The 111325-nt window shown below is 69.2% G+C and carries 109 protein-coding genes, 2 tRNA genes and 1 pseudogene (2 of these 112 only partly in view); 51 read left to right on the top strand and 61 right to left on the bottom strand.

Annotated elements, in window-relative coordinates:
• Nucleotides 1–204, top strand: partial view of a TetR/AcrR family transcriptional regulator gene (locus JOE48_RS27360; RefSeq protein WP_210034547.1) — the final stretch only. Its footprint begins 363 nt before the window's first position; 204 of the gene's 567 nt are visible here — the last part of the coding sequence; its start codon lies beyond the left edge, outside the window; its stop codon occupies nt 202–204.
• Here the strand turns inward: JOE48_RS27360 and queC are convergent.
• The 3 genes from queC to cobT form a co-directional block, all read right to left on the bottom strand.
• Nucleotides 191–910 carry a 7-cyano-7-deazaguanine synthase QueC gene (queC, locus tag JOE48_RS27355; protein ID WP_210034546.1) on the bottom strand — a complete coding sequence of 240 codons (720 nt, stop codon included), beginning with the start codon at nt 908–910 and terminating at the stop codon, nt 191–193. The two genes, JOE48_RS27360 and queC, sit on opposite strands and share 14 nt — an antisense overlap.
• On the bottom strand, nt 900–1256 hold the full coding sequence (queD, locus tag JOE48_RS27350; RefSeq protein ID WP_010686923.1) for a 6-carboxytetrahydropterin synthase QueD: 357 nt from the start codon (nt 1254–1256) through the stop codon (nt 900–902). Before queD ends, queC begins: the two co-directional genes overlap by 11 nt.
• A 202-nt stretch (nt 1257–1458) precedes the next feature.
• Nucleotides 1459–2511 carry a nicotinate-nucleotide--dimethylbenzimidazole phosphoribosyltransferase gene (gene cobT, locus JOE48_RS27345; RefSeq protein WP_409518617.1) on the bottom strand — a complete coding sequence of 351 codons (1053 nt, stop codon included), beginning with the start codon at nt 2509–2511 and terminating at the stop codon, nt 1459–1461.
• A 118-nt stretch (nt 2512–2629) separates the two neighbouring features.
• On the opposite strand from cobT, the gene cobS reads away from it, so the two are divergent.
• The 3 genes from cobS to JOE48_RS27330 are packed head-to-tail and all read left to right on the top strand — an operon-like array spanning nt 2630 to nt 4408.
• Entirely contained in the window at nt 2630–3454 is an 825-nt protein-coding gene (gene cobS, locus JOE48_RS27340; protein WP_210034540.1) for an adenosylcobinamide-GDP ribazoletransferase, read from the top strand.
• Between the two features lie 52 nt (nt 3455–3506).
• A complete protein-coding gene (locus tag JOE48_RS27335) occupies nt 3507–3719 on the top strand; it encodes a DUF1289 domain-containing protein (protein ID WP_210034532.1) in 213 nt (70 codons plus the stop codon).
• Nucleotides 3716–4408, top strand: a complete 693-nt coding sequence (locus tag JOE48_RS27330) for a TIGR02281 family clan AA aspartic protease (RefSeq protein WP_210034529.1) — start codon at nt 3716–3718, stop codon at nt 4406–4408. Before JOE48_RS27335 ends, JOE48_RS27330 begins: the two co-directional genes overlap by 4 nt.
• A 7-nt stretch (nt 4409–4415) precedes the next feature.
• Here the strand turns inward: JOE48_RS27330 and dusA are convergent, their stop codons facing one another.
• On the bottom strand, nt 4416–5432 hold the full coding sequence (gene dusA, locus JOE48_RS27325) for a tRNA dihydrouridine(20/20a) synthase DusA (RefSeq protein ID WP_312893384.1): 1017 nt from the start codon (nt 5430–5432) through the stop codon (nt 4416–4418).
• Nucleotides 5433–5669: 237 nt separating this feature from the next.
• Between dusA and JOE48_RS27320 the strand changes: the two genes are divergently transcribed.
• Nucleotides 5670–6089, top strand: coding sequence for a hypothetical protein (locus tag JOE48_RS27320; protein ID WP_409518616.1), 420 nt, complete (start codon nt 5670–5672; stop codon nt 6087–6089).
• Nucleotides 6090–6095: 6 nt separating this feature from the next.
• Nucleotides 6096–6278: a hypothetical protein gene (locus tag JOE48_RS31280; protein WP_409518615.1), complete on the top strand. Its 183-nt coding sequence runs from the start codon at nt 6096–6098 to the stop codon at nt 6276–6278.
• Nucleotides 6279–6345: 67 nt separating this feature from the next.
• Here JOE48_RS31280 and JOE48_RS27315 read toward each other — a convergent pair whose 3' ends face one another.
• Nucleotides 6346–7221, bottom strand: a complete 876-nt coding sequence (locus JOE48_RS27315; protein WP_210034527.1) for an SDR family oxidoreductase — start codon at nt 7219–7221, stop codon at nt 6346–6348.
• A gap of 517 nt (nt 7222–7738) precedes the next feature.
• Between JOE48_RS27315 and JOE48_RS27310 the strand changes: the two genes are divergently transcribed.
• Complete coding sequence (locus JOE48_RS27310; RefSeq protein ID WP_210034525.1) at nt 7739–7951, top strand: hypothetical protein; 213 nt, start codon at nt 7739–7741, stop codon at nt 7949–7951.
• 130 nt (nt 7952–8081) lie between these two features.
• On the opposite strand, the gene JOE48_RS27305 is transcribed toward JOE48_RS27310, so the two are convergent.
• Nucleotides 8082–8888: an outer membrane protein gene (locus tag JOE48_RS27305; RefSeq protein WP_210034517.1), complete on the bottom strand. Its 807-nt coding sequence runs from the start codon at nt 8886–8888 to the stop codon at nt 8082–8084.
• 366 nt (nt 8889–9254) lie between these two features.
• Nucleotides 9255–9902, bottom strand: a complete 648-nt coding sequence (locus tag JOE48_RS27300) for an urease accessory protein UreE (protein WP_210034515.1) — start codon at nt 9900–9902, stop codon at nt 9255–9257.
• Nucleotides 9903–10120: 218 nt separating this feature from the next.
• Here JOE48_RS27300 and JOE48_RS27295 point away from each other — a divergent pair, with 218 nt between their 5' ends.
• The 3 genes from JOE48_RS27295 to JOE48_RS27285 all read left to right on the top strand — a co-directional run bounded on the left by JOE48_RS27295 (nt 10121) and on the right by JOE48_RS27285 (nt 12038).
• Nucleotides 10121–10390 (top strand): hypothetical protein, encoded by a 270-nt coding sequence (locus JOE48_RS27295; RefSeq protein ID WP_007560631.1) that lies wholly within the window; start codon nt 10121–10123, stop codon nt 10388–10390.
• A gap of 155 nt (nt 10391–10545) precedes the next feature.
• Nucleotides 10546–11286 (top strand): TerB family tellurite resistance protein, encoded by a 741-nt coding sequence (locus JOE48_RS27290; RefSeq protein ID WP_210034512.1) that lies wholly within the window; start codon nt 10546–10548, stop codon nt 11284–11286.
• Nucleotides 11283–12038, top strand: coding sequence for an N-acetylmuramoyl-L-alanine amidase (locus JOE48_RS27285; RefSeq protein ID WP_210034510.1), 756 nt, complete (start codon nt 11283–11285; stop codon nt 12036–12038). The genes JOE48_RS27290 and JOE48_RS27285 overlap by 4 nt, the downstream gene beginning before the upstream one ends.
• A 3-nt stretch (nt 12039–12041) precedes the next feature.
• Here JOE48_RS27285 and JOE48_RS27280 read toward each other — a convergent pair whose 3' ends face one another.
• Together JOE48_RS27280 and JOE48_RS27275 are read right to left on the bottom strand one after the other, a co-directional pair.
• Entirely contained in the window at nt 12042–13076 is a 1035-nt protein-coding gene (locus JOE48_RS27280; RefSeq protein WP_210034509.1) for a TerC family protein, read from the bottom strand.
• A gap of 207 nt (nt 13077–13283) precedes the next feature.
• Nucleotides 13284–14249 (bottom strand): GlxA family transcriptional regulator, encoded by a 966-nt coding sequence (locus JOE48_RS27275; RefSeq protein ID WP_210034507.1) that lies wholly within the window; start codon nt 14247–14249, stop codon nt 13284–13286.
• 117 nt (nt 14250–14366) lie between these two features.
• Between JOE48_RS27275 and JOE48_RS27270 the strand changes: the two genes are divergently transcribed.
• Nucleotides 14367–15062, top strand: a complete 696-nt coding sequence (locus JOE48_RS27270; RefSeq protein ID WP_210034505.1) for an HD domain-containing protein — start codon at nt 14367–14369, stop codon at nt 15060–15062.
• A gap of 3 nt (nt 15063–15065) precedes the next feature.
• Here JOE48_RS27270 and JOE48_RS27265 read toward each other — a convergent pair whose 3' ends face one another.
• Entirely contained in the window at nt 15066–16592 is a 1527-nt protein-coding gene (locus JOE48_RS27265) for an MDR family MFS transporter (RefSeq protein WP_210034503.1), read from the bottom strand.
• Nucleotides 16593–16943: 351 nt separating this feature from the next.
• On the opposite strand from JOE48_RS27265, the gene JOE48_RS27260 reads away from it, so the two are divergent.
• The gene (locus JOE48_RS27260; RefSeq protein WP_210036087.1) at nt 16944–18161 is read left to right on the top strand and encodes a TIGR03862 family flavoprotein; all 1218 of its coding nucleotides are present in this window, start codon (nt 16944–16946) and stop codon (nt 18159–18161) included.
• Nucleotides 18162–18170: 9 nt separating this feature from the next.
• Here JOE48_RS27260 and JOE48_RS27255 read toward each other — a convergent pair whose 3' ends face one another.
• Complete coding sequence (locus JOE48_RS27255; RefSeq protein ID WP_210034495.1) at nt 18171–19037, bottom strand: collagen-like protein; 867 nt, start codon at nt 19035–19037, stop codon at nt 18171–18173.
• Nucleotides 19038–19268: 231 nt separating this feature from the next.
• Between JOE48_RS27255 and JOE48_RS27250 the strand changes: the two genes are divergently transcribed.
• From JOE48_RS27250 to JOE48_RS27235, 4 genes are read left to right on the top strand one after another with little or no spacing between them, the layout of a single operon-like run.
• Nucleotides 19269–20048 carry an ImuA family protein gene (locus JOE48_RS27250; RefSeq protein ID WP_210034493.1) on the top strand — a complete coding sequence of 260 codons (780 nt, stop codon included), beginning with the start codon at nt 19269–19271 and terminating at the stop codon, nt 20046–20048.
• Nucleotides 19975–21786 (top strand): Y-family DNA polymerase, encoded by a 1812-nt coding sequence (locus JOE48_RS27245; RefSeq protein WP_210034491.1) that lies wholly within the window; start codon nt 19975–19977, stop codon nt 21784–21786. The genes JOE48_RS27250 and JOE48_RS27245 overlap by 74 nt, the downstream gene beginning before the upstream one ends.
• Entirely contained in the window at nt 21783–25067 is a 3285-nt protein-coding gene (locus JOE48_RS27240; RefSeq protein WP_210034489.1) for an error-prone DNA polymerase, read from the top strand. The genes JOE48_RS27245 and JOE48_RS27240 overlap by 4 nt, the downstream gene beginning before the upstream one ends.
• Before the next feature lie 44 nt (nt 25068–25111).
• The gene (locus tag JOE48_RS27235) at nt 25112–25588 is read left to right on the top strand and encodes a hypothetical protein (RefSeq protein WP_210034487.1); all 477 of its coding nucleotides are present in this window, start codon (nt 25112–25114) and stop codon (nt 25586–25588) included.
• A 39-nt stretch (nt 25589–25627) separates the two neighbouring features.
• Here the strand turns inward: JOE48_RS27235 and fae are convergent, their stop codons facing one another.
• A complete protein-coding gene (gene fae / locus JOE48_RS27230) occupies nt 25628–26167 on the bottom strand; it encodes a formaldehyde-activating enzyme (RefSeq protein ID WP_210034485.1) in 540 nt (179 codons plus the stop codon).
• Nucleotides 26168–26665: 498 nt separating this feature from the next.
• On the opposite strand from fae, the gene JOE48_RS27225 reads away from it, so the two are divergent.
• Nucleotides 26666–26881 carry a hypothetical protein gene (locus JOE48_RS27225; protein WP_210034484.1) on the top strand — a complete coding sequence of 72 codons (216 nt, stop codon included), beginning with the start codon at nt 26666–26668 and terminating at the stop codon, nt 26879–26881.
• Nucleotides 26882–26899: 18 nt separating this feature from the next.
• Here JOE48_RS27225 and JOE48_RS27220 read toward each other — a convergent pair whose 3' ends face one another.
• A complete protein-coding gene (locus tag JOE48_RS27220) occupies nt 26900–27370 on the bottom strand; it encodes a hypothetical protein (RefSeq protein WP_210034482.1) in 471 nt (156 codons plus the stop codon).
• A gap of 235 nt (nt 27371–27605) precedes the next feature.
• Here JOE48_RS27220 and lexA point away from each other — a divergent pair, with 235 nt between their 5' ends.
• Entirely contained in the window at nt 27606–28328 is a 723-nt protein-coding gene (lexA, locus tag JOE48_RS27215; RefSeq protein ID WP_210034480.1) for a transcriptional repressor LexA, read from the top strand.
• On the opposite strand, the gene JOE48_RS27210 is transcribed toward lexA, so the two are convergent.
• Nucleotides 28322–30604 (bottom strand): ComEC/Rec2 family competence protein, encoded by a 2283-nt coding sequence (locus JOE48_RS27210; protein ID WP_210034478.1) that lies wholly within the window; start codon nt 30602–30604, stop codon nt 28322–28324. The genes lexA and JOE48_RS27210 overlap by 7 nt on opposite strands.
• A gap of 172 nt (nt 30605–30776) precedes the next feature.
• On the opposite strand from JOE48_RS27210, the gene gltX reads away from it, so the two are divergent.
• The 3 genes from gltX to JOE48_RS27195 all read left to right on the top strand — a co-directional run bounded on the left by gltX (nt 30777) and on the right by JOE48_RS27195 (nt 34689).
• Nucleotides 30777–32204 carry a glutamate--tRNA ligase gene (gene gltX, locus JOE48_RS27205; RefSeq protein ID WP_210034474.1) on the top strand — a complete coding sequence of 476 codons (1428 nt, stop codon included), beginning with the start codon at nt 30777–30779 and terminating at the stop codon, nt 32202–32204.
• A gap of 230 nt (nt 32205–32434) precedes the next feature.
• Nucleotides 32435–33724 (top strand): citrate synthase, encoded by a 1290-nt coding sequence (gene gltA, locus JOE48_RS27200; protein WP_210034471.1) that lies wholly within the window; start codon nt 32435–32437, stop codon nt 33722–33724.
• Nucleotides 33725–33783: 59 nt separating this feature from the next.
• Entirely contained in the window at nt 33784–34689 is a 906-nt protein-coding gene (locus tag JOE48_RS27195) for a DNA-3-methyladenine glycosylase (RefSeq protein WP_210034469.1), read from the top strand.
• A gap of 282 nt (nt 34690–34971) precedes the next feature.
• Here the strand turns inward: JOE48_RS27195 and parC are convergent, their stop codons facing one another.
• A complete protein-coding gene (gene parC / locus JOE48_RS27190; protein WP_210034467.1) occupies nt 34972–37218 on the bottom strand; it encodes a DNA topoisomerase IV subunit A in 2247 nt (748 codons plus the stop codon).
• A gap of 117 nt (nt 37219–37335) precedes the next feature.
• Complete coding sequence (gene recO / locus JOE48_RS27185) at nt 37336–38055, bottom strand: DNA repair protein RecO (protein ID WP_210034465.1); 720 nt, start codon at nt 38053–38055, stop codon at nt 37336–37338.
• A gap of 141 nt (nt 38056–38196) precedes the next feature.
• Here recO and JOE48_RS27180 point away from each other — a divergent pair, with 141 nt between their 5' ends.
• Together JOE48_RS27180 and JOE48_RS27175 are read left to right on the top strand one after the other, a co-directional pair.
• Nucleotides 38197–38598 carry a hypothetical protein gene (locus JOE48_RS27180; protein ID WP_210034463.1) on the top strand — a complete coding sequence of 134 codons (402 nt, stop codon included), beginning with the start codon at nt 38197–38199 and terminating at the stop codon, nt 38596–38598.
• Nucleotides 38599–38617: 19 nt separating this feature from the next.
• Nucleotides 38618–39313: a gamma-glutamylcyclotransferase gene (locus JOE48_RS27175; RefSeq protein WP_210034461.1), complete on the top strand. Its 696-nt coding sequence runs from the start codon at nt 38618–38620 to the stop codon at nt 39311–39313.
• Nucleotides 39314–39457: 144 nt separating this feature from the next.
• Here JOE48_RS27175 and JOE48_RS27170 read toward each other — a convergent pair whose 3' ends face one another.
• Nucleotides 39458–39601: a hypothetical protein gene (locus JOE48_RS27170; RefSeq protein ID WP_210034459.1), complete on the bottom strand. Its 144-nt coding sequence runs from the start codon at nt 39599–39601 to the stop codon at nt 39458–39460.
• A gap of 175 nt (nt 39602–39776) precedes the next feature.
• Between JOE48_RS27170 and JOE48_RS27165 the strand changes: the two genes are divergently transcribed.
• On the top strand, nt 39777–40397 hold the full coding sequence (locus tag JOE48_RS27165; protein ID WP_210034458.1) for a hypothetical protein: 621 nt from the start codon (nt 39777–39779) through the stop codon (nt 40395–40397).
• Between the two features lie 330 nt (nt 40398–40727).
• Here the strand turns inward: JOE48_RS27165 and dnaE are convergent, their stop codons facing one another.
• On the bottom strand, nt 40728–44246 hold the full coding sequence (gene dnaE, locus JOE48_RS27160; RefSeq protein ID WP_210034457.1) for a DNA polymerase III subunit alpha: 3519 nt from the start codon (nt 44244–44246) through the stop codon (nt 40728–40730).
• 537 nt (nt 44247–44783) lie between these two features.
• On the opposite strand from dnaE, the gene JOE48_RS27155 reads away from it, so the two are divergent.
• Nucleotides 44784–46052, top strand: coding sequence for a glycosyltransferase (locus JOE48_RS27155; protein WP_210034456.1), 1269 nt, complete (start codon nt 44784–44786; stop codon nt 46050–46052).
• Between the two features lie 160 nt (nt 46053–46212).
• Here the strand turns inward: JOE48_RS27155 and JOE48_RS27150 are convergent, their stop codons facing one another.
• The 24 genes from JOE48_RS27150 to JOE48_RS27035 all read right to left on the bottom strand — a co-directional run bounded on the left by JOE48_RS27150 (nt 46213) and on the right by JOE48_RS27035 (nt 70198).
• Nucleotides 46213–46473, bottom strand: a complete 261-nt coding sequence (locus tag JOE48_RS27150) for a hypothetical protein (protein ID WP_210034455.1) — start codon at nt 46471–46473, stop codon at nt 46213–46215.
• A gap of 278 nt (nt 46474–46751) precedes the next feature.
• The gene (locus JOE48_RS27145; RefSeq protein ID WP_210034454.1) at nt 46752–47462 is read right to left on the bottom strand and encodes an ABC transporter ATP-binding protein; all 711 of its coding nucleotides are present in this window, start codon (nt 47460–47462) and stop codon (nt 46752–46754) included.
• 14 nt (nt 47463–47476) lie between these two features.
• Nucleotides 47477–48775, bottom strand: coding sequence for a lipoprotein-releasing ABC transporter permease subunit (locus tag JOE48_RS27140; protein WP_210034453.1), 1299 nt, complete (start codon nt 48773–48775; stop codon nt 47477–47479).
• A gap of 9 nt (nt 48776–48784) precedes the next feature.
• Nucleotides 48785–50110: a proline--tRNA ligase gene (proS, locus tag JOE48_RS27135; protein WP_210034452.1), complete on the bottom strand. Its 1326-nt coding sequence runs from the start codon at nt 50108–50110 to the stop codon at nt 48785–48787.
• A 630-nt stretch (nt 50111–50740) separates the two neighbouring features.
• Nucleotides 50741–51067, bottom strand: a complete 327-nt coding sequence (locus JOE48_RS27130; RefSeq protein WP_210034450.1) for a DUF1467 family protein — start codon at nt 51065–51067, stop codon at nt 50741–50743.
• Between the two features lie 5 nt (nt 51068–51072).
• Complete coding sequence (gene mce / locus JOE48_RS27125; protein WP_091777001.1) at nt 51073–51477, bottom strand: methylmalonyl-CoA epimerase; 405 nt, start codon at nt 51475–51477, stop codon at nt 51073–51075.
• Between the two features lie 216 nt (nt 51478–51693).
• Nucleotides 51694–53367 (bottom strand): ribonuclease J, encoded by a 1674-nt coding sequence (locus JOE48_RS27120; RefSeq protein ID WP_210034449.1) that lies wholly within the window; start codon nt 53365–53367, stop codon nt 51694–51696.
• Between the two features lie 16 nt (nt 53368–53383).
• Nucleotides 53384–54187 carry a biotin--[acetyl-CoA-carboxylase] ligase gene (locus tag JOE48_RS27115; protein ID WP_210034447.1) on the bottom strand — a complete coding sequence of 268 codons (804 nt, stop codon included), beginning with the start codon at nt 54185–54187 and terminating at the stop codon, nt 53384–53386.
• A 7-nt stretch (nt 54188–54194) separates the two neighbouring features.
• Entirely contained in the window at nt 54195–55640 is a 1446-nt protein-coding gene (nuoN, locus tag JOE48_RS27110; RefSeq protein ID WP_210034445.1) for an NADH-quinone oxidoreductase subunit NuoN, read from the bottom strand.
• Between the two features lie 10 nt (nt 55641–55650).
• Entirely contained in the window at nt 55651–57171 is a 1521-nt protein-coding gene (locus tag JOE48_RS27105) for an NADH-quinone oxidoreductase subunit M (protein WP_210034444.1), read from the bottom strand.
• Nucleotide 57172: 1 nt separating this feature from the next.
• The gene (nuoL, locus tag JOE48_RS27100; RefSeq protein ID WP_210034443.1) at nt 57173–59281 is read right to left on the bottom strand and encodes an NADH-quinone oxidoreductase subunit L; all 2109 of its coding nucleotides are present in this window, start codon (nt 59279–59281) and stop codon (nt 57173–57175) included.
• A gap of 81 nt (nt 59282–59362) precedes the next feature.
• Nucleotides 59363–59668 carry an NADH-quinone oxidoreductase subunit NuoK gene (nuoK, locus tag JOE48_RS27095; RefSeq protein WP_010686008.1) on the bottom strand — a complete coding sequence of 102 codons (306 nt, stop codon included), beginning with the start codon at nt 59666–59668 and terminating at the stop codon, nt 59363–59365.
• Nucleotides 59669–59702: 34 nt separating this feature from the next.
• A complete protein-coding gene (locus JOE48_RS27090) occupies nt 59703–60323 on the bottom strand; it encodes an NADH-quinone oxidoreductase subunit J (protein ID WP_210034436.1) in 621 nt (206 codons plus the stop codon).
• Nucleotides 60324–60545: 222 nt separating this feature from the next.
• Entirely contained in the window at nt 60546–61034 is a 489-nt protein-coding gene (nuoI, locus tag JOE48_RS27085) for an NADH-quinone oxidoreductase subunit NuoI (protein WP_091776990.1), read from the bottom strand.
• 23 nt (nt 61035–61057) lie between these two features.
• Nucleotides 61058–62080, bottom strand: coding sequence for an NADH-quinone oxidoreductase subunit NuoH (nuoH, locus tag JOE48_RS27080; protein ID WP_210034434.1), 1023 nt, complete (start codon nt 62078–62080; stop codon nt 61058–61060).
• 13 nt (nt 62081–62093) lie between these two features.
• Complete coding sequence (gene nuoG, locus JOE48_RS27075; protein WP_210034433.1) at nt 62094–64175, bottom strand: NADH-quinone oxidoreductase subunit NuoG; 2082 nt, start codon at nt 64173–64175, stop codon at nt 62094–62096.
• A 10-nt stretch (nt 64176–64185) separates the two neighbouring features.
• Nucleotides 64186–64395, bottom strand: a complete 210-nt coding sequence (locus JOE48_RS27070) for a hypothetical protein (RefSeq protein ID WP_210034432.1) — start codon at nt 64393–64395, stop codon at nt 64186–64188.
• Nucleotides 64396–64399: 4 nt separating this feature from the next.
• Nucleotides 64400–65701 carry an NADH-quinone oxidoreductase subunit NuoF gene (gene nuoF / locus JOE48_RS27065; RefSeq protein WP_210034430.1) on the bottom strand — a complete coding sequence of 434 codons (1302 nt, stop codon included), beginning with the start codon at nt 65699–65701 and terminating at the stop codon, nt 64400–64402.
• A gap of 12 nt (nt 65702–65713) precedes the next feature.
• A complete protein-coding gene (locus JOE48_RS27060) occupies nt 65714–65947 on the bottom strand; it encodes a hypothetical protein (protein ID WP_210034429.1) in 234 nt (77 codons plus the stop codon).
• Between the two features lie 5 nt (nt 65948–65952).
• Entirely contained in the window at nt 65953–67329 is a 1377-nt protein-coding gene (gene nuoE / locus JOE48_RS27055) for an NADH-quinone oxidoreductase subunit NuoE (RefSeq protein WP_210034428.1), read from the bottom strand.
• Nucleotides 67330–67339: 10 nt separating this feature from the next.
• On the bottom strand, nt 67340–68530 hold the full coding sequence (locus JOE48_RS27050) for an NADH-quinone oxidoreductase subunit D (RefSeq protein WP_210034427.1): 1191 nt from the start codon (nt 68528–68530) through the stop codon (nt 67340–67342).
• 15 nt (nt 68531–68545) lie between these two features.
• Nucleotides 68546–69193, bottom strand: coding sequence for an NADH-quinone oxidoreductase subunit C (locus tag JOE48_RS27045; RefSeq protein ID WP_210034426.1), 648 nt, complete (start codon nt 69191–69193; stop codon nt 68546–68548).
• Nucleotides 69194–69202: 9 nt separating this feature from the next.
• Nucleotides 69203–69790, bottom strand: coding sequence for a NuoB/complex I 20 kDa subunit family protein (locus JOE48_RS27040; RefSeq protein ID WP_010686017.1), 588 nt, complete (start codon nt 69788–69790; stop codon nt 69203–69205).
• A 42-nt stretch (nt 69791–69832) separates the two neighbouring features.
• Complete coding sequence (locus JOE48_RS27035) at nt 69833–70198, bottom strand: NADH-quinone oxidoreductase subunit A (protein ID WP_210034424.1); 366 nt, start codon at nt 70196–70198, stop codon at nt 69833–69835.
• A gap of 327 nt (nt 70199–70525) precedes the next feature.
• Here JOE48_RS27035 and JOE48_RS27030 point away from each other — a divergent pair.
• Nucleotides 70526–70602 (top strand) — tRNA-Asp (locus JOE48_RS27030).
• A gap of 75 nt (nt 70603–70677) precedes the next feature.
• On the opposite strand, the gene JOE48_RS27025 is transcribed toward JOE48_RS27030, so the two are convergent.
• Nucleotides 70678–71583: an EamA family transporter gene (locus JOE48_RS27025; protein ID WP_210034422.1), complete on the bottom strand. Its 906-nt coding sequence runs from the start codon at nt 71581–71583 to the stop codon at nt 70678–70680.
• 29 nt (nt 71584–71612) lie between these two features.
• Entirely contained in the window at nt 71613–71909 is a 297-nt protein-coding gene (locus JOE48_RS30575) for a DUF1127 domain-containing protein (RefSeq protein WP_210034421.1), read from the bottom strand.
• Nucleotides 71910–72022: 113 nt separating this feature from the next.
• On the opposite strand from JOE48_RS30575, the gene JOE48_RS27015 reads away from it, so the two are divergent.
• The gene (locus JOE48_RS27015; RefSeq protein ID WP_210034419.1) at nt 72023–73414 is read left to right on the top strand and encodes a PLP-dependent aminotransferase family protein; all 1392 of its coding nucleotides are present in this window, start codon (nt 72023–72025) and stop codon (nt 73412–73414) included.
• Nucleotides 73415–73823: 409 nt separating this feature from the next.
• Here JOE48_RS27015 and JOE48_RS27010 read toward each other — a convergent pair whose 3' ends face one another.
• Both JOE48_RS27010 and JOE48_RS27005 read right to left on the bottom strand, forming a co-directional pair.
• Nucleotides 73824–75149: a sensor histidine kinase gene (locus JOE48_RS27010; protein WP_210034417.1), complete on the bottom strand. Its 1326-nt coding sequence runs from the start codon at nt 75147–75149 to the stop codon at nt 73824–73826.
• Nucleotides 75149–75814, bottom strand: coding sequence for a response regulator transcription factor (locus JOE48_RS27005; protein WP_210034415.1), 666 nt, complete (start codon nt 75812–75814; stop codon nt 75149–75151). Before JOE48_RS27005 ends, JOE48_RS27010 begins: the two co-directional genes overlap by 1 nt.
• A gap of 482 nt (nt 75815–76296) precedes the next feature.
• Between JOE48_RS27005 and JOE48_RS27000 the strand changes: the two genes are divergently transcribed.
• From JOE48_RS27000 to JOE48_RS26950, 11 genes are all read left to right on the top strand, one after another.
• Nucleotides 76297–76962 (top strand): DNA-binding protein, encoded by a 666-nt coding sequence (locus JOE48_RS27000; RefSeq protein WP_210034413.1) that lies wholly within the window; start codon nt 76297–76299, stop codon nt 76960–76962.
• A gap of 21 nt (nt 76963–76983) precedes the next feature.
• Nucleotides 76984–77370, top strand: coding sequence for a hypothetical protein (locus JOE48_RS26995; RefSeq protein WP_245252978.1), 387 nt, complete (start codon nt 76984–76986; stop codon nt 77368–77370).
• A gap of 79 nt (nt 77371–77449) precedes the next feature.
• Nucleotides 77450–79201 (top strand): ABC transporter ATP-binding protein, encoded by a 1752-nt coding sequence (locus tag JOE48_RS26990; RefSeq protein WP_210034406.1) that lies wholly within the window; start codon nt 77450–77452, stop codon nt 79199–79201.
• A 111-nt stretch (nt 79202–79312) separates the two neighbouring features.
• Nucleotides 79313–80188 (top strand): aldose 1-epimerase family protein, encoded by an 876-nt coding sequence (locus JOE48_RS26985; protein WP_210034405.1) that lies wholly within the window; start codon nt 79313–79315, stop codon nt 80186–80188.
• A gap of 3 nt (nt 80189–80191) precedes the next feature.
• Nucleotides 80192–80899, top strand: a complete 708-nt coding sequence (locus JOE48_RS26980) for a uroporphyrinogen-III synthase (RefSeq protein WP_210034404.1) — start codon at nt 80192–80194, stop codon at nt 80897–80899.
• 105 nt (nt 80900–81004) lie between these two features.
• The gene (locus tag JOE48_RS26975) at nt 81005–83206 is read left to right on the top strand and encodes a translation initiation factor 2 (RefSeq protein WP_210034399.1); all 2202 of its coding nucleotides are present in this window, start codon (nt 81005–81007) and stop codon (nt 83204–83206) included.
• Between the two features lie 125 nt (nt 83207–83331).
• Nucleotides 83332–84891: a heme biosynthesis protein HemY gene (locus JOE48_RS26970; protein ID WP_210034397.1), complete on the top strand. Its 1560-nt coding sequence runs from the start codon at nt 83332–83334 to the stop codon at nt 84889–84891.
• A 217-nt stretch (nt 84892–85108) separates the two neighbouring features.
• A complete protein-coding gene (locus JOE48_RS26965) occupies nt 85109–85540 on the top strand; it encodes an NUDIX hydrolase (protein WP_210036085.1) in 432 nt (143 codons plus the stop codon).
• A 101-nt stretch (nt 85541–85641) separates the two neighbouring features.
• A tRNA-Thr gene (locus JOE48_RS26960) sits at nt 85642–85716 on the top strand.
• A gap of 474 nt (nt 85717–86190) precedes the next feature.
• On the top strand, nt 86191–86361 hold the full coding sequence (locus tag JOE48_RS26955; RefSeq protein ID WP_210034396.1) for a hypothetical protein: 171 nt from the start codon (nt 86191–86193) through the stop codon (nt 86359–86361).
• Between the two features lie 228 nt (nt 86362–86589).
• Nucleotides 86590–86754 (top strand): hypothetical protein, encoded by a 165-nt coding sequence (locus tag JOE48_RS26950; RefSeq protein ID WP_210034394.1) that lies wholly within the window; start codon nt 86590–86592, stop codon nt 86752–86754.
• Nucleotides 86755–87017: 263 nt separating this feature from the next.
• Here JOE48_RS26950 and JOE48_RS26945 read toward each other — a convergent pair whose 3' ends face one another.
• Together JOE48_RS26945 and JOE48_RS26940 are read right to left on the bottom strand one after the other, a co-directional pair.
• Nucleotides 87018–88325: a hypothetical protein gene (locus JOE48_RS26945; RefSeq protein WP_210034392.1), complete on the bottom strand. Its 1308-nt coding sequence runs from the start codon at nt 88323–88325 to the stop codon at nt 87018–87020.
• Nucleotides 88243–88746 carry a hypothetical protein gene (locus tag JOE48_RS26940; RefSeq protein ID WP_210034390.1) on the bottom strand — a complete coding sequence of 168 codons (504 nt, stop codon included), beginning with the start codon at nt 88744–88746 and terminating at the stop codon, nt 88243–88245. Before JOE48_RS26940 ends, JOE48_RS26945 begins: the two co-directional genes overlap by 83 nt.
• 267 nt (nt 88747–89013) lie before the next feature.
• Between JOE48_RS26940 and JOE48_RS26935 the strand changes: the two genes are divergently transcribed.
• Entirely contained in the window at nt 89014–89193 is a 180-nt protein-coding gene (locus JOE48_RS26935; RefSeq protein WP_210034387.1) for a hypothetical protein, read from the top strand.
• Between the two features lie 1842 nt (nt 89194–91035).
• Here JOE48_RS26935 and JOE48_RS26930 read toward each other — a convergent pair.
• The 6 genes from JOE48_RS26930 to JOE48_RS26905 all read right to left on the bottom strand — a co-directional run bounded on the left by JOE48_RS26930 (nt 91036) and on the right by JOE48_RS26905 (nt 94519).
• Nucleotides 91036–91377, bottom strand: a complete 342-nt coding sequence (locus JOE48_RS26930; protein WP_210034386.1) for an Arm DNA-binding domain-containing protein — start codon at nt 91375–91377, stop codon at nt 91036–91038.
• Nucleotides 91378–91711: 334 nt separating this feature from the next.
• Entirely contained in the window at nt 91712–92512 is an 801-nt protein-coding gene (locus JOE48_RS26925) for a hypothetical protein (RefSeq protein WP_210034385.1), read from the bottom strand.
• Nucleotides 92513–92559: 47 nt separating this feature from the next.
• On the bottom strand, nt 92560–93042 hold the full coding sequence (locus JOE48_RS26920) for a hypothetical protein (protein ID WP_210034384.1): 483 nt from the start codon (nt 93040–93042) through the stop codon (nt 92560–92562).
• A gap of 161 nt (nt 93043–93203) precedes the next feature.
• Nucleotides 93204–93401, bottom strand: coding sequence for a hypothetical protein (locus tag JOE48_RS26915; RefSeq protein ID WP_210034382.1), 198 nt, complete (start codon nt 93399–93401; stop codon nt 93204–93206).
• Nucleotides 93402–93681: 280 nt separating this feature from the next.
• Nucleotides 93682–93921, bottom strand: a complete 240-nt coding sequence (locus JOE48_RS26910) for a 3',5'-cyclic-nucleotide phosphodiesterase (RefSeq protein ID WP_210034381.1) — start codon at nt 93919–93921, stop codon at nt 93682–93684.
• Between the two features lie 223 nt (nt 93922–94144).
• Nucleotides 94145–94519, bottom strand: a complete 375-nt coding sequence (locus tag JOE48_RS26905; protein ID WP_210034378.1) for a hypothetical protein — start codon at nt 94517–94519, stop codon at nt 94145–94147.
• Nucleotides 94520–94741: 222 nt separating this feature from the next.
• Between JOE48_RS26905 and JOE48_RS26900 the strand changes: the two genes are divergently transcribed.
• Nucleotides 94742–95227, top strand: a complete 486-nt coding sequence (locus tag JOE48_RS26900; RefSeq protein ID WP_210034376.1) for a hypothetical protein — start codon at nt 94742–94744, stop codon at nt 95225–95227.
• Between the two features lie 101 nt (nt 95228–95328).
• Complete coding sequence (locus JOE48_RS26895) at nt 95329–95526, top strand: hypothetical protein (protein WP_245252976.1); 198 nt, start codon at nt 95329–95331, stop codon at nt 95524–95526.
• Between the two features lie 325 nt (nt 95527–95851).
• Here JOE48_RS26895 and JOE48_RS26890 read toward each other — a convergent pair whose 3' ends face one another.
• Entirely contained in the window at nt 95852–96106 is a 255-nt protein-coding gene (locus tag JOE48_RS26890) for a DUF6894 family protein (RefSeq protein WP_210034374.1), read from the bottom strand.
• Nucleotides 96107–96566: 460 nt separating this feature from the next.
• On the opposite strand from JOE48_RS26890, the gene JOE48_RS26885 reads away from it, so the two are divergent.
• Nucleotides 96567–96869: a hypothetical protein gene (locus JOE48_RS26885; protein ID WP_210034372.1), complete on the top strand. Its 303-nt coding sequence runs from the start codon at nt 96567–96569 to the stop codon at nt 96867–96869.
• A 278-nt stretch (nt 96870–97147) separates the two neighbouring features.
• A complete protein-coding gene (locus JOE48_RS26880) occupies nt 97148–98185 on the top strand; it encodes a DUF1796 family putative cysteine peptidase (protein WP_210034371.1) in 1038 nt (345 codons plus the stop codon).
• Between the two features lie 184 nt (nt 98186–98369).
• Here the strand turns inward: JOE48_RS26880 and JOE48_RS26875 are convergent, their stop codons facing one another.
• Both JOE48_RS26875 and JOE48_RS26870 read right to left on the bottom strand, forming a co-directional pair.
• Nucleotides 98370–98774, bottom strand: coding sequence for a hypothetical protein (locus JOE48_RS26875; RefSeq protein ID WP_210034370.1), 405 nt, complete (start codon nt 98772–98774; stop codon nt 98370–98372).
• Between the two features lie 677 nt (nt 98775–99451).
• Nucleotides 99452–100030, bottom strand: coding sequence for a TetR/AcrR family transcriptional regulator (locus tag JOE48_RS26870; protein WP_210036084.1), 579 nt, complete (start codon nt 100028–100030; stop codon nt 99452–99454).
• 109 nt (nt 100031–100139) lie between these two features.
• Between JOE48_RS26870 and JOE48_RS26865 the strand changes: the two genes are divergently transcribed.
• A complete protein-coding gene (locus JOE48_RS26865) occupies nt 100140–101339 on the top strand; it encodes an MFS transporter (RefSeq protein ID WP_210034369.1) in 1200 nt (399 codons plus the stop codon).
• Between the two features lie 512 nt (nt 101340–101851).
• Here the strand turns inward: JOE48_RS26865 and JOE48_RS26860 are convergent.
• Nucleotides 101852–102700, bottom strand: a complete 849-nt coding sequence (locus JOE48_RS26860; RefSeq protein ID WP_210036082.1) for a metal-dependent phosphohydrolase — start codon at nt 102698–102700, stop codon at nt 101852–101854.
• 339 nt (nt 102701–103039) lie between these two features.
• Here JOE48_RS26860 and JOE48_RS26855 point away from each other — a divergent pair, with 339 nt between their 5' ends.
• From JOE48_RS26855 to JOE48_RS26835, 5 genes are all read left to right on the top strand, one after another.
• Nucleotides 103040–103222 carry a DUF3606 domain-containing protein gene (locus tag JOE48_RS26855; protein WP_003600567.1) on the top strand — a complete coding sequence of 61 codons (183 nt, stop codon included), beginning with the start codon at nt 103040–103042 and terminating at the stop codon, nt 103220–103222.
• Nucleotides 103223–103266: 44 nt separating this feature from the next.
• Complete coding sequence (locus tag JOE48_RS26850; RefSeq protein ID WP_210034368.1) at nt 103267–103980, top strand: hypothetical protein; 714 nt, start codon at nt 103267–103269, stop codon at nt 103978–103980.
• A gap of 112 nt (nt 103981–104092) precedes the next feature.
• Nucleotides 104093–104683: a hemerythrin domain-containing protein gene (locus JOE48_RS26845; protein WP_210034367.1), complete on the top strand. Its 591-nt coding sequence runs from the start codon at nt 104093–104095 to the stop codon at nt 104681–104683.
• A 285-nt stretch (nt 104684–104968) separates the two neighbouring features.
• The gene (locus JOE48_RS26840) at nt 104969–105415 is read left to right on the top strand and encodes a hypothetical protein (protein WP_210034361.1); all 447 of its coding nucleotides are present in this window, start codon (nt 104969–104971) and stop codon (nt 105413–105415) included.
• 770 nt (nt 105416–106185) lie between these two features.
• Nucleotides 106186–107076 (top strand): ImmA/IrrE family metallo-endopeptidase, encoded by an 891-nt coding sequence (locus JOE48_RS26835; protein WP_210034360.1) that lies wholly within the window; start codon nt 106186–106188, stop codon nt 107074–107076.
• Between the two features lie 350 nt (nt 107077–107426).
• Here JOE48_RS26835 and istB read toward each other — a convergent pair whose 3' ends face one another.
• The gene (gene istB, locus JOE48_RS26830; protein WP_210034359.1) at nt 107427–108170 is read right to left on the bottom strand and encodes an IS21-like element helper ATPase IstB; all 744 of its coding nucleotides are present in this window, start codon (nt 108168–108170) and stop codon (nt 107427–107429) included.
• A gap of 11 nt (nt 108171–108181) precedes the next feature.
• Nucleotides 108182–109720, bottom strand: a pseudogene (gene istA, locus JOE48_RS26825) (IS21 family transposase).
• Between the two features lie 622 nt (nt 109721–110342).
• Here istA and JOE48_RS26820 point away from each other — a divergent pair.
• Nucleotides 110343–110600 (top strand): amino acid transporter, encoded by a 258-nt coding sequence (locus JOE48_RS26820; RefSeq protein WP_210034353.1) that lies wholly within the window; start codon nt 110343–110345, stop codon nt 110598–110600.
• Nucleotides 110597–110776: a hypothetical protein gene (locus JOE48_RS26815; RefSeq protein ID WP_210034351.1), complete on the top strand. Its 180-nt coding sequence runs from the start codon at nt 110597–110599 to the stop codon at nt 110774–110776. Before JOE48_RS26820 ends, JOE48_RS26815 begins: the two co-directional genes overlap by 4 nt.
• 349 nt (nt 110777–111125) lie before the next feature.
• Here JOE48_RS26815 and JOE48_RS30570 read toward each other — a convergent pair whose 3' ends face one another.
• On the bottom strand, nt 111126–111325 hold the final stretch of the coding sequence (locus tag JOE48_RS30570) for a hypothetical protein (RefSeq protein ID WP_245252975.1). It continues 301 nt past the right edge of the window; the window shows 200 of its 501 coding nt (coding positions 302–501); its start codon lies beyond the right edge, outside the window; it ends in the stop codon at nt 111126–111128.

Below are 111325 nucleotides of genomic sequence, written 5' to 3'. Positions count from 1 at the left end.
GAGGGGCATCTCGCCTGGCTGGAGGCGATCCTGCGGGAGGGGCAGGCCGACGGAACCGTCCGCGACGGCGCGGAGGCCGCGGTCCTCGCCCGCTACGTCGTCGCCACCCTGGAGGGGGCGCTGCTGATGGAGCGCCTGTTCGCGAGCCCGGCCTCCTTCGAGGGGACGCTGGCCGTGCTGGTCGAGGGCCTCAGGCCGCGGTGAAGCGCGCGTAGCCGTCCGCCCGCAGCCGGCAGGCCGGGCAGGTGCCGCAGCCGTAGCCCCAGGAATGCCGCTCCCCGCGCACGCCGAGGTAGCAGGTGTGGCTCTCTTCGACGATCAGGTCGACCAGCGCCCGCCCGCCAAGGGTCTCGGCGAGGCCCCAGGTCTGCGCCTTGTCGAGCCACATCAGCGGCGTGTGCAGCACGAATCGGCGCTCCATGCCGAGGTTGAGCGCGACCTGCAGCGCCTTGATCGTGTCGTCGCGGCAATCGGGATAGCCGGAATAGTCGGTCTCGCACATGCCGCCGACCACGTGGCGCAGGCCCCGCCGGTAGGCGAGCGCCGCCGCGAAGGTCAGGAACACGATGTTGCGGCCGGGCACGAAGGTGTTGGGCAGGCCCGAGGCCTCGTAGCCGATCGCGGCCTCCCGGGTCAGCGCCGTCTCGGAGACCTGCCCGAGGGCGTCGAGGGGCAGCGTATGGTCCTCGCCGAGCCGGGTCGCCCAGGCGGGGACGATGCGCGTCAGCCCGTCCCGCAGGGCGGCGCGCCGGTCGAGTTCGACCCGGTGGCGCTGGCCGTAATCGAACCCCAGGGTTTCGACGTGGTCGAACCTTTCGAGCGCCCAGGCCAGGCAGGTGGCCGAATCCTGGCCGCCGGAGAACAGCACCAGCGCGGCGCGGTCACCGGGACCGACAGGGTCATTCGCCATCGTACTCCGCCCACGACATCGGGGTCTCGGCCACCCGCACGCGGGCCAGCCCCGGCAGGTCCGGCCGCAACCGATGCCAGATCCAGGCCGCGATGTTCTCGGCGGTCGGGTTCTCCAGCCCCTCGATCTCGTTGAGGCAATGGTGGTCGAGCCGCGCCAGCAGCGGGCCGAAGATCGACTCGATGTCGTAGAAGTCGATCACCCAGCCGGTGTGGGGATCGACGGGCCCGGCGACGGTCAGCTCGACCCGGTAGGAATGCCCGTGCATCCGGTGGCAGCGGTGGGTCTCGGGCACGTTCGGCAGCCGGTGGGCCGCCTCGAAGGTGAAGGCTTGCGTAATCTTCATGTCGTTTCGATCGTTGGCCGGTCGCCGGAAGGGCGCTGGTCCCCTCTCCCACAGGGAAAGGGACAGGGTGAGGGGTGTGACCTCTCCGGAGAATCCCGATCCCTCACCCCGACCCTCTCCCGCACGGGAGAGGGGGCAAGTCGTGCCGGCCGGAAGTCTCCCTGATCACAACGCATAGCCGAAATCCGCACGCGGCGCCCGCTTAGCCGGATGCCTTCTCGGAAACCCCCGCCTGCGCGAAGGTCGCCATGCCGGTGTGGCAGGCGAGCGCGCCCTTGAGCAGGCCCATGGCCATGCCGGCGCCCGAGGCCTCGCCGAGCCGCATGCCGAGGGCCAGCAGTGGCACGAGGCCTAGCCGCTCCAGCACCTCCGCGTGGACCCCCTCCGCCGAGACATGGCCGGCCAGGCAATGGTCGAGGGCGCCCGGGTCGGCGGCATGCAGCACGGCTGCCGCCGCGGTGGCCACGTAGCCGTCGATCACCACCGGGATGCGCTGCAGCCGGGCCGCCAGGATCGCCCCCGCCATGGCGGCGATCTCCCGGCCGCCGAGGCGCGCCAGCACCTGGAGCGGGTCGTCGAGATGCCCGGCATGGTGGGCGAGTGCCGCCTCCACGGCGGCGACCTTCCGGCCGAGCCCGTCCCGGTCCACGCCGGTGCCGCGCCCGACCCAATGGGCGGGGTCGCCGCCGAACAAAGCGGCGTAGAGGGCGGCCGCCACCGTGGTGTTGCCGATGCCCATCTCGCCGATGCCGAGGCAGTCGGTGCCGGCGGCCACCGCCTCCATGCCGAACGCCATGGTGGCGACCGTGGCGCGCTCGTCGAGGGCGGGCGCTTCCGTGATGTCGCCGGTCGGCATGTCGAGGGCGAGGTCGAACACCTTGAAGCCGAGCCCGTAGGCCGCGCAGATCTGGTTGATCGCCCCGCCGCCGGCCGCGAAATTGTCGAGCATCTGCCGGTTGACCGCGTCCGGGAAGGCCGAGACGCCGCGGCGCGTGACCCCGTGGCTGCCGGCGAAGACGCAGACCAGCGGCCGGTCGAAGCTCGGCGGTGCCTTGCCCTGCCAGGCCGCCAGCCAGGACACGAGGCTCTCCAGGCGCCCGAGCGAGCCCGCGGGCTTGGTCAGGACGGCGTCCCGGGCCGCGACGTCGGCCTGCGCGTCCCGGTCCGGGCCGGGCATGGCCCTCAGCAGGTTGCGGATGTCGTCGAAGGGGCCGGGTTCGGGAGCAGTCATCGGGTCGGTCACCGGGTCGGACATGGCGGCGATGATTTCCTGTGGGCGCCCCCGGACGGGGAGACGAAGCCGGATCGGGGCGACTATACTGGACCAGCTCGCTCCACCGGGGCGCAATTGCGGGCGGAAGCGAGAGACCGCGATGGACAGGCAGACCGGCGGGGAAGCCGACTGGCCCGGGCGCGGCGCCCTCTACGACCTCGCCGGGTGCCTGCGCTTCTACTCCCGCCTGCCGGTGCCGCAACTGCCCGGCGAGCCGGACCCGCATCGGAGCCCCGACTTCACCACCCTGCCCCGGATGCTGCCGCTGGCCGGCCTGATCCTCGCGCTGCCGGCCGCCCTGGTCCTCGCGGCCGGCTGGCGGATCGGGCTCGGGCCGTTCCTGGCCGCGACGCTCGCCATCGCGGTCCTGGTGGTGGCGACCGGCGCGCTCCACGAGGACGGGCTCGCCGACGTCGCGGACGGCTTCGGCGGCGGCACGACCCGGGAGCGCCGCCTGGAGATCATGCGCGACAGCCGGATCGGCGCCTATGGCGGCGCGGCCCTGGTCCTGGCGCTGGCGCTGCGGATCGGCGCCCTGGCGACGCTCCTCGACCGGACCGGCTACGCCGCCGCCACCGGCCTGATCCTGGCCGCGGCCCTGTCGCGGGTCGCCGCCCTGGCCCCGATGGTGCTGCTGCCGCCGGCCCGGCCGGGTGGCCTCTCGGCCGCGGTGGGCCGTCCGGACCGGGCGAGCCTGGCCACCGCCCTCGGCCTCGGCGCGGTGCTGGCGGTCCTCGCGGTGCCGCTCGGCCTGCCATTCGGCGGCGTGGCGCTGATGATCCTGTGCGCGGGCCTCGCGGCGCTGGCCGTGGTCAGGCTCGCGCGCGCCCGGATCGGCGGCCAGACCGGGGACGTGATCGGCGCCTGCCAGCAGGTCTCGGAGATCGCCGCCCTGGTGGCTCTGGTCGCGGCGGTGGCGGCGTGACGGTCCGCCCGCGGTCATGACCCGGCCACGATCCCCCGGCCAAGGTTTCCCGATGTCGCCCGCCCAGAAGCCCTCCTCGCCCTGCACCAAGGTCTGCGTGCTCGACGCCCCGACCGGGCTGTGCTGCGGCTGCGGGCGGACCCGCGACGAGATCGGCGCCTGGGGCTCGCTGTCGGAGGCGCAGCGGCGGACCATCATGGCCGGGCTCGAAGCCCGGATGCGCGTTGCCGGCCTCATGCCCCTGGAGGAGCCGCTGCCGTCATGATCTATCTCGGGCTGGCCGCGCTCGCGCTCGTCCTCGTCGCCCTGGTCCTCAGCGACGGCAGCGACAGTGTCGGCGGCGTGATCGGGCCCGACCAGCTCGCCAGCCTCGCCTGGACGGGTATGATCCTGATCCTGGTGGTGGCCGGGTTCTGGCGGCAATTCACCGCCCGGCTCGGCGCGAACCTGCGGGCCCTCCTGGCCTGGACGCTGATCGGCCTCGCGCTGGTCATCGGCTACAGCTACCGCGACCGGATCCAGGGGATCACGTCGCGGGTGGTCGGCGAGCTTCGGCCCGGGACCGCGACCTCCGGGGCGGACGGCGCGGTTACCATCACCCGGCGGGCGGACGGCGATTTCCGGGTGGAGGCCGAGGTCAACGGCCGGGTCCAGCCGTTCCTGTTCGACACGGGGGCGAGCAGCGTGCTGCTGACCGCCGAGAACGCCGCCGCCCTCGGCCTCACGCCGGCGCCGTCCGAATTCACCGCCCGGGTCTCCACCGCCAACGGCATCACCTACGCGGCGCCGATCCAGCTCGATGCGCTCACGGTCGGCACGATCACCGAGCGGCGGGTGAACGCCATGGTGGCCAAGCCCGGCGCCCTCTCGGCGAACCTTCTGGGCCAGAGCTTCCTGTCGCGGCTGTCGGGGTACGAGGTCCGGGGCGACCGCCTGATCCTTCGGCGGCCCTGAGCCTCGTTCAGGCGGCCCGCGCCTCCGGGGCCGCGCGGGCGACCAGCGCCACCGCGTCGCGGAGGGTCGCGAGGTCGGCTTCGGGGCGCATCCCGTAGGTCGAGAGATGGCGCCGGAAGGCCCGGGCCCCGGGCCGGCCGTTGAACAGCCCGAGCATGTGGCGGGTGACCGCGTGCAGGCGCTCGCCCCGGGCCAGGACCGACGCGACATAGGGCTCGAAGGCCGCCACCGCCGCGAAGGCGTCGGCTGCCGGCGCGGGTACGCCGAACAGCGCGGGATCGACGTCGAGGAGCAGGGCGGGCTCCGTATAGGCGGCGCGGCCGACCATCACCCCGTCGACCGCGGCGAGTTGCGCCCGCGCCGCATCGAGGTCGCGCAGGCCACCGTTGACCGAGACCGGAAGGCCCGGGAGCCGCCGCTTCAGCCGCGCCGCCCGGCCGTAATCGAGGGGCGGTATGTCGCGGTTTTCCTTCGGCGAGAGACCCTGCAACCAGGCCTTGCGGGCATGGACGATCAGGCCATCGACGCCGGCCGCCACCACGGCGTCGGCGAACGCGTCCAAGGCCGCCTCCGGATCCTGGTCGTCGACGCCGATCCGGCACTTCACCGTCACGGGCACGGAGACGACAGCCTTCATGGCCGCCACGCAATCGCCGACCAGGGCCGGCTCGCGCATCAGGCAGGCGCCGAAGCGACCGTCCTGCACCCGGTCCGACGGGCAGCCGACATTGAGGTTGACCTCGTCGTAGCCGAACTCCGCGGCGATCCGGGCGGCCTGGGCCAGCTCCGCCGGGTCCGACCCGCCGAGCTGGACCGCCACCGGGTGTTCGGGGTCCGAGAAGCCGAGCAGGCGTTCGCGCGAGCCGTGCAGCACCGCGCCGGTGGTCACCATCTCGGTGTAGAGCCGTGCGCGCGCCGACAGGGTCCGGTGGAACGCCCGACAATGGCGATCCGTCCAGTCCATCATCGGGGCGACGGAGAAGCGCCAGCCCGCCAGTGCGCCGTGTTCGTCAGCCGCCGTCACGTTCCCAGATCCGTGCTGTCCCGTGGCCCCTGCGCTTCGACACGGCGGGGCTGCCAGGGGCGCCGCGCCCGGTATCCGGCGAATGGGTTGGAAGTCGGTCGGATACCACGGGACGGGGATCCTCGAAAAGGCGCGGCTGGCCGCGGCTCCGCCGTAGCGGGCCGCCGCGGCGCGGTTCGGCGGAGGAATACCCAGCGCCGGGACGGGCGACGCGGCGCCCTGCCGATGGCGAGCCGGATGGCGGAATCCGACGGACAGCCCCTCACGCTGCAGGTCGCCAACGCGCGGCCCCAGGACGGCGGCCGCGGCATTGCCCGCCTGCCCCAGGCGTCGTTGGCCGAACTCGGCCCGCCTGAGGGCGACATCATCGAGATCGTCGGCAAGCGCCACACGGCCGCGGTGGCGGTCGGGCCCTACGCGGAGGACCAGGGCCTCAGCCCGATCCGCCGCGACGGCCTGCAGCGCGTCAACGCCGGCGCGTCGAGCGGCGACCCTGTGGAGGTGCGCCGGGCCGAGATCCGTCCGGCCACCCGCATGGTGGTCGCCCCGGCGCAGAACAACGTCCGCCGGCCCCTGATCGCCGGCGACGTCTTCGCCACCGCGACCCAACGCAGCGGCGGGCCCGACCCGCGGCTGCCGCCGCAGCGGCGCTCCTAGCTCGACTTGCCCGCCTCGGGCCTCCAGGAGATCCGCCTCAGCGTCGTGGCGACGCAGCCGCGCGGCATCGTCTCCGTGGCGGAAAGGACCGAGATCGAGCTGCGCCCGCCGCGCGCAGCGTTGATCGGACCCGGCGGACGCGAGGATCTGCGTCCGCCCGCCCGATGGGGGTATGGCCCCGCGGCTTGATGCGAGGATGCTGCGACTTGGCGGCGATCGTGCGCCAAGTCGCAGGATGTTTCGCGGCCGGTGCCGCTCAGAAGACCGGCATTGCACCCGCGACGGTGACCAGGGCGCCGGACGTGTAGCTGCTCTCCTCGGAAGCCAGCATCACGTAGGCCGAGGCGAGCTCGGCCGGCTGGCCGGGGCGCCCGAACGGAACCTGGCTGCCGAACGATTTCACCGAATCCTGGCTCATCCCGGACGGGATGAACGGCGTCCAGATCGGGCCCGGCAGCACCCCGTTCACGCGTACGCCCTTCTCGGCGAGGAGCTGGGCGAGGCTCAGCACCATGTTGCTCAGCGCACCCTTGGTGGCGCTGTAGGCCATGAGCGACGGCATCGGGTGCTTGGAGTTCACCGAGGAGGTGAAGATCACCGAGGCGCCGGGCTTGAGATGCGCCAGCGCCGCCTTGGTGACGTAGAACGGCCCGAACACGTTGGTGCGGAAATGGTCCTCGAAGAGGGAATCCTCGATGGCGGCGAGGTCTTCGTTCGGCTGCTGGAACGCACCGTTGTTGACCAGAACGTCGAGGCGCCCGAACGTCTCTACCGTCCGGGCGACGATCTGGCGCCCGTAGGCTGCGTCCTTGAGGTCGCCCGGCAGGAGCAGCGCGCGCCGGCCCGCCTTCTCGATCCAGCCGGCCACCGCCTCGGCATCCGCCTGCTCCTCCGGCAGGTAGGAGATGGCGATGTCGGCCCCTTCCCGGGCGAACGCGATGGCGACGGCGCGGCCGATGCCGCTGTCGCCGCCGGTGATCAGCGCGGCCTTGCCGGTGAGCTTGCCCGAGCCGGTGTAGCTCGCCTCGCCGTGGTCGGGCTCGGGCGCCATGCGGCCGGTCTTGCCCGGGAAGCTCTGAGGCTGCGCCTCGAAGGGCGGTCGGGGATACTTGCGGAGCGGATCAGTGGTCACGCGTGGTCTCCGGGTGGAATGCCGGTCCAACCGCCCCGCGTCCGGGCTGTTCCGGAGCGGTGCCCGCGTTTCGGTTCAATCGAGTCTCGGGAATCACAGGCCCGGATCTGGTTTGGAATGCGGGAATACAGAGAGGGGCTGTGCACCGACACAGGTCAGCAACAGGGGCTCGTCAATCTTGGCGGAGAGGAGGCGCCCCAATGATCGACATTCGACCTGAGGACCGAACCGCCCGCGTCATCGATCGCGCTCTGCTCGGCGCGGCGATGCTTTCGCTCGCCTTCGGCCTGGCCACGGGCCTGTGGGGGCTGCTGCAATGAGCCGCGCGCGGCATGCCGCTTCGGTTCGCGATGCCTGATTCGGGTCGGGGACGCTGCCATGCGCCGGCCCGCGCTCGACCGATCCCCTGCGGCGCTGATCGGGATCGGTCTCGCGATCCTCGTGCTCGCGCTCCTGCTCGGAGGGATTCCGTGAGCGGCCGGCGCGGATCGGTCCGTTCCACCGGGGGCCGGACGCGATGCTGAACCGTGCCGTCGCCGCCGCCCTGGTCGTCGTAGCAGCGGCGTTCCTGTTCTATCTCGCAAACCTCGCCCGCGAGGCCTTGTCGCCCAACGAGCCCTACGCGGCCAGCATCGGGTTGAGCCTCGACCAATGTGTCGCCGCGCAGAACGGTCTCTCGTCCGCGGACGCCCGAGCCTATTGCCGGCGACCCGTGCCGAAGCGCCTCTGATCCTTCGGACGCGACAGGCCCGATCCATGAACGCGAAACGCCCCAGGAGCGGAGTCCTGGGGCGGCCTTCGACGGGGCGACCAGTCTGATCGGGCTGGGGAGGCTCAGCCGAAGGCCATGGCTGGGCCGCTCAGTAGCTGCCGAACTTGTAGTTCACACCCACACGGCCGAGCACGCCCTCGTTCTGGAAGCGCGTCGCGAAGGCGTTGATGTTCCGGTAGGTCGGCAGGACCGGGATCGTGCGGTTGCCGAGGTCGTAGTAGAGCGCCTCGCCCTTCACCGTCACCGCGCTGGAGCGGAAGAAGTTCAGGAAGGAATCGGTGGGCAGGGCATACTCGACGCCGCCGCCGACCGCGTAGCCGGTCTCGGTGCGCGCGCGGCTCCCGTAGTAGTTCGGCTGAATGTCCGTCTGGAAGAGGCTGGCGCGGTACGTCTGGCCCGCATAGGCGAAGCCGCCGGTTGCGTAGACCAGTGTGCGATCGAAGGCATAGCCGACGCGACCGCGCACGGTCCCGAGGTAGTCGCCCGACTGGCGGAAGCTGTTGGTTCCGGCGAGGTTGCTCTTGAAGCTGTTGCGACCGTGCAGATCCGTATAGGCGGCATCGGCCTCAACGCCGACGACGAAACCGGATCCCGGCGTGAACTGGTAATTGTAGCCTACCTGGCCGCCGCCGGTGAAACCGTCCCGCTGCAGCGGCGTTGCGGCCGAATAGGTTCCAAGCGGCGTGCCTCTGCTTGTCCGGATCACGCCCGCCGTGTCGGCGACATCCTTGGTTGAGGTGATGTAACCGGCGTTGATGCCGAAGTAAGCCCCGGTCCAGGTGAAGACCGGCAGCGGGACCGGGGCCGGCGGGAGCGCGCGGCGGGGCAGATCTGCAGCCGATGCGGCCGTCGTCAGAGCGACGAGGACAGTTGCGGATGTGAGGATGTTCTTCATGTCGGTCGGTTCCGAGAATTCGATGCCGATGCCGACGTATCTCAATCCGGATCAACCGTCTGTGTCCGCATTGCAACAGAACACATCAAGTATATTGATTGAATATGTTCGAAATATCAGAGATTTCTGAATCTTTCAATTCAAGAAATTTGGCACTTTTCTGAGGATGTGCACGATAAGAGACAGATTGCAGCGCATATAGCCTTGCAAGCAATCTGCGAATGCGGCGGGGCGCTGCCGCGCGCTCTGCACGGGACGGGCGGGAAAAAAGGAGCGGCGCCCGATCGGACTTCGATCGGGCGCCGCGCCGGAACCTGTCTTCGTGCCGCCTCAAGCCAGAGCGTCCAGGCTCCGGTCAAGCGTTCTCTAGTGGTCGTGGCTGCAGCCAGGGCCGTGCACGTGCCCATGATCGTGCCCATGATCGTGCCCATGCTCGTGCCCATGCTCGTGGACGTGGTCATGGTGGCTGTGTCGGTGATCCTGATCGTGGGCGTGATCGTGTCCATGATCGTGTCCATGATCGCCCGCATGGTGGTGATCATGCCCGTGATGGTCATGACTGTGATCGTGGCCGCAGGTGCTGTGATCGTGGGCCGCGCGTTCGGGACGGAAGGCGCGGGAGACCGGGCTCGCGTGGCAGCCCTGGCCGCGCACCAGCTCGGCCGTCGCAGGCGTTGCCGGGACGTAGAGCACGTCGGTGGTGATCTCGGATGGCACGTGGCTGCCGCCGAGCTGCCAGGCCAAGCGCATCAGCCGGGCGGGGTTCTCGGCGCGCACCTCGAGAAGATCCTCCGCGGCGGCGCGCACCGCGACCAGCCGGCCGTCGTCGAGGCGCAGGGCGTCGCCATCCTCGAGGGGCGCGGCCTTGGTGAGCGCCACCGCGAAGCCGAGGCCGCCCTCGGCAACGAGCGACCCCGCGACGGCCTCCCGGGCGGCGTGGTCGAGGCTCACCGTGTCGGCGATGCGGTCGGCGCGCACCGCGGCCCGGCGGACGATCGTGGTGGCTGTCGGCATGGGACCCTCGGATAGAGGCCGGATTTGGCTCTGCGGCCCCCGGCCGGGCGCCGCCTCTGGGCCGAGGCATAGGGCGAGAGGCGAGCCCGGCGCAACTCCGGACGCTGTCGATGGAACCTTAGCCATATAGTCGACATTCCGTTCCTGCTAAGCTCAGCGCGATCCGCCGCGATCACGGCCAACGGCCGGACCGGATGCACAAGGGAGTTCTGGGGACCATGAAGAAGCTGACAGCCGCGGCCCTCGCCACCATCGCCGCCCTCTCGCTGGGCGCCTGCAACACGCCGGAGGACCGGGCGCTCGGCGGTGCGGGCCTCGGCGCGCTCACCGGTGCGGCGATCGGCGCCGCCGCCACGGGGCGTGCCGGCGGCGCGCTCGCGGGCGCGGCGATCGGTGGCGCCGGCGGCGCCATCGTGGGCGCCTCGACCGCGCCGCGCTGCCCCTACGGCACCTATCGCGACGCCTACGGCAACATCTACTGCCGCTGAGCCGGCCGCGCCGGGGGCCGGGCGCGTCCCGGCCCTTCCGCGCCGCCTGAGGAGCGGCTATCCCGGCGCTCGGCCGGGCGCGTCCCCGGTGACGGACGCACGCCGCCGACGATGATTGCACCACCTCTCCCCGTCGCACCGGGGCCTCGCCGTCCATGAGCCAGGGAGACCGGGCTCCGGGCGTCTGGGGCAAGATCGGCGGGGCCGGACTCGGCCTGGCGATCGGCGGTCCGCTCGGAGCGCTGGTCGGCGGCGTCGCCGGCCACTTCCTGCTCGACCGCGTCGGCGCACCTTTCGGCCGGACGCCCCGGGACGTGGTGTTCACCACCGGCCTCGTGGCGCTGGCCGCCAAGATGGCCAAGTCCGACGGCGTCGTGCTCCCGTCCGAGGTCGAGGCTTTCGGCCGCGTCGTGCAGGTCGATCCGGCCGCGCGTCCGGGCGTCGAGCGCCTGTTCGACCTCGCCAAGAAGACGACCAACGGCTTCGAGGCCTACGCCCGCCAGCTCGCCACGACCTTCGGCGACGAGCCCGCCCTGCTCGAGGACGTGCTCGACGGCCTGTTCCAGATCGCGGGCGCCGACGGGGCGCTCCACGAGGCGGAGGAGCGCTACCTGCGTGCCGTGTCGGGCATCTTCGGCTTCGACGAGGCCGCGTTCCAGCGCATCGCCGCCCGGCATGTGCGCCTGCCGGACGATCCCTATATCGTGCTCGGGCTCGACCGCGAGGTCGACGACGCGACCCTGAAGGCGCGCCACCGGGCGCTCGTCGCCGAGCACCATCCCGACCGGGCTCTGGCCCGCGGCCTGCCCGCCGAGGCCGTGGCGATCGCCACGCGGCGTCTGGCCGCGATCAACGCGGCCTACGACCGGATCGCACAGGAGCGGGGGCTGCGGTGAGTCTCGTCCCGGACAGCCCCCTCGCCCGCCGCGTCGCGCCCTCGCCGAACCACGGCGCGCGCCGGACCGGCCGGCCCGACATGCTGATCCTGCACTACACCGGCATGGAGAGCGGTGCCGCCGCCCTGGCGCGCCTGCGCGACCCGCTGAGCGAGGTCTCGGCCCATTACCTCGTGTTCGAGGATGGCGGCATCGTCCAGATGGTGCCGGAGGTCCGGCGGGCCTGGCATGCGGGCGCGGGGTCCTGGAAGGGCGAGACCGACATCAACTCTCGGGCGATCGGGATCGAGATCGTCCATCCGGGTCATGCCGGCGGGCTGCCGCCCTACCCGGACGCGCAGATCGCCGCGGTGATCGCGCTGGCGCGGGACGTCCTGTCCCGCTGGCCGATCCCGCCGGAGCGGGTGCTCGCCCATTCCGATATCGCCCCGGAGCGGAAGGAGGATCCGGGCGAGACCTTTCCGTGGGACCGCCTCGCCGCGGCGGGGATCGGCCATCGCGTGCCGCCCGCCGCCATCCGGGACGGCCGCTTCTTCGCCAAGGGCGATGCCGGCCAGCCCGTGGAGGCGCTGCAGGCGATGTTCGCCCTCTACGGCTACGACCTGCCGGTCACCGGGCTGTTCGACGCGCGCACGCGGGCGGTCGTCACCGCATTCCAGCGCCACTTCCGGCAGGCGCGGGTGGACGGCGTGGCCGACGCCTCGACCATCACCACCCTGCGCGATCTGATCGCGGCCCTGCCGGCGGCCTGATCGTCAGGCCCGGTGGGCCCGGGCCTCGTGCGGATGCCCGGGCTCCGGGACGGCCTGGGCGGGTGCGTCGGACCGCGTCCGCCACAGGCTGTAGGCGACGCCCGCGGCCAGCAGCGTCAGGGTCACGACCAGCGAAACCCAGGGCGGCACGGTCACGAGCTCGAACGTGTCGGCGACCACGATCTTGGCGCCGATGAACATCAGGATGAAGGCCAGTGCGGTCTTGAGGTAGGCGAACCGGTCCACCATCGCGGCGAGGGCGAAATAGAGGGCGCGCAGGCCCAGGATCGCGAAGATGTTGGAGGTGTAGACCACGAACGTGTCGGTGGTGATCGCGAAGATCGCCGGCACGCTGTCGACCGCGAAGATCACGTCGGCGCCGTTCACCAGCACCAGGGCCAGGGCCAGCGGGGTGAAGTATCGGGCGACCCGGCCGGTCTTCGGATCGGTCTTGCGTACGGTGAAGCGCTGGCCGTGCAGGTCGGGCGTGACCCGGAATGTGGTCTTGAACCAGCGCACGACGGCGCTGTTCTGGAAGTCGCCTTCCTCCTCGTCGCCGGAGAGCAGGATCTTCAGGCCCGCGTAGATCAGGAAGGCGGCAAACAGCGACAGCACCCAGTGAACCTGATGCACCAGGGCGGCACCGAGCCCGATCATCAGGCCGCGCAGCACCACCGCCGCCAGGATGCCCCAGAGCAGGACCCGGTGCTGGGCGGCACGGGGGATGCCCAGGGCCGCCAGGATCATGGCGATGACGAAGACGTTGTCCATCGACAGCGACTTCTCGACCACGAGGCCGGTGACGTATTCCTCGCCGGCCTGGGGCCCGAGATACCACCAGATCCAGCCGCCGAAGGCGAGGCCGAGGGCGAGATAGAAACCGGTGAGCGCCAGGCTCTCCCGGACGCCGATCTCGTGCTCCTTGTCCCGGTGCAGCAGCCCGAGGTCGAAGGCGAGCAGGCACGCGATCAGGACGTGGAACCCGAGCCACATCCACAATGGCTTGCCGAGCCATGCGATGGTGAGAACATCCATCATATGCGGGACCTGATGCTAATTCCGGACGGAAAGCATCGGCTCCGACATCACGGACGCTGAACAGCGTCCGCCAGAGGGGCCCGCAGCCGATAGGGGCGAGTTAAGCGGGGGAACCGGGCGAATCAAGGGCAGACCCCCGGACGGGGGAGCCCGTCATCCGCGCCGCCGGTGGCGATCGCGTCCGGAGGGGCGGGAACGCGGGGCGCGTCAGCCGCGGGCGTGCCTTCGCCGGTACTCGGCCGGACTCGTGCCGACCCGCCGGGTGAAGGCGCGCCGGAGCGTGTCGGCATCCCGGAACCCGCAGGCGCCCGCGACCTGCTTCAGGGCGATGTCCCGGGTCTCGAGGAGGCGGCGCACCGCCTCGATCCGCACGGTCTCGACATAGGCGGCCGGGGTCAGGCCGGTCTCGGTGCGGAACACGCGGGCGAAATGGCGCGGGCTCATCCCGGTCCTGGCGGCGAGCCGCTCGACGCCATGGTCCTCCGCCGGGTGGGCGGCGACCCAGCGCTGGACCTCCTGCAGGGCCGAGCGGCCGCTGGGCGCGCTGACGCCGCGGCGGCTGAACTGCATCTGGCCGCCGCCGCGCTTGAAGAACATGACGAGTTGGGCCGCCACCCGGCGGGCGATCTCGGAACCCAGATCCTCCTCCACGAGCGCCAGGGCGAGGTCGAGCCCCGCCGTGACGCCGGCGGCGGTCCGGAGCGGCCCGTCGAACAGGCAGATCGCGTCGGGCTCGATCCGCGCTCCGGGATAGCGCGCGGCCAGCATCTCCGCGACGGCCCAATGCGTCGTCACCCGCCGGCCGTCGAGGAGACCGGCCTGCCCGAGCAGGAAGGCGCCGCTGCAGACCGAGCCGTAGCGCCGGCTCCGTGCCGCCGCGTCGGCGAGCCAGGCGAGGAGATCGGCCGCAAGGGCGGCCTCGTGGATCCGGGGCGCCCCGGCGACGAGGAGCGTGTCGAAGGCTGCGCCGCCTTCGAAGGGGGCCACGAGGTCGGCGATCAGGCGCCGGCCCGACGAGGTCGTGATCGGGCCCGGCTCCGTCCCGATGAGCGACAGGCTGTAGGCGTCACGGCCGCTCTGCGCATTCGCCTCGGCAAAGACGTCGAGCGGACCGGCCACGTCGAGGAGCTGGACGTCGGGCAGGGCGAGGAGGGCGATCGATCGGGGCGCCATGCGGAGTCCGTGGCCGGGGATGCCGGCAGGTTGGCAGAAATCGTCGTGACACGGCGATTGATGCCACGATGGTGGCCACGTAGCTCATGGGGACCGCCAGCGCAAAGGAATCCCTCCATGAGCATCCGTTCCGAGGCCGCCATCCCCGACAGCACCCTCGCCCGGGCGATCACCGAATTCGTCCGCGACAGCGAGACCGAGCTGCTCTTCAACCATTCGAGCCGGGTCTATCAGTTCGGTGCGCTCGCCGGAGTCCACCGCGGCCTGACCTTCGACCGCGAGCTGCTCTACGCGGGCGCCATGTTCCACGACCTCGGCCTGATGCCCGACCACAGCAGCGCCGAGGAACGCTTCGAGGTCGACGGAGCCAATGCCGCCCGCGACTTCCTGAAGGCGCACGGCGTGCCCGAGGCGGAGGTCACCACCGTCTGGACGGCCATCGCGCTCCACACCACGCCGGGCATCCCGGTCCACATGCATCCGGTGGTCGCCCTGGTCACGGCCGGCGTCGAGATGGACGTGCTGGGCCTGACCTACGCCCGGTATTCCGATGCCGAGCGGGAGGCGGTCGTCTCCGCCTTTCCCCGCACGCCGGACTTCAAGGAGGACATCATCCAGGCCTTCTACGACGGCATCAAGCACAAGCCGGACACGACCTTCGGCAACGTCAAGGCCGACGTGATCGCCGACAAGGAGCCGGGCTTCCGCAAGGGCAACTTCTGCAGCGTGATCCGGGCCTCCCGCTGGCCCGGCGGCGCGCATGCGGCGGGCTGCGGCTGCGGCCAGCACGGCGACGGAGCAGGCCCGGTGTGACCCTCAGGCCGGCTTGTCCGACCCCCCGCCGTCCATCCTCGGCGAGCCGCGCTCGCCGAGGGCACGCTCTTCCATGAGCGCCAGGAACGTGAAGGCCAGCAGGAGTCCCAGGCAGGCGGCCAGGAACACGAACCGGAAGGTCAGGGCGAGCTGCGCCGGGTCGGCGCCGCGGATCAGGCTCTCCACGTCGTGCCCGCCTGCGCCATCGGCGGCGCCGCCGAGCACGATCGTGCCGAAGGCCGCCACGATCAGCGCCCCGCCGAGGGACCGGAAGAAGTTCATCGACGCCGTGGCGATCCCGAGCTGGTGCCGCGCCACCGCGTTCTGGATCGCGATGGTGGACAGCGGCAGGATCGTCCCGATTCCCATGGAGAGCAGCGCGAACAGCAGCTCCATCAGCCAGAAGGGCAGCGCCCGCCCCTGCCACGCGATGACGGCGCAGCAGGCGAGGCTGACGCTCATCATCGCCAGCGGCACGCGCTTGTAGTGCCGGAAATAGATCATCGACCGGCCCGACAGGGTGGCGCCCGTGACGGTGCCGACCATCAGCGGCACGAGCGCCACGCCGGACTCGCTCGCCGACAATCCGATCACCCCTTCGAGGAAGATCGGCACGTAGATCGTGAGCCCGATGAAGGTGCCCATGGCGAAGCAGGCGGCGAGCGTCGCGCTGTAGACCACTTGGTTCTTCAGCACCTCGATGGGGATCAGCGGCTCGGCCGCCGTGGCGAGCCGCGCCGCGAAGCCGGCGCTCAGACAAGCCGCCAGGGCGAGGAGGCCGAGGACCGGCGCGGAACTCCACGGGTAGCGCACGCCGCCCCAGCTCAGGGCCAGCAGCAGGGCGATCGAGCCCGTGACCATCAGGGCGGCCCCGGGCCAGTCGAGCCGGTGCTGGCGATCGTGGCGCGGCAGGCGCTTCAGGTTGGCGTTGGTCAGCGCGAAGGCGAGGACGCCGATCGGCAGATTGATCCAGAAGATCAGCGACCAGTGCAGGTGCTGGGCGAAGAAGCCCCCGAGCAGCGGCCCCGCCACCGAGGCCGTCACGAACACGCCCGCGATCACCACTTGGTAGCGCGCCCGCTCCTTGGGCGACATGATGTCGGCCAGGATCGTCTGCGACAGCGCGATCAGCCCGCCGCCGCCGATCCCCTGGAGACCTCGGGCGAGCGCCAGCGTCACCATCGTGGGGGCAAGCGCACAGGCGAGCGACCCGAGCCCGAAGGTCGCGATGGCGATCAGCAGCATGATCCGCCTTCCGTGGATGTCGCTGAGCTTGCCGTAGAGCGGGGTCACCGCCGTGGAGGCCAGCAGGTAGGCGGTGACGATCCAGGGCAGGTTCGCGGCGTCGCCGAGATCGAGCCCGATGGTCGGCATCGCGGTCGCCACGATCGTCTGGTCGAGGGCCGCGAGCAGCATCGCGGTCATCAGCCCGAACACGATCGCGCGGATCTCGCTGTGGCTGAGGCGGTCCTGCGGGGCAGGGGCAGCCGGCTGCGCGGGGATCCCGGTGACGGCGATGGGGCTGCCCACGTGGGTCTACCTCTGTCCGGGCCGCAGACCCGGCCCGCCCTCCGGGATGGAGGGCGATGCTGGGCGGCAAGCGAGAAGGGATGCGTCGATGGTCCTCGATCGAGGGAATAACCGATCTACGCAAGCTGGAGAGCGGAGAAGAATGTATCTGCGGGGCGCCTGGGTTCCCATCGCGTCGTTGATGAACCTGCCGAGCGCGCAGCGCACGGCTTCGCCCGGCCGGGACGGACCGGGCGAAAGGGAGGCGGTTCGTCCAGGGCAGGTCGCGCCGCCCGACAGCGTGACGCCCGGGCCTGCCGTTCCGGACCTTCCGCCTTGACAGGGACCCACGGCCTGCCGCTCTCCGGTCGGATGCCGGATTTCACGACAGACATCGCCATCGTGGGCGGCGGTCCCGCCGGTCTGGCGGCGGCCGAGGTGCTGGCGCAGGCCGGCCGCGCGGTCACGGTCTACGAGCGCATGCCCTCCGTGGCCCGCAAGCTGCTGATCGCCGGCCGGGGCGGCCTCAACATCACCCACAGCGAGGCGCGGGCCGATTTCCTCGCGCGCTATCATCCGGCGGGCGCCCTGGACGCCGCCATCGCGGCCTTTCCGCCCGAGGCCTTGCGGGCTTGGTGCGCGGAACTCGGCGAGCCGACCTTCGTCGGTTCGAGCGGGCGCGTCTTCCCGCAGGGCTTCAAGGCCTCGCCGCTGCTGCGGGCGTGGCTGACGCGGCTCGACCGCCTCGGCGTCCGGATCCGCACCCGCCACCGGCTCGCGGGGATCGCCGAGGCGCTGCAATTCGAGACGCCGGATGGTCAGCTCGCCATCCGGCCGCGGGCGACCCTCCTGGCGCTCGGCGGGGCGAGCTGGCCGCGGCTCGGCTCGGACGGACGCTGGGTGCCGCTCCTCGAAGGGCTCGGCGTGGCGGTGGCGCCCCTGCGCCCGGCCAATGCCGGGTTCGCGGTGGCGTGGTCCGACCTGTTCCGGGAGCGCTTTTCCGGCGCGCCGCTGAAGCGGGTGGCGCTCGCCTGCGACGGCGCCGCGGTGCGGGGCGAGGCCGTGGTCACGGAAGCCGGCCTTGAGGGCGGTGCGATCTATGCCCTGTCGCGCCTCCTGCGCGAGGCGATCGCGGCCCGGGGCAGCGCCCGGCTCGTCGTGGATCTGCGCCCCGACCTGACCCGGGAGGTCCTCGCCCGCCGCCTGTCCGGCGCCCGACCGGGGGACTCGGCCGCGACCCGGCTGCGCAAGGCCGCGGGCCTCCCGCCCGTGGCGGCGGGCCTCCTGCGCGAGGCGGGCGGGGGCGCCCTCCCGGCGGATCCCGGGGCGCTTGCCGGGCTGATCAAGGCCGCGCCCCTCACCCTCACCGCCTCCGCGCCGATCGAGCGGGCGATCTCGACGGCGGGTGGGGTCCGGCTCGACGCCCTCGACGGGCGGTCCATGCTGCGCGACCATCCCGGCCTGTTCCTGGCCGGCGAGATGCTCGACTGGGAGGCCCCGACCGGCGGCTACCTGCTCCAGGGTGCCTTCGCGGGCGGCCGCGCGGCCGCCGCCGGGATGCGCGAGTGGCTGCGCGACATCGGCGGCTGAGGCGTCGCCTCAGGGCCGCGTGCAGAAGCCGACGATCCCCGAGGCCTCGGCCGGGCAGCTGGCGCCCTCCCCGTCGTAGACCGGCGTGCCGGCCTTGAGGCAACGGGCGGTGACCAGCACCTCGTCGGTCGCGCAGGTCACGGTGCAGCCGCCGGCGCAATCGGATTTGCGCACCGGCCGCAGGGCGGAGGCCGCATCTTCGCCCTTCGGACCCGAGGCACCCTGCGATCCGGCCTGGCCCACGGGGCCTGGTGCCCCCTGGATGCCTGGAGTCCCCGGCTCACCCTTCGGACCCGGCGCGCCCTGGGGACCGACCGGACCCTGAGGGCCGGCCTCTCCCTTCGCGCCGGTCTCGCCCTTGGCCCCCTGATCGCCCTTGGGTCCCTGATCGCCCTTGGGTCCCTGATCGCCCTTGGGTCCCTGATCGCCCTTGGGTCCCGTCTCGCCGGGCGGCCCCGCGGCGCCCTGAGGGCCGGGCGGTCCCGGAGGCCCCTCGGGGGCGCAGTTCGCGATCGCGGCCTCGCGCTCGTCCGGTTCGGATTTCAGCGTCACCACGCAGGTCGACGGCCGGTAGGGCAGCCGGAAGGTGAAGCGCCCGCGCCGGTCGGCCTGGATCGAGATCTCGTCGTCCATCACCACGATCGCGCCCGGCTTGCGCACCGAGCCGGAGATGCGGAGGTCGCCGGCCTCGATCCGCGCGTCGTAGACCATGATCGGCTGGCTCGGGACCTGCGGGCGCCGCACCTTCGGCTGTGCCGCACGCGGCCGCGCGGCGGTGGCTGGGTCCGGACCTGCGGCCCCCGGCGGATCCGGCTGCTGGCCGAGCGCCGCCCCCGAGAGGGTGAGCAGGATCGTCAGGGCGAGGGCTGGGCGCATGCGCGATCCCTATCGACCGCGTCACGCACGCGGCGGCCGCCTATTGGTCTCGCGCCACGGTTGGGGTCAACCGTGGCCGTTGAAACCGCTCGTCGCGGTGATTCTACACGCGTCCACAGCCATCCACAGGCCAAGCCTCTGCGGCGACGCGCGATTCCGCGGCCGCACGGAAGCGGTTTGTTCTTGTTCCTGTTATGTTCCTATCCTGCGGCATGATTGGAGCCGACGGAGATGGGGCGGGACCCTGCGGACGAAGCCGAGCGGGAACCCGCGTCCAGCGAGTCCCGAGAGCGGCTGGCCGCCCTGCGGGCGCGCCTCGCACCGCCGGTCGACGGCCGGGACCGGCGCCCGGTCCTGCCCCTGGGCCTGGCCGCCCTCGACGCGCACCTTCCCGACGGCGGCCTCGTCCTCGGGCCGCCCCACGAGATCGCGCCGGCCGAGCCTGCGGACGCGATCGCGGCCCTGGGCTTCGCCCTGGCGCTCTGCGCCCGCCACCTCGCCCTGAAGCCCGGAGAGGCGCTGATCGCCGCCGCGCCCGGCCAGCCCCTGCCCTACGGGCACGGCTTGGCCGGCCTCGGCCTCGACCCGGGCCGTCTGCTGCTCCTCGAAGCCGGCAGCGATGCCGAGGTGTTCCGCGCCCTGGAGTCGGCCCTGCACGCGCGGGCGCTCACGGCCCTGATCGGCCTCCTGCGGGACGGGATGCCGCTGAAGCCGGGCCGGCGCCTGCAGCTCGCCGCGGAAGGGCCCGCGCCGCCGCTCCTGCTGATCCTGCGGCCGGCGCCCGCTGGCCTGCCCAACGGGGCCGCGACCCGCTGGCGGATCGCCGCGGCACCCGCGGCGCGGGACCGGTTCGGCACTCTCGAGCGGCCGCGCTGGCGGGCGCGGCTCGAACGCTGCCGCAACGGGCGCGGCGGCGACTGGCTTCTGGAGTGGGATCATGCCGCGCATCGTCTGCATCTGCCTGAGCCACTGGCCGGTGACGCGGCTGCGGCGGGCCGGTCTCGCGCCTGAGCGCGGCCCGCTGGCTGTGGCGGCCGAGGGGTCCGGCGGCCTGCGGCTCGTGGCCCTCGACCCGGAGGCCCGTGCCCTGGGCCTGAACCCCGGCGAGCCCCTCGGCCGGGTCCGGGCGCGGATCGGCGTGCCGCTCCAGGTCCACCCTGCCGACCCGGCCGCCGACCGGGAGTCCCTGCTCCGGCTCTGCCGCTGGGCGTCGGCCTACGCGCCCCTGGTGGCCCCGTTCGGGCCGGCCGAGGCGACGGACGGGCTCTACATCGACGTCGCCGGGGCGAGCCATCTGCGCGGCGGCGAGGCGAACCTCGTTGCGGATCTGGCCGCCCGGCTCGCCCGCGCCACCATTCCGGCGCGAATCGCGCTGGCCGACACGCCCGGCGCCGCCTTCGCGCTGGCCCGCCATGGCGAGGCCGACCGGATCGTCGTTCCGCCGGGCGGGGCCGCCGAGGCCCTGCGGGACCTGCCCGTGGAATCCCTGCGCCTCGATCCCGACATGGCCGCGGGCCTGCGGCGGCTCGGCCTGCGCCGGGTCGGCGAGCTCGACGCCCTGCCCCGCGGTCCCCTCGCCCGCCGCTTCGGCGAGACCCTGCTGCTGCGCCTCGACCAAGCGCTGGCGCGCCGTCCCGAGCCGCTGGCGCCCCTGTCGGAGGCCGCCGCGTACGCCGCTGCCCGCGGCTTCCTCGACCCGATCGGCCGGCAATCGGACATCGTGCGGACCGCCCGGGACCTGATGGCCGTGATTGCCCCCCGGCTGGAGCGGGACGGGCTCGGTGCCTGCGCCCTGCGCCTCGTGCTCCACCGGGTCGACGGGGCGGTGCGCGCCCTCGACCTCGGCCTGTCCCGACCCGAGCGCTGCCCTGAGCGGGTCGCCGCCCTCGTTTCCTTGCGCCTCGACCGGCTGGGGCCTGCCCTCGATGCCGGGTTCGGATTCGAGACGGTGGCGCTCGCCGTGACGGTGACCGGCATCCTGCTGGCCCGCCAGACGGATCTCGGCGCGGCCCCTGCAGGCGACGGGGTCGGGGTGGTGGCCGACGCCCTGGCGCAACGGCTCGGGCGGGCGCTGCTCCGGCTCGAACCGCGGGCGAGCCACCTGCCGGAGCAGGCTGACCGGATCCGGGTTTGGGTTGCCGGAGAGAGGCAGGGATCGTCAGTGGATAAGGGCCTCGACTCGATGCGGGCGCATCTCCCTCCCCCCTTTGCGGGGGAAGGTGGCCCGCGAAGCGGGTCGGGAGAGGGGGGCGACGCTGCAGAACAGGGCCGTGTCGATCAGGAAGAGCGCGCCCTCTCCGGAAGCCGCGCTCCCCTCTTGCGGGACTGCATCCCGGCCCGACCCCCGCTGACGCGAGGGCCCCCCTCCCCCGCAGAGGAGGGAGGGAGGACGCCTGCCCGCGCCTCCCCGATCCCTTCCCCGATCCCCTCCCCGATCCCCTCCCCCTGGCCCGACCACCTCCCGCCGCGCCCCCTGGTGCTGTTCCCCCGGGGCGAGGCCGCCCTCGACGTTCTCTCGACCATCCCGGAGGGTCCGCCCCGGCGCTTCCGCTGGCGCGCCCAGGTCCATCGAGTCACCCATGCCGAGGGGCCGGAGCGGATCGCCGCCGAATGGTGGCGCGCGCCCGGCGAGCCCCGCGACTACTACCGCGTCGAGTGCGAGGCCGGGCACCGGCTCTGGCTCTACCGCGACGGGCCGCACGCCTCCGACCGCCCGGCCGCGTGGTACGTCCACGGGCTGTTCGCGTGAGCGGCCCCGCTTACGCCGAACTCGCCGTCACCACGAACTTCTCCTTCCTGCACGGCGCCGCGCACCCGCAGGACTACGTCGTGCAGGGCGCGGCCTACGGCCTCGCCGCGATCGGCATCGCTGACCGCAACACCGTGGCCGGCGTGGTCCGGGCGCACGCGGCGGCGCGGGCGCTCGAAGCGGAAGGCACCGTGATCCGGATCCTGCCCGGCGTACGCCTCGTCACCGAGGAGGGGTTCGAGGCCGTCACCTACCCGATGGACCGGGAGGCCTGGGGGCGCCTGTGCCGGCTGCTCACCCTCGGCAACCGGCGCGTCCGCAAGGGCGCGTGCCGGTTCTCCTTCGCCGAGATGCTGGAGGCCGCCGACGGCCAGATATTCATCGCCATGCCCCCGGCCCGGCGCCTGCCGGAGGGGTTCCGGGCGCGGCTGGAGGCGCTCGCCGCCGCCGCCCCGGGCCGGACCTTTCTCGGCGCGTGCCACACGCGGCGCGGCGACGAGCGGCGGCGCCTCGGGCTGCTGGCGGAACTGGGCGCGGCCTCGGGCGCCCCGATGGTCGCGGTCTCGGATGCGCTCTACCACCATCCCGAGCGGCGCCCGCTCCAGGACGTGGTCACCTGCATCCGCGAGGGTTGCCGGATCGGGGAGGCCGGCTACCGCCTGGAGGCCAATGCCGAGCGCCACCTGAAGCCACCCGCCGAGATGGCGCGGCTGTTCGCCGACCACCCGGAGGCCCTGGCCCGCACCGTCGAGATCGCCGAGGCCTGCGATTTCGACCTCGCGCAGCTGCACTACGAGTATCCCGACGAGCCGGTGCCCCCCGGCCGCACGCCGCAGGAATACCTGGAGGAGCTCACCTGGGAACGGGCCCGCTGGCGCTACGCCGGCGACATCCCCGCCCCCGTCGAGGCCACGCTTCACGACGAGCTGCGGCTCATCGCCAAGATGGACTATGCCCGCTACTTCCTGACCCTGTTCGACGTGGTCGCGTTCGCCCGCAGCAAGGGCATCCTCTGCCAGGGCCGGGGCTCGGCCGCCAATTCCGCCGTTTGCTTCTGCCTCGGCATCACCGCGGTGGATCCGTCGAAGCACCGGCTGCTCTTCGCCCGCTTCATCTCGGAGAACCGCGGCGAGCCGCCCGACATCGATGTCGATTTCGAGCACGAGCGCCGGGAGGAGGTGATCCAGCACCTCTACGCCCGCTACGGCCGCGAGCGCGCCGCCCTCTGCGCCACGGTGATCCACTACCGCCCCCGCATGGCGATCCGCGAGGTCGGCAAGGTTCTAGGCCTCACTGAGGACGTGACTGCGGCGATCGCCGACACGGTCTGGGGTTCCTGGGGCACCGGCATGCCGGACCAGCACGTGCGGGAAGCCGGCCTCGATCCGGAGAACCCCGCGATCCGGCAGGCGCTCGACCTCGCCCACCAGCTGATCGGCTTTCCCCGCCACCTGTCGCAGCATGTCGGCGGCTTCGTGCTGACCCGCGGCCGCCTCGACGAGACTGTGCCGGTGGGCAACGGCGCCATGGCGGACCGCACCTTCATCGAGTGGGACAAGGACGACATCGATGCGATCGGCCTGATGAAGGTCGACGTTCTGGCGCTCGGCATGCTGACCTGCCTCAAGCGCGGTCTCGATTTCCTGGAGCGGGATCACGGCACCTTCTACGAGACGCTGGCCGACCTGCCGCAGGAGGATTCCGCGACCTACGCGATGCTGGCCAAGGCCGATTCCGTCGGCGTGTTCCAGGTCGAGAGCCGGGCGCAGATGTCGATGCTGCCCCGCCTGAAGCCCAAGGAGTTCTACGACCTCGTGGTGCAGGTCGCGATCGTGCGTCCCGGCCCGATCCAGGGTGACATGGTCCATCCCTATCTGCGGCGGCGCTCGGGGATCGATCCGGTGGCGTACCCCGCCCCGCATCCGGATCACGGTCCGGCGGACGAGCTGAAGGAAGTGCTGCAGAAGACCTACGGGGTGCCGCTGTTCCAGGAGCACGCCATGCAGATCGCCATCACGGCGGCGGGCTTCACCCCGGCGGAAGCCGACGGGTTGCGCCGGGCGATGGCGACCTTCCGCCATGTCGGCTCGATCGGCGGGTTCGCGGACAAGTTCGTCGGCGGCATGACCCGCCGGGGCTACCCGAAGGATTTCGCCGAGCGCTGCTTCGCGCAGATCCGCGGCTTCTCCACTTACGGCTTCCCGGAGAGCCACGCGGCGAGCTTCGCGCTCCTCGTCTACGCCTCGGCCTGGATGAAGTGCCGGCACCCCGACGTCTTCCTGGCCGCGATCCTCAACGCCCAGCCCATGGGCTTCTACCAGCCGGCCCAGCTGGTGCGCGACGCCCGCGCCCACGGGGTCGAGGTGCGGGGCGTCTGCGTCAACGCCAGCGACTGGGATTGTACCCTGGAGCCGGCGGCGAACCCGCAGATGCACGCCGTGCGGATCGGCCTGCGGCAGGTCCGCGGCCTGCCCGAGGCCGCGATGCGCCGTCTCGTGCGGCTGCGGGCCAACGGCTACGCCAGCATCGAGGGCCTGCAGGCGTCCCTCGCCCTGCCCCGCAACACCCTGGAGCGCCTGGCCGAGGCGGACGCGTTCCGCTCGCTGGGCCTCGACCGACGCGCCGCCCTCTGGATGGTCCGCACCCTGGAGGGGACCTCGGCGCGCAAGGCTGCGAAGGCCGATGCCAGCGAGCGCCGGGCTCATCTCCTCGAGGCGCCGCTGCCGCTCTTCGCCTGGCACGCCGATGACGGCCTGTTCCGGCACGAGCCGGCGGTGGACCTGCCGTCCCTGGCCCCGTCCGAGGCGGTGGCCGAGGATTACTCCGCCACCGGCCTGTCCCTGCAGGGGCACCCGGTGGCGTTCTTCCGGGGGCGCCTCGCCCGGATCGGCGCGATCCCGGCCCGGGCCCATCTCGACCCGGCCCTGCCCCAGGGCGCCCGGGTCACGGTGGCGGGGCTCGTGCTGATCCGCCAGCGGCCGGGCACCGCCAAGGGCGTGGTCTTCCTGACTCTGGAGGACGAGACCGGTATCGCGAACGTGATCGTCTGGAAGGCGGTGTTCGAGGCCAACCGCCGGGCCGCCATGCAGGCTCGGTTCCTCGCCGTGCGCGGCCGGATCCAGCGGGCGGGCGGGGTGGTCCATCTCGTGGCCGAAGGGTTTCGCGATCTCACCGCCTCGCTCCGCGACCTGCGCGAGGCCGGCATGCGGCTGCCCCCCGAGAACACGGATTTCGGCGTGCCCCCGGACCGGCGCGTGTATCGCAGCCGGGATTTCCACTGAGCCCCGCCCCTCGACAGGCCCCGCGCCGCGCGTAGAGTGCCCCCATGTCGAGCTTCGCCGTTCCGCGCCTTCTCCTCGCCGCCTGCGCGTCCCTGCCGCTGATCCTGCCGCTCCTGGCGGGAACTGCCCGGGCCGACAGCTGCGACGACCTCACCCGCCAGATCGCCGGTGCCATCGGCGGCAAGGTCGGCAAGCGGGCCGGCCCGAGCATCGACATCCGCATGGCCGGCCCGATCAAGTTCGACGTGACCTGCCGGGCCGAGCCGATCGTTCAGGCGACCTCCGCCGAGCCCGCCCCCTCGGCGACCTTCTTCCGCGACCTGTCGGTGGCGTCCGAGATCCTGATCGGCGAGTCGGCCGCCACCGTCGAGCCGATCATCACCAACGCCTACCGGACCTCGCTCGCGGAGCGGCGCAAGTCGTTCATCCAGCAGAACGGCTGGTCGGCCTCCTGCTACACCGACCCGGGCAGCAGCACGATGCGGACCCTTTGCTCGGTGGGGCGCATCCCGCCGGGATGAGGCGGACCTGAGCCCGCAGGATGCCCGCCGAGCGCCCGCTCAGTACTCGACCACGCCGTCGAGCGCGTAGTGCTTCACGGTCTTGCGGTTGGCGATCAGCTCGTCGACCGTCGGCTCGCCCTTGAGGGCGCGGGCGATGGCGAGCTTCGTCGCCTCGTAGTTCGTCCGGTAAAGATCCTTCTGGTCGAGGTTGTCGTCCTCGGCGCAGCGCGGGTCGAGCCAGATCATGATGATCATGCAGAGCTCGTCGAGCCCGTCCTTGGGCAGGATGCCCTCGATGATGCAGTCGACGATTGCGTCGCCGGTGGCGGCCTGGACCACGCCGCCGAGGAGTTCGACATACTCGGCCGTGTGGATCGTGGCCTTGGTGGTCATCATCGTGGCCGGACGCACCAGCTGGTTGAGGTCGCGCACCACGAACATCCGGGTGTGGCCCTGGACCTGCCCCATCATCGACGCGAAGGCCTGGCCCACCGGCCCGCGCACCGAGCCGATCAGCACCTCCGGCATGGCGTCGGTGTACTGGCCCTCGGCCGCCAGCACCGTGGCCTCGCCCGCGCGGAACCAGATCTCTTGCATGTTCGAACTCCACCTGATCGGAGCCCGCGGGAGACATCATCGCGCAGCCCGCGTCAATCGATTCAGAGCGGGCCGCCCCGTCGAACACGCCGACCGGCACGAAGGCGATGGTCAGCCCCGAGACGGCGTAAACCACCCCCTTGTCGGGCCCTCGATCCGCCGTCCCGCCGGTAGCTCCCGGTGAAGACCCGGCCGAGCAGCACGATGTCCGGCAGCCCGCAGCTTACGAGACACGGCGCGCCGAACAGGCCGCCGATACCGGCGATGCCGCACAATCAGCAGCGCGTAGCCCCAGCGGGCGCCCCTCCGGGCCGCCGTGATCAGCCTGCCGACATCCGTGTCGGCGCGCATCACGACGAGTCCGGGGCCTGCGGCCTTGAGGAACGCGTTCAGGCGAGGCAGGGAAGTGCTTGGCACGGCTCGGGAACAGGCCCGGGCACGGGGCCGGTTCCGGCGGGCGTCTTCGGGCTTCCACGGGGCAGGCGGGAGGAATGTGAGATGGCCGAGAGTACGGATCGAGGCTCCGGCTGGAGCCTTCAGGCGAGCGCCGTGCCCGACGGGGTGCGTCTGGAACTCGCCCTGTCGGACCTGGGCGGAGGTCCGGTCACCGCCGCGATCGTGCTCGACCGGGCGGAGGCCCGGGCCTTCGCCCGCGCGCTGCTGGCCGCCGCCGGAGATGCGGCGGAACGGACCTTCCCGAAGCCGGGCCGTTGAGGGGCCGCCGCCGACGGATCAGCGCGGGCCGAGGCCCGGATTGCGGCCCGGAAGGCGCGGCACCACCGTGCCCCGCTTCTCGATCGGCGCGTCGCACGCGTAGGCGAACTCGGTCTTCAGCGGATCGAACACGGTTTCGCCGACGATGCGGCAATCCTCTCGCACGGTCTCGTCGAGATAGGCGCGGGCGGCGGTGCGGAAGCGCTTCACCCGGGTCGATTCCGGCTCGGGATCGATCCGGACCTCGCTCAGGTTGCAGCCGGCATATTCACGCAGGGCATTGGAGACGATGAGCATCCGGCGCATCTGCCGGTTGTCGTAGACCTCGTAGGGCTCCTTGCAGCCGATCGTAACCACCTGCGGGGTGAGCGCGACGTAGTTGCGCGAGATGTACGAGAACCCTGTGGTGCAGCCCGCGAGCGCCAGGCCGAGGGAGACCAGGCCCACGGAAGCCAGGCTTCGGGGCAGCAGAGCCGCGGGTCGTCGCATCCTCGTCATCCCAGCCCGATCTCAGCCCGCCCCGGCTCCGCCGCCCTGCCCGGCGGGACGTGGTGCATTGAAACGGCTCCGCTTGCGCCGTCAATTCGTTTCTGCCTCGGACCATGGCGTCCTCGGAAGCGTGGCCGTATGACGCTTGCGGAACACTTGCGGAACGTTTAACCTGTTCGTGATTTGTTTCAGAGACCGTCCCGAGGCGGTCCGCCAAGCCGCGAGGCCCCCGTCGATGCTCACGCGCAAGCAGCTGGACCTCCTGCGATTCATCCAGAATCGCATGCAGGAATGCGGCGTTCCCCCCTCCTTCGACGAGATGAAGGATGCACTCGACCTCAAGTCGAAATCGGGCATCCACCGTCTGATCACGGCCCTCGAGGAGCGCGGCTTCCTGCGGCGTCTCCCGAACCGGGCGCGGGCCATCGAGGTGATCCGCATTCCCGAGAGCCTGGCGTCCCCGGCTGCGGCGGCTCCCGCGGAGCCGCGCCGCTTCACGCCGAGTGTGGTCGAGGGCGGCAAGTCCAAGCAGCCGGCTCAGCCTGCCGCCGCCCGGATGATCGACGAGGCCGGCCGCGCCGTGTCGATCCCCGTCATGGGCCGGATCGCGGCCGGTACCCCGGTCTCGGCGATCCAGAACCAGAGCCATGCCATCACCCTCTCGCCTGACTTCCTAGCCGGCGGCGAGCACTACGCCCTGGAAGTGCGCGGCGACTCGATGGTGGAGGCCGGCATCCTCGATGGCGACCTCGTGGTGATCCGGAAGCAGGACACCGCCAATACGGGCGACATCATCGTGGCCCTGATCGACGACGAGGAGGCGACGCTCAAGCGCCTGCGCCGCCGCGGTTCCTCGATCGCCCTGGAAGCCGCCAACCCGGCCTACGAGACCCGCGTCCTGGGCCCGGATCGGGTCCAGATCCAGGGCCGGCTCGTCAGTCTCGTCCGCCGCTACTGAAGCGGGGCGGCCGGCGCGTCGCCCGGGGCGGGGTTGGCACCCGGCGGATCGTCCTCCGTCGCGGCCATCCCGCGGGAGGCTTCGGCAGGGGGATCCGTCCCGGTCCGCGCGGCGACGGGTAGGCCGGGCAATGCATGCGGGCGCCACGGCACCGTTCGGTCATCGGTCCGGGCGCCCTGTATCGCGAAGCCGCCTGGTCCGGCGCGCAGGGCGACGGCCCCGTGGCTGGCGAGGAAGCGGCGGTCGATGACCAGTGGGCCCGTACAGGTCGGGGGCGCCGCGAGGCCGGTGATCAGCACGGCGGCCCGGGCGCAATCCTCCGGGAAGGCGCGCCGGTCGCGGACCAGGGCGACGGCCCGGCCGTCCGGCAGGATCGCGGTGCAGCCGAGCCGGTCGCAGCGCCCGCCCGCGGACGGGCGGCTCCGCTGTACCGGCGTGCGGCCATCGCCATCGGCCTTCAGCCACTGTTCCAGGACGAAGCCGGAGGGATTCCCCAGCGCCGCGAGGCGCCCGTCGGGACCCCGCACCGCGGCGCCTGCGCCCTGCCGGTCGACGTAGAGATCGTAGCGCTCCGGCAGGGCCGCGAGGCCGAGGCCGACCAGGAGCGGCGGCAGGGCGAGCCAGCGCAGGCGCGAGACCGGGAGCGTCGCCAGCAGCAGCCCGGCCGTCAGCAGTCCCAGCGCCCCGGTTCCGAACGCCGGCAGCACCAGGGTCGCCCGCTCGAACCCGGCGATCCATTCGGAGATCGCCAGCATCCCGCCGACCGCCTGGCCCATGAGCCACCAGACCGGCCGGTCCAGGGCGAACGGGTAGGCGAGGATCCCGATCACCGCGGAGGGCATCACCACCAGGGAGACCAGGGGCAGCGTCAGGGCGTTGCCGATCAGCCCGAACGGCTGGATCGTCTGGAAATGGTAGGTGGCGAAGGGCGCGGTGGCGATCTGCGCCACCAGGGTCGTGGCCAGGGTGCCGGTGACCGCCGACAGGCCGGTGCCGACGATCCGCCCGATCCGTCCCGCCCCGGGGCGCACGAACAGGCGCCCGTCGATCAGCCGCGCGCAGGCGATCAGCCCGGCCACCGCCCCGAACGACATCTGGAAGCTCGGGCCAAGCAGCCCCTCGGGCTCGCGGGCCAGGGCGATCAGCGCGGCGAGCGCGAGGTTGCGCATCGACAGCGCCGGCCGGTCCACCAGGATCGCGCCCAGCATGATCAGGGTCATGATCAGCGAGCGCTCGGCCGCGATGTCCCAGCCCGAGAAGGCGCAATAGGCGGTGACCCCGAGCATCGCGAATCCGGCCGCGATCTTCTTGATCGGCCAGACCAGGGCGCAATGGGGGATCAGCGCCAGGGCCGCCCGCACCAGCCAGAACACGACGCCGGCGGCCAGCACCATGTGCAGCCCCGAGATCGAGACGACGTGGTAGATGCCGGCGGCGCGCAGTGCGTCGTTGGTCGCCGGGCCGATCAGACCGCGCTTGCCGGTCACCAGGGCCGCCGCCACTGCGCCCGCTTGGCCGCCCTCGGCCTGGGCGATCCGGCGGGTGAGCGCGTTGCGGGCCTCGTCCAGCATGGCGGCGAGCCGGAGGCGCAGCGGCGGTGGGACCGGCGGCGTCGCGATCCGGACCGCGCCGACCAGCGAACCCACCGCGCCGATCCCCTGGAAATAGGCGTCCCGGGCGAAGTCGTAGCCGCCCGGGCGGGCCGCTTCGGGCGGCGGCAGCAGGCGCGCGGTGGCGGCGATGACATCTCCGGGCCGCAGGGCCGGCGCCTTGCGGAACGAGACCCGCACGCCGGCGGGCCGCAGGTCCGGCGCGAGTCCCGCGAAGGTCTCGACCCGGACGATCAGCCGGGCTCCGACCTCGCGCTCGTCCAGAGCCTCGATCATCCCGGTGAGCGGGCCGATCGTGGTCCGGCTCAGGATCGGGGCGGCCACCTGCGAGACCCGCCAAGTTGCCGCCGCGAAACCGAGGAATCCGGCTGCCACCGCGAGGGTGAGCGCCAGCGCCGCCGGTCGCGCGCCGAGAAACGGGATCGGCGCCGCCGCGAGCGCGGCCCCGGCCAGCGGTGCGGCCAGAACCGGCGTCCCGTCGACCGCCGCGAAATAGACCAGGATCCCGGTGCCGAAGGCCACCGCCAGCCAGGGGAACAGACGGCGCTGCTCGGCTTCGCGGCGGAGGCCCCCGGCGAGCCAGGCGCCGATGGCCGGCGGGGCCAGGGCGCGCGGGCCCGGCAGCGCCACCGCGCTCCCTGCCACCCTCGCGCCGATCCGCCGCATTGCCGTCGTCCCGATCCGCGCGACCTGTGCGGGGTCGTGCGATTCCTCCGACGATTCTTAACGCAGTGCCGGCCTCGTGCTACAGCCGGTGCTTCATGCTACGGGCGCCGTGTCGAGCCCCTCGCCGCTCTCCGCCTCCGCTCCGCGACCCGCCCCCGAACACACCGGACCGATGTCCTCAGCCGTCGTCACGCGCTTCGCCCCCTCGCCCACCGGCTACCTCCATATCGGCGGGGCCCGCACGGCGTTGTTCAACTGGCTCTATGCCCGCCACACCGGTGGCACGATGCTGCTGCGCATCGAGGACACCGACCGGGAACGCTCCACCAAGGGCGCGATCGACGCGATCCTCGACGGGCTGACATGGCTCGGCCTCGACTGGGACGGGGACGTGATCTTCCAGTTCGCCCGCGCCGAGCGCCACCGTGCCGTCGCCGAGGAGCTGCTGGCCGCCGGCCGGGCCTATCATTGCTACGCCACCGCCGAGGAACTCACGCAGATGCGCGAGACCGCCCGTGCGGAGGGGCGCGCGCCCCGCTACGACGGCCGCTGGCGCGACCGCGACCCGTCCGAGGCACCCGCCGGGGTGAAGCCGGTGATCCGCCTGCGCGCGCCGATCGAGGGCGAGACCGTGGTCGAGGACGCCGTGCAGGGGCGGGTGACCTGGGCCAACAAGGACCTCGACGATCTCGTCCTCCTGCGCTCGGACGGGACACCGACCTACATGCTCGCCGTCGTGGTCGACGACCACGACATGGGCGTCACGCAGATCATCCGCGGCGACGACCACCTCACCAACGCGGCCCGCCAGAGCCAGATCTTCTCGGCGCTCGGCTGGGACATTCCGAAGATGGCCCATATCCCGCTGATCCACGGGGCCGACGGGGCCAAGCTCTCGAAGCGCCACGGCGCGCTCGGCGTCGAGGCCTATCGCGATCTCGGCTATCTGCCGGCGGCCCTGCGCAACTACCTCGTGCGGCTGGGCTGGAGCCACGGCGACCAGGAGGTCTTCTCCACGGACGAGATGATCGCGGCCTTCGACCTGGGATCGGTCGGGCGCTCCGCGGCGCGGTTCGATTTCGCCAAGCTCGCCAACCTCAACGGCCTCTACATCCGCACCAGTGCCGATGCCGACCTCGTGGCGGCGATCGAGACCATCCTGCCGAATGTCGGCGCCGAGCGAGGCCTGTCGGCGCCGTTGCAGCCCGATCTCAAGGACAAGCTCACCCAGGCCATGCCGGGGCTGAAGGAGCGGGCCAAGACGCTGATCGAGCTTCTCGACAGCGCCTATTATCTGTACGCGCAGCGCCCCCTGACGCTGGACGACAAGGCCCGCGCCCTCCTCCCCGACGAGGGCCGCGCGCGGCTCGCCGGGGTGCGCCCGGCCCTCGAGGCTCTGCCCGCGTGGAGCGCTTCGTCGACCGAGGACGCGGTGCGCCAATACGCTGAGCAGGCCGGCTGCAAGCTCGGGCAGGTGGCCCAGCCCCTGCGCGCGGCGCTTACCGGCCGCACCACCTCCCCGCCGCTGTTCGACGTGATGGCGGTGCTCGGTCGGGACGAAACCCTCGCGCGCCTCGGCGATCAGGTGCCGCAGGGCTGAGGCCGCCGGCCGCGGCCGGGAACTGTGCGCCCCGGCCCGGATTTCGCTTGGTGGAATTTGCTTGGCGTCGGGGTCCGGTTGTCACCGACCCCGTTGCTGCTGCAGTGCCGTTTGGGTAACCCATGCCTGTGAGCACCCGCAGCATAATGCGAGGTGCTCAGGCCCCCGGACCGACTCAGGGGAGCCCGAGGCCGGCATCCGCCACGTCGCCAGAGAAGGGTCCACGATCCATGAGCGCACCCAGCACCATCACCGTGGACGGCAAGTCGGTCGAGCTGCCGGTGAAAACCGGAACGATCGGGCCGGACGTGATCGATATCGGCAAGCTCTACGCCCAGACCGGTGCTTTCACCTTCGACCCGGGCTTCACCTCGACCGCTTCGTGCGAATCGAAGATCACCTATATCGACGGTGACGAGGGCGTGCTGCTGTACCGCGGCTACCCGATCGAGCAACTCGCCGAGAAGGGCGACTTCCTCGAGACCTGCTACCTGATGCTGTTCGGCGCCCTGCCGACCGCCGCCCAGCGGGCCGATTTCGAGTACCGGGTCACGCGCCACACCATGGTGCACGACCAGATGAACCGGTTCTTCACCGGCTTCCGCCGCGACGCGCATCCGATGGCCGTGATGGTGGCCTCGGTGGGTGCGCTCTCGGCCTTCTACCACGACTCGACCGACATCACGGACGAGAGCCAGCGGCTGATCGCGTCGATCCGCATGATCGCCAAGATGCCGACGCTCGCCGCGATGGCCTACAAGTACTCGATCGGCCAGCCCTTCGTGTATCCGAAGAACGACCTGGATTACACGTCGAACTTCCTGCGCATGTGCTACGCGGTGCCGTGCGAGGAATACGAGGTGAACCCGGTTTTCGCGCGCGCCCTCGACAAGATCTTCATCCTGCACGCCGACCACGAGCAGAATGCCTCGACCTCGACGGTGCGGCTCGCGGGCTCCTCGGGCGCCAACCCCTTCGCCTGCATCGCGGCCGGCATCGCCTGCCTGTGGGGCCCGGCCCATGGCGGCGCCAACGAGGCGGCGCTCAAGATGCTGATGGAGATCGGCACCCCGGAGAATGTCGGGAAGTACGTCGCCAAGGCCAAGGACAAGAACGACCCGTTCCGCCTGATGGGCTTCGGCCACCGGGTCTACAAGAACTACGACCCGCGCGCCCGGATCATGCAGCACACCACCCACCAGGTGCTGAAGGAACTCGGCAAGACCGACGACCCGCTGCTCCAGGTCGCCATGGAATTGGAGCAGATCGCCCTCAAGGACGAGTACTTCATCGAGAAGAAGCTCTACCCGAACATCGATTTCTACTCGGGCATCACCCTCAAGGCGATGGGCTTCCCGACCGACATGTTCACGGTGCTGTTCGCGGTGGCCCGCACGGTCGGCTGGATCGCCCAGTGGGCCGAGATGATCGAGGACCCGTCGCAGAAGATCGGCCGCCCGCGCCAACTCTACGTGGGCCCGGCCCAGCGCGACTACGTGGCGGTGGACCAGCGCGGCTGAGGCGGGACCTGTCCCGAACCACGATCGGCGGGGCGGCCGGGAGGCCGCCCTTCGCGTTTGTGGGGGCGATCGAATGCCGCCTGCCCTATCGGTCACCCTATGACTGGGCAGCGATCCGTGCCTTCCTGGCCAAGCGGGCGATCCCAGGCGTCGAGACGATGGATCCCGCGGCGGCCTATGCGCGCACGATCCGCGTCGCGGGGCGGCACGGCCGCGTGACGGTGGCCCCCGGCGAGGATTCCCTGCACGTGGCGCTGCACGGCGTCGCGTCCGCGCATGCCGAGGCGGTCGTCGGGCGCCTGCGCCGCCTCTTCGATTGCGACGCCGATCCCGGCGCCATCGCGGCCTGCCTCGCCGGGGATCCCGTCCTGGCCCCGCTCGTGGCCGCGCGGCCGGGATTGCGTCTGCCGGGGGCGTGGGACCCGTTCGAGACCGGTTGCCGGGCCATTCTCGGCCAGCAAGTCTCGGTGGCGGCCGCGATCGGGCTCGCTGGGAAGCTGGTCGCGGCGTTCGGGACGCCCCTCGCCGGGCCGGTGGACGGGCTGACCCATGTGTTTCCCGCGCCGGAGGATCTGGTCGAGGCGGATGTCGCCCTGGTGCTCAACATGCCGCGCGCCCGCGGCGCCGCGATCCGGGCGCTGGCCGCGGCGGCACTGGCCGATCCGGACCTGTTCGCCCCGGCCGAATCCCTGGAGTCGGCGGTTCAGCGCTTCACGGCGATCCGCGGGATCGGGCCCTGGACGGCGCAGTACATCGCCATGCGGGTGCTCAAGCTGCCCGACGCTCTGCCGGTGGGCGATGTCGGCCTGCTGCGAGCGCTCGCGACCGCCACCGGGCGGCCGAGCCCGGCGGCGCTCTTGGAGCGGGCCGAGGCCTGGCGGCCGTTCCGGTCTTACGCGGCGCAGCACCTCTGGGCGGCGGACGAGGCGGCCGTGAAGGGGCCGGGACAGGGATCCGGGCGTTGATGGCAGCGCCACCGTCTTCGCGAGCGGCGCGAAGCCGTCCAGTCGGCGCGACGCCTCCTGATGTCGCATTGCCCCGGGTCACTTCGCTGCGCTCGTGATGACGGAGGGAACCGCGAGACGGTGTTTGTCCCACCCGCGCCCTCACCCTGAGGTGCCGGAGCGGAGGCCTCGAAGGCGGCCTCCAGCCGGCCGCGCGATCCCTGGAGCCCTCCTTCGAGGCGGCTCACGGCGCATCTCAGGATGCGGGGGCGGGTTGGGGATCCGTCACCGTCCCGCTGCGTTTCAGCGCCCGAACCGCTCGAATTTCGGGAAGCTGCGCGCCATCATCAGCCCGACCTCGGCGCGATGGCCGAGCCACTTCTCCAGCACCGAGACGTTGGCGAGCCGGCCTTCGGTTGAGCCGTCCTGCCAGGGCAGGCCGTCGGCCAGCTTGAACACGTGCGCATCGACGAGCCCGCCGCTGCGGCAGCGCTGCAGCCGGACGCCCTTGCCGCGGGCGAGCTCGGCCACCTCGGAGATCGGGAAGATCAGCATCAGCTTTTCCGTGTTCACCACCGCGACGTGGTCGCCGTCGGCCGGCACCAGCACGGCCGCGGTGGCGTCGCCGTCGAGGCCGAGCACGTTCTTGCCCTTGCGGGTGTTGGCGACCAGCGCGTCGGCGGGCGCCACGAAGCCGCGCCCGTCCGAGCCCGCGATCAGCAACTTGGTCTCCGGCCGGTAGGGCAGCGCCGCCACGATCTCGGTGCCGTCGTCGAGGTCGGCCATCAGCCGCACCGGGTCGCCGAAGCCGCGGCCGCCCGGCAGCTTCGAGGCTTCCAGCGTGAACACCTTGCCGTTGGTGGCGAGCAGCAGGATCTTTTGGGTCGTCTCGGTCGGGAAGGCGATCTTCAGCGTGTCGTCGCCCTTGAAGGCCACGCCCGACAGATCGGCGACGTGGCCCTTCAGCGCCCGGATCCAGCCCTTGGTCGAGACGATCACGGTGATCGGCTCGCGCTCGACCAACGCCGCCGTGAAGTCGATGCCGCCGACATCGGGCGGGCTCGCCAGCGTCGTGCGGCGCTTGCCCAGCTTGGTCTCGGGCCCGAACGTCTTCTTCACGGCGCGGATCTGCGCCTGGATCGCCTTCCACTGGGCCGGCTCGGAGTCCAGCAGGGCGTCGATCTCGGCCTTCTCGGCGGTCAGCGCCTCGAACTCGCGCTTCAGCTCCATCTCCTCCAGCTTGCGCAGGGAGCGCAGGCGGGTGTCGAGGATCGCGTTGGCCTGGAGCTCGGTCAGCTCGAACCGGGCCATGAGGGCGGCCTTCGGCTCGTCCTCCTCGCGGATGATGCGGATCACCTCGTCGAGGTCGAGATAGACGATGAGCAGGCCGCCGAGGATCTCCAGGCGCCGGTCGATCTGGCCGAGGCGGTAGCGCGAGCGGCGCTGCAGCACGACGCGGCGATGGTCGACCCATTCCCGCAGGCACTCGACGAGCCCGATCACCTTCGGCACGAGGCCGCCGACCAGGACGTTGAGGTTGAGCGGGATCCGCGCCTCCAGTTCGGTCAGCCGGAACAGCGATTCCATCAGGATCACCGGATCGACCGTGCGCGAGCGCGGCTCCAGCACCACGCGCACGTCCTCGGCCGATTCGTCGCGCACGTCGGCGAGCAGCGGCAGCTTCTTCTCCTGCAGGAGCTCGGCCATCTTCTCGATCAGCCGGCCCTTCGGGATGCCGTACGGAATCTCGGTGACGACGATGTTCCACGTGCCGCGGCCGAGATCCTCCTTGTGCCAGCGGGCGCGGACCCGAAAGGCGCCGCGGCCGGTCCGGTAGGCCTCGGCGATCGACTCGGCCGAATCGACCAGGATGCCGCCGGTCGGGAAGTCCGGCCCCTGCACGAACTTGGCGAGATGCGCCGAGGTCGCCTCGGGATGGTTGATCAGGTAGAGCGCCGCGTCGCACAGCTCGGCGGCGTTGTGCGGCGGGATCGAGGTCGCCATGCCGACCGCGATGCCCTGGCTGCCGTTGGCCAGCAGGTTCGGGAAGGCCGCCGGCAGGACGATCGGCTCGTCCTTCTCGCCGTTGTAGGACGGACGGAAATCGACCGTGTCCTCGTCGATCCCGTCGAGGAGCAGGCGCGCGACCTCGGTGAGCCGCGCCTCGGTGTAGCGATAGGCGGCAGGCCCATCGCCGTCGATGTTGCCGAAATTGCCCTGGCCGTCGACGAGCGGGTAGCGCTGGGCGAAATCCTGGGAGAGCCGCACCAGCGCGTCGTAGATCGCCTGATCGCCGTGCGGGTGGAAGTCGCCCATCACGTCGCCGACGATCTTGGCGCATTTCTTGTGCGCCGTGTTCGGGTCGAGCCGGAGCAGCCGCATCCCGTACAGGATGCGCCGGTGCACCGGCTTCAGCCCGTCGCGGGCATCCGGCAGGGCGCGGTGCATGATCGTGGAGAGCGCGTAAGCGAGGTAGCGCTCTTCCAGCGCGGATTTCAGCTCGACGCTCTCGATCCCGTCACCGGACGGCGGCTCGAAGGGCTGGCCCATGACGGCTCCTGTCTCAGGGCGGGGCCGCCGACCGGCGGCGGCCCCGGAATGACGGGTTTGTTCGTCCCGGGTCGAGCAACGCTCACGCCCGGACGTTTATAGAACAGAACGCGAACATTATCCGGGCTCGCGGCCGAGCGCAACGAATCGCGCCCGCTCCTCGGGCGGCCCGAGGCCGCGCGGGCCCCAGACGTGCCGGTCGAGGAAGTATCCCGTCAAGGTAAACCCTTGTGCAACGCCATCCGGGCCGGGGGATCCGCCCGCGTGCAGGAAGGTCGGCAGCGCCAGCAGGCGGTCCCGGTACGGTTCGCCCGCCGAGGCGCTGACTGCCCGGCCGCTCTTCGGCGAGACGTAGGCCAGGGCATCGTTGCCGCCGGTGGCCGCGCAGGCGGTCAGGTCGAGGCCGAAGCCGAGCTCCGACAGGATCGCCAGCTCGAAGCGCACCATCAGGGGCGGGGCGATCGCCGGGTCGTCGAGATGCTCGACCAGGATTCCCGCCGCCGCGTAGAGCGCGGGATGCGGGTCGCGCTCGGGGAGAAGCCGCAGCAGGGCGGCTAGGTGGTTCATGCCGTACAGGGCAAGGCTCGATCCGATCAGCCGCGAGAGCTGCGAGTCGAGGGGCTCCACCGCGTAGGAGCCGAGGCCGTCGTCGAGGCGCGCCCGCCACGTCAGCCGCACCCGGTTCCCGGGCTGCAGCACCGGCTGCATCCGGCGCGAGCGCCCGCCATGCACGAGGCCGAGATGGCGCCCGTGGGCTTCGGTCATCGCCTCCAGGATGACGCCGGTTTCCCCGTGCCGGCGCAGGCCGAGCACCACGGCGTCGTCGGTCCATTGCATCGAGCGTCGCGTCGCGCAGTGAGAGGGCGCGGTGCGCCGGAGGCGTTCCGCTGGGTCGCCTCCATATAGGAAGCCGCGGCGTCCGGCGCTGCCCGCCCCGCTGGCCAGCCTCGGGCAGCCTTGGCCGGCTAGCGATGAGCGATGCCGCCCCGCGCCACCCTCGCCGGTCTCCTTGCCCTCGCCGCCGTCGGCGCGCAGGCCGCCCCGCGGACGCAGAAGCCCGAGCGCGAAGACGCCCCATCCCCGGCCCTCCTCCAGCGGATCGCCGCCCTGGCGCTGAAGCAGGTCGAGTTCGGTTCGGTCTCGCTGTTGCCGGTGCGGTTCGAGGGCAGTCGGATCGCGGGGCCGATCGCGGATGGCGGCCGGGTGATCTATTGCGTATCGGGCCGGATGTACGGCCGGACCTTCGGCAAGCCCGAGCGCCCGAAGGTGACGTTGCGCGACGCGGGCGACCGGCTCACGGTGCTCGATGACGACGAGGTCTGCACCGGTCACCGCACCCGCCCCTTTCCGGAACTCGACGCGCTCGGCAACAAGCCCTGAGGCCGCCGCGTTGAGGGCCATGCCCAGCGCGCCCGCCCGCACCCTCGACCTCAGCCTCGACCTGATCGCCCGCGCCCATTCCGTCCCGATCCCCGACGACCCGAGCGCGCTCGCGGTTCTCTCGGATGCGGAGTTGCGCCCGGGGCTCGATGCGATCGTCGCGGGGCGCGAGGGCAGCGACCTCTGGGTCTTCGCCTACGGCTCGCTGATGTGGAATCCGGAATTTCCGGTGGCCGAGCGCCGGATCGGGACGGTGCGCGGCTTCCACCGTCGGTTCTGCCTGCTCCAGCGGCGGTTCCGCGGCACGCCGGAGCGGCCGGGCTTCGTCCTGGCGCTGGATCGCGGCGGCCTGTGCCGGGGCGTGGCCTTCCGCCTGCCCGGGATGGAGATCCGCGAGGCCCTGATGCCGGTCTGGCGGCGGGAGATGCGCGGCCGGGGCTATGTCGCCCGCTGGCTGCCGGTCGCCACCGAGGCCGGGACCGTCTCGGCCCTGACCTTCCTGGCCAACCGCGCCAGCGACCGCTATGCGGGCCGCCTCTCGGATTCGGAGATCGCCGGGAAGATCGCCGCCGCCTGCGGGCATAAGGGGCCGAGCGCCGAGTACCTGTTCCGGACCGTTGAGGCCTGCGAGCGCCTCGGCATCCGCGACCGGCATCTCTGGAGCCTCCAGGCCCTGGTGGCCGCGCGGCTCAGGGCGTGCGCACCGGCGGCGTGAGGCCTTCGCTGTCGATCGCGTCGGTGCAGCCGTCGTTGCGCGCGGAGCAACGCCATCCGGTGGCGTCACGGTCGAGATGTCGCGCCGCCCCGGGCCTCTCCGCTGCGCGCGATGACGATTGCTTCCCCGGGAACCGGACGCGGCTCAGGCCCAGGCCCGCTTCATCGCGATCACGACCCGGCCACCGCCATGCTCCGCATCCGGGTTGCGCGGCTCCCGGATGCCGGGAGCGCGGCCGGTGGTGACATAGACCAGAAGGGTGAGAGCGAGCAGGATCTTCGTGCGCATGGCGAAGCTCAAGCTTGAGCGACGGTGCATAGGATCGATCGGTTTTTACGGAGTTTCTGCAACGCACGCGGGTGCTGTCGCGATGCGGTTATTGCGTTTGTGGTGAACGGAGGGTTGCGGCAGGGCCGCGATCGTCTATGCCGCCGGCCCGGGATGTCCACAGGCGGAGGATGGGATGCGGCTCCGGATCGGCGTGGCCCTGGCGGTCGTCGTGATCGCCGTCGCGGCCCTCCTGGCGGGACCGCTGAGCCGTGGCGACCGGCTGTCGGACATCGTCACCGGGCGGACGCCGCTGCTGGCCGGCGCTGCCCGGGCGCCCGGGGGCGGCGCGGACCTGTCCGGCACCGCGGCCCTCGGCACGGACCAGCGTCCGGTGACCCTGCACGTCGCCTGCGATCCGGGCGGCACCGGCCTGTCGGCGGCTCTGATCGTGCCCCGCTTCGCCGAGCTGGCGCCGCGCTTCGACTTCGCGGGGCTCGAAAGCGGCGGCACGGCGCCGCTCACCGGGATCCTGGTCTCCGGCGCCGGCACCGTGCGCTCGGTGCGGATGCCGGTTCGGGGCGTGGCGACCGGGGCGGATTCGGGCTTCACCTTGACGGTGGCCGGGGCCCACCGCGGCGAGGATCCCCTGCGCGGCGTCGCCCTGGCCCTTACCCAGCCCGGGACGAAGCTCACCTGGACGCAGGCGAGCCCGCGGAGCCAGGATCCGGCCCTGACGGCGACGGTCACGGTGGCGGAAACCGATGCCGCGGCGTTGAAGGGCGCGCTGGCCGGCTGCCTCGCGGCGCCGTTCTGAGGCGGCTCGGCCGGCGCCTCGAGGCGGCCGCGCGCGCGGCCTGTCCGGATCGTCGGCGGCGGGTTTCGGGCGGCGCTGGTCCATCGATCCTCGTCGCAGGGTGCGCCGAGGTCCAAACGGTCGGGTTTCGAGCCTGTTCTCAGTCAGGCATCGCTGTCGTCATTCCGGGGCTCGCCGTCGGGCGAGAGCCCGGAATCCAGAGCCTCCGCCGCAGATCGGTGCGGGTGCCGTCCTCCCGACGAGAACGGGCGCACACGAGCGGCTCCAGATTCCGGGCCCTGCTTCGCAATGCCGGAATGACGGGACGGTCGTCCCGCACGCCGAGGGAGGCTAGCTCACCTCCACCTGCACCACCCCCGGCACGGTCCGGAGCTGGCCGGCGAGCGTCGGCGTCGCCTGGAACTTGCCTGGCAGCCGGATTTCCACCTCGCGCCCGCCGCCGTCGAGCTTGAGGATCAGCGAGACCTCGCTCTCGCCGCGCATCGACAGCCGCTGCTGCACGGGGGCGACACCGCGCGGGTCGCTCAGATGGATGCGGATGCCCTTCTGGTGGCGGGCCACCGCCTGGTCGAGGGGCTCCGCGGTGAGGATGCGGGCGCGCACGTCCTCGCCCTCCAGGTTCGCCTGAAGCTGGAGCACCAGCGGCCGGCCCGGCTCCAGGATGTCGCGGTACTGGCCGAGCCCCTCGGAGAAGATGATCGCCTCGAAATGCGCGGTCCGGTCCGAGAGGGTGACGATGCCCATCTTGTTGCCGGTCTTGGTCCGCCGCTCCGCCCGGTCGAGCACCGAGGCCGCGACCCGGCCGACGCTCGAGGTTCCGGCCCGCACAGCGCGGCAGAAATCGGCCCAGCTCTGGACCCGCAGCTTGTCGAGAAGGTCGCCGTACTCGTCGAGGGGGTGGCCCGAGATGAAGAACCCGATCGCCGCGTATTCGCGCTTCAGGGTGTCGGCCATCGGCCAGATCTCGTGGGGCGGGATCCGCAGGGACACGTCATCCGCCACCACGCCGCCGAACATGTCGGTCACGCCGGCATTCTCGGCCTCCGCCGCGCTGGCGGCGAGCTTCATCATCGGCTCCACCGCCGCGAAGGCGCGCGCCCGGTCCGGCTCGATGCAGTCCAGCGCCCCGGCCTGGACGAGGCTCTCCAGGGTGCGCTTGTTGATCATCCGCGGGTTCAGCCGGCGGGCGAGGCAGGCGAGGTCCTTGAACGGCCGGTCGCCCCGCGCCTCGACCAGCGCCCGCACCGCCTCGCGGCCGACGCCCTTGATGGCGGCGAGCGCGTAGAAGATCTTGCCGTCGCGCACCTCGAACACCTCGCCCGAGGTGTTGATCGCGGGTGGCTCGACCGTGATCTTCAGGCGCTGCGCGTCCTGGCGGAATTCGGCGAGCTTGTCGGTGTTGTCGATGTCGAGCGTCATGGCGGCGGCCAGGAACTCGACCGGGTAGTTCGCCTTCAGGTAGGCGGTCTGGTAGGTCAGCAGCGCGTAGGCCGCCGCGTGGCTCTTGTTGAAGCCGTAATCGGCGAACTTGGCGAGCAGGTCGAAGATCTCGTTGGCCTTGGCCTTGGTCAGCCCGCGCTCGGTGCAGCCTTTCAGGAACCGGTCGCGCTGCGCGTCCATCTCGGCGCGGATCTTCTTGCCCATGGCGCGCCGGAGCATGTCGGCCTCGCCGAGCGAGTAGCCGGCCAGGACCTTGGCGATCTCCATCACCTGTTCCTGATAGACGATGATGCCGAAGGTTTCCTTCAGCATCGGCTCCAGCTTCGGATCCGGATACCACGTCGCCTCGTTGCCGGCGTCGCGGCCGAGCTTGCGCTCGCAATAGACCGGGATGTTGGCCATCGGGCCCGGCCGGTAGAGCGCCACCAGGGCGATGATGTCCTCCAGCCGGTCGGCCTGCATCTCGCAGAGCGCCTTGCGCATGCCGGCCGATTCCACCTGGAACACGCCGACCGTCTCGCCGCGTCCCATGGGCCCGTAGGTTTTTTCGTCGTCGAGCGGCAAGGCGGCCAGATCGATGTCGATGCCGCGCTTCTTCAGCAGATCGGTGCAGCAGCGCAGCATGGTGAGGGTCTTGAGGCCCAGGAAGTCGAACTTCACCAGCCCGGCCTGCTCGACCCACTTCATGTTGAACTGGGTCACCCGCATGCCGGTCTTCGGGTCTCGGTAGAGCGGAACCAGCTCCTCCAGCGGCCGGTCGCCGATCACCACGCCGGCCGCGTGGGTCGAGGCGTGGCGGTGCAGGCCTTCGAGCTTCTTGGAGATGTCGATCAGCCGGCCGACGATCGGCTCCTCCTCCATGGCCTGCTGGAGCTTGGGCTCGCCCTCGATCGCCTGGGCCAGCGTCACGGGGTTGGCCGGGTTCTGCGGCACGAGCTTGGTCAGCTTGTCGACCTGCCCGTAGGGCATCTCCAGGACGCGGCCGACGTCGCGCAGCACGCCGCGGGCGAGCAGCGTACCGAAGGTGATGATCTGCCCGACCTGCCCCTCGCCGTAGCGCTGCTGCACGTACTTGATCACCCGCTCGCGACCCTCGACGCAGAAGTCGATGTCGAAATCCGGCATCGAGACGCGCTCGGGGTTCAGGAACCGCTCGAACAGCAGGCCGAAGCGCAGCGGGTCGAGATCGGTGATCAGCAGCGACCACGCCACCAGGGAGCCGGCGCCGGAGCCGCGGCCCGGACCGACCGGGATGTCGTGGTCCTTGGCCCACTTGATGAAGTCCGAGACGATCAGGAAGTAGCCCGGGAACTTCATCTTGACGATGACGTCGAGCTCGAATTCGAGGCGCTTGCGGTAATCCTCCTCGGAGAAGCCCGGCGCCGTGCCGTGCTGCTTCAGGCGCAGCTCCAGCCCGGCCTCGGCCTGCCGCCGCAGCTCGGTCGGCTCGTCGGCCGAGACCGCCTGAACGCCGGATTCCGACGCCTCCGCCAGGGCGTCCGCCATCGGGGCCGCCTCGCCCGCCGCCACGGCGCCGAAATTCGGCAGGATCGGCTTGCGGGTCCGCGCCCGCACGGCGCAGCGCATGGCGATCTCGACCGTGGCCTGGAGCGCGTCCGGCAGGTCGCGGAACAGCTCGGCCATCTCGGCGCGGGTCTTGAAGGCGTGGCTCGGCGTCAGCCGGCGGCGGCGCTCGTCCGAGACGACGCGGCCTTCCGCGATGGCGAGCAGGGCATCGTGGGCGTCGTAATCGTCGGGCTTGGCGAAGTAGGGCTCGTTGGTCGCCACGATCCCGAGGCCGTGGCGGCCGGCGAGGTCGAGGAGCGCGGTCTCGACCCGCCCTTCCTCCGGCAGGCCGTGGCGCTGCAGCTCGACGTAGAGCCGGTCCTCGCCGAAGGCCTCCTTGAGCCGCTTCAGGCGGGCGAGCGCCAACTCGGGCCGGCCGGCCCGGAAGGCCGTGTCGAGGGGCCCCGACAGCCCGCCGGTGAGCGCGATCAGGCCGTCCGAGGCGCCGACGAACGCCCCGGCATCGAGGCGGGGGGCCTCGCCGAGCGCCGTATCGAAATAGGCGCGGCTCGCCAGCCGCAGCAGGTTGGCGTAGCCGGTCTCGTCCTGGGCGAGGAGCACGATCCCGTGACTTGTCGGCGCCTGCCGCTGGTGTGGATCCGCGGCCTCGAACGCCACGGAGAGCTGAACGCCCGCGATCGGCTGGATGCCCTCCCCGGCCGCCTTCTCGGAAAATTCCAGCGCCCCAAACAGGTTGTTGGTGTCGGTCAGCGCCAGGGCCGGCTGCCGGTCGGCAGCCGCAGCCTTGATCAGCGACCCGACCTTCAGCGCCCCTTCGAGGAGGGAATAGGACGAGTGGACATGGAGGTGGACGAATCCGACCTCCTTGAGCTGGCGTGGCATGGCCGACCTTGTTCCGGGGTCGCGCAGCATCCCCATTTGGCGGCTTCAAGTCGACGTGCGCCGGGCCCACCGCGGACGATATCCACCGGTCGTGCCCCCGGAGCACCACTTCGCGACGCCCCTGTGGACAATCGGTACCGGAGGGCTGATCGCCTGTGCATAAGTCGTTCCCGGCCGGAACCGGGCAGCCTTCGGCAGAAATCGGCTAACGGACCGGTGCCAAGGCTATGGCCCATGCACCCACCGCCGCGAACAGCATTCCGAACGCCATGAGCTCGACCATTCCGGTCAGGACCAACCGCCTCAGCATCGCCGTGCCTCCTGCTTTCGCGCTCCAGTATGTTCATGTTTTGTTCTAATGAAAGCCACTGTGGGTCCTGTGCGGCCGCTGCTTCCGATCATGGTAAAAAGTGTCTTGATGCCGAGCGGGCAGGCTGGCATGGCCGGCGCCCAGACGAACTCGATTTCTGACCGGGGGGTTCGAAGGAGCAAGCCATTCCCGCGCACCGGACGGTCGAACAGGTCGACGTCGCTCTTGTGGCCGTCGGCACACACGGCGACGTGCTGCCGTTCATCGCGCTCGGCCACGAACTCCTCGAGCGCGGCCACGGCGTGTCCTTGGCGGCGCCGGCGCCGTTCGAGGCGATGGCGCGCCGCGCCGGCCTCGCCTTTCAGCCTCTCGGTACGGTGGCCGACTACGAGGCGGTGATCCGCCAGCCGGACCTCTGGCACCCGCAGCAGGGCTTCCGGCCGATGTTCGACTATGCCCTGCAGGTGGCCGAACCCGCCTGCCTGTGGCTCGGGGCGACACGGGCGCGCGGCATCGACCTCGTCGTGGTCGCCTCGCCCCTGGCCTGGGGCGCGCGGCTCGCCCAGGATCTCTACGATCTCCCGACCGCCACGCTGCACGTGATGCCGTTCCTGATCGAGAGCCGGTTCGACCCGCCGCGGCTGCCGGGCCTGCCGCTGCCGCGCTTCCTGCCCGCCACACTGCGCGCTTACGTCAACATGGGCGTCGACAAAGCCGCGGTCGGCCCGTTCACGCTGCCACCGCTCAATGCCCTGCGCGCGCGCCTCGGCCTCGATCCGGTCTACCGGCTGCGGCACTGGTGGAACAGCCCGACGCGCATGCTGCTCATGTTCCCGGACTGGTACGCGGCGCCGCAGCCGGATTGGCCGGCGCAGGCGGTCCAGCTCGGCTTCCCGTTGGTCGACCGCTTCGGCGACGTCGCCGTCCTGCCGCCGGAGCTCGAGGCCTTCCTGGGATCGGGCGATGCGCCGCTCGTGTTCACCTACGGCTCGGCGATGCGCCAGGGCGCGGCCTTCTTCGACACGGCGGTGGACCTGTGCCGGCGGATGGGCCGTCGCGGCGTTCTGCTCGCCCCGCAGGACGGGCAGATTCCCCGGCCGCTGCCGCCCGGGATCATCCATCTGCCCTACGCGCCGTTGAGCAGGCTGCTGCCGCGCAGCGCCGCCCTGGTCCATCACGGCGGCGTCGGGACGGTGGCGCAGGCGCTGGCTGCCGGCATCCCGCAGCTCGTGGTGCCGGTGGCGTTCGACCATTTCGACGAGGGCCGGCGCCTGAAGGACCGCAACCTCGGCACCACCCTGAGCCGCCGCGGTTTCCGGCCCGCCCGCGCCGCCCGCATCCTGAGGCGGCTGCTCGCTGATCCGGCGGTGGCGCAGGCCTGCGCGACGGCCCGGGCGCGCATGATGGAGAGCCGCGACGCGATCGCGCAGGCCTGCGATTACGTGGAGACCTTGGCCGCGCCGGAGGCCCGGACCGGATCCGCGACGGCACGCTGAAGGGGGCATCCCGAAGCGCCGCCCGCGTGGGGCGGCGCCGGGGTGTCAGTGGCTCATTAGGACGCTGGCCGAGCCGACGAGCGTCACGAGAAGGCCGCTCACGAAGGCGCCGATCATCGCGTAGGACAGGACCTTGAGCTTCATCGGCCTCCCCGCCGGTTCAGCAGCGGTACCCGCCGGCGGTCTGGCCGTACTGCTTGATCGGGCGCGTCTGCTGATTGGCGTTGCCCTCGGCGGCCGAACTCATCGGGCAGCCCTCGTAGAAAGGTGCGTCGTGCACCCCGAGGCCGAGCGCGCCGGTGGTCTCGGGCGTGTAGGGGGCGAAGCCGGTCCACCGGGCCTCGTTGGCCGCCATGGCGGACGAGAACGGGACGGCGCCAAGCATCAGGGCTGTCATAGCAATAACAATACGGTTCTTCATAGCGTCGCTCCAGAGATAGCGCAGACCAGGCCGGTTGATCGGCTCTGTTTTATCTTGCGTGATTGCAATATAACGAGCTGACATCTTCTGTGGCGTGCCTCCCCGCACGCGGCGGGGTGGATTAAAATGCGCGTGCTCTTCGCCCCGCGGCGAAGGCGGGCTCGGCTCCCTGCGGCACTATCGGTGCGGAGCGGCGAGGCCGGACCCTCGCGCCATCCCGTCAGAGGTAATCCACGCCTGTCCGGATGACCCGGACCGTCGCGGGGCCGTGGCCGCCCTCACTCGAGCGGCGTGATCAGCCCGTCGCGGATGGTCACCCGCCGGTCCATGCGGGCGGCGAGGTCCAGGTTGTGGGTCGCCACCAGGGCGGCGAGGCCTGAGGCGCGCACCAGGGCCATCAGCACCGAGAAGACATGACCCGCCGTCCCGGGATCGAGGTTGCCGGTCGGCTCGTCGGCGAGCAGCAGCCGCGGGCCGTTGGCCACCGCCCGGGCGATGGCGACACGCTGCTGCTCGCCTCCAGACAATTCCGCCGGGCGGTGCAGGAGCCGCTCCTTGAGGCCGAGGAAGCTGAGCAGCTCGGTGGCGCGGGCCTTCGCTTCCGCGCTCTTCAGCCCGCGGATGAGCTGCGGCATCACCACATTCTCAAGCGCCGAGAATTCCGGCAGCAGATGGTGGAACTGGTAGACGAAGCCCATCTCCTCGCGCCGGAGGCGGGTGCGCTCGGCATCGGGCATCGCGGCGGTCGGCTGGCCGCCGATATAGACCTCGCCGCCGTCCGGCCGCTCCAGGAGGCCGGCCAGGTGCAGCAGGGTCGACTTGCCGGCGCCCGACGGCGCCACCAGCGCCACCAGCTCGCCCGGCCAGATCGCGAGGTCGGCCCCGCGCAGGATCTCCAGGGCGCCCTCGGCCTGGGGATAGCGTCGCTCGACGCGGGAGAAGAACAGGGCCGGGACCGGCTGGTCGCCGGCTGACTTCGAATCGCTCATCGGTGGGCGGTCCGTCAGCCGTAGCGGAGGGCCTGCACCGGATCGAGCCGGGCGGCGCGCCAGGAGGGATACAGCGTCGCCGCGAGCGACAGCAGCAGCGAGGTGATCACCACGGCGGTGATCTCCTTCGGGTTCATCTGGGCCGGGATCTCGGCGAGGAACCGCACCGTCGGGTCCCAGGCGCCCGGAAACAGCACGTGCTGGATCGGCTTGATGTTCAGGGTGATCAGGATGCCGAGCCCCAGCCCGCTGAGCGTCCCGACGACGCCGATCAGCGCGCCGTTGATCAGGAACACCCGCATGATCGTGCCGGGCGTCGCCCCCATGGTGCGCAGGATCGCGATGTCGCTCGACTTGTCGCGCACCAGCAGAATCAGGCCGGAGACGATGTTGAGCGTCGCCACCACGACGATCAGGCTGAGGATCAGGAACATCACGTTCCGCTCCACCTCCAGCGCCCCGAAGAAGGTCCGGTTGCGCTGGCGCCAGTCGGTGAGCAGGATCGGGCGCTCGGCCGCCATCTCCAGCGGCTCGCGCATGTCGCCGACATGGTCGGGATCGTCGACGTAGATCTCGATCATGCTGACGTCGCCATCCTTGTTGAAGAAGGTCTGGGCCTCGGTCAGCGGCATGAACACGAAGGTCTGGTCGAACTCGGTCATCCCGACCTCGAACACCGCCTTGACGGTGTAGCTCTTGGTGCGCGGCGCGGTGCCGAACGGCGTCGAGGAGCCCTTGGGCGTCACCAGCGTGATCGTGTCCCCGGCCTGCAGGCCGAGCGTGTCGGCGAGCCGCCGGCCGATCAGCACGCCGGTGCCGTCGTCGAAGCCCTCCAGGGTGCCGCCGCGGATCGAGGACGAGACCGCCGCCAGGGCGTCGAGATCGGCCGCCCGCACGCCGCGGATGACGACGCCCGAGCCGCCATATTGCGACGAGGCGAAGGCCTGCCCCTCCACGAGCGGCACCGCGGCGCGCACGCCGGCCACCTTCGACAGGCGCTCGGACAGGTCCGTCCAGTCGTTGAGCGGCCGGTCGATCGGCGTCGCGAACAGGTGGCCGTTGATGCCGACGATCTTCGACAGGAGCTCCGCCCGGAAGCCGTTCATGACCGAGAGCACGATGATCAGCGTGGCAACGCCGAGTGCGATCCCCAGCACCGAGAAGAACGCCACCACCGAGACGCCGCCGCCCCGGCGACGGGCGCGCAGGTAGCGGCCGGCGAGGATCCACTCGAACGGCGCGAAGGGTGCGGTCCCCTGGCGGAACGACGCCGCGATGCCCTTCACTCGGTCCAGCGCCGCTGATGCCGCCATCGGCACCCCTCAGACGCGCCGGATGCGTGCCAGCAGATCGACGGTGGCGAGGCTCTCGCGCTCACCCCCGGCGCGCCGCTTCAGCTCGACCTTGCCCTCCGCGAGGCCCTTCGGCCCGACGATCACCTGCCAGGGCAGCCCGATCAGATCGGCGGTGGCGAACTTGGCGCCGGGCCGCTCGTCACGGTCGTCGTAGAGCACCGACAGGCCGGCTGTCTCGAGATCCGACTGGATCTGCGCGCAGGCGGCATCGGTGCCGGCATCGCCGACCTTGAGGTTGATCAGCGCCACGTCGAACGGCGCGACCGAATCCGGCCAGATGATGCCGGCCTCGTCGTGGCTCGCCTCGATGATCGCCGCCACCAGCCGGCTCGGGCCGATGCCGTAGGAGCCCATATGGACCGGCCGCTCGATCCCGTCCGGCCCGGCGACCTTGGCGCCCATCGGCTCGGAATACTTCGTGCCGAAGTAGAAGATGTGCCCGACCTCGATGCCCCGGGCGGCCAGCCGGCTGTCCTCGGCCACCTCGGCGAAGGCTTCCTTCTCGTGCATCTCCTCGGTGGCGGCGTAGTGCGAGGTCCAGGCATCGACGATGCCCTGGAGGGCGGCGACGTCGTCGAAATCGACCGTCTCCGGCGGGGTGTCGAAATCGAGATAGGCCTTATCGCAGAAGACCTCGCTCTCGCCGGTCTTGGCCAGGATGATGAACTCGTGGGACAGGTCGCCGCCGATCGGGCCGGTATCGGCGCGCATCGGGATCGCCTTCAGGCCGAGGCCCGCGAAGGTGCGCAGGTACGCGACGAACATCCGGTTGTAGGCGTGACGGGCGCCGGCCTGGTCGAAGTCGAACGAGTAGGCATCCTTCATCAGGAACTCGCGCGAGCGCATCGTGCCGAAGCGCGGCCGCACCTCGTCGCGGAACTTCCACGAGATCTGATAGAGGTTCTTCGGGAGATCCTTGTACGATCTGACGCTCCCGCGAAAAATCTCGGTGACCATCTCCTCGGCGGTGGGGCCGTACAGCATCTCGCGGTCGTGCCGGTCCTTCAGGCGCAGCATCTCCTTGCCGTAGGCGTCGTAACGGCCGGATTCGCGCCACAGCTCGGCGGATTGCACCGTCGGCATCAGGATCTCGATAGCGCCGGAGCGGTCCTGCTCCCGGCGGATCACCGCGCAGACGCGCTCCAGGACCCGCAGGCCGAGCGGCAGCCACGCGTAGATGCCGGCGGCCTCCTGGCGGACCAGGCCGGCGCGCAGCATCAGCCGGTGCGAGACGATCTCGGCTTCCTTGGGCGTCTCGCGCAAGGTCGGCATGAAGTAGCGGGAGAGACGCATGTCGTCGGAATCTTGGAAGTGAGGCCGGCCGGGGGGAGCCGCGGCACGCCGGCACACAACACGCCGGAGCCGGAAATTACAAGCACTGCGCGACCACGGCGCGGCGTAATCGCGGCGAAGCCGAGGCGTTGGACCTGAGCGGACGGGATGTTGCCCACGCGGGAAGCGCTCTGCCTATTTGCCGGCAAGAAAGCGCAGATTTTTCTCGCAGACCCGGTGACAACACGAATTGTTGTTCCTATAAGCATCCCGCGATGTTTGCGACTCCCGGAAGAGGTGGCGCAAGGTCCGAGTCTCGGGAGGAAAAGCGACCGCCCCGCAGCCAATGCGTGGGATCTACAAAGGTCGAGCCGTTGAATCTTGAAAAGCAAGGCCTCTGGCCTTGCTTTTTTTATTCTTGGCAGTCTCTGGGTTCGTCGCCTTGGCCGGACCGTCCCGGTCCGCCGGCACAGCGCGCCCGTGCACCAATATCGTCGGCCGAGAAGCGGAGCACTTGCCCGTTCAGTCATGTATCGGACGAGGCGGGCCAGATCCGTGAGCCGGCCGGCATCCGGGCCGCGTGGACATCGCCACCTCTGCGCGGGCTTTGCGCTTCCGGCGATGCCTTCGGGATCGCCGCTCCGAGCGGTCCTACAGCCCGGTAAGCGGGAATACCGCCAGGGCGATCAGGAAGGCGGCGCCCGCGACCAGGGTCGTCCAGATGGCCTTCTCGCGCAGACGCGGCGCCGCCGGTGCACCTGGGTCCTGCCCCGGCACCACGTGGCTCGGCCGCGTCTCCGGCTGGTTGCGCAGCGGCAGGACCGCGAAGAGCAGTGTCCACCAGACGACGAAGTAGAGCGCGATCGCGCCGCCCACGGTCAGCTTGAACAGGCCCACCCCCGCCGCCACGAAGGCGGCGACGAGCACGGTGATGACGGCCAGCGTGATCGGCGTCGAGCGGGAGAGCGTCGCCATCATCCGGCTCAGACCTGCTCCAGCTCGACCAGCGTACCCAGGAAGTCCTTCGGATGCAGGAACAGAACCGGCTTGCCGTGGGCACCGATCCGCGGCTCGCCGGTGCCGAGCACCCGGGCACCCTGGGCCTTGAGCTTGTCGCGCGCCGCCAGGATGTCGTCGACCTCGTAGCAGACGTGGTGGATGCCGCCGCCGGGATTGCGGGCCACGAAGGCCTCGATCGGCGAACCCTCGCCGAGCGGCGCCATCAGCTCGATCTTGCTGTTCGGCAGTTCGACGAACACGACCGTGACGCCGTGCTCGGGCTGCGGCAGCGGCGGCGTGATCGTGGCGCCCAGCGTGTCGCGATAGACCGCGCAGGCGGCGTCGAGATCCTGGACGGCGATGGCCACGTGATTGAGACGGCCGATCATGGTGTTTCCTCCCCGTTCGCGCACCGATCGGCAGGCTGCCGCCTTCTCCATCCATCGGCCTCATCCTGAGGAGCCGGAGCGCAGCGGAGGCCTCGAAGGAGGGCTCCAGAAATCGCGCGGCCGGCTGGACGGCTCCTCCGAGGCCCGCTGACGCGGGCACCTCAGGATGAGGGATTGGGGCTGGATCTGCCGTGATGCGTCGTGTGGTTTCGTACCCTAAACCTCCACCACCTGCACGTGGCAGGCCGGCTTCTTGCCCCAGGCCTCGTTGACCGCGGTGCGCACGGCCCGATCGACCGTCTTCTCGACGCTCTCCGAGTCCTTGAGCTTGCCCCGCGACATGCCCGACAGGGTCCGGGACACCGCATCGACCACCGTCTCGATCAGCGGCTCGCCGGACCGGCCGCGGTTCGGCAGGCCGATGATGTCCACCGCCGGCTCGCCCAGCACGACGCCGTCCTCGTCGATGGCAATCGCCACCGAGACGAGGCCCGCCTGCATGAGCTTGCGCCGCTCCGGGATCGCCCGGTCCTTCTCGTCGATCAGGACATCGCCGTCCTTGAACAGGCGGCCGGCCTTGACGTTGTCGATCACCGCCGGCGTCCCGGGGCTCAGGCGGACGAGGCTGCCGTTGCGGGCCTTGACGACATTCTGCACGCCCTGCGCCCGGGCGAAGCGGGCATGTTCGTCGAGGTGCAGCGCCTCGCCGTGGACCGGGATCGCGGTGCCGGGACGGGTCCACCGGTACATCTCGACCATCTCGTCCCGGCGCGGGTGGCCGGAGACGTGGACCAGCTCGGTGCGGTCGGTGATCACCTCGACGCCCTGCTCGATCAGGTCGTTGATGATCGACCCGACGTCGCGCTCGTTGCCGGGGATGGCGCGCGAGGAGAAGATCACCTGGTCGCCCGGGGCGAGGCTGATATCCGGGTGGTCCCGGCGGGACACCCGGGCGAGCGCCGCCCGCGGCTCGCCCTGCGAGCCGGTCAGCAGGGCCACGACCCGCTCGCGCGGCAGGCTCTTCCACGAATCCGCGCGGCGGAACTCGGGCAGCCCGTCGAGATAGCCGCACTCGCGGGCGACGTCGATCACCCGGTCCATGGCCCGGCCGACCGCGATGACCTCGCGGCCGCAGGCGGCGGCCGCCTCGGCGACCGCGCGGATGCGGGCGACGTTCGACGCGAAGGTGGTCACCGCGACCCGGTGCGGGGCGTCCGCGATCAGCGTCTTGAGGGTCTCGGCGACGGTCCTCTCGCTCGGGGAGAAACCCTCGCGCACGACGTTGGTCGAGTCGCAGACGATGGCGAGGATGCCCTCGTCACCGAGCGCCGTGAACGCCTCCGGCGAGGTGACCGAGCCGGCGACCGGCGTCGGATCGATCTTCCAGTCGCCGGTGTGGAGCACGAGACCCGCTGCGGTGCGGATCGCGATCGCGTTCGATTCCGGGATGGAATGCGAGACCGGCACGTATTCGAGCTCGAACGGCCCGACGGTCACCCGCCGCCCGGGCTTCACCTCGCGCAGGTCGACCTTCGGGGCGCCGGGCTCGGACAGGCGCCGGGTCTCCAGCAGGTTCTTGGCGAAGCGGGTGGCGTAGACCGGCACCTTCAGCCGCGGCCACAGCTCCGAGATCGCCCCGATATGGTCCTCGTGCGCGTGGGTGATGAAGATCCCCAGCAGGTCCTTGCGCCGCTCCTCGATGAAGGCGAGGTCGGGATACATCAGGTCGACGCCCGGCATCTTCTCTTCGCTGGCGAAGCCCATGCCGCAATCGACCATGATCCACTTCCGGCCCTTCTCCGGGCCGAAGCCGTAGAGCGCCGCATTCATCCCGATCTCGCCCACGCCGCCGAGCGGCAGGAAGACCAGCTCCTCCTGTCCCATTGCCATCTGTCGTCGTCCAAACTCAGGCCGCCGTCGCGGCCGATCCGAAATGCACCTCGCCCGCCGTCACGGTATGCCGGTTCCCGTCGGGGGCGAGGATCACGAGCCGCCCCCCCTCGTCGATCGTCTCGAACACGCCCCGCAGGATGTGTCCGCCGCTGTGCACCGCGATCTCCGATCCGAGACCGGCGGCCCGCGTCAGCCAGTCGGCGCGCAGGGCAGCGAAATTCCGTCCCCGATCCCAGAGGCGCGCCCGTGCGGCCATCCGGTCCGAGAGGTGTTCCAGTAGCGCCTCGGCGCCACCGGCGTAACCCGTCGCGGCCAGGCTCGTCGCGCCTAGGCCATCCGGGGCCGCCGCGACATTGACGCCGAAGCCGATCACGACAGCCCGCCGGCCGCCCGGCAGCGTCTCGGCCTCGAGCAGCAGGCCGGCCAGCTTCGCGCCGGCGAGCAGCAAATCGTTCGGCCATTTGAGCTTCAGAGATCGGGTGTCGAGGTTCGAAGCGGTATCCGGCAGGGTGCCGCAGGCCGCCTCCAGCGCCTCGACCAGCGCGAGGCCCGCCACGAAGCCGAGTTCGGCGAGGTGCTCGGGCGCGACGCCGGCCACCGGCCAGAGCACGCTCGCCGCGAGGTTTCCGGGAAGGGACGCCCAGCTGTTGCCCCGGCGGCCGCGGCCCGCCTCCTGCCGGTGGGTCACCACCCAGAGCGGGCCGGTCTCCCCTGCCCGCGCTTGCGCCATCGCCTCCGTGTTTGTGGAGCCGAGGGTATCGTGGACATGCAGGCGGTGGCCCTGGCTGCGCGCCGCGGGCCCGAGTCGGTAGCGCAAGGCCGTCCTAGAACAGCGACTTCGCAGCCCGGCCGGCAACGCCGACCAGCGGGCCGGGCAGCAGGAAGAACAGCACCACGACCACGCTCGACAAAGCGAGCACGATGCGCAGGCCCGGGGCCATCGCTTCGTAGGGCTCCTTCGGCTCGTCGAAATACATGATCTTGACCAGCCGCAGGTAGTAGTAGGCGCCGACCACGCTGGTTACCACGCCGATCACGGCGAGCGTCACGAGGCCCGCCTTGATGGCGGCGGCGAAGACGTAGAACTTCGCGAAGAACCCGGCGAGGGGCGGGATACCGGCCAGGGAGAACATCATCGCGGCAAGGCAGAAGGCGATCCAGGGATGGGTCCGCGACAGGCCCGACAGGTCCTCGATCTTCTCGAACATGACGTCCCGGCGCCGGAGCGAAAGGATGATCGCGAAAGTGCCGAGCGTCATGGCGAGGTAGATGATCATGTAGGTGACGAGCCCGCTGATCCCCTCCTCCGAGCCGCAGGCCAGGCCGATCAGCGCGTAGCCGATATTGGCGATCGACGAATAGGCCATCAGGCGCTTGATCGAACTCTGGCCAATGGCCGCGAACGAGCCCAGCGCCATCGACACGACCGCGACGAAGATGAAGATCTGCTGCCAGATCGCCGTCACGTCCGGCATCGCGCCGATGAACACCCGCACGGTCATCGCGACGGCCGCCATCTTGGGCGCCGTGGCGAAGAAGGCGGTCACCGGGGTCGGTGAGCCCTCGTAGACGTCGGGCGTCCACATGTGGAACGGCACGGCCGACATCTTGAAGCACACGCCCGCGGCCAGGAACACGATCCCGAGCACGATGCCGAGGCCCGCATTCTCGTTCAGCGCCGAGACGATGCCGGGGAACGAGACCGTGCCGGTGAAGCCGTAGACCAGCGAGGCGCCGTAGAGCAGCATGCCCGACGAGAGCGCGCCGAGGACGAAGTACTTCAGGCCGGCCTCGGTGGACTTCACGTCGTCCCGGTGGAACGCCGCGATCACGTAGGCGGCGAGCGACTGCAGCTCGAGCCCGAGATAGAGCGCGATCAGGTCGTTGGCCGAGACCATCACCATCATGCCGATGGTGCAGAGCAGGATCAGCACCGGGAACTCGAACCGGTCGATCCGCTCGCGCTTGAAGAAGTCGTGCGCCAGCAGGATCGTCGCCGAGGAGCCGAGCAGCACCAGCGACTTCATCACCTTCGAGAAGGAATCCGAGACGAAGGCGCCCGATAGGGTCGTGACCCGTCCGTGGACCGGCTGGGAGATCACCACCGAAAGGGCGACGAGGAGCAGGATCAGGGCGCCGATGCTCACGGTCTCGGCGGAGCGGTCACCGCGCCACGCACCGTAGAGGATCAGGACCATGACGCCGATCCCGAGGATCAGCTCGGGCAGGAGCGGCGCCAGCGAGGGCAGGACGGAGTGGACGGTGGGCATCTGTTCCGTCTCAGCGCGGGACCGGCAGCGCGGCGGCCGCGGTCTGGGTGTTGGACAGGGCGGCCTTCATGCTGGTCATCAGCGCGTCGGTCGAGGGCGCGAACACGTCGAGCACGGGGGACGGGTGCACACCGTAATAGATCGTCAGGGCCACCAGCGGCGCCAGGATGATCTTCTCCCGGAGATCGAGGTCGAGGATGCCCTGGAGGTTCGGCTTCTCAAGCTTCCCGTAGATCACCCGTGCGTAGAGCCACAGGGCATAGGCCGCCGACAGGATGATGCCGAAGGTCGAGAAGAAAGCGACGTTCGGGTTCGCCTTGAAGGCGCCGAGCATCGCCAGGAACTCGCCCACGAAGCCGGAGGTGCCGGGCAGGCCGACATTGGCCATGGTGAAGATCAGCATGGCCACGGCGTAGAGCGGCATCCGCTTCACGAGGCCGCCATAGGCGGCGATCTCGCGGGTGTGCATCCGGTCGTAGACAACGCCGACGCAGAGGAAGAGCGCCCCCGACACGATGCCGTGGGAGATCATCAGGAACAGCGCGCCCTGGATGCCCTGCTCGTTCAGGGTGAACAGGCCCAGCGTCACGAAGCCCATATGGGCCACCGACGAGTAGGCGATCAGCTTCTTGATGTCGGTCTGCATCATCGCGGTGAGCGAGGTGAAGATGATCGCAATGACCGAGAGGGCGAACACGAAGGGTGCGAAGTCCTGGCTCGCCACCGGCAGCATCGGCAGCGAGATCCGGATGAAGCCGTAGCCGCCCATCTTCAGGAGGATGCCGGCCAGGATCACCGAGCCGGCGGTGGGCGCCTCCACATGGGCGTCGGGCAGCCAGGTATGGACCGGCCACATCGGCATCTTCACCGCGAAGGAGGCGAAGAACGCGAGCCACAGCCAAGTCTGCATCTGCGCCGGGAAGCGGGTCTGCAGCAGGGTCGGGATGTCGGTGGTTCCGGCCTGCCAGTACATCGCCATCACGGCGAGCAGCATCAGCACGGAGCCGAGCAGGGTGTAGAGGAAAAACTTGAAGCTCGCGTAGATCCGGCGCTGCCCGCCCCAGATGCCGATGATCAGGAACATCGGGATCAGGCCGGCCTCGAAGAACAAGTAGAACAGCAGCAGATCGAGGGAGGCGAACACGCCGATCATCGTCGTCTCGAGGACGAGGAAGGCGACGAAGTACTCCTTCACGCGGAACTGGATCGAGTGCCACGAGGCGCCGATGCAGAACGGCATCAGGAAGGTGGTCAGCAGGATCAGCGGCATCGAGAAGCCGTCGACGCCGAGCTTGAACCGGATCGTCTCGGTGAGCCACGCGTGGCTCTCGACCAGCTGGAAGCTCGACGAGGCGGTGTCGTAGCGGCTCCAGGCGACCAGGGAGAGCAGGAAGGTGATGATCGTGGTGGCGAGCGCGGCCCAGCGGCTGTTGCGCGCGACCGATTCCTCGTCGCCGTTCAGTGTCAGGATGAAGGCCGCGCCGCAGAGCGGCACGATCAGCAGGCCGGAGAGGATGCCGAGGCCGAGCATGTCAGTGAGCCCCCTTGGGCAGGCCGGACATCAGGTACCAGCTGATCAGGCCGGCGACGCCGATGAGCATCACGAAGGCGTAGTGATAGAGGTAGCCGGTCTGCAGGCGGACCACCCCGCGGGTCACGTCCACGACGCGGGCCGCGACGCCGTTGGGGCCGAGGCCGTCGATGATCCGGCCGTCGCCCTGCTTCCAGAGGAACAGGCCGAAATCCTTGGCCGGGCGGACGAAGATCCGGTCGTAGATCTCGTCGAAGTACCACTTGTTGAGCAGGAACCGGTACAGCGACGGCTGCTGCGCGGCGAGCGCGCTCGGCAGTTCCGGCCGGCGGATATACATCCAGAAGGCCAGCACGAAGCCGAGGATCAGCATGATCAGCGGCGCGTACGAGACCAGCGCCGGGACCTCGTGGATCTCGTGCATGATGTGGTTGTTCGGGCCGTGCGCCAGGGCGTGGCCCCAGAACGCGTCCATCCCGTCGCCGATGAAGCGGTTGTGGAAGATGATCCCGGCGAACAGGGCGCCGAAGGCGAGGATCGCCAGCGGGATCGTCATCACCAGCGGGCTCTCGTGAGGCGTGTGGTCGCCGTGGTGACCGTGGCCGTGATGGTCGTCGGCGACGAGGTCGCTCTTATGCGCCGGCTCGATATCGTGGCCGTGATCGTCGTGGGCAACGCCTTCGGTATGGCCGGGCGCACCGTCGGCCTCGTGCGCCATGGCGGAATGCGCCACCGCGGGGGCGTCGTGGTGGTCGTGCGCCGCGTGCGCACCCCAGCGCTCCGGACCCTCGAAGGTCAAGAAGAACAGCCGCCAGGAGTAGAACGAGGTGAAGAACGCCGCCACCACCACGCACAGGAAGGCGAGGGTGTGGCCCGGCCGGGTCGACGCATAGGCCGCCTCGATGATCGCGTCCTTCGAGTAGTAGCCGGCCGTGTAGGGGAAGCCGATCAACGCCAGGGAGCCGATCGCCATCATGGCGCTGGTATAGGGAATGTAGCGGCGCAGGCCGCCCATGTTCCGCATGTCCTGCTCGTGGTGCATCGCGTGAATGACCGAGCCGGCGCCGAGGAACAGCAGCGCCTTGAAGAAGGCGTGGGTGAACAGGTGGAACACGCCGGCCGAATAGGCGCCGACGCCGAGCGCCACGAACATGTAACCGAGCTGCGAGCAGGTCGAGTAGGCGATCACCCGCTTGATGTCGTTCTGCACGAGGCCGATCGTGGCCGCGAAGAACGCCGTGATGCCGCCGATCACCGTGACGACGGTCAGCGCGTTCGGCGCCTCCTCGAACAGCGGCGACAGGCGGGCGACCATGAACACGCCGGCGGTCACCATGGTGGCGGCGTGGATCAGCGCCGAGACCGGGGTCGGGCCCTCCATCGCATCCGGCAGCCACGTGTGCAGCAGGAACTGCGCCGACTTGCCCATGGCGCCCATGAACAGCAGCAGGCAGGCCAGCGTCAGGGCGTTCCAGTCGTAGCCGAGGAGGTGGAACGAGAGCGTCTTGATCGCGTCGACCTTGCCGAAGATCGCGTCGAACGCCACCGAGCCGGTCAGCACGAAGACCAGGAAAATGCCCAGCGAGAAGCCGAAATCGCCGACGCGGTTGACGATGAACGCCTTCATGGCGGCGGCATTGGCCGAGGGCTTCTCGTACCAGAACCCGATCAGCAGGTAGGAGGCGAGGCCCACGCCCTCCCAGCCGAAGAACATCTGCACGAGGTTGTCGGCCGTCACCAGCATCAGCATGGCGAAGGTGAACAGCGACAGATAGGCGAAGAAGCGCGGCCGGTGTGGATCCTCCTCCATGTAGCCCACGGAGTAGAGGTGCACGAGGGTCGAGACCGTGGTGACGACCACGAGCATTACCCGGGTCAGGGTGTCGACCTTGAAGGCCCAGTCGACCTGCAGGTCGCCGGCCGAGAACCAGGATGCGACCTGCACCCGCTCGGCGTGGCCGCCGTCGATGAACACGCCCCAGGCGATCAACGCCGTGAAGGCGAGGAACGCCGTGGTGATGTACTCGCAGGCCCGCGCCCCGATGTACCGGCCGAACAGGCCGGCGATCAGGAAGCCGATGAGCGGGAAGAAGACGATCGCGTGATACATCGCTCTCTTGCAGTCCGTCCTCCGGGCCGGCCGCGATGCGGCGGCGTCCGGATGTGAATCGGGGCGGCGGGGAAGGAGGCCCTAGCCCTTCATCATGCTCACGTCTTCCACCGCGATGGAGCCGCGGTTGCGGAAGAATACCACCAGGATGGCGAGGCCGATCGCCGACTCGGCGGCCGCGACCGTCAGCACGAACAGGGCGAAGACCTGTCCGGTGATGTCATTCAGCTGTGTCGAGAAGGCGACGAGATTGATGTTGACCGAGAGCAGGATCAGCTCGACCGACATCAGGATGACGATGATGTTCTTGCGGTTGATGAAGATGCCGAGCACGCCGAGCGTGAACAGGATCGCCGCGACGGTGAGGTAGTGGCTCAGGCCGATCATCGTTCGAATCTCCTGGCGATCATCGGACCTCGCATCAGACCTCGACACCCTGGCGCGAGGGGACCTTGCGGGTCTCCACCGCCATGGCCTGGGTGCGGGCGTTCTGGACCGAAATATTCTGGCGCTTGACACCCGGCCGGTCGCGCAAGGTCAGCACGATCGCGCCGATCATGGCGACCAGCAGGATCAGGCCGGCAAGCTGGAAGAAGTAGGCGTAGTCGGTGTAGATCACCCGGCCCAGGGCCTGCGCGTTGGTCAGGTTCTCAGCGGCCGCGACATTGCCGAGCGGGGCCTGGACGAGGCCCGGATCGATGCTCCAGGAACCCACCACGAGCAGCAGCTCGACCAGGAAGATCGCGCCGATCAGGGCGCCGACCGGCAGGTATTGCTGGAAGCCCTGGCGCAGCTCGGCGAAGTCGACATCGAGCATCATCACCACGAACAGGAACAGGACTGCGACCGCGCCCACGTAGACGACCACCAGGATCATCGCCAGGAACTCGGCGCCCATCAGGACGAAGAGTCCCGCGGCGTTCACGAAGGCGAGGATCAGGAACAGCACCGAGGCGACGGGATTGCGCGCGGCGATCACCATGAAGCCCGACGCGACCGTAATGCTCGCGAACAGATAGAAGAAGGCGGCTGCTGCGGTCATGCGCTGATCGGGATCGGCCGCCGGAGCGGCCCCTTCTGCCGTGCGTGGAGACGGTCCGCGGCGGGCGGCCCGTCTATAGAACCCGGTCGACGGGGGCACAACAGCGCCCCCGGCATGGCTCTAGAGCATCGCACCGGAACCGGGAACCGGGGCGATGCTCTAGAGCCTTGTTTTCGCGTCATCTTCTCCCGAGCGCCGGCGACCGGAGCACGGAATGATGCGTCAGCGATAGGGCGCGTCCATCGCGATGTTGCGGGCGATCTCGCGCTCCCAGCGGTCGCCGTTCAGCAGGAGCTTCTGCTTGTCGTAGAGCAACTCCTCCCGGGTCTCGACCGAGAACTCGAAGTTCGGCCCCTCGACGATGGCGTCCACCGGGCAGGCCTCCTGGCACATGCCGCAATAAATGCACTTCACCATGTCGATGTCGTAGCGCGTCGTGCGCCGGGTGCCGTCGTTGCGGCGCGGACCGGCCTCGATGGTGATGGCCTGCGCCGGGCAGATCGCCTCGCAGAGCTTGCAGGCGATGCAGCGCTCCTCGCCGTTGGGATAGCGGCGCAGGGCATGCTCGCCCCGGAAGCGCGGCCCGCGATGGCCCATCTCGAAGGGATAGTTGATCGTAGCCTTCGGCTTGAAGAAGTAGCGCATGCCGAGGATCATCCCGGACACGAACTCCTTCAGGAGAAGGCTCTTGGCGATCTGATCGAGCTTCATGCCACGATCTCCGGTTTCAAGCGTCAGGCGCCCGGGGCCAGGCCGGTGAGCTTCAACACGAAGGCCACGACCACCACCGAGACGAGCGAAATAGGCAGAAACACCTTCCAGCCGAGGCGCATGAGCTGATCGTAGCGGTAGCGCGGCACGATCGACTTCACCATGGCGAACAGGAAGAACAGGAAGCTGGCCTTCAGGGTGAACCAGATCACGCCCGGCACCCAGGTGAAGGGCGCGAACGGGATCGGGGACAGCCAGCCGCCCAGGAACAGGATGGTCCCCAGCGCGCACATGCTCATGATGGCGACGTACTCGCCGAGCATGAACAGCAGGTACGGGGTCGACGAATACTCGACCATGTAGCCGGCCACGAGTTCCGATTCGGCCTCAGGCAGGTCGAAGGGCGGGCGGTTGGTCTCGGCGAGCGCCGAGACGAAGAACACCACGAACATCGGGAACAGCCACAGCCAGTACCAGCCGAACAGGCCCAGGCTGGTGTCCTGCGCCATCACGATGCGCGAGAGGTTGAGCGAGCCGGCGCAGAGCAGCACGCAGATGATCACGAAGCCGAGGGACACCTCGTAGGAGATCATCTGGGCCGCCGAGCGCAGGGCGCCGAGGAAGGCGTATTTCGAGTTCGAGGCCCAGCCGCCCATGATGACGCCGTACACGCCGAGCGACGAGATCGCGAAGATGTAGGTGATGCCGACGTTGATGTCGGCGATCGCCCAGCCGTCGGCGAGCGGGATCACCGCCCAGCTCGACAGGGCGAGCATGGCGAAGACCAGCGGCGCCAGCAGGTAGATCGCCTTGTTGGCGCCCGCCGGGATCACCGGCTCCTTGATCGCGAACTTGATCAGATCGGCGAAGGACTGGAACAGGCCGAACGGCCCGACCACGTTCGGGCCGCGCCGGAGCTGCACCGCCGCCCAGATCTTACGGTCGGCGAGCAGCGCGTAGGCGATGAACACGAGCAGCGCCGAGAGCAGCACGAAGCTCTTCAGCACGATCAGGAGCACGGTCCCGAGGATTTCGAGCGACGTCATCGGTCTTGAGCTCCTACTCGGCCGCCGCGAGGGGTCGCGCCTCAGCGGCGCGCTCCCGGGCGAGGCGCGAGCACTCCGCGAGGATGCGCGAGGCGCGGGCGATCGGGTTGGTAAGATAGAAGTCGGTGACCGGCGACGCGAAGGCAGGCCCGGTCGCGGAGCCGCCGCGCCCGGCAAGACGATCGACCGCCTCGGTCACGGTACCGGGCTCTACGGCGCCGACCGCCGCGAGATGCGGGTGGGCGGCGTAGAGCGCCCGACGGAGCGCGGTCAGCGAGTCGAACGGCAGGCGCTTGCCCAGCACGTCCGACAGGGCCCGCAGGATCGCCCAGTCCTCGCGGGCGTCGCCCGGCGGGAAGGCGGCGCGGTTGCCCATCTGGACCCGGCCTTCCGTGTTCACCCAGGTCGCCGACTTCTCGCTGTAGGCGGCTCCCGGCAGGATCACGTCGGCGCGGGAGGCGCCGCGGTCGCCGTGGCTGCCCTGGTAGACCACGAAGGCGCCCGGGGCGACGTCGCGCTCGTCGGCGCCGAGGTTGAACAGGACGTCGAGTGCCCCCGGCTCCAGCATCTGCGCGAAGGTCAGGCCGCCCTCCCCCGGCACGAAGCCGAGATCGAGCGCGCCGACGCGGGCGGCGGCCGTGTGCAGCACGCCGAAGCCGTTCCCCTCGCCCGAGACCGCGCCGATCGACTTGGCCAGCGATGCCGCCGCGGCCAGGACGCTTGGCTCGGCGTTGGCGCCGACGATGACGAGCGGCGCCTTCGCCTCCTTGAGCACGTCGAGGAAGCTGTGCTCGCCCCTCGCCAACGCCGCGAGCGAGTCAGGACCGGCGCCGATGTAGTGGCTCGGATAGGTCAGGTCGACCGGCTCGCCGATGACGCCCACCGCCAGCGGCGCCATGCGCCAGCGCTTCCGGATGCGGACGTTCAGCAGCGAGGCCTCGGTGCGCGGGTTGGCGCCGACGATCAGGATCGCGTCCGCGGCCTCGATGCCCGGGATGGTCGGGTTGAAGATGTAGGAGGCGCGGCCCAGCGCCGGGTCGAGGCCGGCATCGGTCTGGCGGCAGTCGAGGTTCGGCGAGCCGAGGCTCTTGATCAGCTCGCGCAGCGCGAAGATCTCCTCGACGCCCGCGAGGTCGCCGACGACCGCGCCGATCCGCTTCGGATCCACGCCCTTCACTTTCGCGGCGATGGCCTGGAACGCCTCACCCCAGGAGGCAGGCCGCAGCCGGCCGTTCTCGCGCAGGTAGGGCCGGTCGAGGCGCTGCATCCGCAGCCCGTCGATGTGGTAGCGGGTCTTGTCGGAGATCCACTCCTCGTTGATCTCCTCGCTGATCCGCGGCTCGATCTGCATCACCTCGCGGCCGCGGGTGTCGATCCGGATCGACGAGCCGACCGCGTCCATCACGTCGACCGACTCGGTCTTGTTCAGCTCCCACGGCCGGACGTTGTAGCTCTGTGGCCGATGCACCAGGGCGCCTACCGGGCAGAGGTCGGCGACGTTGCCCTGGAGCTCCGAGGCCATCGACTGCTCGAGGTAGCTGGTGATCTCCATGTCCTCGCCGCGCCCGATGGCGCCGAGGTCGGGCACGCCCGCCACCTCGGCGAGGAAGCGGACGCAGCGGGTGCAGTGGATGCAGCGGTTCATCGCGGTCCGCACCAGCGGGCCGATATGCTTCTCTTCGACCGCGCGCTTGTTCTCCTGGTAGCGGGTCGAATCGACCCCGTAGGCCATGGCCTGGTCCTGCAGGTCGCAATGGCCGCCCTGGTCGCAGATCGGGCAGTCGAGGGGGTGGTTGATGAGGAGGAACTCCATCACCCCCTCGCGGGCCTTCTTGGTGCCCTGCGAGCGCGTCAGCACCTCCGGCGGCTCGCCGTTCGGGCCGGGGCGGCAATCCTTCACCGCGTAGGCGCAGGAGGCCACCGGCTTCGGCGCGCCCTTCAGCTCGACGAGGCACATGCGGCAATTGCCGGCGATCGACAGGCGCTCGTGGAAGCAGAAACGCGGGATCTCGGCCCCCGCAGCCTCGCAGGCCTGAAGCAGCGTGTAATCGGCGGGGACGTCGACCTCGGTGCCGTCGACGAGGATTTTTGTCATCGGTGCAATCTCAGTGCGGGGCGCCGGCGGGATCGAGGCGACGCTCGATTCGCTCGATGCGAAGCTCGACCCTGTCGATCCGCCGGTGGACGCCAGCCAGATTCTCTCCGACCGCGGTCACGCGGCCGTTCAATTCACGGACATCGTCGCCGAGGCGATCGACCTTCCCGTCGATCCGCCGCAGGTACACGAGCATCAGGTCGTCAGGCTGGCTCGTCATCGGACTACTCGGCGGCCATCGGCACAGGCTCGCTGTGCGGGTTGGCGGTGTAGCGGTCGATGCGCTTCTCGATCTCGGGGCGGAAATGCTTGATCAGGCCCTGGATCGGCCAGGCCGCAGCGTCGCCCAGCGCGCAGATCGTGTGACCCTCGATCTGCTTGGTGACCTCGAACAGCATGTCGATCTCGCGCTTCTGCGCACGGCCCTCGGTCATGCGCTGCATCACCCGCCACATCCAGCCCGTGCCCTCGCGGCAGGGCGTGCACTGGCCGCACGACTCGTGCTTGTAGAAGTACGAGATGCGGGTGATCGCCGCGACGATGTCGGTGGACTTGTCGAGCACGATCACCGCCGCGGTGCCCAGGCCCGAGCCGAGGTTGCGCAGGGTGTCGAAGTCCATCTTTGCGTCGACGATCTGCTCGGCCGGCACCAGCGGCACCGAGGAGCCGCCCGGGATCGAGCACAGGAGGTTGTCCCAGCCACCGCGCATGCCGCCGCAATGGCGGTCGATGAGTTCGCGGAAGGTGATGCCCATCTCCTCCTCGACGTTGCACGGCTTGTTGACGTGGCCGGAGACGCAGAAGAGCTTGGTGCCGGTGTTGTTCTTGCCGCCGAGGCCGGCGAACCACGCGCCGCCCCGGCGCAGGATCGTGCCGGCGACCGCGATCGACTCGACGTTGTTCACCGTCGTCGGGCAGCCGTAGAGGCCCATATTGGCCGGGAACGGCGGCTTCAGCCGCGGCATCCCCTTCTTGCCCTCGAGGCTCTCGATCAGCGCTGTCTCCTCGCCGCAGATATAGGCGCCGGCGCCGTGGTGGACGTAGATGTCGAAGGGGTAGTCGTGGACGTTCGACTGGCCGACGAGGCGGGCCGCGTAGGCCTCGTCCACCGCCTTCTGGAGCGCATGCTTCTCGGCGACGTACTCGCCGCGGATGTAGACGTAGCAGGCATGCGCGTTCATCGCGAAGCAGGCCAGCATGCAGCCCTCGATCAGGAGATGCGGATCGTGCCGCATGATCTCCCGGTCCTTGCAGGTGCCAGGCTCCGACTCGTCGGCGTTGACCACGAGGTAGTGCGGACGCCCGTCGGACTTCTTGGGCATGAACGACCACTTGAGGCCGGTCGGGAAGCCCGCACCGCCGCGTCCGCGCAGGCCCGAGGCCTTCATCTCCTCGATGATCCAGTCGCGGCCCTGCTCCAGCAGGAACTTGGTCCCGTCCCAGGCGCCGCGCTTCTTGGCGGCGTCAAGGCCGGGCGAGTGCAACCCGTAGAGGTTGGTGAAGATGCGATCCTGATCCGACAGCATGTGCTGCGTCCCTCAGCTGACCGGAGTGTCGACGATGTCGAGGCGGCGTTCGATGCGCCCGGCGCGATCATCGCGTGCGCTATACGCCTCGTCGAGATTGTGCAGATCGCCCTGCACGCCATGGACGGTCGTCCGAAGCGCCCGCACCTTGCCGCGCACTTCGCCCACACCCTCTTCGATATTGCCGAGACGTGCCGGCATCGCTTTAAGCACGTCGTAGATCAGGGCGTTCGACACCGCGGCCATGGCGGTCACGCTCCGGTGCCCGACAGGGTCTTGGCTTGCCCCACCCAATCCTCCCGGTCGATGCGACCCGGGAACGCGAGGTAGGTGCCGACCCAGGTGATCTCGTCGCGGGACCAGGCGGCGATCTGGTCGAAATGAAAGATGCCGAGCCCGTTCAGGCGCTGGCTGTTGCCCGGGCCGATGCCCCGGATGCGGGTCAGGTCGTCCGGTTGGCCGGCGCGCGCCGCGTCCAGCCCGGCGGGGCGCTTGCCGACCGCGTCGGCCTTCTGCTCGGGGCTCGCGTCCTTCGGCAGAGCCGCAAGCGCGCCGGCGACGCGGGCCTCCTCGGCCTCGGCGGCGACCTCGCCCTCGCTGGCCCCGGAGGCCTCGGGCTGCTGCGGGACGGCGTCCCGCGCCGGCACGTCCTGGTGGCCCTGCTCGCCGGCGGCGGGCTCGCCCTCGGCGACGCGCTTGGCCGGCGAGTCGAGCACGTCCGCGTCGCCCGGGCGGGCGGCGCCGTGCTTGGCGGTGGAGCGGCCGCGCTCGGCCGCGTCGGCGCGATCCTCGGACTTGACCGGCGTCTCACCGGCGGCGGCGCGCTGGGCCGGCGCGTCGGTGACCATGCGCCCCACCGGGCGGCCGGCATCGGGCCGGGCCGGCTTCGGGTTCTCGGCGGCCTGCTGCGTGCTGGCGGCCGCTTCGCCCGTCTTGGCGGCCGGTGTCTTGGCGGCCGGATCCTCGGCCCTGCCGGCCTCCTCGAAGCGCTTGCGCCACGCGCCGACGCGCGAGCCGTCGAACAGGGTCGGGTCGGTCAGCGTGTCGGCACCGCCGAGCGGCTCGGACGAGACCCGACCGGTCTGCGAGCCGATCTTCACGGGCCGGCCGGCGGCGAGGTCGTCCATCAGCTGGCCGAGGGACTCGGGCGTCAGGTCCTCGTAGTAATCCTGGTTGATCTGCACCATCGGGGCGTTGCAGCAGGCGCCCAGGCATTCGACCTCGAGCCAGGAGAAATTACCGTCCGGGGAGACGTGACCGGGAGCGCCGAGCCGCGTCTGGAGCATCTCCTTGAGCCCCCGCGCGCCGCAGGAATCGCACGGTACCGTGCCGCAGACCTGGATCCAGAAGCGCCCGACCGGCTCCAGAGCGAACATCGTGTAGAAGGTCGCCACTTCGAGCACGCGGATGTTCGGCATGCCGAGCTCGGCCGCCACCGCCTCGATGGCCGCCCGCGGCAGCCAGCCGCCGTTCTGCTCCTGCGCCTTCCACAGGAGCGGGATCACCGCGGAGGCCTGCCGGCCTTCCGGGTACTTGGCGATCTGGGTCTTCGCCCATTCGGCGTTCTCGGGCGAGAACGCGAAGCTCTGGGGCTGCTCCGAGGCGGGGGCGAGTCTGCGGTTTGCCATCGCTTTTGTCTTACCGATCCACTTCGCCGAACACGATGTCGAGCGTGCCGAGCACGCAGGACACGTCGGCTAAGAGGTGCCCGCGGCACATCCAGTCCATCGCCTGCAGATGCGCGAAGCCCGGCGCGCGGATCTTGCAGCGATACGGCTTGTTGGTCCCGTCGGACACCAGGTACACGCCGAACTCGCCCTTCGGCGCCTCGACCGCCGCGTACACCTCGCCCTCGGGCACGTGAAAGCCCTCGGTGTAGAGCTTGAAGTGGTGGATGAGCGCCTCCATCGAGCGCTTCATCTCCCGGCGCGGCGGCGGCGCGAACTTGCCGTCGACGGAAGCGATCGGCCCCTGGCCGGCGGGCTCGCGCAGCTTGGCGACGCACTGCTTCATGATGCGCACCGACTGGCGCATCTCCTCCATGCGGATCACCTGGCGATCGTAGGTGTCGCCGTTCTTCCCCACGGGGATGTCGAACTCCATCTCCTCGTAGCACTCGTAGGGCTGCGCCTTGCGCAGGTCCCACGGAATGCCGGAGCCGCGGACCATCACGCCCGAGAAGCCCCACTGCATCGCCTCGTCCACCGACACGATGCCGATGTCGACGTTGCGCTGCTTGAAGATCCGGTTGGCCATGACGAGGTCATCGAGATCCTGGACGACCTGCAGGAACGGGTCGCAGAACGCATCGATGTCGTCGATCAGCTTCGGCGGCAGGTCCTGGTGAACGCCGCCGGGCCGGAAGTAATTGGCGTGGAGCCGGGCGCCGGAGGCCCGCTCGTAGAAGATCATCAGCTTCTCGCGCTCCTCGAAGCCCCAGAGCGGGGGCGTGAGGGCGCCGACATCCATCGCCTGCGTGGTGACGTTGAGCAGGTGCGACAGCAGCCGGCCGATCTCACAGTAGAGCGTGCGGATCAGCTTGGCCCGGCGCGGCACCTCGATCCCGGCGAGCTTCTCGATCGCCAGGCAGAAGGCGTGCTCCTGGTTCATCGGCGACACGTAGTCGAGCCGGTCGAAATAGGGCGTCGCCTGCAAGTAGGTCTTGTACTCGATCAGCTTCTCGGTGCCGCGGTGGAGCAGCCCGATATGCGGGTCGACGCGCTCGACCACCTCGCCGTCGAGTTCCAGCACGAGGCGCAGCACGCCGTGCGCCGCCGGGTGCTGCGGGCCGAAGTTGATCGCGAAGTTTCGGATGTTGTGTTCGGTCATCGGCCGGCTCCGTTCTCAGGCCGACTTCTTCTCGTCGCCCGGCAGCACGTAATCCGTGCCTTCCCAGGGCGAGAGGAAATCGAAGTTCCGGAATTCCTGCGTCAGCTTCACCGGCTCGTACACGACCCGCGCCTCGTCCTGGTCGTAGCGGACCTCGACGAAGCCGGTGAGCGGGAAATCCTTGCGCAGGGGATGCCCCTCGAAGCCGTAATCGGTGAGCAGGCGGCGCAGGTCGGGATGGCCCGAGAACAGGATCCCGTAGAGGTCGTAGGTTTCGCGCTCGTACCAGTTGGCGGCGGGAAACACCTCGATCACCGACGGGACGGGCGTCACCTCGTCGGTCTGCACCTTCAGCCGGATGCGCAGGTTATGGCGCAGCGACAGCAGGTGGTAGACGACGTCGAAGCGCTTCTCGCGCTGCGGGTAGTCCACACCGCAGATGTCGATGAAGTTGCGGAAGGCGCAGGCCGGATCGTCGCGCAGGTAGGTGAGCGCGTAGACGATGTCGGACGCCTGGACGACCAGCGTCAGCTCGCCGAACGTGATGGTGTGCGACACCACCGCCGGTCCCAGGGCGCCGACGACCCGCTCGGCCATCGCCGCGACGGCGTCCTCGCCGTAGACCGGCTGGGTGTGGGGGAGGATCGAGATGCCGTTCGTCATGGCCGCTCCTCAGCGCTCGATCGTGCCGGTCCGGCGGATCTTCTTCTGCAGCAGCAGCACACCGTAGAGCAGCGCCTCGGCGGTGGGCGGGCAGCCGGGGACGTAGATGTCCACCGGCACCACCCGGTCGCAGCCGCGCACCACCGAGTAGGAATAGTGGTAGTACCCGCCGCCGTTGGCACAGGAGCCCATCGAGATGACGTAGCGCGGCTCCGGCATCTGGTCGTAGACCTTGCGCAGCGCCGGGGCCATCTTGTTGGTCAGCGTCCCGGCGACGATCATCACGTCGGACTGGCGGGGCGAGCCGCGGGGCGCGAAGCCGAATCGCTCGCAATCGTAGCGCGGCATCGACATCTGCATCATCTCGACCGCGCAGCAGGCGAGACCGAAGGTCATCCACATCAGGGAGCCCGTCCGGGCCCAATTGATCAGCTCGTCCGTTGTGGTGAGCAGGAAGCCTCGGTCGGCCAGCTCGTCGCTGATCGACAGGAAGGTCGGATCGTCCGCCCCGATCGGGCGGCCGGTGTTCGGATCGATGATCCCCTTCGGCTGGGGCGCGATCGCGGGGGCGCGGTTGGTATCGGTGATCAGGGCCATCGGCGACTCAAGAATTCAGTGCGGGCGGCGAGCGGCGGGACTTCAATCCCATTCGAGGGCGCCCTTGCGCCACTCGTAGACGAAGCCGACGGTCAGCACGCCCAGGAAGACCATCATCGACCAGAAGCCGAACCAGCCCAGATCCCCGAAGGTGATCGCCCAGGGGAACAGGAACGCGACCTCGAGGTCGAAGATGATGAACAGGATCGCCACGAGGTAGAACCGCACGTCGAACTTCATGCGGGCGTCGTCGAACGCGTTGAAGCCGCATTCGTAGGCCGACAGCTTCTCCGGATCGGGGCTTTTGAAGGCCACGAGAAACGGCACGACCAGCAGAGCCGTGGCGATGAACAGCGCCACGCCGATGAAGACGATGAGCGGCAGGTAATCCGCCAACAATCCGGTCATGCCAGGGCCTCGCGAGACGTAGGAAACCGCGGTGCGACGCCGACCCGGACTCGCCCGTGGAATTGTTCTTATGCCAGGATGCGCGCGGCCGGAGGCTTAGTCGAGCCGCCGGCCCGTGACAATGGCTTGTCGCGTCGCACAAAGCGCGCTGTCAGTGCTCCCCTGAAATGGGAATGGGCGGCATGCCTGCAACACGGCGGAAGCGCGCAGGTCCCGGGTGTCGCGGGTCCGCCGAATCCGCCCCGGATACGCTTGACAGGTCCCCTAGCGCCCCATAAACCCCGCCCCGTCGCCGGGCGAAACGCCCCTTCGAGGCGATCACGCCGTGCGGGCGTAGCTCAGTTGGTTAGAGTGCCGGCCTGTCACGCCGGAGGTCGCGGGTTCGAGCCCCGTCGCCCGCGCCACGTCTTCTCCAATCTCACAATCCGAACAGTTCGGCTTCGGGCGGACGGCCATCTGCCGAACCGCGACGCCGGGCGTCAGGCCACCTTCTCGGGCGTGGCCATCTCCGATCGTGCCGGACCGCCGAGAGCAGTCCGGGCGCCCCGAAGGCTCAGCGCGATACCGGCCAGAACCAGGACGCCGCCGGCGAGGGTGTCGGCGCTGAGCGGCTCGCCCAGCACGAAATGCGTGCTCAGGATGCCGGCCACCGGCACCAGGAGCGCGAAGGGCGTCACGGCCGCCGCCGGGTATCGCGTCAGCAGCCCGTTCCAGAGGCCGAAGGCGAGGAGCGTCGTCGGATAGGCCTGGAAGGCGACCGAGCCGATCGCCCCCCAACTCGGATGCGCCAGCGCCGCCAGGGCGGACGGCCCCTCGATGACCAGCGACAGCGCGAGCAGTGGCAGCGTGGTGGCGAGGCTGCCCCAGACCATCAGCGCCAGCCGGTCCACCCGGCCGATCCGCTTCACGATGATATTGGCGCAGGCCCAGGCCAGGGCTGCGCCGACGACCAGGAGCAGCGGCCCCACCGGGGCGCTTCCGCCCCGTTCGAGCGCCACCACGGCGACGCCGAGGAGCGCGATCCCGCCCCCCAGCACTTGAAGGCCGCGCGGGCGTTCCTTCTGCACCGCCCAGGCGAGGGCCACGGTCAGGGGCACCTGGACCTGGATCAGCAGCGACGACAGCCCGGCCGGCATACCAAGGCGAATCGCCGTCATGAGCAGCCCGAACTGGCCGACGCCGAGGGCGAGCCCGAACCCGACCACCAGGGTGGCGGAGGCCCGGGGCGGCCGGATCACCAGCGCCGCCGGCAGGGCCGCGAAGCCGAAGCGCAGGGCACACAGCATCAGCGGCGGCACGGTCTCCAGGCCGGCCTTGATGGCCACGAAGGCCAGCCCGAGAATCGTGACCACCAGGGTCGCGGCCAGCCCGTCACGCAGCGTCATGGATGCATCCTAGGCCGCGACCGGCCGCCTCACCAACGCCGTGCCGTCGCGCGGGCGTGGCGGCGCTCGTCGCGGCGGCCGACCAGCATGTCGATGGCGTCGCCCGTCCCCGGCCCGCAGGCATCCGCCACATCCTGCGGCGTCAGCCCGATATCCTTCAATTCCCGCTCCGACAGCGTCGAGAGCCGCTGCAGAACGCGCCGGTTCATGGCCGCACGCGACAGGCCGGCTCGGATCTCCGCGACGACTCCGGCGCATATCGCTGCCACCCGGGCGAGCCGCGGCGTCCGGGCAGGGCCGGTGGTCTCGGAAAAGCAATGGTCCACGATCCCCTCCTCCGTCTCTGTGGGGCGGGGCGATCCTGACCGCCCGGGGCTGGCGGCAACAGGAACACTTCGGTACGATTCGGAAGAATTGTCCGGACGAGTGAGCAGTACGGATGTCGATCGCAGGCAGAAGCCCCGGGACCCGCGTCGAGGCCGTGATCGGCGAGATCCGGGAGCGGATCGCGGCCCGACGGCTCGTTCCCGGCGTGCGGATCCCGTCGGTGCGCGCCTTCGCGGGCACGATGGGCGTGTCGAAATCCACGGTCGTCGAAGCCTACGAGCGTCTCGCCGCCGAGGGCGCCGTGGTGGCCCGGCCGGGCTCGGGCTTCTACGTCGCCGGCAAGACCCGGCCGCTCTCGCTCCAGGCGATGGGGCCGCGGCTCGACCGGATCGTGGATCCGCTCTGGATCACCCGGCAGGCGCAGCAGGCGGGGTCCGACCAGCTTAAGCCGGGCGCGGGCTGGCTGCCCGACGACTGGATGCCCCACGAGGCGATCCGCCGGGGCCTGCGCCGGGTGGCCCGGGCCGACCTCACCGAGATGACCAATTACGACCGGCCGCTGGGCTACGAGCCTCTGCGCAACCAGATCGCCCGCAAGGTCGGCGAGAAGGGCGTCGGCGCCGAGCCCGACCAGATCGTGCTCGTCGAATCGGCCACCCAGGCGCTCGATCTCGTCTGCCGCTTCCTGCTCCAGCCCGGCGACACCGTGCTGGTGGACGATCCCTGCTACTTCAACTTCCTGGCGCTGCTGCGTGCCCAGCGGGTCGCGGTGGTCGGGGTGCCGATCACGCCGGAGGGCCCGGACCTGCGGGCGCTCGCGACCCTGCTTGAGCAGCACCGGCCGCGCTTCTACCTGACCAACGCGGCGCTCCAGAACCCGACCGGGGCGAGCCTCGCGCCGAATGTGGCGCACCGAGTCCTGAAGCTGTGCGAGGCGCACGACACGCTCATCGTCGAGGACGAGATCTTCGGCGACCTCGAACCTGAGGCGGCGCCGCGGCTCGCCGGCTTCGACGGGCTGGAGCGGGTGATTCAGATCGGCAGCTTCTCCAAGACCCTCTCGGCCGCCGCCCGCTGCGGCTGGATCGCGCTCCGGGCCGACTGGGTGGAGCCGCTGGTCGATCTCAAGCTGGCGCTGAGCCTCGGCAACGGCCACCTGACGGCGGCGCTGGTACACACGCTCATCAGCGAGGGCGCCTATCGGCGCCACCTCGCCGAGACCCGCCGCCGCATCGCCGGGGCGATGGTGCAGGCCTTCGCGGAGTTGCGCGCCTGCGGCTTGGAGCCCTGGTCGCAGCCCAGGGGCGGGTTCTTCCTATGGATGCGCCTGCCGGACGGGCGCGACGGGGCCGACGTCGCCCGCCGGGCGCTGGCCCGCGGCATGGTGCTGGCGCCGGGCACCTCGTTCAGCCTGTCGGATTCCTGGAACGGCTACATGCGCTTCAACGTCGCCCACTGCGCCGACCCGCGCATCCGCCCGATCCTGCGGGAGGCGCTCGGCTGACAAACGGGCTTTCCGAAGGGCCTGCCCTTGTGCGGTGTCTTGCGGCGGAGCCCCGATGAACCAGGCCTCGCTTTGCCCCCAGGCAGGGTTTTGGATCCGGACCGACAAGGCCTTTGCGACGCCATCACCGGTGCCGTGTCCCCTGATCCGGCGCGGTGCGGCCGTTGTCTGGGTTGCCCTGAGGACAACCCCGTCATCCCGGGGCCGCGAAGCGGAACCCGTGATCCAGAACCCCTGTGAAACCCAGAATGTGCGCCGTCGGCGGCTCCGGGTCGCGGGCTCGCCTTCGGCGCACCGGGACGACGGGATGGCGGCTCAAGCGTCCGCGGATACGCGGGATCCGGGGAGGCGTCCCATCTCTCGCCTCTCCGCTGCGTCCTCGATCGCCGCACGGCAGGATCCTCCCGGGTCACGCCGGCAGCACCAGCTCCGCCCGCAATCCGCCAAGATCCGACCGCGCGAGGCTCAGACCGCCGCCGTAGAGCTCGGCAAGCTCGAGGGTGATCGGCAGCCCGAAGCCGTGGCCCGGGACGCCCTCATCGAGGCGCCGGCCGCGTGCCATGACGGAGGCCGCGGCCTCGGCGTCGAGGCCGGGACCGTCATCCTCCACGCGCACGTGAATGCCGCCGTCCTGGGCGGCCACGCCGATCCGGACGCGAGTCCGGCACCAGCGGCAAGCATTATCCACGAGGTTGCCGAGCATCTCGTCGAGATCCTGGCCCTCGCAGGGTACGGAGAGGTCCTCCGGCACGGCGAGATCGATCGCCGCGCCCTTCTCGGCGTAGAGCCGCGCCAGCGCGTCGCGCAGATCCGAGAGGCGCGGCGCCAGATGCGTGCGGCGCCGGGTCGAGCCCGCCAGAGCCGCGGCCCGGGCCCGGCGCAGATGATGGCGCACCCGCCGGTCCATGTCGTCCACCTGCCGGCGCAGCGCTCCGTCCGGGTCGCGTGCGGGGTCGGTCAGCGCCATCGACAGGGTGGCGAGCGGTGTCTTGAGGGCATGGGCGAGGTTGGCGACGTGGCCGCGGGCCCGCTCCAGATTCTGCGCGTTCTGGTCGAGGAGCGCGTTGAGTTCTGCCACCACGGGCGCGATCTCGGCGGGCTGGTCCTCCGGCACGCGTTCGCGTTGCCCGGCCCGCACGCCCGCGAGGTCGACCCGCAGGCGCGTCAGCGGCGCGAGACCGAGGCGGACCTGGAACGCGAGCCCGGCGAGCAGGCACAGGGCGAGGATCCCGAGCGCCAGGGCGAGGCTCGTCAGCGCCTCGCGCAGGGGTCCGCGCAACTCGCCCTCCGGCGCGGCCACCACGATGGTCGCGGCCGGCGGCCCCGCCAGGGTGAGCACACGGGCGACGAGAGGCTCACCCCGCGGCCCCGTCGCGGAGGCCGGGTGCGGCCGGTCGGGATCGTCCGCCGGCCCCGGATCGAACAGGCGGATGTCGCCGCCCCGCAGGGAGCCGGAGCGGATCGTCTCGGGCCCGCGGCGCACCTCCCAGGCCCAGCCGGGACCGGGGCGGTCGTAGGGTGGGGCGTCGAGGCTCCCGGGCAGGATCCCGGCTTCGAGCCCGGCCCGCAGGGCGGTGATCTGCGCGTCCAGTCGCCCGTCGAGCTGCCCGCGCACGAACCGGTGCAGGATCACCCCGATGGCGAGCCCCGCCACCACCAGGGCCGCCAGCACCAGGACCAGGGCGGCGGCGAGCAGGCGGGCGCGCAGCGACCGGCGCGGCGTCGCGTCCGCCATCAGGCGGGATCCGCGTGCAGGCGGTAGCCGTGGCCGCGCACGTTCTCGATCCGGGCCGGGGCGATCTTCCGGCGCAGCCGCGTGATGATCACCTCCACGGAGTTCGAATCGACGTCGGCATCGCCCTCGTAGACCCGCTCGATCAGGTGCAGGCGCGGCACCACGGCCTCACGGTTCAGCGCCAGGCAGGACAGCACCCGCCATTCGAGGCCGGTGAGCTTGAGCGGCAGGCCCTCGTGCTCGAAGGCGCCGAGCCCCGGATCGAAGCTCAGGGGGCCGCAGACGATGCGGCTCGCCCCGCCGCCCTGCGACCGGCGCACGAGGGCGCGCAGGCGGATCACCAGTTCCTCCACCCGGACTGGCTTGACGAGGTAGTCGTCGGCCCCCGCCTTGAAGGCCGCGACCTTGTCGCTCCAGCCGTCCCGTGCGGTGAGCACGAGCACCGGCAGGGTCCGTCCGGCCGTCCGCCAGGCCCGCAGCACGGAGACGCCGTCACCCTTCGGAAGACCGAGATCCAGCACGACGGCGTCGTAGCCCTCGGTCTCGCCAAGATGCTGGGCATCCTCGCCGGTGGCGGCGTGGTCGAGGACGAAGTTCTCCGCCCGCAGCACCTTCGCCACCTCGGCGGCGAGGGCCGCGTCGTCCTCCACCAGCAGGATCTTCACCCGTCCTATCTCCCCCGTCTGACCTTTGATTCCGGATCCCGGCCCGATCCAAGTCCTTTGGGTCCCGTGGCCGCAAACCTCGCTGGCGTGAGGAGTTAGGGCTGTGCTCTCATGTTGCACGCGCAGGCGGCCGTGTCGGCGCCGATCCGCTGGCCTGCCTCACGGTCCACGACGGCGCGTCTTGCCAAGGGTGACCGGGCGAACCCCAGCCGACCTCCTCATCCTGAGCTGACCGCTGCGCTCCGGCACCTCAGGATGAGTGTGCCAATGGGACAGCCGATCCGGCGCGTCCCGGTCCTATGTCGTGTGCGTGCATCAGCTCCTGCCGCCAAGCCTCTGAACCCGCACGGGTTCCGCAGGACGTGCTCTAGGACGCGCGATTAAACCGGGCCTGAACCGGGCGGTTCAGGCCGGATTGGAGGCGACCCCTTACGCAGTCGCCACGGATCGAACGGGTCCGGACCCTTCAGAGGCGACACATCATGAGCGACAACAAGACGATCGACGGCACGGCCCGGGAGATCCGAGAGCCGGCCGGCGGCAGCCGCACCGCGATTCCCCGGCGGACCTGGGTGGTGGGTGCGATCGCGGCTCCCCTGGTCCTCGGCGCCGTGGGCCTGTCCCTGGCGCAGGGCACGAGCTTCCGGCCGACCCCGGTGGTGCCGGTGGCGATCCAGGCCCTGGCCACCTCGAGCGCGACCGCCATCAAGGGTGAGGTCGCCGAGATTTTCGGCAACAAGTTCGTGGTCCAGGACGGCACCGGCCGGGCGCTGGTCGAGACCGGCCACGCGGGCGAGGGCGGCGGACTCGTCGCCAAGGGCGAGGCGGTGATTGTGCAAGGCCGGTTCGAGCAGGGCTTCCTGCACGCCAGCCTCCTCACCCACGGGGACGGAAGCACGGTGGTGCTCGGGCCGGCGGGTGGCCCGCCGACCGGCAGCCTCGATTGGGCCAAGGATCGTATCGGCCTCGGGCCGAAGCCCGACCTGCCGGCCCTGACGGCCGCAGTCCAGGCGGCCGGCTACAGCGACTTGCGCGTCACCGGCCGCGGCCCGCGCCACATCGAGATGGCCGCCAAGGACCGTGACGGGCGCGAGCGCCAGCTCCATGTCGGTTTCGACGGGCAGATCCGCGAGCAGCCGATGCTGTGAGCCCGTCCGGGCGGGACCGGCATGCAACTCTTCCCGCCCTGCCGCGTCCTCCTGTCTACCGGACGGCAGGAGGTGCGTGCGATGGAACCGATGAAACCGATGAAGCCCATGGAACCCATGAAGGGTATGGAACCCATGAAGGGTATGGAGCCGATGAAGGGCGCGGAGCCCTGGTGGCCGAAGGATCTCGGCGAGCCCGCGACCAGCGGCGCGCAAAACGGCATGAACTATGCCGTCTTTCCGGACAAGCAACGCCTGCTGATCCAGCGCGACGGCCAGGTCACAACCTACGACAGCGGCGATCACCGGATCCGTGGCGTGTCGCAGGCGGATGGATCCTCGAAGACGCTCACCTTCTCCAGCCAGGACGGCGACGTCGATCTCGGCACCCTCAAGAAGCTCGGCTGAGCCCGGCGTGGACAGGCCGGGGCGGCACGCTTAAGCCCGAGCTCGTCATGCGAGCCGCCCCGCCGACCTGTCCGACGCCATGCGCGCGCTGATCGACCTCGTCCGCGCCCTGCGGGCCCCCGACCGGCGGCGCCTCGCCCTGATCGCCGTCGGCCTGGCCGCGGCGGCCCTTCTGGAGGTGGTGGGGGTCGCCGCGGTGATCCCGTTCCTGACGCTGGTCGGCGACCCGTCGGCGGTGACCCGCATCCCCTACCTCGCCCAAACCCGGGCGTTCCTCGGGCTCGCCGACGAGCGCAGCTTCCTGCTGGTGACCGGCGGTGCGGCGTTGGCGGCGATTCTGGTCACGGCCCTGGTCAATGCGGGTCTGACCTACGCGCAGCTTCGCTTCACCCATCTGGCCGGCTACAGCCTCAGCCGGCGGCTGCTGTTCCGCTACCTCGACCGGGAGCGGCTGTTCTTCGCGCAGGCCAATAGCGCCGAGCTCGCCAAGAACGTGCTGTCGGAGACCGACCGGCTGGTGATCGGCGCCCTGACGCCCGCCACCGTGCTGGCCTCGCGGGCGAGTTCGGCACTGGCGGTGATTGCCTTCCTGCTGGCCTATGCGCCGCAGCTCGCGCTGATCCTCGGAGGCGGCTTCGGCGGCCTCTATGTCGGGATCTACATGGTGATGCGGGCCCGCCTCGCGCGGCTCGGCGCCCGCACGGTGGCCGACAATGAGGCGCGCTTCCGCATCGTCCAGGAGACCTTCGGGGCGCTCACCGAGCTGAAGCTCTACGGGCGCGCGGAGGCCTTCGCGGGCCGGTTCGACGTCCCGGCGCGGGCTTACGCCCTCGCCACGGCGGCAAGCCAGCTCACCGGCCAGATGCCGCGCTTCGTCATCGAGGCGCTGGCCTTCGGCGGGGTGATCGTGGTGGTGCTGTTCGCGCTGGCGCAGGGCCTGGACGTCGCGGGGATCCTGCCGCTGCTCGGCCTGTTCGCCTTCGCGGGCTACCGGATGCTCCCGGCCTTCCAGAACATCTTCACCTCGGTGGCGCTGATGCGCTTCACCCTGCCGGCGGTGCGGGTGATCGTCGACGAGCTCGCCGATGAGCGGGCGTCTCCGCCCCGCACCGCGGAGCGGCTGCCGTTCACGACGGCGATCCGGCTCGAAGGCATCGGCTTCGATTACGGCACCGGCCGGCCGGCGCTTGCCGGCATCGAGCTGACGATCCCGGTCAACACCACGGTCGGGCTCGCGGGCCGCACCGGCTCGGGCAAGACGACGCTTGCCGGCCTGCTCCTCGGGGTGCTGAGCCCCACCGCGGGGCGGATCACCGTGGACGGCGTCGCCCTCGATCCTGCCACCCTGCCGGCCTGGCAGAACCGGATCGGCTACGTGCCGCAGGAGGTGTTCCTGGTGGATGGCACGGTGGCGGAGAACATCGCCCTCGGGCTCGACGCGCCGGACCTCGACGCGGTCGAGCGAGCGGCGCGTCTCGCTGGCGCGCACGATTTCGTCGCGTCCCTGCCGCAGGGCTACGGGGAGCGGGTCGGGGAGCGAGGCGCGCGGCTGTCCGGTGGCCAGCGCCAGCGCATCGGCATCGCCCGGGCGCTCTACCACGACCCGGACGTGATCGTGTTCGACGAGGCGACGTCCGCCCTTGACGACGAGACGCAAGGCGCCGTGATGCGGGCGCTGCGGGCGCTGTCCGGCCGGCGCACCCTGATCCTGATCGCCCACCGCCTCTCGACCCTGGAGGGTGCCGACGCGGTCCACGTGCTGGAGGCCGGACGGCTCGTCGCCTCCGGGCCGCCCGAGGCGGTGCTGCCGGGGCTCGGCACGGCCGCGTGAGGCCCGGCCCAATGAGGCCCGGCCCAATGAGGCCCGCCCAACGAGGCCCGGCCCTTGCCCCCTGCCCCGCATCCGTTACCTCGGCTCTCCGAGGATCAGCGGGAGATTCCTGTGAGCACGCGCATCGACCTGACCGCCCCGGATGGCACCACGGCCGCGCTCTCGACCCACGGCGCCGAGCCGGTCTCCTGGCGGGTCGGCGGGACCGAGTATCTCTGGAGCGGCGACCCGGAGCACTGGAACCGCCACGCCCCCTGGCTGTTCCCGGTGGTCGGCGCCTCGGCCGGCGGGCACGTGACGGTCGGCACCGCGCGCTACCCGATGGGCCAGCACGGCTTCGCCCGCGACCTTCCTTTCCGTGTCATCGCGCAGAGTGCCGATGCGGTGACCCTGCGCCTGACCGACGGTCCGGAGACCCGGGCGCACTACCCGTTCGCCTTCCGCCTCGACGTCGCTGCCCGGGTGCGGCCGGGCGGCCTCGACCTCGACGTGACCGTCGGCAATCCCGGCGCCGGGCCCCTGCCCTACGCGCTCGGCTTCCATCCGGCCTTTCCGTGGCCCTTCGCCGGGGGCACCCGCGCCCGCGACGGCGGCTACGCGGTGGAATTCGAGCAGGCGGAGCGCCCCTTCGCCCCGCAGGTCGGCCCCGGCGGCCTGTTGCTGCGCGACGAGCAGCCGATCCCGCTCACGGGCGATACCTTGCCCCTCGACCCGGCGATCTTCACCGAGGCCTTCGTGATCCGGAACGCCCGCAGCCGCCGGATGCGCTTCATCGGGCCCGGCAAGGCGATCCGCATGGAGATGGCGGACTTCCCGCATCTCGCGGTCTGGACCAAGCCGACGGCGCCGTTCCTGTCGCTGGAATGCTGGACGGGCTACGCTGACTGGGCCGACTTTTCCGGGGACCTCTCGGAGCGCGACGCGCAGCGCCTGCTCGCCCCGGATTCCGAGGCGCGCCACGGCGTCCGCCTGACGCTGGAAGGCTGACCGTTGCACATCTGGGTGGCGCGGCCCGAGCCGGGTGCGACGCGGACCGGCGCGGCACTGGCGGCGCGCGGCCACGTGCCGCTTGTGGCCCCGGTGCTGGTGGTGCGACCGACCGGTGCCGCCCCGCCCGACGGCCCGTTCGACGGGCTGCTCCTGACCAGCGCCAACGCGGTGCCAGAGCCGCGGGAGGCCGGGTCCCTGCGGGGTCTGCCGGTCTTCGCGGTCGGGGCGCGGACGGCCGCGCTCGCCGCGGAGGCCGGGCTCGGACCGGTCCGCGCGGGGCCGGGCGACGCTGCCGGGCTCGCCGCACTCGCGGCCAGCCTGCTGCCGCCGGGCGCGCGCCTGCTCCACAGGGCCGGCGCCGAGCGCAAGCGCGAGCCGGCGGCGACGCTGATCGCGGCCGGATTCCGGATCGCGACCGTCGTGGCCTACGCCGCCGAGGCCCTGCCCGCCCTGCCCGACGCGGTCGACGGCGCTCTCGCCGGCGGCGGGCTCGACGCCGCCCTCCACTATTCGCGGCGCAGCGCCGCCGTCGCCCTCGCGTTGGCGGATGCTGCAGGTCACGGCGGAGCTTTCCGCGCCCTGAAGCATTACTGCCTGTCGGTTGACGTCGCCGCCCCTCTGGAAGCGATTGGCGTCCCGGTCCATTTCGTTGCGGCGCGCCCGCGTGAATCGGACTTGCTCGACGCCCTTACGCCAAGCCGCACATGACCGTGCGGTGACAGGGAGGCCAGGCCGCCGTATCTCGCCCTCGCGCCGGAGGCTGCCGCGGTGCTAGGGGGGCGCGGCGACGCCGTAGAGTTGGAGGACTTGCCCGTGACGCCACCGCCCAGCGACGCCGACAAGCCCGGCCCCGGCGGCCGGAAGCCGGACACCGCGGCCGCGAAGCCCGGTCAGGCCAATCCGTCCGTGACCGACAACCGCTCCGCGGCCGCGCCGGCCGCCGGCGGGAAGCCGGTGACACCCGCGCCGTCCGAGGGCGCCAAGCCGAATCCAGCTGCCGGCACGCCGCCCAAGCCGGCGACCGAGCCGGTGGTGGCCGCCAAGCCCGGCACGGCCGAGGCGAAGCCCGAGACCGGCAAGCCGGGTTCCGGGACCGTCATCGCGGACGCGCCGAAGCCGGCGTTCAGCACCGGCGCTCAGCCTACGGCCATGAAGCCCGACGCCATCAAGGTGGAGCCGGGCAAGATTGATCCCATCAAGGCCGATCCGGGCAAGATCGACCCTGCCATGGGCGGCAGCCCGGCCTCCGGGGCTTCGGAGGCCGCGAAGGCCGCGACCGGCGCGAAGCCCGATCCGATCAAGCCCGACGCCGCGAAGCCGGATGCCATCAAGGCCGAGCCGCCGAAGGCTGGCCAGCCCGGTTCCGGCCCGCAGCCCGGCAGCCGGCCGGGTGGACCTGCGGCCGGGGCCGCTGCGGCCGCGAGTGCCGTGACGGCCGGGCCGATCATCGACCTGAAGGCCAAGCGCGTCCCTGACGCGACGTCCACCGGCAAGGAGCCGCCGAAGGACGGCGTGAAGGATGCGGCCGGAGAGCCGCCGAAGGGACCGATTCCCGCCGTTGCGCCGAAGGCCACGACCCCGCCGGTAACCCCACCCGCGACCCGCGCCCGGGCCGGGTTCGGGTCGATCGCCGCCGCGGGACTGCTCGGCGGCGTGATCGGGGCGGGCCTTCTGTTCGGGGCCGAGAAGGCCGGAATCGGGCCTGATCCGCGCTTGAACGCCCTCGACCAGAGGTTGTCCAGCCAGCTCGCCTCCCTCGACAAGCGCCTCGACGGGCTTGCGCCGCGAGACGCCCTGGCGGCCCTCGACAATCGGGTCGCCTCCGCCGAGTCGACCGCCAAGCAGGCGCTCGACAAGGCGTCCGGTGCCCCGGCTCCGGCCGCGGCTACCACGGACGGGCAAGCGGCTGGTCAAGTGTCAGGCCCGGCGTCGTCCGTGCCGGCCGATCTCGTGGCGCGCCTCGACAGCCTGGACCAGCGCGTGGCCGCGCTTCAGGAGGAGCCCGGCCAGGAGCCGGGCCGCGACCAGCCGGCGGGGACCAAGCTCAACGCGCTCCAGGACACCACCAAACAGGTCGCCGACCTCGATGCGCGCCTGAAAGCCCTGGAGGAGAACGGCGCGAACAAGACGGCGGCGGAAGACGCGTCCAAGAAGGTCGCCGCACTGCAGAGCGAGGTGGAGCAGAAGACGAAGGCGAATGCCGAAGCCGACGCCGCCCTCGGTCAGCGGCTCGACGCGCTCCAGCAGAATCTCGACGCGCGGGTGAAGGCCGCCACCGAATCGGTTCAGGCCGCTACACAGGCGAGCCGCACGGCCGCCGAGGCCGGACAGGCCCAGGTCGCCGAGGCCGCGAAGGCGATCGACCGGCGTCTGCAGGAGCAGGCCGATCAGATCGCCGCGCTCGACAAGAGCGTCGCCCAGCGCGCCGAGGTCGGGACCGTCCAGGCCGCGCTGCGGGTGGTCGCGGCCGATCGCGTGGTATCCGCCCTGGAATCCGGGATGCCCTATGCCGAGCCGCTGGCCACCCTGCGCAAGCTCGATCCGGCGACCGAGGCGCAGGCGAAGGCGCTCGCGCCCTTCGCGGCCTCGGGCGCCCCCACGGCCGGCCAGCTCGCCGACGGCTTCCGCCCGATCGCCGAGCGGATCGCCGCCAAGAGCCGGGCGCAGCGGGCCAGGAGCGCGGCCGAGACCGGCGATTTCCGCTCCAAGCTCCTGAGCATGGCCGACGGCATCGTGCAGGTGCGCAAGGTCGACGCGCCGGCCCCCGAGGCTTCCGACGATCCGGAAGCCAAGGTTCAGGCCGCCCTCGACCGTGGGGATCTGCCGGCGGCCGACGCGGCGTTCGCGGCCCTGCCGGCTGCGGCGCAGGACGAGGCGGGCGATTTCGGCGCCAAGCTGAAGGCGCGGGCGGCCGCCGAGACGGCCGCGCGGACGCTGCTGGATACCGCCTTCAAGGCCCTGCCGACCGGCAACGCGGCGGCTCCGGCCACGCCCGCCGCGGCACCGGGGCGATAGGATCGTGACGGTCCCGAACCGCGCAAAGCGCGGCTGCACTCTCTCCGGGCGGGCGCGCAGGTGCCCCGCCTCTCCCGCACCCAGCGGCGGCCGCCAGGCGGCCGTCGAGAGGAGACTTTGACCCCATGTGGCGCGCCCTCGCCTTCCTGGCCCTGCTCGCACTCGCCGCCTTCGGCGCGGTCTGGATCGCCGACAGGCCCGGTACCGTCACCGTCGTCTGGAACGGCTACCAGATTGGTACCAGCCTGGCGGTCGCCCTCGTCGGCGTGATCGCGGCCGCGCTCGTCCTCGGCCTGCTCTGGGCGATCGTGCGCGGCGTGATCGGCCTGCCCGAGTCCCTGGTCCGGGGCTCCGCGGAGCGGCGCCGGGCCAAGGGCCTCTCGGCCCTCTCACGCGGCATGGTGGCGGTCGGCTCGGGCGATCCCCTGGCGGCGCGCCGCTACGCGGGCGATGCCGAGCGACTCCTCGGCACCGAGCCGCTGACCCTGCTGCTCAAGGCACAGGCCGCGCAGATCTCCGGTGATCGGGATGCCGCCGAGAGCGCCTTCCAGCGCATGGTCGACGATCCGGAGACGCGGGTGCTGGGCCTGCGCGGGCTGTTCGTCGAGGCAAGGCGCCGGGAGGACGAGATCGCCGCCCGCGCCTACGCCACGGAGGCCGCGCGCCTCGCCCCGAGCGTCACCTGGGCCAACGAGGCGCTGCTCGAGGCGCAGAGCGCGGACGGCGATTGGGCCGCGGCTCTGGAGACCATCGAGCGGCGCTCCTCCCTGGGCCTGATCGACAAGGCGAGTGCCCGCCGTCAGAGGGCCGTCCTCCTCACGGCCGTCGCGGGCGAGCGCGAGGCCGGCGAGCCGGAACTGGCCGCCGAGCGCGTGCTGCAGGCCGTCAAGCTCGCACCCGACCTCGTTCCGGCCGCCTGCATCGCCGGCCGGCTCCTCGCCCGCCGGGGCGACCTTAAGAAGGCCGCCCGCATCGTCGAGGCGGCCTGGAAGGCCAACCCGCATCCCGATCTCGCAAAGGTCTATCTCGGCCTCCGGTCCGGCGATTCGGTCCGCGACCGCCTCGCCCGGGCCGAGACCCTGGCCAAGCTGTCCTCCTGGGATCCGGAGGCGCGGCTCGCCGTCGCGCAGGCCGCCCTCGACGCGCGGGATTACGGTCGCGCCCGGGAGGCCGCGAAGCCGCTTCTTGCCGATCGACCGACCGTGCGCGCCTGCCTGATGATGGCGGCCATCGAGGAGGCCGAGCACGGCGCCGCCTCCGGCCAGGCCCGCGAGTGGCTCGCCCGCGCTGCCCGGGCGCCGCGCGATCCCGTCTGGATTGCCGATGGCGTCGCCTCCGACACCTGGGCCCCCGTCTCGCCGGCCACCGGACGTCTCGACGCTTTCGCGTGGCGCGAGCCGCCGAACACCCTGGTTGCCGCGCCCGCCGTGGAGCCGGAGCCGGAATCCAAGCCCGCCGCGCCTGTCCTGGCGCCGGCCACTCCCAGTGACGGCCCGATCCTGCCGCGCGCGGGCGTGACGGGCCAGGATGCGTCCGGATCGAAGGCGGCAGGCCCGCTGCCGACCCTCATGCCGGCCCCGGCAAGCGGGGACAAGGCTGACGGACCCGACCCCGTTTCGGCCGGCATGGCGGCGGTCGCGTTGCCGGCCGCCGGGCCTGAAAGCGCCGTGCGCAGGACCGGGTGACCGGCCTGTCCGGCGCGCGGGGTGCTGCCGCGACGCGCGAACAGAGGTTCGTGGCGTCGGTTTTGCCACTATGAGTTGCCGGACCCCCTGTACCGTGTAGCTTGTGCGTAGCGTCACCGACCGAGGGCCCGATCATCTGCCGCACCGTACCCGCCCCGGACACGTCCCCGCCCCGGTCGGATTCGGCGCGGAATCCGCGCTGCGTGCCCTGGTCGTGATGGTCCTCGACGACGACAACGAGCCCCGGCGGCAGGTCGGCGCCCTGCCGTTCCGGCTTGGGCGGGACGGGAAGCCCAAGATCCTGCTCGTGACCTCGCGGGAGAGCCGCCGCTGGGTCATCCCGAAGGGCTGGCCCATGAAGGGCCGCAAGCCGTTCCAGGCCGCCGCCCGCGAAGCCTACGAGGAAGCGGGCCTGCGCGGCGCGGTCGGCAAGCGGCCGATCGGCCACTACCTCTATCAGAAGCGGCTGAAGAACCTCGACGCGGTCCTGTGCCAGGTGAAGGTGTTCCCGCTCAAGGTGCGCAAGCAGCTCAAGCATTTTCCCGAGGAGCATCAGCGGGAGCTGCGCTGGTTCACGCCCGCGGAGGCGGCCGAGGCCGTGTCAGAGCCGGGGCTCGCCGCCATCATCCGGGCTGCGTGCCGCACGTAAAGCGCGCGGATGCGCAACACGGCGTTGCCAACCCGTCGGCGATCCGTTATGGCCCCACTCGGCCGGACGGACACGCCCCTCGCGGGGCGCCTCGGTCACCTGCTGCGGTAGCTCAGTGGTAGAGCACTTCATTGGTAATGAAGAGGTCGAGAGTTCAATCCTCTCTCGCAGCACCAGTCACTTAGCTCGGTTTTCGGGCTCTCCAAAAAGCTTCTGGGTAACGTGTTGGGTAACAGAGACCTTCACGCTATCGTGATCTGCCACTCGCACCGGATGCGTGAGCGGCGTTCGTCAGGTTTTGCTCAGAACTGAGCGGACTACCCCGACGCTGAGGCTGTCCGCCGCATTTCATTCCTTCGAAGACGGGACCACATCCCTGCCCGCTCGTCCTGAGCCTTCGACATCAGCCGCGATACAGTCGCGGAATTTGCTCCATGGCCTCCATCAAAATCCGCCTGTCCGCTGACGGGACCTATGCGGTCTGTCGCAACGGCGCCGCTATCGCTTCTGGCCTGACCCGAGCCCAAGCTGATCACTTGGTGGCGGTGCTCGGCTGGATTGCGTAGCTCCACCGCGCGACCTGCCGCCCACACCGGATGCGCGAGCAGCGTTCTTTGGCTAGGTGACAACCTCGAACCGAGGAGGCTGCGTTGGTCTACGTGCTCATCATCATGCTGGCCGGATCCGGATCAGGCGCGTCGGTTGGATCCGTCGAGTTCACCACCAAGGAAGCATGCCAAGCGGCAGCGAAGGCGATTGCCGACACCGGCCGCCCCTTAGCGGGCGCTACCGCAGTCACGGTGTGTGTCGCGAAGGGGTAGGTCCGCGGAGGATACCCGAGCGGTGTTCGTGAGGGATTTCCGGAAAAGCGCAGGCGGCCGTTTCACGGAAATTTGATAATCTCGCAGACTACACAGTTTTCGCTCTGGGACATTCAATATACCAGCCGCGAAGATCCAGGCTTCCACTGCGTCTACCCTGTTTGGGGGAGGCTCGGTTGCGCTTCCGAGATTACAGTTTTCTCTGCTCGCCACAGAGGAGCGACGAAAATGATCAACGACGGCCCTCCAATTAAATTCGTCGCAATCTGGGGCTTGTTCGCTCTGATGATGCTGCTCGGCCAGGCTCAGCTCATCAGCCACGGAGCGAACATCGCGATGTCCTATCAGGTGGAGCAAAGCGCCGAACCTACGTTGATGGCAGCGTTGGACTGACGCCTCAGCTTTGAGCTGGCCCTCACCAAGCCGACGAGACTCGGCCGACCAAGTCGCCAACTTGGCGACACGGTTCATGTGGCCAACTTGGCCGCTTGATCGAACGCGACCGCAAAGTTTGCGCTTGCGCGGGCTGCAGACGCAAACTTTGCGCCTGCAGCCCGTGGAGTGGCCAACTTGACCACTCCTGTAAGTCGCCAACTTGACGAGAAACGTGACCGCCAACTTGGCGCCGACGTCGGCGAAAAGTTTTCGTCAACGTCTCACCGCATTGCTGCCAGCGACGGCAGTTCCGCCCGAGCTGCCAGAGCTTCAGCCTGACCACCGTAGATCCTAGCCGCGCCGAGCGAGGCGGCCTGGATCCGGGCGCCACCGAACAGCTCGTCAGCGTCCAGGCTCGATTTCTGCGCGGTCGCATCCTTGCCGTTCTGCTGCTGCTTCAGCTGCTCCGACAGGCCGTCAATCGAGCGGCGCAGCTTCTCGCTGGACTCGAAATCCTTCTGGCGTTGCTCGGGGATGCGATTTTGCAGAGCCTTCAGGCGTGCTTCTGCCGTCTCCAGCTGCTTTTGACGCTCTCCATTCTGCGAAGACAAATTGACGGATGTCCCACTCTCAAAATCATAAAAGGATGGGTCTTTGATCTGCTTGCGAAAGACCTCAATCTCTTCCTTGGCCGCAATTCCATCATCGCCAACCCGAGGAGCAAGCTTGCGGGGTAGCGGGCCGGAGGCCCCATCAAGGCTGCGTCCGACCCGCGCGGCTTCGCCTTCTCGCATGTAACGAATAGCTTCAGCTACTTCTTTCACGCCTTTAGCCAGCGACTTGACTACCTCACCCGCGTCCTTCAGGCCTTGCTCAGCGCTCTTACCGGCGGTCACCCAGTCGATTTTGCCCAGCTCCGCGCCGATGTCGCGCATTGCCTGACGCAGGCTCTCAATCAGATCCTTCCGCTTGCCAGAGGCGATATCATCAACCCACGTCGCAAACTGCTCTGCCGGCGCCATAAGCTCCGTGGCAATAGCCGTGCCGACTTTCTGCATTGAGGAGCGGAGGCTATCCAGCGCTCTTTCGTACCTCTCGGCGCTCTCAACAGTTTTCGGATCAAGGGAACCTAGCTTTTCAGCCGTCTTGGCGTTCAGGTCCCGGATAGAGCCGAGATGTTTATCACCAAGCCGCCCCAGGTCCATGTTGCCGAATAGCTTCTCAGCGAACCGCCTGCGATCCACCGCATTCGGGATTTGCTCCAGAAACTCCTCAGCCATCTTGAGGGCTTCGTCGTTGTTTGTCGTGCCCTTCAGCTTGATCGCGAACTGCGCTACGATCTGGTTCTGCGACTGCAGGAAGCCCATCGTTTCGCCGACGCCGCGGCGGATGTCGCGCATGTTCTGTGAGAAGGTCTTCGCTGCAGCCGAAGAGGCATCTCCGGAAACACCAAACTTGCTAGCAACGCTTTGAAAAACTCTGAGTTGGTCTGCCGCCATGCCGGTTTCACGGCCCAGCACCCCTAGAGTAGACAGATTGCTGCCGAGCGAATTGAGCGCCGAGACGACGCCGGCCACGGCCACGGCCACGCCCGCGCCGAGACCGGTAATGCCGATCGCGGCCAGCGATTGAGGCGTGCGGCTGATCGGGCCGGCCCTCCCAGCGGCAGGGGGGCTCGCCGGTCGGAACCGGCTCGACACCGTTGGGCAAGGCGTAGTTGGCAGCCTCGATCAGCGCTGCCCGCTCCCGGATCCGCTCCAACAGCGGCACAAGGCGCTGCGCCTCGGTGACGTACTCGGCAGCCAGCTTCTCGACCTCGGCTGAAGCCTTCATGGCCTTGCGGTGCAGATCCCGGCGGCGCTTCTGTTCGACCTCGTGAGCAGCTTTAGCCTCAGCCTCGGCAAGCACTGCAGCGGCGTGCTGAACATCCAGCTGGTCGAGCCGGATCTTGGTGAGGGCGACACGGTGGTCGAGGTTGGCCACGTCGTCGGCGGTGCCGTTCAGAAGCACGTCCGGACGGCTGGCTTCCAGAGCCTCGCGTTCGGCTTGGGCGGCATCACGCTCGGCGTGGATCTGCGTCGAGGTCCGCGGACCAATCTGTGGGACCGCCTGCAGGTTGGGACGACTGCGGCCGAGGCTGGCGAAGGGGGGCGACGTGGCGGTCGTGGCGGATGTTGGCGACGGGGAGGTTCATGCCGGTCTCCCTCAAGCCGCGCGAGCGAGAGCGGGAGCAGCCGGCGGGGTGCGCGGGCCATCATCCGGGCCGAGCCGGACACCATGACGGGCGAGATGAGCGCGCAGGCTCAGGCGCGTGAACTCAGACATGGTCTGGCCGCGCTGGCGGGCCGTGGCTTCCACCGCTTGGGCGAGGTCGGTTTCGACCTTCAGCCGGAGCAAAGCATCTCGACGAAGAGTATTGGTCATGATGTGGCTGCGCCTCAATCACTGCGTAGCTAATACCTTGGTTCTTTCATGCCAATTCAGAAAGCCCTTGCCGCAAATGGGGAGGCGAACAGTCAATGCGCTTTTTTGTCCTAAGTTATGTATTGTTGTGTCACGTTATCTTCGGCCTGCTAAATTGCTGACAATATGTCGCACCATGGACCTGTCATCTCGCGTCCTTGACAATAATCACAACTGACATGTGCTCTTTGTGAACATCATCGAAGCAATAGCCTACCAGACGCTCTCCAATTGAATGGAGTTGAAAAGTGATGATGCGGCTAACGGCATTCTTAGCGTTGGTGATTTGGCTTGTTCTGCCAGCCGCCACTTTTGCGGCATACGATGAAGCGAACGATAGACCGTCATTCGATCCACCAAAAACGAAGTACAAAGTTGATAGAAGAGGTGGTGGTAAATTATATACGACGGGATCGACGGTGCGTGTTTACAATGCACCCAAATCGGGTGCGAGATTGCTCCGATCGTATGATCGCGGAGCAATCATGGTTCTGCTCGGTGCCGCGACAGGGACGCCATATGTCTGGGTCAGCCCGTGCAACGCGTGCGATCCCGGATTTGCGTTGCGCTCCGAGTTCATGCGCGGTTCTCAATGAGCGCAGCAAAAGGGCGTATCAATCCTCGGGCAGCCCCATATCTGCGGGATAATCTTTGCAGAAATCCTTCACGTAGGAACGGCCGCTGGGGTGATTGTTGCAGAGCCTTATGATCTCGCGGATGATGACCGTGCAAGATTTTTGCGAACTGCAAGCTGATGAAGGCCGGTTCGGTTCCGAAATTGCTTTGCATTGCGCGACAAGTCGAGATGTATTCTCGGCATTTGTTGCTTTAAGGCATGATGGCTCGCGAGGAACAGCATTGGCGGGCGTGATACCCAGAAATAACAATAATAAAAGCATCTTAAAAAGATCTATCATTGTTGGCAGGCGATATATAATCGCTTACCACTGAATATGATCGGTCGTCAATTTATCTGGACGGAGGAATTGTGATGAAGACCGTCGCCCTGTTTGGCGCATTAATTGCAGTCTCTGGTGCCGCGCTTGCAAGGGATGGATCGTGTCTTGCGACAGCTGGACGCGCAAAGGCATCAATGATCGTTGCGCAGTGCAAATCTATTTCTGAAGCAACTCATCCGCCATGCCACGTCGATAATCCTTGCGCGATGATCGTAGACGAGATCGTGTCTTGGTGCGGCATCAACAGAAAATCACGTCTCAACTTGAAGCCCTTCTGCAAAGATTACCCAGATAGCCGAGCGAGTGGGCGTCAGTGGTAGTCATGAGGCGTATGCAGCCTCGTGGCTTGATCGTTTAAGCGCACCAGGACTGCGCTTCCCGCGCCCGTGCCCACTCTCGGTCAGGTTCAGCCTGCAGTTCACGCTGCTGCGCCTCATAGGCTGCCTGCTCTTCGAGTTCCTTCATCAGCTTGCGATCTGCCGCTGCGGTTGCCCGACGCCTTTCCGCATCAGCTTCAGCCCTCTGCCGAAGCACCTCATCCAGGGTTGGCGGCTTCACGGGCCGCTTCGGTTTCGCCCTAGACGGGGTCCGACGTGCCGCGTGGGGTGGTGCGTGCGGCCAATCCATTTTTGGCGGTGCTGGCCGAGAGCGTCCGACGGCCGCATTGGCGTCTACCAGAGTCAGGCCGGCGGAGGCAGCAACACGCTCGGCCGCGGCTAGGCCTGCTGCGCGTTCTCCGGCGGTGCCGCCGCCCTTGGCCAGGGCGAGGCACTTCTCGAAGCGGTCGCGTTCGGCCGGGGTCATTGGAGCAGCCCCCGATTTGCGGTTTTCCGGGTGCCCCGTGCGAAACTTGCGAATTCTGCGAAAGTCCGGGCGTTCAAAACGCGAACATTCGCAGGGGGCCTGCGGATTTCTGAAAAGCCGCTGTGGCCTTCGCTGCCTCGATCTTTTCGGCACCGGGATCGCGGCCCAGAGCCAGCGTGCGCACGGCCTCGCGGGCCCGATCGCGCGCCGCCGGCAGGTCGAGCGCCGGGTACGGTCCAAGCATCATCTTCCGCGGACGCCCGCCGAACCGGTAGCGCACGCACCAGCCCTTGCGACCGGTCGGATGCACGATCAGGTAGAGTGATGGCATCCCGGCATCAGGGATCTCGCGCCGGACGAGCGGGTCCGGCTTCAGACGTTCGACGGCTTGCACGGTCAGCACCTTCGCGGTCATCTGTCGTGAGCCCTGGGTATCACCTGGGTAACGCATTCCGGCCGTTATGGCCTGTTACCCAGTGTAATTACCAATGGCTCACAGTGGCGCCAAGTGACAGTGCTGCTTGTGGTTTCTCCCGTCCTCAATCACCTGATCTGTTAGGGGCTGTTAGCCCATGGCAGAGGTTTGATAATGAAGAGGTCGAGAGTTCAATCCTCTCTCGCAGCACCATACATTCCAACGACATAGCTGGAAATTTAGGAAGTGCTCGGAGGTTCACGCGAACTTCGCGCGCTTCGGCGAACCTGTGATTGGGTTCATTCTGGCCCAATCATGCTCGTTGCGTCCGCGCTCATAGACGCCCCTCCCCTGCCCGCTGTAGCCGCGCCTTATGAGCGAAGGCCGCGATCCGGTTCTTTAAGCCCTTGAAGCGCTCAGGCTGCGCGGCCACACGGTCGAGCCGCGGGGCGTAGAGTTCGATGCTTGGCTTGTCGACGGTGAGACGCTGACCGACGGTGATCTGATGGCGTTGGGCGTGCGGCTCGGCCTGATGGAGTCGGCCGCGACCAAGCTGCAGTTGCCCGGAGGGATGCCCGATCCCGCGAACAGCAACGCCGAGAGATACGACATGCGCCCGGATGACGAGGGCTGGACGGTCTACACTGTGCGCACGGGTGAGCCCGCCCGGGTCGAAGGCGTGCCGTAGACTGGCCTCGACGTTGCAGACGCCGACGACCTCGTGGACCTGCGCAACCGTCTGGCGCACCGGACAGGTTAAAGCTTCTCGCTCTGAGGGCTTGGGAATGCGCGACGATCCGGACGCCACGCACGCGCGCACTGCGATCCCATGATGCGGTGGCTGTACGGCTTCGCTTGCGGGCTCGGCCTGGACGAAGCTACCACGCTTCCGATCGTCGAACGGGTCGCCGCCGACATGCCGGTGCACACGGACGCGGAGCGCCTCGTCGCGGCGCGAACTCGGATGATTGAGACGGTGGCGTAGCTCGGCGGCGATGCCGACGGCGCCCTCGCCTCGCGGCGCCCGGCCGCGCCAAGACATCCGCCCGCGCGTCCTGGCGGCGCTCACGCCCGAGCCGTCCACCGCAAGCGAGATCGCCGAGCGCGCCGGGCTGCCCGGCCGGGACCGCGCCATGCACGCGACCCGCGCACGGCTGCGCCCGAAGGCCGACGGGCTCGCCGTCAGCGAGACCCGCCGAGACCGCACGCGGTGGCGCTCTGCGGCGGCCGTTCCCGCCTCCGCACGATTCGAGCACGATCCCGCAACGTAACCTCGTGCGTCGGCCAGTCCCTGCAGGCAACCTCGAATGCGGCGAGCGCCACGGTCAGCGGGTAGATCGTCGCGAGGTGCAGCTCGATGTTGCCGCCGGTCTGGCGCCAGACCTCGATCGTGTAGGGGACGCCCGGTGGCACAGGCGGGATCTTCTTAGCGGGCGGCGGCAGCGTGATCGCGGCGAGGCAGAGGTGCGCGTATTTCCGCGCGGGCGGGCCCCCGGGGCGGCGCTGGTAGCGGCAGGAGGCCGTGAGGTGGCGCAGCAGGTCCAACGTCGAGATGTCGGCTCCGTAGCGACCGATCAGGCTGGCGACGGTGTAGCGTCCCGAGCGCTTGCAGGAGGCGCAATCGACATAGACACGGCCAGGCTTTGCATCGCCCAGACGCCCCATTCTGGTGCCCCCCGTTCGCGAACGAATACGGAACAGACCCGAGGCGGCGTCGCGCTTCAACCTACAGCCGCGTGGGCGGCCGCGATGGCGGTGGAGCGGTGTGGATGACGTCGGAATACGTGAAGTCCGGCAGGCGCTTGCGCCGCCCTGGCAGACGGGCCTCAGATCAGTCCGCCCGCTGGGCCGGCGGTCAACGAGCGACCGGCCCGGGTGACGAGCTTCGAGAAGGCCAAGGCGGCGGCGGAGGCCTGCGTCTCGGACGGAAACGTTCGGTCGGATTCCAGCACCGTCATCTGGGTGGCGTCGAGCAGCACCCAGGTCCAGAGGTGTCGTCCGGTGGAGCGGATCTCGAAGTGCATGGCTGGCTCGGTATGTAATTCGACATACCGGGATGATGCACCGCGAAAAGGCTCGGCGTGTTAATGGTTTGGCCGGCGCAACATCCTGTGTCGGCTAAGACCGGAGTTACCCCCGAAATCCCCGCTGGTCACAGCCGGAATCAGCAGCGCCCCCCGGCCGCGAACGCCCAGGGCGGGATGCCCCAGCCCAGGCGCTTACCTGATAGAGAACCCGCCCCGCCGCCCGATCTGATCATGGGCCGGCCGGGTAGTAATGTCGGGCTTACACGCAAGCCGCTCGTTACTTGCCGCCGCCAGCCTTGTAAGCATCAATGGCACGACGACAGTTTGCGGACATCTGGCTCATGTTCTTCTTGAAGCAGGCGTCCATCTGCGGGCTGTTCGGATCGATGCCGGAACAGAACGCGATGGCGTCACCCGCACAATTGGTCTGCAGTTCCTGATTGCCACGATTTAGCGCCTGTGCCGAGGCAGGGGCGGCGATAACAATCAGACCGACGGCGACGATGAGGCTGCGCATTTTGGGTCCTTAACTCGAGCGGTTCGTTCACGCGCTAACGTAGCTGGAGCCTGTTTTATCCCTTCCGCTCCCAAATTCGGGTCCCGGCCCCGCTCGCAGGGACAAACTCAGGGCGGGAGGTCATGGCACCAACCCGGTTGGCCCGAAGGCCGCCAAAGCTGTCGCCAGCACCCTGAAGCCGACCAGCGATCCCGGCTGCCGATCCTGATCTAAACCAAGCGCTTCACCGACCCATACCCTTGGCCGCGTACTCCCAGACAGGAGGTCCCCAAGTCTGGCCCTGCTTGTTCCGGTAGCCGGAGAACCGCTCAAACACGATCCGCTCGTTCTCGACCGCGACCACAGGGTTGCCGTTCACCATCAGCGCGCCGGCATATTCCACGCGCAGGAAGCCATGCTCCGGGTGAACGCCGAACAATTGCGGCGCCGTCCAGCCGAGCCGTTGCGCCTCGGCGCCGTGCTGATCGAGGAAGGCCAACGCGTTCGTCCGCATCGCCGCCCACTTCGCCGACAGGAGATGGCGGCACGGCGATGCGTGCTCGGACAGGCGCTCGATCTGGTCGCGCCAGGAGGCAACGGCGGGTGGGAAGTTGGACATGCCGGCGGGGTACGGCCGAATGGTTGCCGACCCGCTAATCGTCGGCCCGGCCCCGCCCCGATCTGCTCACGGGGCGGGGGAGCGTCCGATCTTGCAGTGTGATTGCGGCAGCGATCAGGGGCCGGGTATGGAGCATGAACTACATCGCCGCGCTGGTTGAGGCTGCTGCGACCATCCCCGGCTGACGTGGGCCGTACAAAAAAATTGTAGACTTCAATAGGCATGTTCATCGAGGTGGCCATGACCAAAGAACAGCTTGCGAACGAGATTTCTATACGTCGCAGGCAGGCCGATATTGGATGCAGGCTATGGAGCACGGCGTTTCACTTGGCGTTTGGCATCTCAACTATAACGGGCGTTGTAGTAGCGGCCATTGCGGGCAAAGATACGATGCTTCTTGGCATAAAACTGGCCGACTTCATACCGGCCATTGCTTTGTCAGGGTCCGTTTCGTCGGCTGTTGGTGTTTTTGGTGGATTTGAGCGCAAATGGAAGGCAAACAGAATTACGAGAGATGAACTTGATATACTATGTCTTAAAATCGCGGCGGGCGAAAATCCGTCCAAAGAAATGTCGGAATATATAGATATAGTTCGCGCCCATGATGCGAAAATTTTAAACGGTTCGGTAAAAATTGAAAAACCGACGAGTTATAGCGATACGCAGGCACGGGCGCCAAACCTTCAACGGCCTCCGATCACGCGGTAGCCCGATATCAAACTGAGACACTATGAGGCTGCAGGACTGGACGGCGAGGATCGCGCGTTCGAGCACGCCCGGCTGTCGGGGCGTTCATGCTCGACGGCCACATGGTCGACGTCGAGATCGATCGGTTTGCCGGGACGCTGGACCTCTGGCGCCTGGACGCGGTCCACCTCCTCGGCGGCTGCACCCGGTGGCAGGACACATTCGCGCCGGAGGAGGAGGCGCGCGCAGCATTCATCGCGATGGTTGAGGCGGCGGGCATGGCAGCCTTCATCGGCGACCGGCCGCAGGTTCGGAACTGACCTCGGACCAGCGCGCGAAAAAGCCCGCGCCGGCGGACCGGGCGGGCTTTATGCGACTGCTACGGCGAGGCCGCACCGGTATACCGGAACGGTGCTGATCTGCCGACGCTCAACCGCCCGGCTGGTCGCTCATCGGAACCTATCGCCGTACGGTTAATGCTTCGTTGCCAATCCAGGCTCGCCGCGCCGTGGAGACGAAGGGGCCCGCACCAGCAAATCTGTCACGTGTTGCTTCCGAGGCTGGCGCCATCGGGATGAAGCCGACTTCGATACCGCGTTGAAGCAGATCGCAAGGTTCAAGGCGTCGAAAGCTGACGGATGCCCACTATGGCTTTTCGAGCGAGGTGACTGCGGCCGACGGGGTCACAAAGAAGTCGAGCCTGAACAGTATCAGTTCGGTCCCGTCCGTGACTTCCATCCGCCATTCCTGACCGAGGCTCTCTAGCCTTGCGCCTTCCTCGAGAAGAACCCCCGCATACCGAATAGCCTCACGGCGTGCGAACATGGTGTCGGGTAATTCGACACCCTTTTTGTCGAGCAAGGTCACACCGTCATAGACGTTGAAGTGGTAGCGCGGCACAAGGCTCTCCCGCCGGTGAAAGGCGGGGGCGATGCCCTCGCTCGCGCACTTGCCTAGACCGGAGCGCACGATTGCCAGCAGCTTGCCACAGCGAAGCAGGGTGCGCTGTCATCCAGGTTAGAAAAGGGCTGCGACCCTTCGGCTGCGCGATCAAGCTTGTGTCATCGACAGAGGCTCATCGCGTCGTGGGTGCGAACGGTATCATCGCCACAAAAGAGGCCGCCGCGGCGCTGGGCCGGGCGGGCTCTCCCAGATCCATGCCGGAGGGGGATGGGCTTGGATCCGGGCGGGCTTTTAGCCGGATCATGGCCGAAGAAAAGCCCCGCGCGGCGGTGCCGGCGGGGCTGAGTGAGTTCCCGGGAGGAATGGTTCGTCGGCCGCAAGCGGCGGGCCAGTTCGGGCGGCGGCATCTCCGAAGCGGTCCCGTTGTCGGATGTCGGGACTCCGCTATCCTGCCCACATGCGCACAGCCCTCGCCGCCTTCGCACTCGTCGTCACTCCCGGTGGGGCCAGCGCGCAGCAGCAGCTGCCGACTGTTCCGGAGCTGCTGACCGCGGAGCTGAAAGCCTCTCAGGCCTGTGAGGGCTCCGGGGATCCCGCCATCATCCGTGAGCAGTGCCGCCTCCGCGATCGGCTCAGCGGCCGCTTGGCCCAGGCCGCTTACTGCTGGGGGCGCAAGGGGCAGACCGACGAGAAGAAGGAGTGGCACGCCTGCCAGCCGGACTCGATCTATGAGGACGATATCGAGGCAGTGCAGCGCTGACGAGAAGGTCCCCTTCGGCGAAGCTGGCAGGCGTGACGCCCGGTCAGTCCCGGCCCGATCTGATCAGGGGGCGGAGGAGCGTCCGATCTTATCAGCGTCTGCGGTGATGCGCGACACCTGTTCAGCCTCGGACCGGTTCGCTTCGTGATCGCTTTGGGAGGCTTCGACGATGACGATAAGGGTCTCGCCTTCTCGATAATCAACCCGTCTGCTTTGAGGCTCCCGCTCCAGACGATCGAGGTGTAAAAGCCGGCGTTCTAGAGCGGAGCCACGCCTTGGTGTCGGATCCCGTCGCGGAAATCGACAGCTCAGAGAAGAGAATGACTGATAGCAACATCATGCCTGTCATCGGATTGGGTACTCTGTGTCTGACGAGTCAGACGCTCAAGCAGATGGGCTTCAAGAAGTCGTCGATGCCATTCGACTGGATTTTTTCCTCTCCTGAGATGGTCGAACATGCAATTGCGGACGATTTTCGAGAGTTTCTTGATCGAAAAAATCTGAAAACTGTTCCAGAAGATCTACGACCTGAACCCGATCACTACCTGTCCGATAACATATTCTACAGGGATAATTTTGGCATAAAATATATATTCAACCATCACGACCCGGATCGCAATGACGATGACTACAAATATTTCTGCCGATGTGTTGACCGGTTTCGCTCGGCACTGCGTGGTCCTGAAAAAGTCCTCTTTGTGATGTTTCAGCACTACTACGCCAGACCCGGTCTTGATAAATTATCGACATACGAGGCAATTGCTAAGCTTTTACATCCACATTCCCTTTTATGCGTGGATGTTTACAGTTCCGACGATAAACAGCCTACATACCGTCCAGTAGCCATGGATGGGAATTTAGAAGTAGGACAGTTTGCTTACACATCTCCGTGTAACGGATTAAATTTTGGGAGCTTGGACGACTACACGGCGATCGCGAATATTATTGAGAAGAGGTGTCGTATTCCTGAGACAGATTATCACAGGATGCTCGCCAACGCGCGGAACGAGACTGACACGTCTGGCGAAGACGCGACGCGCCATAGGGTTGCTATTGCGCAAGCAGCTGAGAGGCGAGCGCTCGACTCACTCTCAGATTGCCAGATCGCATTGGCAGAGGCGAACGCTCGCACCAGGGCGGTGCAGTCTGTTCTCTCGGCCATGATCGCCAGTCAGGGTTGGCGGGGATTGAACCGGCAGAAATTCCGAAAGCTGATTGCAGAAGCCGGCTCCCTTGTTCCGAACAACGGACCCCTATCTGTGCAGCATGAGGTATTGCTCGCCGAGTCGCGCAAGGTCCTGAAGGTGAGCGAATGACCCACCTTGCACCTCGTCAAAAGGCCCCGCGCGGCGGGGCTTAGAGACTGGAGATGGTCAAGGTCTATCCGGTCGACAACGGCTTCTTGGTGTCCGATCAGGGCGTATGGCTGCCAGGGTTGTACGCGACTGAAGACGCGGCTCGGAAGGCTGCCCAGATGCCGTCTGAGACGCTTCAGGCCATTCAGGACCGAAAGAACGAAGAGGCTGGCGGGAACGGTGGCGTGATCACCGGCGCCGATCTGGCTGAGGCCGAGGAGTAAACGGGCAGGAAAAAACCGCCTCGGCCGGAGCCGGGCGGTTTGCGGTGGTTCGTGCTGTCGACCAGCACGCGGTGATCGATCTCGCAGCCGTCCGCGGCGGCGCACCCGCCGGCTTTCGGGCTCATCGGGCCATAGGCGAGCCGGGCGGCGATCTTCGTCGTCACCGACATGTCCCGGAACGCGTCGGTCATGTGGCCGCAGATCTCGGCCCTGCCGGTGGTGCGGATCGCGCCCGGGGTGATCCGGTCGTCGGGGTGCGTGCCGTCGCTGTCGACCGCCCAGGCATGACTGGAGAGCGCCAGCGCCGCGAGAAGCGTGCGGGTCATGAGAATTTCACCGGTCAGACGGAAGCGCCGCAAGTCGACAGAGCGGCGCGGGGCAAGGGATGACAAGCGCTTGGCTGTGCAGGATCGCCCTATGGACGCGGGTGCTATTTTCTCAGCCAACTGGCAGGTCGTGAGGACCGCCCCGGCAGCGTTCTTTATCGTTGTCGCTATCGTCGCTGGCGCGATCCGTGTCGCACTCAACTGGAAATACAAAGTCAGATTGGGTCGCTAAAGTCACGAAACGATCTGCTCGACACGACAGTTGCCGATTACAAGCGGAATCTTGAAGGTGTTTCGCCTGACGAGGCCAGAGACGAGATCGAAAACCTAGAACGCCGTCTCGCCGCAATGGAAGGCAAAGACGTTATCGCCGCGACTGTCGCTGCAGGGGCTTCTGGTACCGAGGGGGCGGCGCGATGAATGGATGATCCGGCGCGCGACGCTTCAGTCGGTGCGGGAAGCCCGCCACTATGGTGCGGCGTGCGGGCGGTGATCGTCGGGCCCCGAGCTGGCGATGTGACAATCAGCTTGTGGCGGGAAGCCGCTGGTCCGCTTCTGCGAGCAGCGGCCGGAAAAGCCGACAGCCTCCTGCCGAACCCGGTCGAGACCTTTCGGGATGCCGAGCGACTTACCCGAAGCGGACATCGGACGCGCTCTGTCCATTTGCTGAGTGAAGTTCAACGGCGTTCGCCGCGGTGCGATCCTGCAACTGCCATCGTGCGGCCTACGAGGTCGCGGATCCGCTCTCGGCTCGGAGCCTCGCCGAAGAGGATCCGGTAGACAATCGGCGAAACGACGCCATCCAAGACGGCTTCCAGGTCCGGGAAAGTCTCGCCACGGACAGCCGCCCGTTCGGCGATGATCGCGATCTGCTCGCGCGAGAAGGAGCAACATCGCTGTGCGCAGTTGGTGTCCGCTGCCGCCAGGACGTCCCGGATGAGTTCGCGCCCGGGAGCCGACGACATCTCGTCCGCGTACTGCTCCGCCCATGCCTCAAGGTCGGTCCAACCGTTCCCCGTGTCGATCGGATCGGAATCCGGCCGAAGCCGCTCGACCGCCACGTCGGCAAAAAGCTCTCCGAGGGTGCCCCAGCGTCGATAGATGGTGGACGGTGTCACTCCTGCAGCCGTAGCGATGAGCGGCACGGTGATCTCCGACCGGTCCATCTCCGCCAGGAGTCCGCGCACGGCCGCCTGCACCGATGCCTGGACTCTGGCGCTCCGCCCGCCGGGTCGAGGGCCTTGCCTCGCGTTCATCGCAAACCCTGCCGTGAATCCACGCCACAAACGCAAACGATTTGCTTTTGTAGGGATCGTGCCGTACATGCCTAATGCAACGATTTAGCGTTAAGAGGCGGGCATGGCTATGGCTGATCCCTACGCGGAAGCCCGTGTCGCGAAGGGCTATGCGCTGCCCTTCCATGCGCTCGTACTGGGCACGTTCCTCGCGGCCTCGTCCGCCCCCACGCCGCTGTATCGGTTCTATCAGGAGACCTACGCCCTTTCTCCGATCGTCACGACCGCCGTATTCGCAGTCTATGCGCTGGCCCTCTTGGTGGCCCTTCTCGTCGCCGGGTCTCTTTCGGACCACCTCGGCCGACGTCCCGTGATCTTCGGCGCCATCCTGTTAGAACTCGCAGCGATGCTACTTTTCGTGGTGTCGGACGGAGCCGGACACCTCCTCGCGGCGCGGACCGTACAGGGCATCGCGACCGGCATTGCCGCGAGTTCGCTCGGGGCGGCTCTCGTTGATGTCGATCGTGCACGTGGGCAACTCGTCAACTCGCTTGCTCCCCTCCTGGGCATGGCCGTGGGCGCACTCGGCACGAGCATCCTCGTGCAATATGCTCCGCACCCGTTGCATCTCGTCTACGCGATCCTTGGAACGATGTTCGCGGTCCAGGCGGTCCTGCTCTGGCTGACGGCCGAGACAGGCGCGCGCCGCAGCGGAGCTCTCCAGTCGCTTTGGCCTCGAGTCGTCGTGCCACCGCAGGTCAGGAGAACCCTGGTCGCCGTCACGCCGAGCAACGTGGCGATGTGGATGCTCGGCGGCTTCTACCTGTCCCTCGTACCCTCTCTCGTCGCGGTGGCGACTGGGACGCGGACGCCCTTGATCGGGGGGGCGATGGTGACGGCCCTCATGCTGTCCGGCGCCTCAGCCATCGCGGCGCGGCGGACGCGGGCCGCCAACGCCAATCTCACGGTTGGCACGTTCGCCATGATGACCGGACTCGCGATCGTGCTTGCAGGTATGCATGGAGGAAGCGTGCCGGTACTGATCGGAGGGACACTCCTGGGCGGAGCCGGCTTCGGCACCGGCTTTCTGGGAGCCCTGGGAATGGTCATACCGCTCGCGCAGCCGGTCGAGCGGGCCGAACTCCTCGCTGCATATTATCTGCAGAGCTACCTGGCCCTCAGTCTTCCTGCGCTTTTGGCTGGATACCTCGTGCGGGAGATCGGCTACGCCGCAACGGCCGACATATATGCGACGACGATCATCGCCACCGGTGCTGTCGGGCTCTTCGTCCGTTGGTCGATATTGTCCAGGCCCGCCGCAGCCGGTTGAGCGGTCGTGGTGAAAGCATCCGCCGTTGATCGGCCACGGGGTGGTCCATCGCCGCGTTGAGTGGATCGAGGCGTGTGACGTCTGAGGTCTTGGCGCGGTCGAGCCTGCCGCGCAGATCGGGGCATGACCCCGCTCTTTCCTGTGCCCGGCTGCCGCATCGTCCGTGTCATGCAGGACGACCCCACGGCGATCACCCTCGTCGCGGACGCGGAGCACGACCACACCTGATGCCCAACGTGTCGGGCGGTCACCTGGCCGGTCCAGAGTTAGACGCACCCGCCCCCCGGATCGGAAAGGCAGATTGCAGGGCGAATGCTCCATCTCAGCCATTTGGTTGGCTTAAGTGACTGCTACAACAATGAAAATTGGCACGGGCCAGGTAGCCGGCCCACGTTGCGCCCCACCGCCCGCAACGGCTCGTACTGGACGTAAACGGACCCTGTGGCCTCGCGCACGCTGGCCTGCAGCTCGCTATCACCGCTGCTGATGTCGCCGAGAGCCACTGTTGCGGCTCAGCCTGGGTGAGGTCCCATGCGGCGGCGGTCATGCTCGATGGCGAACACATGACTATAGAGGTTTGCAACCCAGCTCCGGCCCTCAACCGTTAAATCGAGACAGCGAATCGCGTCCCCGATGACCGGCTCGATCTTGCCCCAGAAGAACGCCGGGTATTGCTCCGCGAGGTCCGCCGGGTTGGCATAGCCAAGTTCGTTGGCGAGGCCGACCTCGGCAAATTCGTGGAACAGCGCGTTCAATTTACGGGGGTAGAGCGGATCGCCGAGCTGCCCGATCAGGTCGGCCGCACGCATCAGGCCCGCCTCGGTCCCGGTCTCGCGGTGCTCGTCGTCCGCGGGCACGGGGAAACGGGTCAACTCGATGGCGCGCATCACCCGCTGCGCGTCGACGAGGTCATTCGTGCCGAAGCGCTCCTGCACCGCCAGCTTCGAGCGCTCGATGTGGTAGGGCGCCAGCGCCGCATCCGAGGCACCGCGCGGCAGAGTGATGGTGGTGCCCTGGGTGTCGATGACGAAGGCGTTCGCCCGGTCGCCCGAGCAGACGCCGCGCACGTAGCCGATGTCGTGGTACAGGGCCGCCAGGATCATGTGCAGCCAATCCTCCGGGGTGATGCCCTTGTCGAGGAACCGACCGCGGAGGATGTCCTGAGCGACGAGCGTGACGAGGGCGGTGTGGTCGCCGTCATGGTAGAGCGCATCGCTGCCGACGATGCGCTCGATGGTCAGACGTGCGGACGCCTCGATCACCTCGGCAAAACGGGGCTCGCGGCTGCCGAAGGTGCGCTGATAGGTGAGCGCGAGGTGCTCGCCAAGCGCGTCGGCCAACATCTTCGTCACATCGAACATGACTGGTATCCCGCACATCGAGCAGACGCCGATTTTGGCTGTCGTGTCGGCCGGCATCATGACATCAAGTGCGCGGCAGCCCATATCGGGGACTCGCCCCCCGAGCCTCGAGGCATCAAGGTCCAAGTAGGCTCGTATGATCGCACAGCCGATGTAGCGGCGCTGATTCTCCAGCCCAGCCCCTATCTTGGAGCACCGGTTTGGCCGCCTCGGCCGGATGCCGAAGCACCGGTCAGGCAAGGCTGACGTTCCGGCTCCTCGCCTCCCTTTGCGCGCCTCACCGTCAGATCGGTTGCGAGGTCCTTCCCAGACCGCAATCACCAACCCAGGAGGATCCCCATGGCCGGCCTCAAGGACAAGCGTGGCTTCATCGACAAGGACCGGCTCGATCTGTCGGAACGCAAGGCTGTCGAGTTCTGGATGAAGCGGTGGGGCGTCACGCAGGACCAGCTGACGGCCGCGCATCGGAAGGTCGGTCGCATGACCAAGGACATCGCGGCCGAACTGGGCAAGAAGCGTTAGGGCGCGACCGCCCCAGAGGCACAGCTCGTCAGGGGACGTCGTTGATGGTGAGGCCGCCGCACCCTGATCGTGTTCGGACCAGTACCCTGGACTTCTGGTTGGCCCGGAGCGCCATCGCCTGCGTGGCTGGCCTTCAGTGGCTCGTTGTGAACGATTTCTCGCTCGGACCCCGCTGGCTCGCCCCGACGCTCGAACTCGCGCTGCTGGTGCCGCTTTCAGCCGCCACGGCCTGGAACCAGGGTCGGGCGCGGCGTGCCACGACAGACGCGCACTGGGCCGAGGTCCACCGCCATCATCGCCTGATCCGCAGGATGGCCCTCTTCATGACTGCCCTGGTCACCGTGGCCAACACCGCGGCCCTCGCAGCCCTGGTTCACGCCCTCCTGAACGGCAAGGCAGCCGGCGGCCCGACCCTGCTGGTCGATGCCCTCAACATCTGGGGCACCAATGTCGTGATCTTCGCCCTGTGGTTCTGGACGACAGATCGCGGCGGTGCCGCGTTGCGCGGCCATCCGAGAGCGCGCGATCCAGATTTTCTGTTTCCACAAATGACGCTTCCGCATCAGGATGCGGCGGACCCGTTCGTGCCGGGTTTCGTGGACTACCTGTTTCTGGCCTTCACCAACGCCACCGCCTTCTCGCCCACCGACACGCTGCCTCTGACGCCGCGCGCGAAGTTGCTGATGATGGCCGAGGCATTGATCTCTCTGCTCACTGTGGCCCTTGTCGCCGCACGCGCCGTCAACATCCTCGCCTAGTCGGGCCGCAGACCGCAGAGGCTACCGCAAGGCCGGATCAACGGATGGCCGGCCAGGAACGAGCCGGCCTTCTCCGGGTTGGCCAGGGCCAGCCGCAGAGGTGATCCGGCGCATGAACGTTTGGCAGCTCATCGCCCACGATCACGCCTACCTCGGGCACCTGATCGCAGAGAGTCGGTACACTTTCGGTGGTTCGGCGATCCACGACCGTGAGGAGGTGCTGGGCGGATTGATTGATGAGCTCGCCGCTCATGCCGAGGCATTGGAGGCCAGTCTCTATGCGCCGCTGCGCCACCTGGATCGGACGCGCCAGCTCGCCGAGGATCTGCACCATGAGCACGCGCAGTTCATCGGCCAACTCGATGCACTCGCGAGATCGCGGCGGGGCGGCATGGTCTCGCAGAAGGGCATGGTCCTCGACGGCGCTCTGATCGGTCAGCACCTCCGCCGTTACACTCAGGAGCTGATCCCGGCGGCTCGGGAGCTTCTCTCTTCGGACCAAGTTGATGCCGCCGCACACGCCTTCGTTCGTGCGAAGATGCAAACCCTGAAGGTACGGCACGGTCGCAGATCCGACAAACCGACGCTGGCCAGAATTGCACGGGCCTGCGCCGTCTGCGCTGCTGCGGCCGGTATCGGCTACCTTGCTGGGCGTTCGGCCTCGGCCAAAGGGCGGAAGCATCTCGCCACGTCCACGCGTTGAGATTGCGCCACCGCATCGCCGCTCATTTTACCCAGCGCAGACACGCTGGGTAGCACCGGCGAAGGGCTGCATCGATGCTGCGAGCGCGATGTGTGCGCAGCGGCGCGACGGACCGGACGCAAATCGGCAGCCTGCCGGCCTCTGCAACTCACGATACATCCGAAGCCGCTCAGTGTTGCTCGCCGTAAACAAGCATTAACTCTGCGCGGGCATCATTCCGGGTCTGATCGACGAGCCGTTCGGACCAAGGGGGTCCGCCCAATTGAGATGGGAGACAACCGGTCCATGCCTCGCCTGCTCGAACTGCTGCGCTGGAAACTTCAGATGCTCTTTGCATGGAAGCCAACGCGTGCTCAGCTGCTGCCCCTGATCCTGGGGGTTTACGCCCTCGCGGGTTGGGGGGCCTATGCGAATAAAGCTTCGGCCAACCGCGATCTCACGACTCAGGTCAGCCTTCTTCAAACGGAGCGGGACGGGTTCGTGGGCCGCCAGAAAGAGTTGGAGCAGGCCAACAGCGACCTCCTTCGTGAGTGGCAAGGCAAACTCGCCTCTGCCCGCGCGGAACTCGGCCAAGCCCTTGCGGCCCGTGACGCAGCGAAGGGGCAGCTTGCCGGTTCACAGCGCGAGCTTACCGCTTCGAAGAAGCGCTTCGATCAAGCTCGTGATCGCGTATCTGAGACAGGCAGCATCAAACCCGCCGAGCCGTCGAAGAAGGCCGCGGGTAAGCCATAGAGCCCCTCCGACAGGTCGGCCTTCGGCATGATCAACGCGAACCCACGCTGTTTCCCTTGAGGCTCAGCCTCAGGAAGTCTGGCTGCGAAGCCGTGTCGTGCCCCGCCCGCCGCGATGCATCGCGGCCACCGACGGTAGACCCATGGTGAGCCTCAGGACCGGGACACGAAAGCGGCGACGCAGGTCCTCGGCAGCGTCGCAAGTCCTCGACAGCGTCGCGAGTGTGCTGGAGCGCACCGGTGAGCACCGCGTGTAGCGGCATCTCATTCCGCTCGTCGAGGGCGTTGCCGACGTGACCGGTCAGCAGATCGATGCCACACGAGCCGCGAGGTGCGGGCGGCCGACGGTCCCGAGCCCGAGCGCCTGAGCCAGAGGATTGCGTGCGGCGCCGTCACCAATCCAGTCCGCTACGTGGCAGCCTCACAGAGCGGCCCAGATCTTCGATCAACCTGTAAAACCCATCTTGATGACGCCGGCTTGATAAAGGCGTCCATGAGCGGCGCACTGGCGACCGTTGCGACGCGACCGGGTGCCGTGTCGGGAGCAAGGGCGCGACGGGGCGCTCGCAAGCGCTCGGCTCGCTGAGGAAGAGATCGCCTTGCTCAACCTTGAGGCTTCGCCTACCCGCAGCGGAGACGGGAACGATCCGCAACAGGAACGCGGTCGCGAAGCCTGCCAGCCTGGCTGAAACGCTTGATCGAGAAGACCGGCTGGCACTGCGGTACGGGGCGGCCTAATCGGGCGGCTCAAGGACGAGAGAGGCTGCGCCGATGCCGATCAGCAGGATGGACCTTGCGGACGCGGGCTCGCCGGAGGCGCTCGTCACACGCATCCTACAGGCCGAGCCGGAACTTCCGGTGCCCGTGCCGATCCAGGAGCTGTGCACCCGCCTCGGCATCCTCCGGATCGAGGACCTCGAGACCGGCGAGTTCGAGGGCGGCCTGGTGACCGACGCGAAGCGGTCCGAAGGCACCATCCTCGCCAAGCGCGGGGGCGAACCGCGTCGCCGCTTCACCATCGCGCACGAACTCGGCCATTTCCTGATGGCGCACCACGTCCCGGATCAGCCCGGCCGGTTCCTGTGCAAGAGCTCCGACCTGCTCCGCGTCACCGCGAAGGCGGGCGATCAGCGGCAGCGCAGGGAGGTCGAGGCCAACCGCTTCGCCACCCTCTTGCTGATGCCTCCGCACCTGCTGCGAGGAGCCATGGCGGGCTTTCGCGAGCCCGATCTGGAGCACGTTCTCATGCTCGCGCGCGACTTCGGGGTCGGCAAGGAGGCGGCGGCTCGGGCCTACGTGCACTACCATCCCGAGCGGATCGCCATCGTCGTGGCGGGCAACGGCCGGGTGCAGCGGTGCTACCGCAGCCTCGCCTTTCCGGATATCATCTGCGCGGTCGGCGGCCCGGTTCCGACAGGCTCGCTCTATCACAGCACTCAACATCGGCCGAGCAGGGCGAGCGACATCGCCGCGTGCAGTCCCGATCTCTGGATCGATGTGAAGCGCGACCTCCGCGCGCCGGACCTCTACGAGCAGGTGTACCTTCAGCAGAACGGCTTTGCGATGATCCTGCTGCGGCTGGAAGCTGCGCCGGAAGAGACCGCGGAGGAACGCAGGCTCGATGAGGGCTGGCGTCACCGCTTCCACTCGGGGCGACGGTAGGCAGGATCCGGCTCCCACGGAACAGCCGTGACGGCTATAGCCTGCTGCTTCGTCAGAGCGGGCCGTACCGCCGTCCCGTTGCTGATCCGGCGCACGCCTCGGGTCGGCAGAAGGCGCAATGAGGATCGTGAATGGCGGGGACTGACGACGACCTTCGGCTGCTCCTCAATCAGGCTGCGGCAGAGGATGCGTTCCTTGGCTGCGTATTCCGACGAAGCCGGCCGGGGATTCCGATTTGAAGCCGGCCGTCATTCCGAGGCGAAGCCGGCCACCGGTCCGATCTGAAGCCGGCCAGCGACGGGGCACTCCCGCGGGTCTGGGGGTGAAGATCACGAGGTCGGTTCAACAGGTCAAGCGGTTGGCTCGGCCGCCTTGCGTTTGCGCAGGCTCTCGCCGGCGAGTTCGATGCGGTGCGCGTTGTGCAGCAGCCGGTCGAGGACGGCATCGGCGAGCGTGGGGATGCCGATGATCTCGTACCAGCGATCCACTGGGACCTGGCTGGTGATCAGGGTCGAGCCGGCGTCGTAGCGGTCCTCGACAATCTCCAGGAGATCGCGCGCCTGTTCGGGCAGGAGCGGCTCAGGGCCCCAATCGTCGAGGATCAGCAGGTTCGCCTTCGCGATCTGGCGCAGCAGCCGGCCGTAGCGGCCATCGCCACGCGCGAGGCTCAGAGCCGCAAACAGGCGCGGAACTCGATAGTACAGGACCGAGAGGTCGTCTCGGCAGGCCCTGTGCCCGAGCGCGCAGGCGAGCCAGCTCTTGCCCACGCCGCAGGGGCCGGTGATCACGAGGTTGCGCCGGGCCCGGATCCAGTCGCCGGTGGCGAGTTTGAGGAACAATGCCCGGTCCAGGCCACGATGGCTGCGGTAGTCGACGTCCTCGATGCTGGCGGGATGGCGCAGCCGCGCGGCGCGGGCGCGGGCCTCGAAGCGCTTCTGCCGCCGGGCCGTGGCCTCATGGTCCAGAAGCAATCCGAGCCACTCGGCGTGGCCGAGGGCGCGGGCCTCCGGGTTGGCGTCGAGCGCCTTGAAGCCCGAGGCCATGCCGCTCAGGCCGAGTTCGTGCAGGAGATCGAGCGTGGGGTGGGTGAGCATCGGCGTCTCCCTCAGTGGAAGTAGCGCGGGCCGCGCAGGTTGGGATGGAGCATCACCGGGACGGCCTCGGCAGGCGGCGTCGCGCGGTCGAGGCCGTTGGCCAGGATCGAGGCGATGCTTTTGTAGGTGAGTGCGCCGAGCGCCACGGCTCGGGCCGAGGCGGCCTCCGCCCGGCCGGGATCGAGCCCCCGGTAGAGGCGCAGGATGCCCAGACAGGTCCGGAAGCCCTGCTCGGGATGGGGCCGGTCGTGCAGGATGGCGATGACCAGCCCCTCCGTCTCCGTCCCAATGCCGCGTGCCCAGCGCCGGAAGCGCTCGGGGCTCCACTCGGCGTAGCGGCGATGGGCGCTGGGCATGTGGTCGGGATCGGTGCCGTGCCGCCGTCCGGTGTAGCGGCGTTCGTGGGCGGCGACGCGCTGACCACGATGGAACACTTCGACGGTGCGCACTGTCAGGCGGACGTCGACCTGCTCGCGGATCAGGGCGTGGGGCACCGAGTACAGGAAGCCGCCCGCCTCGACGTGGTAGTCGAGGTTGACCCGGGCCAGCCGCCACTCGGCGAAGGTGTAATCCTCCTCCGGTAGGGGACGCAGCGCCGCGCGTTCGATCGCCTCGAACAGGGCGCGGCGCGTGGTTCCGAGCCGGCGCATGAGGTGGGCGTTGATGCGCTCCACCATCGCGACGATGGCGGCGTTGCACTCGGCCAATGAGAAGAACGTCTGCCGGCGCAGCCGTCCCAGGATGTAGCTCTGGGCGAAGCGCACGCCGGCCTCGACCTTGGCCTTGTCGCGCGGCTTGCGGGGCCGGGCCGGCAGGACGCCGATGCCGTAATGCTCGGCCATCATCCCGTAGGAGCGGTTGATCTCGGGATCGTAGAACGAGGCCTTGTGCACCCCGCTCTTGAGGTTGTCGGGCACGACGAGACGGGGGACGCCGCCGAGGAAGCGGAACAGACGGACATGCGCGCCGATCCAGTCGGGCAGCGTCTGGGTCCAGGTCGCCTCGGCGTAGGTCAGGCTCGACGCGCCCAGCACCGCCACGAAGATCTCGGCCTCGCGCACGATACCGGTGGCGGGATCGACGATCCCGACCTTCTTGCCGGAGTAGTCGACGAAGACCTTGTCGCCGGCGTCATGGTGCTGGCGCATCACCGGGGTGAGACGGTGCTCGAACTCCCGATAGAGGTCGCAGAACCGGGAGTAGCCGTAACCCTCCGGATGGGCCTCGCGGTACTCCTCCCAGAGCACCGTGAGATTGACCCCGGGCCGGCGCATCTCTCGTACCAGCGAGGGCCAGTCCGGCTCAGGCAGCCGACGCATGCCCTGCTTCACCCCGGCCCGGGCGAACAGGCGCTACTCCAGCACTGCGTCGGTGACTTCCGGGTCGAGCGGCCAGGTCAGGCCGGCGGCGCTCGCTCGGGCGAGGTTGTCCTGCACGGTCGAGCGGGCGATGCCCAGCGTTCGCCCGATCTCTCGCGAACTCGCCCCGTCGCGGGCGAGACGCAGCATCTGTTTGATCTGTCGCATGGTCAGCTCTCTCCTGGCCGGCATCCCGCTCTCCTCGTGGTCGAGGACAGGGATGCCGCGGTTGCTGACCCGCGGGGATGATCCGTCGCCGATATCGGCTACCGGTTGGCCGGCTTCATCTCGGAATGGTGGCCGACATCAAATCGGAACGCTGGCCGGCTTCGCCTCGGAATGAGTGGCCGGCTTCCGTCGGAATCCGCACCTTGGCCGTCTCGCCCACGCCGAGGACGCCGACCTGAACGCTACGGGCACCGCGCCTGCAGCGTCTCCTGTCGTTTCCTTGATGATCACGAACCGTCAGCGGGCGGCGCTTCGTGAGCTTGGCTTTTCCGAAGAAGCCATTCGGCAGATGACGCCCGCCGAGGCGCATGGGAAGCTGGGATTGGCCTAGTTGCGGTCACCTCAGCGCAAATCAAGCGCTTAGAGGCCTCCGCCAACCTTATCCAAGGAGCGGCGCACGCACATCATCTGCCCCCTGTTGCTGCCGATGACCGCCGAAAGCCGAGCTCTCGTATATTGGAGATGGTGGCGCCAAAACCGGCGGTAAGGCGAGATCGACCCTGGATTTTGTTCCTGTTTTGTTCTAAATGGCATCACGGATCGAGCCTCTGTTCAACCCCTCGGTTGCTCCGAGCTACCCCGTGTCATGGCCGATACCGAAATCCCGCCACTCAGCCCCGACGACGCCAAGCTGATCCGCAATGAGCGGGCGAAGCTGACGGCGATGTGGGTCAACGGCGTCGCAGTCGCCTCCGTGGCTGTCGGCGGCATCTCTCCGTCAGTGGCGATCTTCTCGGGCACCGCCAGCGCGCTGACAGCCAGCGCTCTCCTGGTTGGTTGGCGTCTCCTGGCAGGTATACTACATCTGGTAGCAAGACACCTGCTCGGAGCCTTGCGCGCGTGAGCCTGACGCTCGCACAGATGATTGTTCTTTTTCTCGGCCCGCTCGTCCTGGCAACGATGGTCGGCGTTGTCCTGTGGTTGACGCACGAGAAAGAGGCTGATCGCCTCAAGCGCGCCGAAATTGATCGTGCGATGTGGGTCAAGTATCAAGCTGAGCGGAAAGCGGCCGGAGAGTAGTTTATCTATTTGCCTATTGAGCCGTAGCCGTAAAATTGATCTCTCCCAACTTTGCGAACTCGGTAAGTTTAATGCGCGTCCCGTTCGACCTGCTCAGGCATGCGACAGCCGTGACCTGACCGGCTGGCTTTGGACCGGGCTGATCGAGGGGAGCGGCTTGGACCAGGGGAGTCGAGGATGAAGCGAGGACAGAAGCCGAGCGCTCCGCCCCCCGCACCGCGGCGGGGCCAAGGCCCCCGAGAGCGCCATGGAAGCCGTAAAGCGGGCGATGAAACCCGATAGCGATTTCGGGGTCGCCGCGCGCCGCCATCTGCCCAGCCCCTCGGACGAGAGCTTGGCGCGGGGGCGCCTATACCCGCCGAGCGGCCCGTGACTTCATGGCGGCCGAATCCTGCAGGGCGAGGTCGATCGCACGGATGAGCCGCTCGGCAGTTTCGGCTACGGCTGGGTCCTGCGACATTGCGATTGCGGCTTGCTGCAGCGTGCGGAACTCCCGCAGACGCCCGCCAGGATCAGCCCCTCGGGCGGTGGCTGACTGTACGAGGCCCT

Origin of the sequence: Methylobacterium sp. PvR107, assembly GCF_017833295.1 — a bacterium.
Taxonomy (GTDB): Bacteria; Pseudomonadota; Alphaproteobacteria; order Rhizobiales; family Beijerinckiaceae; genus Methylobacterium.
This window is presented reverse-complemented; position numbering and strand designations above follow the sequence as displayed.

Excerpts from the sequence above, each read along its gene's own strand:
- queC (WP_210034546.1), bottom strand. The coding sequence starts at position 910 with ATGGCGAATGACCCTGTCGGTCCCGGTGACCGCGCCGCGCTGGTGCTG.
- queD (WP_010686923.1), bottom strand. The coding sequence starts at position 1,256 with ATGAAGATTACGCAAGCCTTCACCTTCGAGGCGGCCCACCGGCTGCCG.
- cobT (WP_409518617.1), bottom strand. The coding sequence starts at position 2,511 with ATGTCCGACCCGGTGACCGACCCGATGACTGCTCCCGAACCCGGCCCC.
- cobS (WP_210034540.1), top strand. The coding sequence starts at position 2,630 with ATGGACAGGCAGACCGGCGGGGAAGCCGACTGGCCCGGGCGCGGCGCC.
- JOE48_RS27335 (WP_210034532.1), top strand. The coding sequence starts at position 3,507 with ATGTCGCCCGCCCAGAAGCCCTCCTCGCCCTGCACCAAGGTCTGCGTG.
- JOE48_RS27330 (WP_210034529.1), top strand. The coding sequence starts at position 3,716 with ATGATCTATCTCGGGCTGGCCGCGCTCGCGCTCGTCCTCGTCGCCCTG.
- JOE48_RS27320 (WP_409518616.1), top strand. The coding sequence starts at position 5,670 with ATGGCGGAATCCGACGGACAGCCCCTCACGCTGCAGGTCGCCAACGCG.
- JOE48_RS27310 (WP_210034525.1), top strand. The coding sequence starts at position 7,739 with ATGCTGAACCGTGCCGTCGCCGCCGCCCTGGTCGTCGTAGCAGCGGCG.
- JOE48_RS27305 (WP_210034517.1), bottom strand. The coding sequence starts at position 8,888 with ATGAAGAACATCCTCACATCCGCAACTGTCCTCGTCGCTCTGACGACG.
- JOE48_RS27300 (WP_210034515.1), bottom strand. The coding sequence starts at position 9,902 with ATGCCGACAGCCACCACGATCGTCCGCCGGGCCGCGGTGCGCGCCGAC.
- JOE48_RS27295 (WP_007560631.1), top strand. The coding sequence starts at position 10,121 with ATGAAGAAGCTGACAGCCGCGGCCCTCGCCACCATCGCCGCCCTCTCG.
- JOE48_RS27290 (WP_210034512.1), top strand. The coding sequence starts at position 10,546 with ATGAGCCAGGGAGACCGGGCTCCGGGCGTCTGGGGCAAGATCGGCGGG.
- JOE48_RS27280 (WP_210034509.1), bottom strand. The coding sequence starts at position 13,076 with ATGATGGATGTTCTCACCATCGCATGGCTCGGCAAGCCATTGTGGATG.
- JOE48_RS27275 (WP_210034507.1), bottom strand. The coding sequence starts at position 14,249 with ATGGCGCCCCGATCGATCGCCCTCCTCGCCCTGCCCGACGTCCAGCTC.
- JOE48_RS27270 (WP_210034505.1), top strand. The coding sequence starts at position 14,367 with ATGAGCATCCGTTCCGAGGCCGCCATCCCCGACAGCACCCTCGCCCGG.
- JOE48_RS27260 (WP_210036087.1), top strand. The coding sequence starts at position 16,944 with ATGCCGGATTTCACGACAGACATCGCCATCGTGGGCGGCGGTCCCGCC.
- JOE48_RS27255 (WP_210034495.1), bottom strand. The coding sequence starts at position 19,037 with ATGCGCCCAGCCCTCGCCCTGACGATCCTGCTCACCCTCTCGGGGGCG.
- JOE48_RS27250 (WP_210034493.1), top strand. The coding sequence starts at position 19,269 with ATGGGGCGGGACCCTGCGGACGAAGCCGAGCGGGAACCCGCGTCCAGC.
- JOE48_RS27245 (WP_210034491.1), top strand. The coding sequence starts at position 19,975 with ATGCCGCGCATCGTCTGCATCTGCCTGAGCCACTGGCCGGTGACGCGG.
- JOE48_RS27235 (WP_210034487.1), top strand. The coding sequence starts at position 25,112 with ATGTCGAGCTTCGCCGTTCCGCGCCTTCTCCTCGCCGCCTGCGCGTCC.
- fae (WP_210034485.1), bottom strand. The coding sequence starts at position 26,167 with ATGCAAGAGATCTGGTTCCGCGCGGGCGAGGCCACGGTGCTGGCGGCC.
- JOE48_RS27225 (WP_210034484.1), top strand. The coding sequence starts at position 26,666 with ATGGCCGAGAGTACGGATCGAGGCTCCGGCTGGAGCCTTCAGGCGAGC.
- JOE48_RS27220 (WP_210034482.1), bottom strand. The coding sequence starts at position 27,370 with ATGCGACGACCCGCGGCTCTGCTGCCCCGAAGCCTGGCTTCCGTGGGC.
- lexA (WP_210034480.1), top strand. The coding sequence starts at position 27,606 with ATGCTCACGCGCAAGCAGCTGGACCTCCTGCGATTCATCCAGAATCGC.
- JOE48_RS27210 (WP_210034478.1), bottom strand. The coding sequence starts at position 30,604 with ATGCGGCGGATCGGCGCGAGGGTGGCAGGGAGCGCGGTGGCGCTGCCG.
- gltX (WP_210034474.1), top strand. The coding sequence starts at position 30,777 with ATGTCCTCAGCCGTCGTCACGCGCTTCGCCCCCTCGCCCACCGGCTAC.
- gltA (WP_210034471.1), top strand. The coding sequence starts at position 32,435 with ATGAGCGCACCCAGCACCATCACCGTGGACGGCAAGTCGGTCGAGCTG.
- parC (WP_210034467.1), bottom strand. The coding sequence starts at position 37,218 with ATGGGCCAGCCCTTCGAGCCGCCGTCCGGTGACGGGATCGAGAGCGTC.
- recO (WP_210034465.1), bottom strand. The coding sequence starts at position 38,055 with ATGCAATGGACCGACGACGCCGTGGTGCTCGGCCTGCGCCGGCACGGG.
- JOE48_RS27180 (WP_210034463.1), top strand. The coding sequence starts at position 38,197 with ATGCCGCCCCGCGCCACCCTCGCCGGTCTCCTTGCCCTCGCCGCCGTC.
- JOE48_RS27175 (WP_210034461.1), top strand. The coding sequence starts at position 38,618 with ATGCCCAGCGCGCCCGCCCGCACCCTCGACCTCAGCCTCGACCTGATC.
- JOE48_RS27170 (WP_210034459.1), bottom strand. The coding sequence starts at position 39,601 with ATGCGCACGAAGATCCTGCTCGCTCTCACCCTTCTGGTCTATGTCACC.
- JOE48_RS27165 (WP_210034458.1), top strand. The coding sequence starts at position 39,777 with ATGCGGCTCCGGATCGGCGTGGCCCTGGCGGTCGTCGTGATCGCCGTC.
- dnaE (WP_210034457.1), bottom strand. The coding sequence starts at position 44,246 with ATGCCACGCCAGCTCAAGGAGGTCGGATTCGTCCACCTCCATGTCCAC.
- JOE48_RS27150 (WP_210034455.1), bottom strand. The coding sequence starts at position 46,473 with ATGAAGAACCGTATTGTTATTGCTATGACAGCCCTGATGCTTGGCGCC.
- JOE48_RS27145 (WP_210034454.1), bottom strand. The coding sequence starts at position 47,462 with ATGAGCGATTCGAAGTCAGCCGGCGACCAGCCGGTCCCGGCCCTGTTC.
- JOE48_RS27140 (WP_210034453.1), bottom strand. The coding sequence starts at position 48,775 with ATGGCGGCATCAGCGGCGCTGGACCGAGTGAAGGGCATCGCGGCGTCG.
- proS (WP_210034452.1), bottom strand. The coding sequence starts at position 50,110 with ATGCGTCTCTCCCGCTACTTCATGCCGACCTTGCGCGAGACGCCCAAG.
- JOE48_RS27130 (WP_210034450.1), bottom strand. The coding sequence starts at position 51,067 with ATGATGGCGACGCTCTCCCGCTCGACGCCGATCACGCTGGCCGTCATC.
- mce (WP_091777001.1), bottom strand. The coding sequence starts at position 51,477 with ATGATCGGCCGTCTCAATCACGTGGCCATCGCCGTCCAGGATCTCGAC.
- JOE48_RS27120 (WP_210034449.1), bottom strand. The coding sequence starts at position 53,367 with ATGGCAATGGGACAGGAGGAGCTGGTCTTCCTGCCGCTCGGCGGCGTG.
- nuoN (WP_210034445.1), bottom strand. The coding sequence starts at position 55,640 with ATGCCCACCGTCCACTCCGTCCTGCCCTCGCTGGCGCCGCTCCTGCCC.
- JOE48_RS27105 (WP_210034444.1), bottom strand. The coding sequence starts at position 57,171 with ATGCTCGGCCTCGGCATCCTCTCCGGCCTGCTGATCGTGCCGCTCTGC.
- nuoL (WP_210034443.1), bottom strand. The coding sequence starts at position 59,281 with ATGTATCACGCGATCGTCTTCTTCCCGCTCATCGGCTTCCTGATCGCC.
- nuoK (WP_010686008.1), bottom strand. The coding sequence starts at position 59,668 with ATGATCGGCCTGAGCCACTACCTCACCGTCGCGGCGATCCTGTTCACG.
- JOE48_RS27090 (WP_210034436.1), bottom strand. The coding sequence starts at position 60,323 with ATGACCGCAGCAGCCGCCTTCTTCTATCTGTTCGCGAGCATTACGGTC.
- nuoI (WP_091776990.1), bottom strand. The coding sequence starts at position 61,034 with ATGAAGCTCGATCAGATCGCCAAGAGCCTTCTCCTGAAGGAGTTCGTG.
- nuoH (WP_210034434.1), bottom strand. The coding sequence starts at position 62,080 with ATGACGTCGCTCGAAATCCTCGGGACCGTGCTCCTGATCGTGCTGAAG.
- nuoG (WP_210034433.1), bottom strand. The coding sequence starts at position 64,175 with ATGACAAAAATCCTCGTCGACGGCACCGAGGTCGACGTCCCCGCCGAT.
- JOE48_RS27070 (WP_210034432.1), bottom strand. The coding sequence starts at position 64,395 with ATGACGAGCCAGCCTGACGACCTGATGCTCGTGTACCTGCGGCGGATC.
- nuoF (WP_210034430.1), bottom strand. The coding sequence starts at position 65,701 with ATGCTGTCGGATCAGGATCGCATCTTCACCAACCTCTACGGGTTGCAC.
- JOE48_RS27060 (WP_210034429.1), bottom strand. The coding sequence starts at position 65,947 with ATGGCCGCGGTGTCGAACGCCCTGATCTACGACGTGCTTAAAGCGATG.
- nuoE (WP_210034428.1), bottom strand. The coding sequence starts at position 67,329 with ATGGCAAACCGCAGACTCGCCCCCGCCTCGGAGCAGCCCCAGAGCTTC.
- JOE48_RS27050 (WP_210034427.1), bottom strand. The coding sequence starts at position 68,530 with ATGACCGAACACAACATCCGAAACTTCGCGATCAACTTCGGCCCGCAG.
- JOE48_RS27045 (WP_210034426.1), bottom strand. The coding sequence starts at position 69,193 with ATGACGAACGGCATCTCGATCCTCCCCCACACCCAGCCGGTCTACGGC.
- JOE48_RS27040 (WP_010686017.1), bottom strand. The coding sequence starts at position 69,790 with ATGGCCCTGATCACCGATACCAACCGCGCCCCCGCGATCGCGCCCCAG.
- JOE48_RS27035 (WP_210034424.1), bottom strand. The coding sequence starts at position 70,198 with ATGACCGGATTGTTGGCGGATTACCTGCCGCTCATCGTCTTCATCGGC.
- JOE48_RS27025 (WP_210034422.1), bottom strand. The coding sequence starts at position 71,583 with ATGACGCTGCGTGACGGGCTGGCCGCGACCCTGGTGGTCACGATTCTC.
- JOE48_RS27015 (WP_210034419.1), top strand. The coding sequence starts at position 72,023 with ATGTCGATCGCAGGCAGAAGCCCCGGGACCCGCGTCGAGGCCGTGATC.
- JOE48_RS27010 (WP_210034417.1), bottom strand. The coding sequence starts at position 75,149 with ATGGCGGACGCGACGCCGCGCCGGTCGCTGCGCGCCCGCCTGCTCGCC.
- JOE48_RS27000 (WP_210034413.1), top strand. The coding sequence starts at position 76,297 with ATGAGCGACAACAAGACGATCGACGGCACGGCCCGGGAGATCCGAGAG.
- JOE48_RS26995 (WP_245252978.1), top strand. The coding sequence starts at position 76,984 with ATGCAACTCTTCCCGCCCTGCCGCGTCCTCCTGTCTACCGGACGGCAG.
- JOE48_RS26990 (WP_210034406.1), top strand. The coding sequence starts at position 77,450 with ATGCGCGCGCTGATCGACCTCGTCCGCGCCCTGCGGGCCCCCGACCGG.
- JOE48_RS26970 (WP_210034397.1), top strand. The coding sequence starts at position 83,332 with ATGTGGCGCGCCCTCGCCTTCCTGGCCCTGCTCGCACTCGCCGCCTTC.
- JOE48_RS26965 (WP_210036085.1), top strand. The coding sequence starts at position 85,109 with ATGGTCCTCGACGACGACAACGAGCCCCGGCGGCAGGTCGGCGCCCTG.
- JOE48_RS26950 (WP_210034394.1), top strand. The coding sequence starts at position 86,590 with ATGATCAACGACGGCCCTCCAATTAAATTCGTCGCAATCTGGGGCTTG.
- JOE48_RS26935 (WP_210034387.1), top strand. The coding sequence starts at position 89,014 with ATGACGGGCGAGATGAGCGCGCAGGCTCAGGCGCGTGAACTCAGACAT.
- JOE48_RS26930 (WP_210034386.1), bottom strand. The coding sequence starts at position 91,377 with ATGACCGCGAAGGTGCTGACCGTGCAAGCCGTCGAACGTCTGAAGCCG.
- JOE48_RS26925 (WP_210034385.1), bottom strand. The coding sequence starts at position 92,512 with ATGGCGCGGTCCCGGCCGGGCAGCCCGGCGCGCTCGGCGATCTCGCTT.
- JOE48_RS26920 (WP_210034384.1), bottom strand. The coding sequence starts at position 93,042 with ATGGGGCGTCTGGGCGATGCAAAGCCTGGCCGTGTCTATGTCGATTGC.
- JOE48_RS26915 (WP_210034382.1), bottom strand. The coding sequence starts at position 93,401 with ATGCACTTCGAGATCCGCTCCACCGGACGACACCTCTGGACCTGGGTG.
- JOE48_RS26910 (WP_210034381.1), bottom strand. The coding sequence starts at position 93,921 with ATGCGCAGCCTCATCGTCGCCGTCGGTCTGATTGTTATCGCCGCCCCT.
- JOE48_RS26905 (WP_210034378.1), bottom strand. The coding sequence starts at position 94,519 with ATGTCCAACTTCCCACCCGCCGTTGCCTCCTGGCGCGACCAGATCGAG.
- JOE48_RS26900 (WP_210034376.1), top strand. The coding sequence starts at position 94,742 with ATGTTCATCGAGGTGGCCATGACCAAAGAACAGCTTGCGAACGAGATT.
- JOE48_RS26895 (WP_245252976.1), top strand. The coding sequence starts at position 95,329 with ATGGTCGACGTCGAGATCGATCGGTTTGCCGGGACGCTGGACCTCTGG.
- JOE48_RS26885 (WP_210034372.1), top strand. The coding sequence starts at position 96,567 with ATGCGCACAGCCCTCGCCGCCTTCGCACTCGTCGTCACTCCCGGTGGG.
- JOE48_RS26875 (WP_210034370.1), bottom strand. The coding sequence starts at position 98,774 with ATGACCCGCACGCTTCTCGCGGCGCTGGCGCTCTCCAGTCATGCCTGG.
- JOE48_RS26870 (WP_210036084.1), bottom strand. The coding sequence starts at position 100,030 with ATGAACGCGAGGCAAGGCCCTCGACCCGGCGGGCGGAGCGCCAGAGTC.
- JOE48_RS26865 (WP_210034369.1), top strand. The coding sequence starts at position 100,140 with ATGGCTGATCCCTACGCGGAAGCCCGTGTCGCGAAGGGCTATGCGCTG.
- JOE48_RS26860 (WP_210036082.1), bottom strand. The coding sequence starts at position 102,700 with ATGTTCGATGTGACGAAGATGTTGGCCGACGCGCTTGGCGAGCACCTC.
- JOE48_RS26855 (WP_003600567.1), top strand. The coding sequence starts at position 103,040 with ATGGCCGGCCTCAAGGACAAGCGTGGCTTCATCGACAAGGACCGGCTC.
- JOE48_RS26850 (WP_210034368.1), top strand. The coding sequence starts at position 103,267 with ATGGTGAGGCCGCCGCACCCTGATCGTGTTCGGACCAGTACCCTGGAC.
- JOE48_RS26845 (WP_210034367.1), top strand. The coding sequence starts at position 104,093 with ATGAACGTTTGGCAGCTCATCGCCCACGATCACGCCTACCTCGGGCAC.
- JOE48_RS26840 (WP_210034361.1), top strand. The coding sequence starts at position 104,969 with ATGCCTCGCCTGCTCGAACTGCTGCGCTGGAAACTTCAGATGCTCTTT.
- JOE48_RS26835 (WP_210034360.1), top strand. The coding sequence starts at position 106,186 with ATGCCGATCAGCAGGATGGACCTTGCGGACGCGGGCTCGCCGGAGGCG.
- istB (WP_210034359.1), bottom strand. The coding sequence starts at position 108,170 with ATGCTCACCCACCCCACGCTCGATCTCCTGCACGAACTCGGCCTGAGC.
- JOE48_RS26820 (WP_210034353.1), top strand. The coding sequence starts at position 110,343 with ATGGCCGATACCGAAATCCCGCCACTCAGCCCCGACGACGCCAAGCTG.